This window comes from Staphylococcus sp. 231237_7MaSpsaltlick, from assembly GCF_043107035.1.
Genome location: NZ_JBICNX010000008.1, coordinates 1 through 115,343, shown reverse-complemented (window position 1 = coordinate 115,343; position 115,343 = coordinate 1). Strand labels below are relative to the sequence as shown.

113 protein-coding genes, 1 pseudogene and 1 riboswitch (1 of these 115 running past the window's edge) are annotated in these 115,343 nt (G+C 33.3%); of the genes and pseudogenes, 73 read left to right on the top strand and 41 right to left on the bottom strand.

Annotated elements, in window-relative coordinates:
- Nucleotides 1-380, bottom strand: partial view of a TetR/AcrR family transcriptional regulator gene (locus ACF91D_RS16590; RefSeq protein WP_107527393.1) — the 5' portion only. The gene continues 169 nt to the left of window position 1, outside the view; the window shows 380 of its 549 coding nt (coding positions 1-380); its start codon is at nt 378-380; the stop codon falls past the left edge of the window.
- A 130-nt stretch (nt 381-510) separates the two neighbouring features.
- On the opposite strand from ACF91D_RS16590, the gene ACF91D_RS16585 reads away from it, so the two are divergent.
- Both ACF91D_RS16585 and ACF91D_RS16580 read left to right on the top strand, forming a co-directional pair.
- Nucleotides 511-1,158: an HlyD family secretion protein gene (locus tag ACF91D_RS16585; RefSeq protein WP_042739325.1), complete on the top strand. Its 648-nt coding sequence runs from the start codon at nt 511-513 to the stop codon at nt 1,156-1,158.
- Nucleotides 1,159-1,171: 13 nt separating this feature from the next.
- Entirely contained in the window at nt 1,172-3,064 is a 1,893-nt protein-coding gene (locus ACF91D_RS16580) for a DHA2 family efflux MFS transporter permease subunit (RefSeq protein WP_107527394.1), read from the top strand.
- Nucleotides 3,065-3,182: 118 nt separating this feature from the next.
- On the opposite strand, the gene ACF91D_RS16575 is transcribed toward ACF91D_RS16580, so the two are convergent.
- On the bottom strand, nt 3,183-3,818 hold the full coding sequence (locus ACF91D_RS16575) for a hypothetical protein (RefSeq protein WP_107527395.1): 636 nt from the start codon (nt 3,816-3,818) through the stop codon (nt 3,183-3,185).
- Nucleotides 3,819-4,094: 276 nt separating this feature from the next.
- Here ACF91D_RS16575 and ACF91D_RS16570 point away from each other — a divergent pair, with 276 nt between their 5' ends.
- On the top strand, nt 4,095-4,994 hold the full coding sequence (locus tag ACF91D_RS16570) for an alpha/beta hydrolase fold domain-containing protein (RefSeq protein WP_107527396.1): 900 nt from the start codon (nt 4,095-4,097) through the stop codon (nt 4,992-4,994).
- 194 nt (nt 4,995-5,188) lie between these two features.
- Here the strand turns inward: ACF91D_RS16570 and ACF91D_RS16565 are convergent, their stop codons facing one another.
- Together ACF91D_RS16565 and ACF91D_RS16560 are read right to left on the bottom strand one after the other, a co-directional pair.
- Nucleotides 5,189-5,602 (bottom strand): hypothetical protein, encoded by a 414-nt coding sequence (locus ACF91D_RS16565; protein WP_107527397.1) that lies wholly within the window; start codon nt 5,600-5,602, stop codon nt 5,189-5,191.
- A 12-nt stretch (nt 5,603-5,614) separates the two neighbouring features.
- Entirely contained in the window at nt 5,615-6,082 is a 468-nt protein-coding gene (locus tag ACF91D_RS16560) for a thioesterase family protein (RefSeq protein WP_107527398.1), read from the bottom strand.
- 125 nt (nt 6,083-6,207) lie between these two features.
- Here ACF91D_RS16560 and corA point away from each other — a divergent pair, with 125 nt between their 5' ends.
- Both corA and fni read left to right on the top strand, forming a co-directional pair.
- Nucleotides 6,208-7,152 carry a magnesium/cobalt transporter CorA gene (gene corA / locus ACF91D_RS16555; RefSeq protein WP_107527399.1) on the top strand — a complete coding sequence of 315 codons (945 nt, stop codon included), beginning with the start codon at nt 6,208-6,210 and terminating at the stop codon, nt 7,150-7,152.
- Nucleotides 7,153-7,229: 77 nt separating this feature from the next.
- Nucleotides 7,230-8,273 (top strand): type 2 isopentenyl-diphosphate Delta-isomerase, encoded by a 1,044-nt coding sequence (fni, locus tag ACF91D_RS16550; RefSeq protein ID WP_042739332.1) that lies wholly within the window; start codon nt 7,230-7,232, stop codon nt 8,271-8,273.
- Between the two features lie 164 nt (nt 8,274-8,437).
- Here fni and ACF91D_RS16545 read toward each other — a convergent pair whose 3' ends face one another.
- A complete protein-coding gene (locus ACF91D_RS16545) occupies nt 8,438-9,049 on the bottom strand; it encodes a DNA-3-methyladenine glycosylase (protein ID WP_107527400.1) in 612 nt (203 codons plus the stop codon).
- A gap of 199 nt (nt 9,050-9,248) precedes the next feature.
- Between ACF91D_RS16545 and ACF91D_RS16540 the strand changes: the two genes are divergently transcribed.
- Entirely contained in the window at nt 9,249-9,908 is a 660-nt protein-coding gene (locus ACF91D_RS16540) for a DUF805 domain-containing protein (RefSeq protein WP_119624452.1), read from the top strand.
- Nucleotides 9,909-10,196: 288 nt separating this feature from the next.
- On the opposite strand, the gene ACF91D_RS16535 is transcribed toward ACF91D_RS16540, so the two are convergent.
- On the bottom strand, nt 10,197-11,810 hold the full coding sequence (locus tag ACF91D_RS16535) for a ribulokinase (protein ID WP_107527515.1): 1,614 nt from the start codon (nt 11,808-11,810) through the stop codon (nt 10,197-10,199).
- A 225-nt stretch (nt 11,811-12,035) separates the two neighbouring features.
- On the opposite strand from ACF91D_RS16535, the gene ACF91D_RS16530 reads away from it, so the two are divergent.
- The 3 genes from ACF91D_RS16530 to ACF91D_RS16520 all read left to right on the top strand — a co-directional run bounded on the left by ACF91D_RS16530 (nt 12,036) and on the right by ACF91D_RS16520 (nt 15,783).
- Nucleotides 12,036-12,932 (top strand): ABC transporter ATP-binding protein, encoded by an 897-nt coding sequence (locus ACF91D_RS16530; protein WP_107527514.1) that lies wholly within the window; start codon nt 12,036-12,038, stop codon nt 12,930-12,932.
- The gene (locus ACF91D_RS16525; protein ID WP_107527513.1) at nt 12,925-14,163 is read left to right on the top strand and encodes an ABC transporter permease; all 1,239 of its coding nucleotides are present in this window, start codon (nt 12,925-12,927) and stop codon (nt 14,161-14,163) included. Before ACF91D_RS16530 ends, ACF91D_RS16525 begins: the two co-directional genes overlap by 8 nt.
- A 597-nt stretch (nt 14,164-14,760) precedes the next feature.
- Nucleotides 14,761-15,783 (top strand): aldose epimerase family protein, encoded by a 1,023-nt coding sequence (locus ACF91D_RS16520; RefSeq protein WP_182475614.1) that lies wholly within the window; start codon nt 14,761-14,763, stop codon nt 15,781-15,783.
- 88 nt (nt 15,784-15,871) lie between these two features.
- On the opposite strand, the gene ACF91D_RS16515 is transcribed toward ACF91D_RS16520, so the two are convergent.
- A complete protein-coding gene (locus ACF91D_RS16515; protein ID WP_107589289.1) occupies nt 15,872-16,540 on the bottom strand; it encodes an MOSC domain-containing protein in 669 nt (222 codons plus the stop codon).
- A gap of 163 nt (nt 16,541-16,703) precedes the next feature.
- On the opposite strand from ACF91D_RS16515, the gene ACF91D_RS16510 reads away from it, so the two are divergent.
- The gene (locus ACF91D_RS16510; RefSeq protein ID WP_042739340.1) at nt 16,704-17,390 is read left to right on the top strand and encodes a ribose 5-phosphate isomerase A; all 687 of its coding nucleotides are present in this window, start codon (nt 16,704-16,706) and stop codon (nt 17,388-17,390) included.
- Between the two features lie 307 nt (nt 17,391-17,697).
- Here the strand turns inward: ACF91D_RS16510 and sdpC are convergent, their stop codons facing one another.
- Complete coding sequence (gene sdpC / locus ACF91D_RS16505; protein WP_107527510.1) at nt 17,698-19,119, bottom strand: peptidoglycan release complex CPBP-like subunit SdpC; 1,422 nt, start codon at nt 19,117-19,119, stop codon at nt 17,698-17,700.
- A gap of 255 nt (nt 19,120-19,374) precedes the next feature.
- On the opposite strand from sdpC, the gene hutG reads away from it, so the two are divergent.
- A complete protein-coding gene (gene hutG / locus ACF91D_RS16500; protein ID WP_107527509.1) occupies nt 19,375-20,304 on the top strand; it encodes a formimidoylglutamase in 930 nt (309 codons plus the stop codon).
- Here the strand turns inward: hutG and ACF91D_RS16495 are convergent.
- Nucleotides 20,294-21,169, bottom strand: a complete 876-nt coding sequence (locus ACF91D_RS16495) for a LysR family transcriptional regulator (RefSeq protein ID WP_107527508.1) — start codon at nt 21,167-21,169, stop codon at nt 20,294-20,296. The genes hutG and ACF91D_RS16495 overlap by 11 nt on opposite strands.
- Before the next feature lie 218 nt (nt 21,170-21,387).
- On the opposite strand from ACF91D_RS16495, the gene hutU reads away from it, so the two are divergent.
- The 8 genes and pseudogenes from hutU to ACF91D_RS16455 all read left to right on the top strand — a co-directional run bounded on the left by hutU (nt 21,388) and on the right by ACF91D_RS16455 (nt 30,913).
- A complete protein-coding gene (gene hutU, locus ACF91D_RS16490) occupies nt 21,388-23,049 on the top strand; it encodes a urocanate hydratase (protein ID WP_107527585.1) in 1,662 nt (553 codons plus the stop codon).
- Nucleotides 23,049-24,281: an imidazolonepropionase gene (gene hutI, locus ACF91D_RS16485; RefSeq protein ID WP_042739345.1), complete on the top strand. Its 1,233-nt coding sequence runs from the start codon at nt 23,049-23,051 to the stop codon at nt 24,279-24,281. Before hutU ends, hutI begins: the two co-directional genes overlap by 1 nt.
- Nucleotides 24,282-24,628: 347 nt before the next feature.
- Nucleotides 24,629-25,741, top strand: coding sequence for a SulP family inorganic anion transporter (locus ACF91D_RS16480; protein ID WP_107527587.1), 1,113 nt, complete (start codon nt 24,629-24,631; stop codon nt 25,739-25,741).
- A gap of 6 nt (nt 25,742-25,747) precedes the next feature.
- On the top strand, nt 25,748-26,872 hold the full coding sequence (locus ACF91D_RS16475) for an amidohydrolase (protein WP_042739347.1): 1,125 nt from the start codon (nt 25,748-25,750) through the stop codon (nt 26,870-26,872).
- Between the two features lie 83 nt (nt 26,873-26,955).
- Complete coding sequence (locus tag ACF91D_RS16470; protein ID WP_042739348.1) at nt 26,956-27,837, top strand: SDR family oxidoreductase; 882 nt, start codon at nt 26,956-26,958, stop codon at nt 27,835-27,837.
- A 65-nt stretch (nt 27,838-27,902) separates the two neighbouring features.
- On the top strand, nt 27,903-28,514 hold the full coding sequence (locus ACF91D_RS16465; RefSeq protein ID WP_107527588.1) for a flavin reductase family protein: 612 nt from the start codon (nt 27,903-27,905) through the stop codon (nt 28,512-28,514).
- A gap of 141 nt (nt 28,515-28,655) precedes the next feature.
- Nucleotides 28,656-28,754: riboswitch (SAM riboswitch) on the top strand.
- A gap of 103 nt (nt 28,755-28,857) precedes the next feature.
- Nucleotides 28,858-30,162 (top strand): annotated as a pseudogene (locus ACF91D_RS16460) (Na+/H+ antiporter NhaC family protein).
- A 244-nt stretch (nt 30,163-30,406) separates the two neighbouring features.
- Nucleotides 30,407-30,913: an SRPBCC family protein gene (locus ACF91D_RS16455; protein ID WP_042739351.1), complete on the top strand. Its 507-nt coding sequence runs from the start codon at nt 30,407-30,409 to the stop codon at nt 30,911-30,913.
- Nucleotides 30,914-31,447: 534 nt separating this feature from the next.
- Here the strand turns inward: ACF91D_RS16455 and ACF91D_RS16450 are convergent.
- Nucleotides 31,448-32,218, bottom strand: a complete 771-nt coding sequence (locus ACF91D_RS16450; RefSeq protein ID WP_042739352.1) for a MurR/RpiR family transcriptional regulator — start codon at nt 32,216-32,218, stop codon at nt 31,448-31,450.
- 198 nt (nt 32,219-32,416) lie between these two features.
- Between ACF91D_RS16450 and ACF91D_RS16445 the strand changes: the two genes are divergently transcribed.
- Entirely contained in the window at nt 32,417-33,997 is a 1,581-nt protein-coding gene (locus ACF91D_RS16445; RefSeq protein ID WP_107527942.1) for an alpha-glucoside-specific PTS transporter subunit IIBC, read from the top strand.
- 263 nt (nt 33,998-34,260) lie between these two features.
- Here ACF91D_RS16445 and ACF91D_RS16440 read toward each other — a convergent pair whose 3' ends face one another.
- Nucleotides 34,261-34,791, bottom strand: a complete 531-nt coding sequence (locus tag ACF91D_RS16440) for a hypothetical protein (protein ID WP_107589299.1) — start codon at nt 34,789-34,791, stop codon at nt 34,261-34,263.
- Between the two features lie 269 nt (nt 34,792-35,060).
- On the opposite strand from ACF91D_RS16440, the gene ACF91D_RS16435 reads away from it, so the two are divergent.
- The 3 genes from ACF91D_RS16435 to ACF91D_RS16425 all read left to right on the top strand — a co-directional run bounded on the left by ACF91D_RS16435 (nt 35,061) and on the right by ACF91D_RS16425 (nt 37,053).
- Entirely contained in the window at nt 35,061-35,975 is a 915-nt protein-coding gene (locus tag ACF91D_RS16435) for a bile acid:sodium symporter family protein (RefSeq protein ID WP_107512350.1), read from the top strand.
- Between the two features lie 236 nt (nt 35,976-36,211).
- Entirely contained in the window at nt 36,212-36,859 is a 648-nt protein-coding gene (locus ACF91D_RS16430) for an HAD family hydrolase (protein ID WP_107527833.1), read from the top strand.
- 2 nt (nt 36,860-36,861) lie between these two features.
- Nucleotides 36,862-37,053 (top strand): hypothetical protein, encoded by a 192-nt coding sequence (locus ACF91D_RS16425; protein WP_107527834.1) that lies wholly within the window; start codon nt 36,862-36,864, stop codon nt 37,051-37,053.
- Between the two features lie 64 nt (nt 37,054-37,117).
- Here the strand turns inward: ACF91D_RS16425 and ACF91D_RS16420 are convergent, their stop codons facing one another.
- The 3 genes from ACF91D_RS16420 to ACF91D_RS16410 all read right to left on the bottom strand — a co-directional run bounded on the left by ACF91D_RS16420 (nt 37,118) and on the right by ACF91D_RS16410 (nt 38,559).
- Entirely contained in the window at nt 37,118-37,303 is a 186-nt protein-coding gene (locus ACF91D_RS16420) for a hypothetical protein (RefSeq protein WP_042739358.1), read from the bottom strand.
- On the bottom strand, nt 37,300-37,659 hold the full coding sequence (locus tag ACF91D_RS16415) for a hypothetical protein (RefSeq protein ID WP_107527835.1): 360 nt from the start codon (nt 37,657-37,659) through the stop codon (nt 37,300-37,302). Before ACF91D_RS16415 ends, ACF91D_RS16420 begins: the two co-directional genes overlap by 4 nt.
- Before the next feature lie 81 nt (nt 37,660-37,740).
- A complete protein-coding gene (locus ACF91D_RS16410; protein ID WP_392437389.1) occupies nt 37,741-38,559 on the bottom strand; it encodes a formate/nitrite transporter family protein in 819 nt (272 codons plus the stop codon).
- Between the two features lie 314 nt (nt 38,560-38,873).
- Between ACF91D_RS16410 and ACF91D_RS16405 the strand changes: the two genes are divergently transcribed.
- Complete coding sequence (locus tag ACF91D_RS16405) at nt 38,874-40,262, top strand: amino acid permease (protein WP_107527837.1); 1,389 nt, start codon at nt 38,874-38,876, stop codon at nt 40,260-40,262.
- A gap of 339 nt (nt 40,263-40,601) precedes the next feature.
- Nucleotides 40,602-42,035 carry an alkaline phosphatase gene (locus tag ACF91D_RS16400; protein WP_107527664.1) on the top strand — a complete coding sequence of 478 codons (1,434 nt, stop codon included), beginning with the start codon at nt 40,602-40,604 and terminating at the stop codon, nt 42,033-42,035.
- Nucleotides 42,036-42,136: 101 nt separating this feature from the next.
- Here the strand turns inward: ACF91D_RS16400 and ACF91D_RS16395 are convergent, their stop codons facing one another.
- The 5 genes from ACF91D_RS16395 to ACF91D_RS16375 form a co-directional block, all read right to left on the bottom strand.
- Entirely contained in the window at nt 42,137-43,012 is an 876-nt protein-coding gene (locus ACF91D_RS16395) for a MurR/RpiR family transcriptional regulator (RefSeq protein ID WP_042739363.1), read from the bottom strand.
- The gene (locus tag ACF91D_RS16390; RefSeq protein ID WP_107512355.1) at nt 43,012-44,454 is read right to left on the bottom strand and encodes a PTS transporter subunit EIIC; all 1,443 of its coding nucleotides are present in this window, start codon (nt 44,452-44,454) and stop codon (nt 43,012-43,014) included. The genes ACF91D_RS16395 and ACF91D_RS16390 overlap by 1 nt, the downstream gene beginning before the upstream one ends.
- A 75-nt stretch (nt 44,455-44,529) precedes the next feature.
- Nucleotides 44,530-45,417, bottom strand: a complete 888-nt coding sequence (gene murQ, locus ACF91D_RS16385) for an N-acetylmuramic acid 6-phosphate etherase (protein WP_392437386.1) — start codon at nt 45,415-45,417, stop codon at nt 44,530-44,532.
- A gap of 2 nt (nt 45,418-45,419) precedes the next feature.
- On the bottom strand, nt 45,420-46,472 hold the full coding sequence (locus ACF91D_RS16380) for a MupG family TIM beta-alpha barrel fold protein (RefSeq protein ID WP_107527666.1): 1,053 nt from the start codon (nt 46,470-46,472) through the stop codon (nt 45,420-45,422).
- A 93-nt stretch (nt 46,473-46,565) separates the two neighbouring features.
- Complete coding sequence (locus ACF91D_RS16375; RefSeq protein WP_042739145.1) at nt 46,566-46,895, bottom strand: hypothetical protein; 330 nt, start codon at nt 46,893-46,895, stop codon at nt 46,566-46,568.
- Between the two features lie 166 nt (nt 46,896-47,061).
- Here ACF91D_RS16375 and ACF91D_RS16370 point away from each other — a divergent pair, with 166 nt between their 5' ends.
- Complete coding sequence (locus tag ACF91D_RS16370; protein ID WP_107512358.1) at nt 47,062-47,793, top strand: CPBP family intramembrane glutamic endopeptidase; 732 nt, start codon at nt 47,062-47,064, stop codon at nt 47,791-47,793.
- 24 nt (nt 47,794-47,817) lie between these two features.
- On the opposite strand, the gene ACF91D_RS16365 is transcribed toward ACF91D_RS16370, so the two are convergent.
- Nucleotides 47,818-48,510 carry a helix-turn-helix transcriptional regulator gene (locus tag ACF91D_RS16365; RefSeq protein ID WP_107589306.1) on the bottom strand — a complete coding sequence of 231 codons (693 nt, stop codon included), beginning with the start codon at nt 48,508-48,510 and terminating at the stop codon, nt 47,818-47,820.
- A 441-nt stretch (nt 48,511-48,951) separates the two neighbouring features.
- On the opposite strand from ACF91D_RS16365, the gene ACF91D_RS16360 reads away from it, so the two are divergent.
- The 7 genes from ACF91D_RS16360 to ACF91D_RS16330 all read left to right on the top strand — a co-directional run bounded on the left by ACF91D_RS16360 (nt 48,952) and on the right by ACF91D_RS16330 (nt 57,440).
- On the top strand, nt 48,952-49,743 hold the full coding sequence (locus tag ACF91D_RS16360; protein ID WP_107528015.1) for an inositol monophosphatase family protein: 792 nt from the start codon (nt 48,952-48,954) through the stop codon (nt 49,741-49,743).
- Between the two features lie 146 nt (nt 49,744-49,889).
- Nucleotides 49,890-50,837, top strand: a complete 948-nt coding sequence (locus tag ACF91D_RS16355; RefSeq protein WP_371664162.1) for an LCP family glycopolymer transferase — start codon at nt 49,890-49,892, stop codon at nt 50,835-50,837.
- Nucleotides 50,838-51,522: 685 nt separating this feature from the next.
- A complete protein-coding gene (fdhF, locus tag ACF91D_RS16350) occupies nt 51,523-54,477 on the top strand; it encodes a formate dehydrogenase subunit alpha (protein WP_107527243.1) in 2,955 nt (984 codons plus the stop codon).
- Nucleotides 54,477-54,941: a helical membrane plugin domain-containing protein gene (locus tag ACF91D_RS16345; protein WP_107527242.1), complete on the top strand. Its 465-nt coding sequence runs from the start codon at nt 54,477-54,479 to the stop codon at nt 54,939-54,941. Before fdhF ends, ACF91D_RS16345 begins: the two co-directional genes overlap by 1 nt.
- A 157-nt stretch (nt 54,942-55,098) precedes the next feature.
- Entirely contained in the window at nt 55,099-55,362 is a 264-nt protein-coding gene (locus ACF91D_RS16340; protein WP_162846353.1) for a hypothetical protein, read from the top strand.
- A gap of 28 nt (nt 55,363-55,390) precedes the next feature.
- On the top strand, nt 55,391-56,167 hold the full coding sequence (locus ACF91D_RS16335) for an N-acetylglucosaminidase (RefSeq protein ID WP_107527241.1): 777 nt from the start codon (nt 55,391-55,393) through the stop codon (nt 56,165-56,167).
- A gap of 142 nt (nt 56,168-56,309) precedes the next feature.
- Complete coding sequence (locus tag ACF91D_RS16330) at nt 56,310-57,440, top strand: FAD-dependent monooxygenase (protein ID WP_107527240.1); 1,131 nt, start codon at nt 56,310-56,312, stop codon at nt 57,438-57,440.
- Between the two features lie 118 nt (nt 57,441-57,558).
- On the opposite strand, the gene ACF91D_RS16325 is transcribed toward ACF91D_RS16330, so the two are convergent.
- From ACF91D_RS16325 to ACF91D_RS16305, 5 genes are all read right to left on the bottom strand, one after another.
- Nucleotides 57,559-58,515: a 2-hydroxyacid dehydrogenase family protein gene (locus tag ACF91D_RS16325; RefSeq protein ID WP_042739135.1), complete on the bottom strand. Its 957-nt coding sequence runs from the start codon at nt 58,513-58,515 to the stop codon at nt 57,559-57,561.
- Between the two features lie 176 nt (nt 58,516-58,691).
- Nucleotides 58,692-59,006 (bottom strand): DMT family transporter, encoded by a 315-nt coding sequence (locus ACF91D_RS16320; protein WP_042739134.1) that lies wholly within the window; start codon nt 59,004-59,006, stop codon nt 58,692-58,694.
- Nucleotides 59,006-59,326, bottom strand: coding sequence for a DMT family transporter (locus tag ACF91D_RS16315; RefSeq protein WP_042739133.1), 321 nt, complete (start codon nt 59,324-59,326; stop codon nt 59,006-59,008). The genes ACF91D_RS16320 and ACF91D_RS16315 overlap by 1 nt, the downstream gene beginning before the upstream one ends.
- A 272-nt stretch (nt 59,327-59,598) precedes the next feature.
- Complete coding sequence (locus tag ACF91D_RS16310; RefSeq protein ID WP_042739132.1) at nt 59,599-60,066, bottom strand: CHAP domain-containing protein; 468 nt, start codon at nt 60,064-60,066, stop codon at nt 59,599-59,601.
- A gap of 316 nt (nt 60,067-60,382) precedes the next feature.
- Nucleotides 60,383-60,748, bottom strand: coding sequence for a DUF4870 domain-containing protein (locus ACF91D_RS16305; RefSeq protein WP_107527239.1), 366 nt, complete (start codon nt 60,746-60,748; stop codon nt 60,383-60,385).
- A gap of 228 nt (nt 60,749-60,976) precedes the next feature.
- Here ACF91D_RS16305 and ACF91D_RS16300 point away from each other — a divergent pair, with 228 nt between their 5' ends.
- Complete coding sequence (locus ACF91D_RS16300) at nt 60,977-62,047, top strand: NAD/NADP-dependent octopine/nopaline dehydrogenase family protein (protein WP_107527238.1); 1,071 nt, start codon at nt 60,977-60,979, stop codon at nt 62,045-62,047.
- Between the two features lie 46 nt (nt 62,048-62,093).
- Nucleotides 62,094-63,488, top strand: coding sequence for a Na+/H+ antiporter NhaC (nhaC, locus tag ACF91D_RS16295; protein ID WP_119624454.1), 1,395 nt, complete (start codon nt 62,094-62,096; stop codon nt 63,486-63,488).
- A 408-nt stretch (nt 63,489-63,896) separates the two neighbouring features.
- Here nhaC and ACF91D_RS16290 read toward each other — a convergent pair whose 3' ends face one another.
- A complete protein-coding gene (locus ACF91D_RS16290; RefSeq protein ID WP_042739129.1) occupies nt 63,897-64,661 on the bottom strand; it encodes a CHAP domain-containing protein in 765 nt (254 codons plus the stop codon).
- Nucleotides 64,662-65,153: 492 nt separating this feature from the next.
- Here ACF91D_RS16290 and ACF91D_RS16285 point away from each other — a divergent pair, with 492 nt between their 5' ends.
- The 4 genes from ACF91D_RS16285 to ACF91D_RS16270 all read left to right on the top strand — a co-directional run bounded on the left by ACF91D_RS16285 (nt 65,154) and on the right by ACF91D_RS16270 (nt 68,960).
- Nucleotides 65,154-66,206, top strand: coding sequence for an LLM class flavin-dependent oxidoreductase (locus tag ACF91D_RS16285; protein WP_107527237.1), 1,053 nt, complete (start codon nt 65,154-65,156; stop codon nt 66,204-66,206).
- Nucleotides 66,207-66,221: 15 nt separating this feature from the next.
- Nucleotides 66,222-66,581, top strand: a complete 360-nt coding sequence (locus ACF91D_RS16280) for a hypothetical protein (RefSeq protein ID WP_107527236.1) — start codon at nt 66,222-66,224, stop codon at nt 66,579-66,581.
- 796 nt (nt 66,582-67,377) lie between these two features.
- Nucleotides 67,378-67,725, top strand: a complete 348-nt coding sequence (locus tag ACF91D_RS16275) for a transcriptional regulator, SarA/Rot family (RefSeq protein ID WP_042739126.1) — start codon at nt 67,378-67,380, stop codon at nt 67,723-67,725.
- A 155-nt stretch (nt 67,726-67,880) separates the two neighbouring features.
- On the top strand, nt 67,881-68,960 hold the full coding sequence (locus ACF91D_RS16270; RefSeq protein ID WP_107527606.1) for a PTS sugar transporter subunit IIC: 1,080 nt from the start codon (nt 67,881-67,883) through the stop codon (nt 68,958-68,960).
- Nucleotides 68,961-69,207: 247 nt separating this feature from the next.
- On the opposite strand, the gene ACF91D_RS16265 is transcribed toward ACF91D_RS16270, so the two are convergent.
- Genes ACF91D_RS16265 through ACF91D_RS16250 form a run of 4 tightly spaced genes read right to left on the bottom strand, consistent with a single transcriptional unit; the run spans nt 69,208 to nt 72,201 of the window.
- Entirely contained in the window at nt 69,208-69,906 is a 699-nt protein-coding gene (locus ACF91D_RS16265) for an amino acid ABC transporter permease (RefSeq protein WP_107527607.1), read from the bottom strand.
- A gap of 11 nt (nt 69,907-69,917) precedes the next feature.
- Nucleotides 69,918-70,604, bottom strand: coding sequence for an amino acid ABC transporter permease (locus ACF91D_RS16260; RefSeq protein WP_042739123.1), 687 nt, complete (start codon nt 70,602-70,604; stop codon nt 69,918-69,920).
- Entirely contained in the window at nt 70,604-71,455 is an 852-nt protein-coding gene (locus ACF91D_RS16255) for an amino acid ABC transporter substrate-binding protein (protein ID WP_107527608.1), read from the bottom strand. The genes ACF91D_RS16260 and ACF91D_RS16255 overlap by 1 nt, the downstream gene beginning before the upstream one ends.
- Nucleotides 71,452-72,201, bottom strand: a complete 750-nt coding sequence (locus tag ACF91D_RS16250; RefSeq protein WP_042739121.1) for an amino acid ABC transporter ATP-binding protein — start codon at nt 72,199-72,201, stop codon at nt 71,452-71,454. The genes ACF91D_RS16255 and ACF91D_RS16250 overlap by 4 nt, the downstream gene beginning before the upstream one ends.
- Before the next feature lie 153 nt (nt 72,202-72,354).
- Here ACF91D_RS16250 and ACF91D_RS16245 point away from each other — a divergent pair, with 153 nt between their 5' ends.
- From ACF91D_RS16245 to ACF91D_RS16230, 4 genes are all read left to right on the top strand, one after another.
- Entirely contained in the window at nt 72,355-73,506 is a 1,152-nt protein-coding gene (locus tag ACF91D_RS16245; RefSeq protein ID WP_107527609.1) for an acyl-CoA dehydrogenase family protein, read from the top strand.
- Between the two features lie 1,079 nt (nt 73,507-74,585).
- The gene (locus tag ACF91D_RS16240) at nt 74,586-75,488 is read left to right on the top strand and encodes an ABC transporter substrate-binding protein (protein ID WP_042739119.1); all 903 of its coding nucleotides are present in this window, start codon (nt 74,586-74,588) and stop codon (nt 75,486-75,488) included.
- A 406-nt stretch (nt 75,489-75,894) separates the two neighbouring features.
- The gene (locus ACF91D_RS16235) at nt 75,895-76,452 is read left to right on the top strand and encodes a biotin transporter BioY (protein WP_107526571.1); all 558 of its coding nucleotides are present in this window, start codon (nt 75,895-75,897) and stop codon (nt 76,450-76,452) included.
- A gap of 34 nt (nt 76,453-76,486) precedes the next feature.
- Complete coding sequence (locus tag ACF91D_RS16230; protein WP_107526572.1) at nt 76,487-77,245, top strand: GNAT family N-acetyltransferase; 759 nt, start codon at nt 76,487-76,489, stop codon at nt 77,243-77,245.
- A gap of 33 nt (nt 77,246-77,278) precedes the next feature.
- Here ACF91D_RS16230 and fdhD read toward each other — a convergent pair whose 3' ends face one another.
- The gene (fdhD, locus tag ACF91D_RS16225; RefSeq protein ID WP_392437372.1) at nt 77,279-78,085 is read right to left on the bottom strand and encodes a formate dehydrogenase accessory sulfurtransferase FdhD; all 807 of its coding nucleotides are present in this window, start codon (nt 78,083-78,085) and stop codon (nt 77,279-77,281) included.
- A gap of 165 nt (nt 78,086-78,250) precedes the next feature.
- Between fdhD and ACF91D_RS16220 the strand changes: the two genes are divergently transcribed.
- From ACF91D_RS16220 to ACF91D_RS16190, 7 genes are all read left to right on the top strand, one after another.
- The gene (locus ACF91D_RS16220; RefSeq protein WP_107526573.1) at nt 78,251-79,258 is read left to right on the top strand and encodes a LacI family DNA-binding transcriptional regulator; all 1,008 of its coding nucleotides are present in this window, start codon (nt 78,251-78,253) and stop codon (nt 79,256-79,258) included.
- 116 nt (nt 79,259-79,374) lie between these two features.
- A complete protein-coding gene (locus ACF91D_RS16215; RefSeq protein ID WP_107526583.1) occupies nt 79,375-80,541 on the top strand; it encodes a galactokinase in 1,167 nt (388 codons plus the stop codon).
- A 17-nt stretch (nt 80,542-80,558) separates the two neighbouring features.
- The gene (gene galE / locus ACF91D_RS16210) at nt 80,559-81,560 is read left to right on the top strand and encodes a UDP-glucose 4-epimerase GalE (RefSeq protein ID WP_107526584.1); all 1,002 of its coding nucleotides are present in this window, start codon (nt 80,559-80,561) and stop codon (nt 81,558-81,560) included.
- Between the two features lie 3 nt (nt 81,561-81,563).
- A complete protein-coding gene (galT, locus tag ACF91D_RS16205; protein ID WP_107526574.1) occupies nt 81,564-83,072 on the top strand; it encodes a UDP-glucose--hexose-1-phosphate uridylyltransferase in 1,509 nt (502 codons plus the stop codon).
- Between the two features lie 185 nt (nt 83,073-83,257).
- Complete coding sequence (modA, locus tag ACF91D_RS16200) at nt 83,258-84,046, top strand: molybdate ABC transporter substrate-binding protein (RefSeq protein WP_107526575.1); 789 nt, start codon at nt 83,258-83,260, stop codon at nt 84,044-84,046.
- Between the two features lie 17 nt (nt 84,047-84,063).
- On the top strand, nt 84,064-84,735 hold the full coding sequence (gene modB / locus ACF91D_RS16195; RefSeq protein ID WP_107526576.1) for a molybdate ABC transporter permease subunit: 672 nt from the start codon (nt 84,064-84,066) through the stop codon (nt 84,733-84,735).
- Nucleotides 84,736-85,350, top strand: coding sequence for an ATP-binding cassette domain-containing protein (locus ACF91D_RS16190; protein WP_107526577.1), 615 nt, complete (start codon nt 84,736-84,738; stop codon nt 85,348-85,350). It begins immediately after the preceding gene.
- 387 nt (nt 85,351-85,737) lie between these two features.
- Here ACF91D_RS16190 and cudC read toward each other — a convergent pair whose 3' ends face one another.
- A complete protein-coding gene (gene cudC / locus ACF91D_RS16185) occupies nt 85,738-86,295 on the bottom strand; it encodes a choline uptake/conversion transcriptional regulator CudC (RefSeq protein WP_042739110.1) in 558 nt (185 codons plus the stop codon).
- 294 nt (nt 86,296-86,589) lie between these two features.
- On the opposite strand from cudC, the gene ACF91D_RS16180 reads away from it, so the two are divergent.
- Nucleotides 86,590-87,594 carry a ThiF family adenylyltransferase gene (locus tag ACF91D_RS16180; protein ID WP_107526578.1) on the top strand — a complete coding sequence of 335 codons (1,005 nt, stop codon included), beginning with the start codon at nt 86,590-86,592 and terminating at the stop codon, nt 87,592-87,594.
- A gap of 18 nt (nt 87,595-87,612) precedes the next feature.
- Entirely contained in the window at nt 87,613-88,113 is a 501-nt protein-coding gene (locus tag ACF91D_RS16175) for a MogA/MoaB family molybdenum cofactor biosynthesis protein (protein ID WP_107526579.1), read from the top strand.
- Between the two features lie 44 nt (nt 88,114-88,157).
- Here the strand turns inward: ACF91D_RS16175 and moaC are convergent, their stop codons facing one another.
- Entirely contained in the window at nt 88,158-88,643 is a 486-nt protein-coding gene (gene moaC, locus ACF91D_RS16170; RefSeq protein ID WP_107512185.1) for a cyclic pyranopterin monophosphate synthase MoaC, read from the bottom strand.
- Nucleotides 88,644-88,705: 62 nt separating this feature from the next.
- Here moaC and ACF91D_RS16165 point away from each other — a divergent pair, with 62 nt between their 5' ends.
- From ACF91D_RS16165 to ACF91D_RS16135, 7 genes are all read left to right on the top strand, one after another.
- Entirely contained in the window at nt 88,706-89,965 is a 1,260-nt protein-coding gene (locus ACF91D_RS16165) for a molybdopterin molybdotransferase MoeA (RefSeq protein ID WP_107526580.1), read from the top strand.
- Nucleotides 89,962-90,447, top strand: coding sequence for a molybdopterin-guanine dinucleotide biosynthesis protein B (mobB, locus tag ACF91D_RS16160; RefSeq protein WP_042739105.1), 486 nt, complete (start codon nt 89,962-89,964; stop codon nt 90,445-90,447). Before ACF91D_RS16165 ends, mobB begins: the two co-directional genes overlap by 4 nt.
- A 1-nt stretch (nt 90,448) precedes the next feature.
- Entirely contained in the window at nt 90,449-90,895 is a 447-nt protein-coding gene (locus tag ACF91D_RS16155) for a molybdenum cofactor biosynthesis protein MoaE (RefSeq protein ID WP_042739104.1), read from the top strand.
- 3 nt (nt 90,896-90,898) lie between these two features.
- Complete coding sequence (gene moaD / locus ACF91D_RS16150) at nt 90,899-91,132, top strand: molybdopterin converting factor subunit 1 (RefSeq protein ID WP_042739103.1); 234 nt, start codon at nt 90,899-90,901, stop codon at nt 91,130-91,132.
- A gap of 7 nt (nt 91,133-91,139) precedes the next feature.
- Nucleotides 91,140-91,748 (top strand): molybdenum cofactor guanylyltransferase MobA, encoded by a 609-nt coding sequence (gene mobA / locus ACF91D_RS16145; protein WP_042739102.1) that lies wholly within the window; start codon nt 91,140-91,142, stop codon nt 91,746-91,748.
- 14 nt (nt 91,749-91,762) lie between these two features.
- Nucleotides 91,763-92,785, top strand: a complete 1,023-nt coding sequence (gene moaA, locus ACF91D_RS16140; RefSeq protein WP_107526581.1) for a GTP 3',8-cyclase MoaA — start codon at nt 91,763-91,765, stop codon at nt 92,783-92,785.
- A 437-nt stretch (nt 92,786-93,222) separates the two neighbouring features.
- Entirely contained in the window at nt 93,223-93,570 is a 348-nt protein-coding gene (locus ACF91D_RS16135) for a SarA family transcriptional regulator (protein ID WP_107527117.1), read from the top strand.
- A 119-nt stretch (nt 93,571-93,689) separates the two neighbouring features.
- On the opposite strand, the gene ACF91D_RS16130 is transcribed toward ACF91D_RS16135, so the two are convergent.
- Together ACF91D_RS16130 and ACF91D_RS16125 are read right to left on the bottom strand one after the other, a co-directional pair.
- Nucleotides 93,690-94,895, bottom strand: a complete 1,206-nt coding sequence (locus tag ACF91D_RS16130) for an MFS transporter (protein WP_107527118.1) — start codon at nt 94,893-94,895, stop codon at nt 93,690-93,692.
- A 1-nt stretch (nt 94,896) separates the two neighbouring features.
- Nucleotides 94,897-95,331, bottom strand: coding sequence for a MarR family winged helix-turn-helix transcriptional regulator (locus ACF91D_RS16125; RefSeq protein ID WP_042739098.1), 435 nt, complete (start codon nt 95,329-95,331; stop codon nt 94,897-94,899).
- Between the two features lie 223 nt (nt 95,332-95,554).
- On the opposite strand from ACF91D_RS16125, the gene ACF91D_RS16120 reads away from it, so the two are divergent.
- The 3 genes from ACF91D_RS16120 to ACF91D_RS16110 all read left to right on the top strand — a co-directional run bounded on the left by ACF91D_RS16120 (nt 95,555) and on the right by ACF91D_RS16110 (nt 101,327).
- Entirely contained in the window at nt 95,555-96,316 is a 762-nt protein-coding gene (locus ACF91D_RS16120; protein ID WP_107527119.1) for a VOC family protein, read from the top strand.
- 371 nt (nt 96,317-96,687) lie between these two features.
- Nucleotides 96,688-97,938, top strand: a complete 1,251-nt coding sequence (locus ACF91D_RS16115) for a lipid II:glycine glycyltransferase FemX (protein ID WP_107512193.1) — start codon at nt 96,688-96,690, stop codon at nt 97,936-97,938.
- Nucleotides 97,939-98,177: 239 nt separating this feature from the next.
- Nucleotides 98,178-101,327: an efflux RND transporter permease subunit gene (locus ACF91D_RS16110; RefSeq protein WP_119624457.1), complete on the top strand. Its 3,150-nt coding sequence runs from the start codon at nt 98,178-98,180 to the stop codon at nt 101,325-101,327.
- A gap of 353 nt (nt 101,328-101,680) precedes the next feature.
- On the opposite strand, the gene mspA is transcribed toward ACF91D_RS16110, so the two are convergent.
- Entirely contained in the window at nt 101,681-101,998 is a 318-nt protein-coding gene (gene mspA, locus ACF91D_RS16105) for a membrane stabilizing protein MspA (RefSeq protein ID WP_042739093.1), read from the bottom strand.
- A gap of 65 nt (nt 101,999-102,063) precedes the next feature.
- Nucleotides 102,064-102,240 (bottom strand): SE1832 family protein, encoded by a 177-nt coding sequence (locus ACF91D_RS16100; RefSeq protein WP_182475073.1) that lies wholly within the window; start codon nt 102,238-102,240, stop codon nt 102,064-102,066.
- A gap of 158 nt (nt 102,241-102,398) precedes the next feature.
- On the opposite strand from ACF91D_RS16100, the gene ACF91D_RS16095 reads away from it, so the two are divergent.
- Nucleotides 102,399-103,307, top strand: coding sequence for an AEC family transporter (locus ACF91D_RS16095; protein ID WP_042739092.1), 909 nt, complete (start codon nt 102,399-102,401; stop codon nt 103,305-103,307).
- Between the two features lie 309 nt (nt 103,308-103,616).
- Here ACF91D_RS16095 and ACF91D_RS16090 read toward each other — a convergent pair whose 3' ends face one another.
- The 3 genes from ACF91D_RS16090 to ACF91D_RS16080 all read right to left on the bottom strand — a co-directional run bounded on the left by ACF91D_RS16090 (nt 103,617) and on the right by ACF91D_RS16080 (nt 106,613).
- The gene (locus ACF91D_RS16090) at nt 103,617-104,408 is read right to left on the bottom strand and encodes a glucose 1-dehydrogenase (RefSeq protein WP_042739091.1); all 792 of its coding nucleotides are present in this window, start codon (nt 104,406-104,408) and stop codon (nt 103,617-103,619) included.
- Nucleotides 104,409-104,516: 108 nt separating this feature from the next.
- A complete protein-coding gene (locus tag ACF91D_RS16085) occupies nt 104,517-105,374 on the bottom strand; it encodes a RhaT/GlcU family sugar-proton symporter (protein WP_107527121.1) in 858 nt (285 codons plus the stop codon).
- Between the two features lie 366 nt (nt 105,375-105,740).
- The gene (locus ACF91D_RS16080; RefSeq protein ID WP_107527122.1) at nt 105,741-106,613 is read right to left on the bottom strand and encodes a GNAT family N-acetyltransferase; all 873 of its coding nucleotides are present in this window, start codon (nt 106,611-106,613) and stop codon (nt 105,741-105,743) included.
- A 125-nt stretch (nt 106,614-106,738) separates the two neighbouring features.
- On the opposite strand from ACF91D_RS16080, the gene ACF91D_RS16075 reads away from it, so the two are divergent.
- Both ACF91D_RS16075 and ACF91D_RS16070 read left to right on the top strand, forming a co-directional pair.
- Nucleotides 106,739-108,877 (top strand): DNA topoisomerase III, encoded by a 2,139-nt coding sequence (locus ACF91D_RS16075; protein WP_107589333.1) that lies wholly within the window; start codon nt 106,739-106,741, stop codon nt 108,875-108,877.
- 111 nt (nt 108,878-108,988) lie between these two features.
- Complete coding sequence (locus ACF91D_RS16070; protein WP_107513317.1) at nt 108,989-110,323, top strand: NCS2 family permease; 1,335 nt, start codon at nt 108,989-108,991, stop codon at nt 110,321-110,323.
- A gap of 403 nt (nt 110,324-110,726) precedes the next feature.
- Here the strand turns inward: ACF91D_RS16070 and ACF91D_RS16065 are convergent, their stop codons facing one another.
- The gene (locus ACF91D_RS16065; RefSeq protein WP_119624459.1) at nt 110,727-111,113 is read right to left on the bottom strand and encodes a hypothetical protein; all 387 of its coding nucleotides are present in this window, start codon (nt 111,111-111,113) and stop codon (nt 110,727-110,729) included.
- A 363-nt stretch (nt 111,114-111,476) separates the two neighbouring features.
- Here ACF91D_RS16065 and rpsJ point away from each other — a divergent pair, with 363 nt between their 5' ends.
- From rpsJ to rpsC, 8 genes are all read left to right on the top strand, one after another.
- The gene (gene rpsJ, locus ACF91D_RS16060) at nt 111,477-111,785 is read left to right on the top strand and encodes a 30S ribosomal protein S10 (RefSeq protein WP_001118667.1); all 309 of its coding nucleotides are present in this window, start codon (nt 111,477-111,479) and stop codon (nt 111,783-111,785) included.
- Nucleotides 111,786-111,811: 26 nt separating this feature from the next.
- On the top strand, nt 111,812-112,471 hold the full coding sequence (rplC, locus tag ACF91D_RS16055) for a 50S ribosomal protein L3 (protein ID WP_107512200.1): 660 nt from the start codon (nt 111,812-111,814) through the stop codon (nt 112,469-112,471).
- Nucleotides 112,472-112,498: 27 nt separating this feature from the next.
- Complete coding sequence (gene rplD / locus ACF91D_RS16050) at nt 112,499-113,122, top strand: 50S ribosomal protein L4 (RefSeq protein ID WP_042739084.1); 624 nt, start codon at nt 112,499-112,501, stop codon at nt 113,120-113,122.
- Nucleotides 113,122-113,397, top strand: coding sequence for a 50S ribosomal protein L23 (rplW, locus tag ACF91D_RS16045; protein WP_042739083.1), 276 nt, complete (start codon nt 113,122-113,124; stop codon nt 113,395-113,397). The genes rplD and rplW overlap by 1 nt, the downstream gene beginning before the upstream one ends.
- Before the next feature lie 30 nt (nt 113,398-113,427).
- A complete protein-coding gene (rplB, locus tag ACF91D_RS16040) occupies nt 113,428-114,261 on the top strand; it encodes a 50S ribosomal protein L2 (protein WP_107526893.1) in 834 nt (277 codons plus the stop codon).
- A 64-nt stretch (nt 114,262-114,325) separates the two neighbouring features.
- Complete coding sequence (gene rpsS, locus ACF91D_RS16035) at nt 114,326-114,604, top strand: 30S ribosomal protein S19 (protein ID WP_019468644.1); 279 nt, start codon at nt 114,326-114,328, stop codon at nt 114,602-114,604.
- A gap of 28 nt (nt 114,605-114,632) precedes the next feature.
- Nucleotides 114,633-114,986, top strand: a complete 354-nt coding sequence (gene rplV / locus ACF91D_RS16030) for a 50S ribosomal protein L22 (RefSeq protein ID WP_002482617.1) — start codon at nt 114,633-114,635, stop codon at nt 114,984-114,986.
- A gap of 23 nt (nt 114,987-115,009) precedes the next feature.
- On the top strand, nt 115,010-115,343 hold a 334-nt coding region (gene rpsC, locus ACF91D_RS16025; RefSeq protein WP_392437352.1), incomplete at its 3' end, for a 30S ribosomal protein S3.

Here is a 115,343-nt window from a genome sequence, read left to right as displayed (position 1 = left end):
GTATAGGTTTCCTTTGTTTCGTGGACATAATCTGAAAATAAATCTCGATTAGGATGAGTGACTAATATGGCATGGAAGAAACCATAGTGTCTCTGAATGTAAGTTAAAATAACTTTGAAGAATTTATATAATTTATAGTGGTCAATTTCAACATCTTTAAAGCTATCGTAGAATGCGTTTAATAATTTAGTATATTTGTCTAAATGATATGTTTGAATGGTTGTCATTAAATCATATTTATCTTGGAAATAATCATAAAAGGTAGTTCGATTAATGCCACTATATGCACAAATCATCTTGATGGTTATATTTTCAAATGGTTGCTCTTCTAAGAGGATAATCATATTTTTTATTATTTTATATTTTGCGTTTCGTTTCATGTTTCCTCCCTCTAAAAAGAACAAAAAATGACCTACCCAACACATTTAAAATAACTGTTGGTGTTTTTTTGATTTTCATGTCTCTATAATATATAAAGTGAATTTTAAAAGCAAATAGGAGGAAAGAGTAATGAAGAAAATGGTATTAATCAATGTCATTACCATTGTAGTTCTTGTGATTTTAGGAGTAGTAGGTTTCCATTTTTATAATCAAGCTACAAGTTATGTAAGTACAGATAATGCCAAAGTTGATGGCGAACAAATTAAAGTTTCTGCCCCAGCTTCTGGTGAAATTAAATCTTTCGACGTGAAAAACGACGAAAAAGTGGATAAAGGTGACAAAGTCGCTAAAATCGCAGTTAAAGGCGATGATGGACAAGCTCAAACAATGTCTATTAAAATGCCTCAAAACGGTACAATCGTAAAAACGGATGCTATGGAAGGTTCTATGGTTCAAGCAGGTTCTCCAATAGCATATGCTTATAATTTAGATGATTCTTACATTACTGCCAATGTTGATGAAAAAGATATTGCAGATGTTGAAGAAGGTAAAGATGTTGATGTAAAACTTGACGGTGAAGATGCGAAACTTAAAGGTAAAGTTGAAGAAGTCGGTAAAGCAACAGCTTCTAGCTTCTCATTAATGCCTTCATCAAATAGTGATGGTAACTATACAAAAGTTTCTCAAGTAGTACCTGTGAAAATTTCACTTGATTCAAAACCATCTAAAAATGTTGTTCCAGGAATGAACGCTGAAGTCAAAATTCATAAAAACTAAGGGGGGTCTATAAATGACAATGGCCTTCATTATTATTTACGTAGTCATAGCGCTCATTCTTGTTGCTTTGATTAATTTAGTTGTTGTAAAAAACAGCAAAAGAAAGTCAAAACGACAATTGGAACAAACTAAGCATAGTAAGCATGCTTCAAATGAAAGTTATCAATCTAAATTTAAAGTGAATGACGACCATGATTCTAAAGAATCAAATGTAGCATCATCTTATAAACAAGATGTAGAAGATGATCAAGATAAGGTTGAAGCAAATCCAGCTCAATCTATAGCATCGACTGAAGATAACAGACAAACAACAACAGATTCAGACCATGAGCAAATTAACCCTAATTCAGAAGAAGCCCAAGTAAATGAACAGTTAAAACAAAAACATAGTTCATTTATGTTCGGTAAAGGGACATCTCAAGGTAAAGTATTAATCGCAATGATATTTGGTATGTTTATTGCGATCTTAAACCAAACACTGTTAAACGTTGCATTACCAAAAATCAATACAGATTTTAATATTTCTGCGAATACTGGTCAGTGGTTAATGACAGGGTTTATGTTAGTGAATGGTATTTTAATACCAATCAGTGCGTTTTTATTTAATAAATATTCTTATAGAAAATTATTCTTAGTTTCTATGACATTATTTACAATAGGTTCTCTAGTTTGTGGACTATCAGGTTCGTTTACAATGATGATGGTCGGACGTGTCTTACAAGCAATTGGTGCTGGTGTCTTAATGCCACTTGGTACTAATGTATTTATGACAATCTTCCCACCAGAAAGACGTGGGGCAGCAATGGGTATGTTAGGTATAGCGATGATATTAGCACCAGCAATTGGTCCTACATTATCAGGTTATATCGTTGAAAACTATCACTGGAACGTAATGTTCTATGGTATGTTTATTATTGGTTTGGTATCACTTGCAATCGCATATATTTGGTTTAGAGTGTACCAAGTTACTACAAATCCAAAAGCCGATATACCAGGTATTATATTTAGTACGATTGGTTTTGGTGCATTGTTATACGGCTTCAGTGAAGCAGGTAATGATTCATGGAGTTCACCAGTAGTTGTTATTTCATTAATCGCAGGTGTTGTATTTATTGCAGCATTTGTAATTCGAGAAGTAACTATGCGTGTGCCAATGCTTGATATGGCAGTATTAAAATATTCAGGATTCACGCTTACTACAGTAATCAATATGATTGTTACGATGAGTTTATTTGGTGGTATGATCCTATTACCATTATATTTACAAAACTTAAGAGGATTTACGCCAGTACAATCAGGTTTATTATTACTACCAGGTGCATTAATTATGGGTGTTATGGGACCTATCGCCGGTAGATTACTTGATTCAATTGGTATTAAACCATTAGCATTAGTAGGTACAGCAATTATGACCTATGCTACATGGGAGTTAACAAAATTAAACATGAATACGACTTATGGTCATTTAATGTTAATTTATATTGTTCGTTCATTTGGTATGAGTTTTATCATGATGCCAATTATGACAGCAGGTATGAACTCATTACCACAGCGTTTAATCGCACATGGTAACGCGTTAACAAATACGTTAAGACAATTAGCAGGTTCAATTGGAACAGCATTGTTAGTTACGGTAATGTCTACTCAGACAACACAACATATCGCTTCATACAGTCAAGCATTAGATAAAACAAATCCATTTATTAAAGATAGACTACAAGAAATGTCACAAGCATTAGGTGGAGAACAAATGGCAACACAAAGTGTGTTAGAATTTGTTCAAAAATTAGCCTCTATTAATGGTGTTAACAGTGCCTTCTTAATCGCAACAGGATTAAGTGCGTTAGCATTTGTCTTGAGTTTATTCTTAAAAGGTAAATCTCATTATATGTCAAATGAAGAATAAGTATTAAAAAACAGGAAGACTCATTATTTGAATAGCATTTCTCAAATGTTTTCACGCGCTAAGTGTGGACATTGAGTTTTGCATTTTCATAATGAATACTTCCTGTTTTTTTATTATATTAAAATTTAGTTTGTCTATTTCTGAAGAATAGGCTAATAATTAATAATGCGATACTACATGTTAATAAGATGAATGCGTTATGAATAGCAACTGCCTCAGTTAATATTTGTTCTGGGCTAAGGTTAATGTAGTGTTGGCTCATTGAGTCGGAAATACTTTTAGCAATGTTCTCAATTAAAAATGAGAAACCAAATGTGATGACAAACATGATTGCTAAAATAAATAAATTCAACATTTTTAATGCAGTACGGTTAAATATCAATGTAAAGATCGTTAAGATTAAGCTCAATATACATGCACTAAAAAATACATAAAATACGAGTATTAAGCTATCAATGTGTGATTGGAGATTATCGATATTTTCAATATTGATATTTAAGTTACCCATGTGATTCATTGTGTTCTGTAAGTTCGTTATTTGATGGAATGTGATAGGTTCGTTAACGAAAGTTAAATTTAATATGGGCTCTTTAAACATACTGTAGCCTGTAATTGCTACTAATATTAGCACGATAACTTGAATCACGATGTTAATCCACGATTTTTTCTTTCGGCTATGTCGTGTGCCTCTGTACATAGGTTCGCTAGTTAATGTATGTTCAAAATCTTCGAATTGACGGTTGGTTTCTGCCATGAGTGTACTCCTTTCTAAATAGTTGCAATGGTACTATTTTGTGATTTTAATGATAGTTTTGTTATAATGTGAAGTAATTGATATATTTTAAAATTTGGGATAGTATACTTAAAATATAAAATCGTTTAGATATAATATTAATTGCTTATTCACACTATACGATGGCTGAAATTAAATGTCATTGAATTAATTTTACCATAACATTTATTTGATATTCCAAATAATATGAAATTTTTCATGGGTTTGCGTAATAAACTGAGATTGGATGGATTAAACATGAAATCTAGATTAACAACGAAATTCATAAATAAATACTTATTACCGTTTCGCTCAATCATTTTTGAAAATGATACGGATTTCGAGCGCTTTTTGAAAAATAGAGAACAGCAAAATCAAAAAAAGCATAAGCAACCAGAAACATTGAATGTAAAATCTGATTTAGATAAACAGCAATTAGGGGATATGCAACTATTTAGATTTAGATTTCGTCATAGTCACCAGAAAAAGATACTTTATATTCACGGTGGGTATAATGTGTTGCAACCTTCTGCATTTCACTGGCGTTTCATGGATAAGCTTGCTTTAAGTACGCTTAATGAAGTGGTATTACCTATCTACCCCAAAGCGCCGGAATATCACATTGATGACACATATAAGGCTATACAACAAGTTTATGACCAATTGTTAACAGAATGTAGCAATGAGGATATTGTCTTGATGGGTGATGGTACAGGTGGGGCATTGGCATTAGGTTTTGTACAACAGCTAGTAGCTGAAGGTCAACCGCTGCCTAACAAAATATATCTTTTTTCTCCATTATTAGATGCGACATTTAGTAATGAGGACATCACTGAGGAACTTGAGCGTAAAGATGTCATTGTAAACAAGCAAGGAGTGCAACGTATTTTAAGTGAATGGTCTGAGCATACGCCATTAGATAACCAACGTGTATCTCCATTGAATGGGTCACTTGAACACTTGCCACCGATATATATGTTTGGTGGCACGAGAGAAATATATTTACCTGATATGACTAAATTGGCGCATTTACTGGAAGATAACCAACGACCTATTCATTTTTATGAATATAAGCGAATGGTTAATGCCTTTCCATTGTTACCAATTAGAGAGTCACATAAAGTTGTAAAGCAAATTGTGAATACAATAAATCAATAGTATATGTGATAAGTAAACGTTACTGATTAACTATAGATGAAAACAAGATCACACAATTTATTATCCTAATTTATGAACACGAAGTAATTTCAAAATCTGATTAAAAAAGAATATCAATAATCAAACAAAAGGACAGGCAATGACATGATATATGTCTGCCTGCCTTTTTAATTATTATAAATTAATTGATGAAATTAGACTTCCTTATCATTATGAATCGTTGTTCTAATAGTATGGATGACATGTATTTGACCCTTAAGTTGATAATATTGAGCAATAAAGTGTTCAAAGTCATCTGTAGGTTCGCTAAGTCTGTCGAACTTTGATAGTAAATCTTGATACTCAGTTGAATAATTGGCTGCATAAGTTTCATAATGCGCTAAAAATGTATCAGTATCGCTATAAGTATTGAGCAGTGTATCAATGGCGTCGAGCGCTTTCTTTTGTCCTTGGTAGTATGCAATATCGAAACCGCGTTGAATTAATTTACTGTCTGGTCCATTTATAACCAGTGCTTTTTTTTGATTCAGTTCGCTCAATTCATATTTAGTTGTATCAAGTAAATCATAAAGTTGCATTTGTACTTTTTCATGCATAGATTGTGTCATATATTGAACTCCTTAGTTTGGAATGTTGATGCGGTGACCTAATTGCTTTGGCCATTCTATGTTGGGTTGTTGATTGTAAACATCTGTTATTTGAGTTGTGAATTGCATTGGGAAAGGTGCTGTACGATTGGTCTGTCTATCGATTCCTAGCATCATTGCTTCATTTGTTGCTACAGTTGTCCCATCAGCGTTTGTCATAATTGAAAAGAAATGTAGTCTTTTAGCATCGAAATTATAAAGATAGATAGTTATCGTAAACGTACTAGGATATTTTAATTCTGCCAAATATGACGTATGTTCTTCAACTGTAAACAACGTGTAGTTGAGTTGCTCACGTTCCTCTAGTGATAAGCCGTGTTGGTAGTTAAATTGATTAATTGCTTCACTAAATACAATATTATAATTTGCATCATGTACGTGCCCGTTATGATCAATCATATCCTCAGTTACTTTAGCATTATAAGTAAATGGTATGTTCATTCTAAAAACTCCTTGAAGATTCTTAATACTACAAAATAATTACTTTTAGTTTACTAAATTTATTATTAACTTACACGTATTGTATTTCATGATAAAATAAAGAAAATACTTTGAGGTGTGACGATATGAGTATGACGATTAAATATCAAACTGCTAAACAAAAGTTACAACAAGTCGATCAAATTGAAACGATACCCAAAGATGCTACATTAATTTGGTGTGATTTTAGTGAACCTACTGCGGCAGACAATGAAATCTTACAGTCTTATTTTAACTTTAATAAACTAGAAATAGATGATACAGTTAATGGGACACCGCGTGCGAAGTACAAAGCTTATGACACATACCAATATATCGTGTTTCATAGTGTGACACATGATAATACGATTAAAGCACTTAACTTATTCATTAAAGATAATATGCTCATTACGTATCATCATAAACCCTTTGCTATTTTGTCTGATGTTGAACAGTTAATAACTGAACATTTTCAACCAGATTTAGATACATCGGATTTAGTATTACATATTTTAGACAAGATGGTCGATAGTTACTTTAAACCAATAACTGAAATAGAAGATAAGGTTTATGCATTTGAAGACCATCAAGTTGATGAAAGTACAAATAAAACAGTCATGGATAAGGTTTATAAGATTAGATCTCAAATCATTCAAATAAAGCGTATTATTTATCCAATGAGAGAGCTTGTCGATGATTTAAAGGAGAGCCACATTTTACTTGTAGATAATAAAAATCATATGTATATTCAACATATAGATGATCATTTAATTAAACAAGTTAACATATTGAAGATAGCGCAAGAGATGACTAATGAAATTAGAGATAATTATTCATCCTACACGTCTTACAAGATGAACAGTGTGATGCAAGTGTTGACCTTGGTGTCGGTAATATTTTTACCCTTAACTTTAGTAACTGGTATATATGGGATGAACTTTACGAATATGCCTGAATTAAAATGGCATTATGGTTACTACATGGTTCTATGCTTGATGTTATTAATCAGTATTGCTTGTATTATATATTTTAAAAGAAAGAAATGGTTTTAACTGGGAAATCAATAACGGAACTGTGTTTCCGATGAATAGATAACTGACAATAAGGATTAAGAGTAGGAGTAAAATTAATGAGCGATTTAAAAAGAGAACAACGAAAAAATGAGCATGTTGAAATAGCGATGGCACAACAAGATGCTTCAATTTCAGATTTTGATGAAATGAGGTTTGTCCATCATTCGATTCCAAATATCGATGTCGCTGATGTGAACTTGCAGAGTGAATTACAGGATTTCACAATGAAACAACCGATTTACATCAATGCGATGACAGGTGGCAGTGAATGGACTAAAAATATAAATGAAAAATTGGCAATTATTGCTAGAGAAACTGGAATGGCAATGGCAGTAGGTTCGACTCATGCTGCTTTGAGAAATGCAAAGATGAGTTCTTCATTTAGTGTAGTTAGAGATGCCAATCCAGAAGGTATGATATTTAGTAATGTTGGTGCAGATGTTCCTGTAGACAAGGCTGAAGAAGCTGTGAAATTACTAGATGCTCAAGCATTACAAGTACATGTGAATTCACCGCAAGAATTAGTTATGCCAGAAGGGAACAGGGTATTCTCTACATGGATGGAGAATTTAGCACAAATCATACAACGTGTTAAAGTTCCTGTTATTGTAAAAGAAGTTGGATTTGGCATGAGTAAAGAGATGATAAAGGCGTTAAATGAAATCGGCGTACGTTATATTGACGTTAGTGGCAGAGGCGGCACAAACTTTGTTGATATTGAGAATGAACGTCGCGAATATAAAGATATGGATTACCTTGGGCAATGGGGTCAAACTACCGTAGAATCATTGTTAGAATCTACTGCGTTCCAACAAGACATGAACTTCTTTGCTAGTGGTGGTGTGAGAACACCATTAGATGCTGTGAAATGTTTAGCACTTGGTGCACGAGCAGTAGGTATGTCGCGCCCATTTTTAAATCAAGTTGAGAATAATGGGATAACAGCCACACTAGACTATGCAGAACAATTCACTGACCATATGAAGAAAATAATGACAATGTTAAATGCCCAATCTATAGACGAATTAAAGCAAGCACAAATTGTTTATGGTCCAAGACTACATGCTTGGATTGAACAAAGAAACTTAGATATTAAATAAATCAATTGCAATAATAATTTAAACAAGCGCTTAAATGTCTTTTGTCAAAGTCATCTCAGCGCTTGTTATTTACTTTCAGTTCATGATATGTCTCTCTAATGATAAGTTCTATGTTTAGAGATAATCATATGTACGAAGCATCATATTGTGTTTCATACGCCAGGTTACATACGCCATGTTAAATCTGGATTGTCCATCTCGGTTTTCTTCATTCTTGAAACATATGGATTACCTTTGACGGTAAATCTTAATGGTTTAGTTGTCCATTCTCCTTTGTTAGGAATACCAATGCGTGCACTTTCTTCAATGTGTTGAGGATATTTACGGTTTTTAGTATCGATGAGTAAACGCCCTTCATTCAAACGAGAACCATCCAAATATCGTGGAATGTTAAAAGCTTTTGTCCATTTACCAGGACCGTTCGTTATTTCAAAACCTGTTTTGCCTCGACGTTTTGCCATGATTTCGATACCTTCTTCAGGTTCGACAGCTCTAATTAATACGCCTTCAGGAATACCTTCTTGCTGTGTAACAAAATTTATTAATAAATGTGTATGCATGACATGTGCATAGATTGTACCACCATTTTTATATAAAGATTCAACTTTTGGAGTACGTTTACCTTTATATCCATGGGCAGCTTGATCTTTTGTGCCTACATAAGCTTCAGTTTCTACAATATATCCCGTTAATCTTTGTTGTTCATCATGAAAAATAATGCGCACGCCGAGTAAATCACGAGCAATTGTAATGGTGTCCCTATGTATAAAATCCATGAAAACTTTACCTCCATTGTTTGTTACTTATAAAATAATTTTAAAACTAGTATATATAAAAAATTATGTTATCAAAAACAAAATATTTTGATACACTATATATTGTAAGGGTACTTGTTTAGTAAGTATAAATGTATCAAAGATTTGCTCTTAAACAAAGCCCTAAGGGAGATTATATTTTAATAGGAGGGAGTAGCATATGGAGAGGAAAATTGGTTTTGGTCAAGCGCTTAAACTGTTTTGGAAACAGTATGTAAATTTTAAAGGTAGAGCGCGCCGCAGTGAATATTGGTTTATGGCGTTGTGGCATCTAATATTTATGGTTCCCGTATTTATATTATATATAATTGGATTAGTTATTATGATTTCTGGTTTTTCTGTGGAATCAGATGGTGTGGGTGCTTTCGGTTTAATCTTAATGATGATTATGGGAATTATATTATTTGTATATGCTTTAGCAACGTTAATTCCTAATTATGCATTATACATACGTCGTTTCCATGATACTGGTAGATCGATGTTAATACCACTTATATTTTTAGGTGTATATATAGTCACTTATTCAATTATAATAGCATTTAATTTTACTGATCCTTATTATGAAAAAGCGTCTACAAGTATTATCTCGATTTTAATTTATTTATTATATCTAGGTATGGGTATTTATAATCTCGTTATTTGTTGTTTAGATAGCGAAAGAAAAACGAATAAATATGGACAAAGCCATAAATATAGTAGTTTTTATCAAACTAAGCAAAATAAAAACAACAGCAACGCACCTGCGGATGATGACATTGTAGTTGAATCATCAAATTCTGAGCAGCGTTTTAAACATTTAAGTGAGCGAGAAGATAAATAATCGTAGCTTGAAATGAATAGAATAATGTGAATTTTAATAAAATATTAACTGTCGAACTGGGTTTAACCGTTTCGACAGTTTTTTTGTTAGAACTTTATCCTAGAAATAAATTTTTCTTAGCAGATTTTTGTTAGAAATTAAAAATAGGGTGCACACTTTGCGTGAGAAATTGCTACATCGATTTGATTTTGAGTTGTGCGAGTACACAGGAGTTAGCACCTTTTCAATTTTAAAATAGCTCATAATTTTTGAGTCACTTAGTCATTCATTTTCATTCATGTCTAAACCTTAAATATAACTATAGGATGGATAAGATTTACCTAATAAATCATGGAATGATTGATATCGTTTAAATAAACGTTCATATTGTTCTACCTTTTCTGGATCAGGCTGTTTGCTATAGTAAATTGGTTGTTTCATTGCGACAACAGTATCCTCTAAGGAATCATATGCACCTCCGACAAATGCGCCTAACATTGCTGCACCTAATGCAGTAGCATTGCTAGCGTCGATGACAACAATTGGTTTATTTAACACATTAGCGTATATATCAATTAATAACTCACTTTTCATTGGAATACCACCAGCTGCATAGACAGTATGAATGTCGATTTGATTGTTTTCAAATTGTTGCATGATCATTTTCGTACCAAAGGCTGTTGCTTCAATATAAGCTCTATGAATCATTTCATAAGGAGTAGTTAATGTGAGTCCGATTACACTACCAGTTAAGTGGCTATCACTTAAGATACTACGATTCCCATTATGCCAATCCAATACTGTAACATGTTGTTTTGCTATATCAATTTTTGAAGCGAGTATTTCAAGTTGTTCTAATACGCTTCTATCTTGTGCTTGTGCTTCATCTACAATTTCCTTTGGTGCTAAATTTGCTGAGTAGTTAAATAAGTCACCTACTGCAGGTTGACCTGCTTCATATGCGTACATTCCTGGAATAATAGCATCTTTTACTGAACCAGTAATTGCAGGTATGGGTACTTGTTTAGTATCTAATACTAAATGACATGTGCTTGTGCCTATAACTGAAGTGAATGCGCCTTCTTCAATAGCGCCCACGCCAAGTACACCTGAATGTGCGTCAATGATAAAGGGAGAAACTTGGACGTTACTTGCTAAGTCCCATAGTTGTTGGAATGCTGATGTGAGACAACCGGCACTTTCGCCAATGTTAATTACAGGTGCTTCACATTTTTCTTTAATTATTGTTGGCAACTCGCTATCAACTGCTTTAAAAAAGTTGTAGTTAAAGCCATCTTGTTCATTATAAAATCCTTTAAATCCAATGCCACAATTTGATCTTGTATTGTTACCAGTTAACAAACTAACAAGGTAATCTCCTGCTTCCATAATATAGCTCGCACGTTCTAGTATTTCTGGCGCATGTTTTTTTACTTCTAATATCTTTGGTATCATCCATTCGCTATTTACATTATGCCCATAATACTGTATCCAAGATGGATCATGTTGTTCACTTACTTCCTTCATTAGTGTAGCTTCGTCTTGCGCGCCATGATGTTTCCATAGTTTGACATATGCATGTGGATTATCTTTTAAATCGTTATGGTTATGTAAAGGCTCAAACTGATCATCCAAGAAAACGATTGTACAGCTTGTGAAATCAATGCCGATACCAATGACCTCATCTCGATTGACTTGACTTTCCTCTAGTACATGTTTTACGCCATGTTTAAGAATGTCGACATAATCATCTGCATGCTGTAAAAAATAATGATGAGGAAGTTCTTGTCCATTTAGTGTTTCAGAAATTGTACCGTGACTGTATGCTTTAATATAGCTTGAAACAATATTACCATTTGTAGTATCGACTAAAAATACGCGTCCAGATGAAGTACCATAATCGATGCCTATACTGTATGTCATAATTGAACTACCTCCTACGCTATAATTAGAAAACTATTTAAGCTAATGATAGCGATTACAATTACTGATGTAAAGTAGGGCAAACTAATGTATGATGACAGGTTATATGATTCAGCTTAATACAATAGTAGGTTCTATAGATAATACAACTATTAATTTAATATGTATTTTAAATAATGTCGTGGTATGATCGTGTTATACATAATGAGGAGAGGGGATGAATACATGTTAACGATAAACCATGTGACAAAGAAATATAAAGACTTTGTTGCAGTAAATGACATTTCGTTGTCGTTAGATGAAGGAAAGATGCTAGGCTTTCTAGGGCGTAATGGTGCAGGAAAGACGACAACATTTCGAATGATTTTGGGATTGACGCCAGTTACAGAGGGCCAGATATTGTATAATAATCAAATTATTGATAAAACTTTATATGACCGAATTGGATATTTACCTGAAGAAAGAGGACTTCATCCAAAAATGAAGGTCGAAGATGAATTACGTTATTTGGCGAGTTTAAAAGGCATGAAAAATAAAGCGATTAATAAAGAAATTGATTATTGGCTCGATAGATTCGATATTGAACAAAATAGGGAAAAGAAAATTGAATCATTATCAAAAGGTAATCAACAAAAAATTCAATTATTAGCAAGTATGTTACACAGACCAGAATTATTAATATTAGATGAACCGTTTAGTGGTTTGGATCCAGTGAATGTGGAATTGTTAAAATCTGCTGTTAATGACTTAAATAAAGAGGGTACGACAATTATTTATAGCTCGCATCGAATGGAACATGTTGAGGAATTATGTGATGATGTTTGCATTTTAAATAAAGGAGAATTAGTGGTTTCAGGACCAATAGACCAAGTAAAATCAAATCATGGTAATAAAAAGGTGATTATTGAAACTGATAAAGCATTAGATGATTTACAGAATATTAACGGTGTACTAGATTGTAATAGGACGAAGCGGAATATTGAGTTAACGATCAATGATGAAGCTACTGCTGAAGTGATTTATCAGCAAGTTATTCAACACGGATACGTACGACGTTTTCAAGTTGTAGAGCCATCATTAAATGAGATATTTATTGATAAAGTAGGTGATTTAAATGGATAAATTTTGGTCAACATTTAAATTAACTTATAAAAATAAAGTAACAACGAAATCATTTCAGATTTTCACAATAATAGTCATCGTACTGATTCTTGCAGCAGCAAATATAAATAAAATTATTGATTTGTTTGATCATGGTAGCGATAAAGTAGGAATTGTTACAGATAACAAGCAAATTTATAAACTTATTGATCAGCAAAGTAAACAACTAGATGATGATGCACAGTATGTAAAGGTTACTGAACAAACTGCAAAATCTGAAATAAAAAAAGATAAGTTAGACAAAGCTTATGTCATCACAATTTCAGATAATCAAAAAATTAAAGGTAAGATTATGAGTAAAGACAGTGTGTCTACAGATGATAAACAACAACTGTCAGCCGTGTTATCTACAATACAAACACAATTAACAGCAGCAAATCTTAATTTGTCAGCAAATGAATTAAAGCAACTACAAGCTCAAAGTAAGGTGACTTCCGAAGTTGTTGATAATACCAATGCACAATCTGATTTAACTGAGGCTCAAAAAGGATTCAACATGATTATCGTATATGCTGGTGTAATGTTGATGTTCTTTATCGTAATTAATTACGCAGGGCAAGTTGCTATGGAAATTGCTACAGAAAAGACATCACGTGTTATTGAAATGATCATTACCAGTGTGTCTCCTGTAACGCATATTTTAGCGAAAATTTTTGGGGTAATCGCAGTAGCGTTAACACAAATTGCGATATTCTTCATAGTTGGTTTAATTAGTTTCTTCGTATTTGATATAAGAAAAATGTTAAAAGGCTTTAAAATTGAACCAAATGATTTAACGGCACAACTAATTACAGTAGGTATCATTTCGTTATTATTAGGTATATTGTCATATATTATATTAGCAGCAATTCTGGGTTCGATTACGGCAAGAATCGAAGATATAAACCAAGCGTTAATGCCAATGACATTACTGAGTATGATAGGGTTTTATATTGCACTATTTAGTGTTATGAATCCAGATACTTTATTAGTTAAAATAGCTAGCTTTATTCCATTGATTTCTCCTTTTGTGATGTTTGTGAGGGCAGCGACACCTGAAGTTGCATTGTGGGAAATCATTGTGAGTGTTATTTTATCTATAGTGACGATTATCATTTTATTATGGATTGCAGTTCGTAGTTATAAAGATACTATTTTAAGCTTTGATAAAGGTTTTATACAGGCATTTAAACGCATTGCTAATAAGAGATAAACTAGAATAGTTAGGAAGTATAAGGCTATCTCACAAATTATAAATATTGAGATAGCCTTTTGTATGCGATTAAGGTTATAGAAAGACTAAAAGTAGATAATCAGTTATATGTAAAACTTATTAAATAACTATGAAATTGGAATTTATATAGAGATGATTTCATAAAAATTATAAAATTAGAAAAAACTATAACATTTTTTGTTATAGTTTGTTAGAATTTACGATTAGTATAGATAAATATATGAACAAATTGTTACAATGTATTTAAGTAATCAATATAAGGAGAGTACCAAACAATCACTCAATTGTAGTTGCAAGTATAAATAACTTAGTATTATCGATTCGAAAGGGAATGTGAATCTGAGTGATGTGCATTAAAGTATTCATGGGACTATTATGTAATATTATTTCAATTGAAGTACAACAATTAAGTGGAATTTGTCGAAACTTGTTTTAGTGAAGCAGTTAATTGCCTACGTACACACTATACCCCATAGTATGAGTGTCGTTGAAGGCTACATTTGTAATTGATGTTTTTATTCATGATAAAGCCAAAGTAGTTAATAGTATCTTTGGTTTGAAAGGGAGTAATTGATGATGTTTGCAAAAGTAGAAAGCCAAAGTAATGGAATTGATTTAATCAAAATAGATAATGAAGAAACTAAAATTGTATTTACAAATTATGGTGCACGCATTGTCTCATGGAAATTTGATGATAATAATATCGTGTTAGGCAATGTTGTCGAAGCTGATGAATTTTATCAGGAAAATCCATTCAACTTCGGTGCAACTATTGGCCGATATGGTGGAAGAATTGCCGATGCAACCTTTGAATTGGATGGTAAGACTTATCACTTAGACAAAAATAACAATAACCATAATATACATGGTGGTCCAAAAGGATTAGATACACAATTTTTCGATTATGAAGTAATAGAGCAAGTAGGGCAAATAAAGATTGTCTTTACGACAACAATAAAATCGGAAAACGATCATTTTCCTGGAGATATTGATTTAGAAATCATACATACTTATGACATTGACCATAAATGGACGATTGAGTACAAAGCAACAGCTACAGAAAAAACATTGTTTAATCCAATGAACCATGTATATTTTAATTTAAATAGAGATAATAATGTGATTGATAATCATTGTATTAGTAGTTCTAAGTTAGATATGTATCTATTAGATGAAGAAAATATTGTTGCAAGTTTAGAACCAGTAGATTTGATACATAAATTTGGCTCTGAAAGTATTCAATTTAAAGATATCTTTAATAGTGAAGATGGTGTGATTCAAGAACAAATGTCTCGTTACGGTGGCATCGATCATCCATTTGACATTGGTAATAATGAAATGACTGTCGAGAATAAACATTTTCTATTGAAAGTTCAGACAGATATGCCTAATGTAGTTATATTTACTTTCAATGATACAACAAGTTGGGAAAGTGACTTTAATATTTATAAAGCACATTCTGGATTCACACTTGAAACACAATGTATACCAAACGATATAAATTTATTAGGCGAAAAAGCGCCGTCAATTATAGAAGCGGGACAACCTTATTATTCTAAAACATCTTATAAGATTTTTGAAAAAGGAAAAGAACAATAGATTACAATAATTAAATATTTTTAAAGCATAAAACCACCAATCCATTAGCTTATTGCTCAGGTATTGGTGGTTTTTAATATTATTGTTATTATTTTGTTACTTTTGCTTCTGCTCTTGATAGGAACTTTTCAAGTTTTGCTTTCCGCTTTTCAGTTAAGTATGGATTGTTAATTGCGTATTTTAAACGTGTGATGTTAAATTTATCGTTGTAATAAATATCATTTAATTCATGAACTGATAGGGCAGTTTTTGGCTCTGCTGTTTTAATAAGTTTTAAATTGGATGTTTCATGTACAAAGCCTTCTTGAATCACACGAAAATAAAATCCAGTCTTACAAGATTGTGACATTCTTTTAGCTAAATCTTTAATTTGATACTTTTCTTGTATTTTCCAACAAGGTTCTCGTATTTCAGAAACTTCAAGTATGGCTTCACCTAGCTGATATTGATTTCCGAAATAAACATCTTGCTCATCTAAATCTATAGCGGTTAGATTTTCTCCGAACATTGCATAGTTCGGTAATTCTGAGAGGTCATCTGCCCAAAGTCTGTAATTTTTCTTGCTATAAAGACAAACAGCTTTATCTGGACCGCCGTGATCTTTATACTCTTGTTCATCTTCGACAAACCCAGTTTTAGTTAAATACATTTCCCCTTCGAATTTAACTTTATCTAGTGCTGAACGCATTGGTCTTTTCTTACTATATGGTAAGTCTTGAACTTTACCAGTAGCAATCGCATTTAAGGCATATATCATTTGTGCCACTCCCCCGAATATATGATTAATTACTATAATTTTAAAGCAATCGCATTATAATGAAAAGTAAAGGTTTATATATCTTGAATTTTATTTTTTAACTAGGTATTTTTAATAAACTCATGTACAATAAAAATAAAAGTACTGTGAGTAGAGGGGAAGCATTATGGATAAGAAACAGCTGAAAATAAGTACATTTAATGATGCGTTAGACCAGATTAAAGACGGTATGATACTAGGCATAGGTTCAGGCTCAACAATTGAGTTACTTGTCCCAAAAATAGCAGAAAAGCTTGAGCGAGAACAAATTAATATTACGGGAGTGTGTACATCTAATAAGACTGCATTTATTGCTAAGGAATTAGGGATGCATGTGGTAGATGTTAATGATGTTGAACATATTGATCTAGCAATTGACGGGGCTGACGAGGTCGATCCTAATTTGAATCTTATAAAGGGTGGCGGTGGTGCACTCTTTAGAGAAAAGGTTATTGATGCCATGGCAAAAAGATTTGTTGTCCTTGTAGATGATTCTAAGCTAGTTTCATACTTAGGAGAAACTTTCAAACTTCCTGTTGAGGTGGATAAATTCAATTGGTTGTTAATAGCTAAGGAAATAGAGCGTAGTAAGGGTGTAACGGCTATTAGACGTATGGTTGACGATGTTCCTTTTATTACAGATAATGGCAATTACATATTAGACTTAGTATTGAATAAGGATATTGAACCGTTTGCAATGCATGAATATTTGATTCATTTAATTGGTGTATTGGAAACTGGATATTTCTTGGATGTAACAGATCAAGTTATTGTGGGGACCCCTTCAGGTGTTCAAGTGAAAAATAAATAGTTTCTAATTTATGGTAATGATTTGCATTAAGTAAATAAGAGGTGTGCTTCAATTATTTGAGGCATGCCTTTTTTATTTGATAATTGTGTAATTTGTATTATGTATTATATTGCTCGCTTACCTAGTAGTATGTCGAAGAACTGACATAACACGTACTCTGATTTTTCACTCTACGATCATTAATCCTTCTGAGTATATGCTCCCAAGATAAAAATAAGACACATCGTTAATATAGTAACTACTATATTAACGATGTGTCTTATATATTGAATATAATATGGTTCAAACACAAGATACTTAATGTTTTTTAACGTCTATGTCCACGTTTGTTTTTTAAATTGAAGCTAGAGCGTTCGTTATGAGTGCTTTCATCATCAGTAGATGATGTTTCAGACGATTGTTCATCTTGGGCAATCGAAGCTTGTGCATCACTTACAGCAGATGATTTACGATCAGATTTATAACGCGCACTTTGTTTTAATTCACCATCATGTTGTTCATCATGATTCGCTCTCTCAGTTGTTGTTTCAACAGCACTCTGTGTTTTACTTTGTTGCGCCTCTGTTGTACTTTTAGGATAAACTGTTTCATCAGCATCTTTAGTTGACTGTATTTCAGGTTGTTCTGTTTGTTGTGATTCATCCTCTGGTAAAGTGTTGTGAGTAACCTGTTGGTGTGTAGCGTTTTGCTCTGAATGATTAGATTTAAAATGATCATTTTGAGGATCATTTGTTTGCTTGTCAGTTAGCTCTGTATTTTGTTGGGTACCATTTTGAGTATCATTTGTTAATGCACTATCTTTGTTGTGTGATTGTTGACTATGACTAGCAGTCGCTGCTGTATCAGTATTATCAAGTGATTGCGTATTGTCAGTAGTGTTGTTATTATCTGAATGTTCATTTACATGATCGAGATAATTATTATCGTCTACTTCATCTAAATTACGTTTTGTAAAGAAGTAGAAGAAGATGCGGATAATGTAACTTAAGAGAATATAAACTACTGCAACAGCTGCTGTAGATAAGGCGATTACCTTCATAGAAAATACATAGCCTAATTCTTCATTGAATAAAAATACTAAACCAAATGACATTGCTGCATGGAATAATGTTGCAATATAGATTGTGCGTCCTTTTGTAGAGCGGATTAATTCACCAATAATCATTGAAAATGCAAACGAATATAATAAATTATAAAGTGTATAGTCAAATGAAAATGCGATATTAATATTCCATATTGCATACATGATACCAACTAAAATAGATGCGAAAAATGTACTGATTTTAGTTTCAACGATATGTTGTAAATAAGAACGGAAACCAAATTCAACAAAGAACGCCATTAATAGTTGGCCGATAATCACAGAAAATATTGACACTGACAAATCTTCTGATTGTAATAAGACAAAACTATCGGCAAAGACATTGAAACTGACCATGGCAATGATAAAGATAGCTAATGGTAATATCAATGCTAATATCAAACGTTCAATTACTTTAAGGCTCAGTGAAAATTTCAAGCCGCCTAGTTGTGCACGTTTATGTTTAAATACTGCTATACAAATGATTGCTGCAATAAAAGGTGCAAGCACACTCATTTCAAAGACAAAAGTTTTGAATGGAATTTTACTTTGAAAATCCTTAAGTATAATCGGTAATGCAAAGGCAATAACGTAAAATATAAAAATGCTCATTGCCCATTGAAAACCAGGTATACGTTTTGTATTCATTATGTAACCTCCAGTAGGGTTTCAATTAATTCATTTGTAGTTAATTATACATATTTATCCTAAAGAAATAAATTAAATTCAGGTAAATATCATTGAAATGTAATACTCGAAATGATTAGAAAATGCATTTTGAAATAATGTTAGACTTTAAAATTTAAATAATTAATAAGTGGGTAAATTATAATTATAAATTGAATTGTGATTAATGTAAGCGTATACTTTAATTGTTCATAGCGATTCAAAAGGAGGAGAACTATGTATAAGTTAGCACAACGTGAATTATGGAAAGGTAGAATTGACAGTGAAGAAGATTCTGCTCAATTTAGACATTTTCAAACAATCCATTTTGGAGATATTAACGAAGCTCCTAGTGGTTCACGTCAGGGCATAGGTATACTAGGCTATGCAGTGGACAAAGGTGTCGAGCTGAATAAGGGGAGAATTGGTGCCAAAGAGGGGCCAAATGCTATAAAGCAAGCATTTGCCAATCTACCAGTTCAAAATACAACACCGATTTTTGACTATGGAAATGTCGAGCATAATCATGAAAAACTTGAAGAAACGCAACAAGAATTTGCACATTATGTAGCGAATTCTATTCACCGACACCAACAGACATTCTTATTAGGTGGTGGGCACGATATAGCTTATGCACAATATCTAGGCACGCGACAAGCATACCCTGATGAATCAATTGGCGTCATTAATATTGATGCACATTTTGATACACGTAAAGAATCGGGTTCAACTTCTGGTACAAGCTTTAGACAAATTCTTGAACAAGACGATAATGCTGATTATTTAGTGTTAGGTATTCAACAAGGTGGAAATACACAAGGGTTATTTGATTACGCAGAAGAAAAGGACATCAGTTATGTATATTCTGAAGAACTTTTACATCAAATTTCTCCTCCAATCAAAGATAAAATTGAGAGGTTTGTCCACGATCATGATGTTATAATGTTTACGATTTGTATGGATGTCATTGATAGTGCATTTGCACCAGGAGTGAGTGCTAATGGTGTACTCGGATTGTTTCCACATATTGTCTTAGAACTCTCAAAGCGCATTGTTTCTAATGATAAAGTGTCGACGATTAGTATTGCGGAAACGAATCCGAAATATGATATTGATAATAGAACTGCAAAATTATCAGCAAACTTTTTACACCACTTTATTGTGTAATGTCCCAGTAATTTATACATTGGTTTATAAGAGAAAGTACTCGTTCTGAGTGCTTTCTTTTTTGTAAATAATTGATGTATATCGTGCGTCCTAGGTTAGGTTTAATATGAATGACGTCTAAATTTCGTGTGTTAAAGGATTGGAAATATACTTGAGGTATAACTGCGTATCCGAGTCCTTTGTGTACAAAATTTGCTGCCGCTTCAAAGCGATCAACTTCCATGATGACATTAGGTCTAATATTCATACGATTAAAGTAATCATCTAAATGTTTGCGCACTTGAGATCCTTTAGTTGGTAATATCAACGGTAAATCTTCTATTTCAATGGCCTTTATATCTGGAAAGGCATTTTTAGGTGTAATGAGAACATAAGATTCTTTATATAAAGGAATTGATTTTATCGCTTCGTGATTGATAATTTCATTTGTTAGTCCAATATGATTTTCAAAATTTAATAATTGATCAATTGTTTTTGATTGATCATGTACCTCAGAAACCAAATAAGTTTGATCAGTAAATTGCTTTCTATGAATGGAAATGACTTGTGAAATCCATTGGTTTGAAGACTCTAGAATAGATAGCTTTATTTTAGGTGCATGACTCGTATTTAAATCATACATTTTTTCAATTGTTTGATGATAATGGTGAATTAAACCTTGTGCATAGTTGTAAAATTGAATGCCTTTTTCAGTGATTTTTATTTCCTTGGTTGTACGAATGAATAAGTCGTAGCCTAAATCTGCTTCCATCTTTTTTATGGTCGCAGTCAGTGAAGGTTGGCTAATATGTAAAAAATTAGCTGCTTTAGTAAAACTATTATATTTAACGACAGCAACAAAATATTCTAACTGTATTATTTTCATACTTATCCTCCAAAGTAATAACTACCATTTATAACTTGAAACTATAAATAGGTAGTTTATTTATATTTGTAGTCTATATATTATCATAATATACTGAATTATATAACAAGTATGATAATTAAAAATGCAACTATGAAATATGATTTGATTTTAGGGGTAATTGTGCAATATTGCATATATTAATGAAAAATTATAATAAAACAAAGGAGTAGTGAACTATGCGAAAAATCGAAGCTAAAAAAGGTTTAGATATAGAGTGTAAAGGATGGGAACAAGAAGCCGTATTACGAATGTTGTATAACAACTTAGATCCTGAAGTAGCAGAGCGACCAGAAGATTTAGTTGTTTATGGTGGTATTGGTAAAGCTACTAGAAACTGGGAAGCATTTGAAGCTATTGAAAATACTTTACGTGATTTAGAAGCTGATGAGACTATGTTAGTTCAATCAGGTAAACCTGTTGCTGTATTTAAAACACATGAAGAAGCACCTCGCGTATTATTATCAAATTCAGTATTAGTCCCAGAATGGGCTAATTGGGATCACTTTAATGAATTAGATAAAAAAGGCTTGATGATGTATGGGCAAATGACAGCAGGTAGCTGGATTTACATTGGTTCACAAGGTATTGTTCAAGGAACATATGAGACATTTGGTGAATTAGCTAATCAACATTTTGATGGTAAATTGACTGGTACAGTTACATTAACGGCTGGATTAGGAGGTATGGGTGGTGCGCAACCACTTGCTGTTACGATGAATGGTGGAGTCGTAATTGGCGTAGATGTAGATGAAACGCGAATTGATAAACGTATTGAAACACGTTATTGCGACGTAAAAACACATAGCTTAGATGAAGCTTTAGAATTAGCGGCTGAAGCACGCGATGCAGGTAAACCACTTTCAATTGGTCTAGTGGGTAATGCAGTTGATACGCATAAAGCAATTTTAGATAAAGGCTTTAAAATTGATATCATTACTGACCAAACAAGTGCACATGATCCTTTAAATGGATATGTACCACAAGGTTACTCTTTAGAAGAGGCAAAGGCTTTAAGAGAAAAAGATACTAAAGAATATGTTAAAAAATCTGAAGCTTCAATGAAAGAACACGTATCATTAATGTTAGCTTTCCAACAAAAAGGTGCAGTTGCGTTTGATTATGGTAATAATATTCGCCAAGTTGCATATAATAATGGATTGGAAAACGCATTTGATTTCCCTGGATTCGTACCAGCATATATTAGACCGTTATTCTGTGAAGGTAAAGGCCCATTCCGTTTTGCGGCATTAAGTGGTGATCCAAAAGACATTGAACGTGCAGATGAAGAAATGAGAAAATTATTCCCAGATAACGAAAAATTAATTAGATGGTTAGATTTGGCAGAGGAAAAAATTGCGTTCCAAGGTTTACCATCAAGAATTGCTTGGTTAGGATATGAAGAAAGAGCGAAGATGGGCTTAGCATTAAATAGACTTGTTCGTGAAGGTGAAATTTCAGCACCAATCGTTATTGGTCGTGACCATTTAGATTCTGGTTCTGTTGCGAGTCCAAACCGTGAAACAGAAGGGATGCAAGATGGTTCAGATGCTGTAGGTGACTGGGCAGTATTAAATGCCTTAATCAATACAGCAGCTGGTGGTTCTTGGATTTCATTCCACCATGGTGGTGGTGTAGGTATGGGTTACTCTTTACATGCTGGTATGGTAGTTGTAGCAGATGGTTCAGAACGAGCTGATAAACGATTAGGACGTGTATTAACTACAGATCCGGGTATGGGAGTAGTGAGACATGCTGATGCAGGTTATCAATCAGCGATTGATGTTGCAAATGAAAAAGGCATCAAAATTCCAATGATTAATGGTAAAGGAGCGAAATAATGAACGATTTAATTATCCAAAACATAAAACAGTTAATTTTACCGAAATCTACGGATAGACCTTTAAAAGGAGCAGAATTAAATGAATTAGAAATCATTGAAAATGGTACAGTCGTTATCAATGATGGAAAGGTTGTTTATTCTGGTTCACATACAGATGAATATGAAGCTAATGAAACAATAGATGCCACTGGTAAAGTAGTATCGCCAGCATTAGTAGAAGCACATACACACTTAGTTCATGGTGGATCAAGAGAACATGAGATGTCATTAAAACGACAAGGTGTTTCTTATTTAGAGATTTTAGAGCAAGGTGGCGGAATCTTATCAACAGTTGAAGCTACACGCAATGCCACGGAAGATGAATTATTTGAAAAGGCTGAGAAAAATCTATTAACAATGATTCAGCATGGTGTGTTAGCTGTCGAAAGTAAAAGTGGTTACGGTTTAGATAAGGAAAATGAATTAAAGCAATTAAAAGTTTCAAATCGACTTGCTGAGAAATATAACTTAGATATGAAACACACATTCCTTGGACCACATGCGGTACCTAAAGATGCTGAATCAAATCAAGCATTCTTACAAGAAATGATTGACTTATTACCGGAAGTTAAAAGTTATGCAGACTTCGCAGATATATTCTGTGAAACAGGCGTATTTACTGTAGAAGAATCTAAAAAATATATGCAAGCAGCTAAAGAGCAAGGCTTTGCTGTGAAGATTCATGCCGATGAAATAGATCCATTAGGTGGTTTAGAATTAGCAATTGATGAAGGTGCGATTTCTGCAGATCACCTTGTTGCATCTAGTGAAGAAGGCAAAGCTAAATTAAGAGATAGTGATACGGTAGCGGTGTTATTACCAGGAACTACTTTCTATTTAGATAAAGAACAATATGCAGATGCGCGCGGTATGATTGATAATAATGGCGCAATTGCAATTGCTACTGATTTTAATCCTGGCAGTTGTGTAACGAATAACTTACAGTTAGTTATGTCTATCGCGGCATTAAAATTAAAATTATCACCAAATGAAATTTGGAATGCTGTTACGGTAAACGCAGCAAAAGCAATTGATGTTGATGCTGGTACAATTAATAAAGGTGATAAAGCAAATATTGTTGTTTGGGATGCACCAAACCATGAATATATTCCGTATCATTATGGCGTAAACCATGCTCAAAAAGTTATTAAAGATGGTAAGGTCATTGTAGATAATTCATTTGAATTATAATACGTTAAGACAGTTTAGACATTCATTTCACAATGTTTCAGTTTGTTAGATTGTCTAACTTGAAAGTAATTTTTGAAGCATGAATTTTATAATGAAATAAATATGCGAATTAATGGGGCGACGAAATCTGTTTGTAAGATTAATAGATTCACGTCCCATTTTTTGTTTTTTGAGATTTTTAAAATATTTAATACATCATTAATGTAACGGTAAAAAATTACAAATCAGAGTTTATTAAATATTTTGACAATTATGATAATATGGATGCAAGGGGGATAGGAGGTGCGCAACGTATGGAAAAAAATACTTATCTCACACAATGAACGCATAATTTAAAGCATAATGTATTGGTTGGTATACTATTAGCATTGTCATTAATACCTGGTGCAATTGCTTTTTCATTTATTGCTGGTGTGAGTCCTTCTATTGGATTAATGAGTACAGGTATTATTATGATTGTCATAAGTATTGTCGGCGATCGTTCATTAATGATATCAGCTCCAAGCAGTGGTGTTTCACTGATAGTTGCCCCTTTGGTTTCGGATTCCGGATTAGTCGGTCTAATTATGGCAACGTTTATCATGGGACTAACTCAAATTATATTTGGTTTATGTCGAATGAATCGGCTTATTGATATCGTACCTCAAGGTGTTGTAATTGGCTTTATGAATGCGTTAGGTATAATATTATTATCATCTCAATTAGAGCATATTTTTCCATCTACAATAACGACATATGGTATCGTAGTTGTTTCGTTTGTGATGATTTGGGTGTTACCCAAAATTACAAATCAAATTCCATCCCCTTTGATAACGATAGTGGTAATGTCTATCGTTACTTGGCTATTCCAATTAAATAGTGAATTAGTGAAAGATATCTCTATGGTTCAACTCGATTTCAATTTATTTGTTATGTGTGATCATATAATGAATCGCCAATTATGGTTGACTGCATTGATTTATGGTATTGCGATGGCTATAGTTGCAACAATTCAAAACGCACTTACCGAGCAAGTGTTAGATCAACTTACGAAAGTTGAAAGTGATGTGAGCAAGGAATCTATAGGTCAAGGGATTGCCAATATTATCACGAGTTTCTTAGGTGGATATGGTGGAAGTGCACTTGTAGGTCAATCGCGATTCAATATTGCTATGGGTGGCAGTTCTAGAGTGTCTTCATTAATTACTGGAAGCTTTTTATTGCTCAGTATCTATCTGTTTGGGTCATTATTGATTCAAATCCCTATGGCAGTATTAGCAACTGTACTGATAACCATTGCATTTAGCACATTTGATAGAAGAACGATTGCATATATAAAGCAAGCGCCAGTGTTGCATGGAAGCACAGTTTGCTTAACAATATGTATTATTTTAGTTACGAACAATTTGGCAATGGGAGTAATTGTAGTAACGCTTTGTTACTATTTAATAAAAAATGTAATAAATAAAGAAAGGACGTGACATAACATGCCACAATATGAAGATTATATAAATTGGAGAAGAACGTTTCATCAGTATCCTGAATTATCAGAGTATGAATATGAAACGACGAAAAGGTTGCGTCGTATATTAGAATCATATGATATAACAATTTTAGATTTACCATTAGAAACGGGTTTAGTCGCGGAAATCGGTCAAGGAGATTCATTTGTAGCAGTAAGAACAGACATTGATGCTTTACCAATTAATGAACAAGTAGAGAATGAATTTGCTTCTACAAATGAAGGCGTAATGCATGCATGTGGTCATGATATACATATGGCAAGTATCTTGGCCGTAGCAACTCGTTTGAAGGAAGTAGAGTCAGATTTAAATGGAAGAGTAAGATTTATTTTCCAACCAGCAGAAGAATTAGGTTATGGAGCGTTTTATATTACAGATACCAAAGCGATTGATGGTGCTAAAGCAGTATTAGGTTATCATAACTATCCTACATTAGATATTGGCGAGTTTGCAGTGAAATCGGGTGTTATCACATCATCAGTGGATCGTTTTGAATATAAGATAAAGGGAACAGGTGCACATGCAGCAAAACCTGAACAAGGGAATGATCCTGTCATTGTATTAGGTCAATTGATAAATAGTGTACAATCTATTGTCAGTCGTAATATGTCAGCATTTGACAATGCTGTCGTAACAATTGGTGAGGTTTCAAGCGGTAATACTTGGAATGTTATTGCTGATCATGCCTATGTACAAGGTACGGTAAGAAGCTTTGACGAAGATAAAAGAAATGAAATTGAACAACGATTAAAAGCAATTGGCGATGGATTAGCCAAAGCCTTTAATGTTGAAATAGAAACAATCTACCACCGTCTCCCTGGTGCTGTCGTTAATGATGAAAAATTGACAAATGACGCCATTACCGTTGCAAAAGAAGTAGGTTACAACGTAAGTATTATGGACGAACCGTTAACAATTGGCGAGGATTTTTCTGGATTCTCTCAACAATACCCAAGCGTATTTGTCTTTATTGGCTCAAACAGTGAATATGATTTACATCATCCGAAGTATGATCCGGATGAGCGTATTTTAGAAAAGGTACCAGATTATTTTGTTACTTTTGTACAAAAGCTATTAAATGAAGTTTAATTATAATTAGTGCTATTTTGTATTAATCAGAAACATATTGGGTATTGAATATATAAGTAAAATGTATTAAGGAGTGTTTACTTATGTCTGCTCAAGATCCTAGAAAGAAATTTTCAAACAAAGATTTTCCAAAGCAAGAACAACCTGTTCCTGGACTACAACAACAATTAGATCCTCAACCAGATTGTGGAGAATCATCATATACAGGCCATCATAGATTAGAAGGTTATAAAATGTTAGTAACTGGTGGTGATTCTGCAATAGGTCGTGCTGCTGCAATTGCGTATGCAAAAGAAGGTGCCGATGTTGCAATTAATTACCTCCCTGATGAACAAGTCGATGCTGAAGAAGTGAAACAGGTAATTGAAGCTGCTGGCAGTAAAGCAGTGCTTATACCGGGTGATATTCGAAATGAACAATTTAACTATGACTTGGTTGCACAGGCACATCAAGAATTAGGTGGATTGGACAATGTGACGTTAGTCGCTGGTCATCAGCAATATCGAGAAAGTATCAAAGGCTTTGATACAGCTTCCTTTACAGAAACCTTTGAAACGAATGTTTATCCTATATTTTGGACAGTACAAAAGGCGATAGATTATTTAAAACCCGGAGCAACGATTACATTGACATCTTCTGTTCAAGGTTATAATCCAAGTCCAATATTGCATGATTATGCTGCAACCAAAGCGGCAATCATTTCATTGACCAAAAGTTTATCTGAAGAATTAGGTGAACAAGGTATACGTGTTAATTGTGTTGCACCTGGTCCATTCTGGTCACCGTTACAAATCTCAGGAGGACAACCTCAATCGAAGATACCGACCTTTGGTCAAAAGTCAGTACTTGGACGTGCAGGTCAACCTGTTGAGTTAGCAGGTGTATATGTCCATCTCGCAGCTGAAGAATCTAGCTATACAACTGGTCAAGTGTATGGTGTTACAGGCGGAACCCAAATAGATTAAACAACAAAAAGTTAGAAAATCTGGAAGTTGATTTTCTAACTTTTTATTTATGAGGAGTAGAACAAATGAAAAAATTCGAAGCAGCAAAGTTAACAAAGCAACAAAACTATAAGTTATTGAGTGGTAGTGTTATCCCAAGACCCATTGCATTTGTAACATCACAAGATGACAAGGGCATGCTCAATGCAGCCCCTTTTAGTTTCTTTAATGTGGTCAATAGTGCGCCACCGATGATTATGCTATCAACAACTCGAACGGCAGGCAAAAGGAAGGATACTTCCTTAAATATCGAAGCAACTGAAGCATTTGTTGTGCATATAACAGATGAAGCTACTGTAGAACAAATTAATCGTACAGCAGCTCCAATTGCAAGGTCATTGAATGAATTAGAACGAACAGACTTAACATGCGTTGATTCTGATATCGTATCTGTACCTGGGATTGAACAAGCTAAGATACGCTTAGAGTGTAAATTGGATAGAATTATTCCCTTAGGTGATAAACAAGAGGGATCTGATTTAATTATTGGAGAAGTTGTGATGTTTCATATTGATGATACAGTTTATATAGAACCGCATAAGATTGATTCTAAAGCATTAGGAGCTGTGAGTCGGTTAGCTGGAAATAATTATGCGAATCTTGGACAATCTTTTATCATTGAACGTCCAACAGAATAGTAATGCACATGTTACATCATCAATGTCTACTCTGTAGTTGTTTATTAAAGGAATAAGTTTGACAAAGTTCAGATTAAATATTAATATTTAGCAGTATTTGACGTTAACATTCAAGAGTTCTTGTAGTAAAAAAATAAAACATACTTATCAAGAGAAGTGGAGGGACTGGCCCTATGATACTTCGGCAACATGTAAAAGCGTGTGCCAAATCCAGTAGCAACTATTGCTAGAAGATAAGGAGCTTAAATTAACTCTTTTCTTCAAATGGATGAAAAGAGTTTTTAATTTTTATAAGATATTAAACCGTTAAATCATAATTGATATCAAAGGAAGTAGGTTGAATATGAAAGAGCAGTATAAAGGCAATGCTTGGGCATTGATTCCTTTAATCGTCTTTGTGGCGATGTTTCTAGGTGTTGGTATAGCGACGGGTGATTTCACGACAATGCCATTAAACGTTGCAATTATTGTGGCCTCTATCATTGGCTTGTTATAAAATAGAAAAGAATCGTTTCAACAGAAAGTTGAAATATTCACGAAAGGTGCAGGACACTCTAACATTGTGTTAATGATGTTGATTTTCCTATTGGCTGGTGCCTTTTCACAAACAACGGAAGATATGGGTGGTGTAAAATCCACTGTTAATCTAGGTTTATCAATTATTCCAGAAAATTTAATCATAGTAGGCTTATTTATTATTTGTATGTTTGTGTCTGTTTCTATGGGTACATCTGTAGGAACAGTTGCTGCAATCGCACCTGTAGGCTTCGGATTGAGTCAAGCAACAGATGTATCAACGGCGATTACAATGGCTACAGTTGTAGGTGGTGCGATGTTTGGTGATAATCTATCGATGATTTCTGATACGACAATTGCCGCAGTACGCACACAAAAGACAAAAATGAGTGACAAATTTAAAGTAAATATAAAAATAGTACTTCCTGGGGCAATACTGACTATTATTGCACTATGGTTTTTAACAAATGGTGCACATATCGATGCGACTAAAAATTATGATTATAATATAATTAAAGTTATACCATATTTATTGGTACTTATACTGGCATTAGTAGGAATTAATGTAATCATTGTCTTAATTGGTGGTACTTTACTATCTGCGATTATAGGATTGGTTGATCATTCATTTGGCTGGAAAGGGCTATTAAGTTCAATATCAAAAGGTATTGTCGGCATGGAAGATATTGCAATTATTGCATTGTTAATTGGTGGTTTAGTTGCGTTGATTCAACATAATGGAGGCATTACGTGGTTATTAAATTTTGTGCGTAATAGAGTTAAATCGAAACGTGGAGCAGAACTGGGTATTGCCGGATTGGTAAGTGCTGCAGATATTGCTACAGCGAATAATACGATTTCTATACTTATGGCCGGTCCTTTAGCTAAAGACATCGCTGATGAATACGATGTCGATCCTCGAAAGTCGGCAAGTATTTTAGATATGTTTGCTAGTTGTTTCCAAGGGCTTTTACCTTATAGTCCACAAGTTATAGCAGCTGCTGGCGTTGCATCCATATCACCATTTGATTTAGTTCCATACGCTATTTATCCGGCGTTATTAGGTGTCTGTGGTTTAGTAGCAATTTTCTTTAGATTACCGAGATTAGATAAGAAAAAGCGTAAAGCATAGCTAGATTGTTAGATTCACATGCTAATGTTTAATTGTATATTTTAAATTAATGTATAATAAACAATAACGTTATTTACTAACTTTAAATTCTGTAAATAGATGTAATGAAAATAGAAATACTAAGTAAGTGTAATAAATATTTAGATTTATATTTGTTTAACTTAATCGAAATAAAAGGATTATTGTTTAGAACTTACCTAGAATGAGTTAAAATATCCTTAAGAGTGAAAGTAGGTGAACAATCGTGGCAAGATATAATATTGAAAATGAAAATGTTGAGATACAACTTGAACGATTATTTAAAGTCGAGCCTGAATTATTATATCAAGCGTGGACAGATCAACGTTTTTTAAAGCAATGGTTTATGACATCTGAGCGAACGAATAAAACAATACAGGTTGATGCAAATCAGAATGGAACGTATAAAATTGTCGACGTTAGAAAAGGTAAGGAAAATATAGTCCAAGGAAGCTTTATCACATTAACACCTTACGAATATATTGTAATGACAATAGGCATGCCTGAACTGAGTGATTCTGAAGATACTATAGAAGTAGAAATATTTGAACGCGAACCAGGCATCACACAAATGGTATTTACGTATAATGCTGTAGTACCAAGAGAAAGAAGATTTACAACATTAGAATATAAACAAAAGAAAAAAGAGTATCATGATTCTACTGCCCATGGCTTTGAAATGTTATTTGATAAGTTACAAATCGCATTAGAAGATTTTGAAGCAGAAATGTAATTAATCTTAGTAGGTTAAAGTGCTTTATTAAAATATATTGGAGAGTCATTACTCATTTTCTAAATAAGATGTCTAGAGATTTAAAACTCTGACTAATAAATTAAGGTGATTTCTATTGCAATAATAATAGAAATCACCTTTTTTATAGAAAAGAAAAAAGAGTATCATGACATAAATACAAATAAGTAAATCGTTTTTTAGTGTATATGAGATTGTGTGCGAGACTCCTAAGGGAACAGGACAAGCTGAAGACTACAGGCTGAAGCCGTCCCCTAGGAAAGCGAGCAAAGTAATAAAAAAAGAATGACAAAATGAAAATAAGTAAAGAAAAAAGCGTATTATGACATAATACAAATAAGTAAATCGTTTTTTAGTGTATATGAGATTGTGTGCGAGACTCCTAAGGGAACAGGACAAGCTGAAGACTACAGGCTGAAGCTGTCCCCTAGGAAAGCGAGCAAAACAATCTTTTAAAAAAATACCAACCCGAAAGACGCATTCAATCTTGGGTTGGCATGCCATTTTTAGATTAGCTTAAATCTGAATCTGTAATTCACCATTTTCAATTCTCTCATTATATTTACGTAATAATGTCTCGAAAAAGATATGATAACTAATAAAACTTGAATAATCAGTGCCATCTTGAAGGAAAAAAGTATTACTAGACACGTAAATATTATAATTTGCCTTTTGAGCTAACGAGTTATCTTTTAAATTTGTAATAGAAATAAAGTAATGATGACGCAAACGTAGCAAATTCGTAATACCTTCTAACTGTTTAGATTCTCCAGATAATGAAATAATAAAGAACAAGTCTTTCGACGTTGTTTTATTTAAAATCATCTTGAATTCATGGGGATCATGCAAAACAATAATATTCTTATGCACAGTAAGTAAGATACGCTGCGCTTCTTGTGCGACATTCATTTGGGCTAATCCAGTACCGTAGAGATAGATAGTATCAGCTTGATTTATTTTATTAGTTACGAGTTTAAAATCAATGCGATCTAAATAATTAAAGGTATTTGTAATTTCTTGTTTGAAATTGTCAATAGAGTCTGTCGTTAATGCATGAGTTTGTTCACTTTCGAATTTTAAGTAAGACTTAAAGTCACTATACCCATCAAAGCCTAATTTTCTAGCAAAACGATGTATCGTCGCATTGGAAGCATGTGTTGCTTGCGCTAATTCTTGAATCTTCATCGATTTACATGCTTCGATATGAGTATTAATATATTGTGCGATATGTAAATCATTGTCATTCAACTTATTAAAGTTGCTATTTATACGTTCATCTAAAAAAATAGTATCACCCCATTTTTTGAAAATATTTTCGTGTTATGAAAATATAATCTGATTATATAAAATTATTCGATTTATCGTCAAACTATTGTTTATATGTAAGCGGTTACTATATGATGTAAGAAAGTTAAATATTGAAAGGTATGCAAGTCAAGATAAAAAGTAACAATAGATTTTATTTTGACGGTAGGAGGGATGTAAATGAATGCAATAAAACGATTTGGTAGTGCTATGATTGTGCCTGTATTGATGTTTGCATTTTTTGGTATAGTCTTAGGTTTTGCTACTTTATTTAAAAATCCGGCTATTATGGGAAGTATTGCTAAGGATGGAACAACATGGTTTAAAATTTGGTCCGTGATTGAAGCGGGTGGTTGGACTATTTTCAATCACATGGAAATTGTTTTCGTAGTAGGTTTGCCACTCTCTTTAGCTAAAAAAGCACCTGGGCATGCAGCACTTGCAGCATTAATGGGTTATTTGATGTTTAATACATTTATAAATGCAATTTTAACGCAATGGCCACATACATTTGGTGCCAACTTAGAAAAAGGTGTTGAAAACGTTACTGGTCTAAAAGCTATTGCAGGTATTGAAACATTAGATACAAATATTCTAGGTGGTATTATCATTTCAAGTATTATTACCTGGATACATAATAGATATTACAGTAAGAGGCTGCCAGAAATGCTAGGTGTATTCCAAGGATTGACTTTTGTTGTTACAATATCATTCTTTGTTATGTTACCTGTAGCATTAATCACTTGTATTGTATGGCCAACAGTTCAAAATGGTATTTCATCATTACAAGGATTTATTATTGGTTCAGGATATATAGGCGTATGGCTCTACCATTTCTTAGAAAGAGTATTAATTCCTACTGGGTTACACCATTTTATTTATGCACCTATTGAAGTAGGTCCAGTCGTAGTGAATCATGGATTGAAAGCAGAATGGTTTGAACATGTAAATGACTTTGCTAGAAGCACGAAACCATTAAAAGAACAATTCCCATATGGATTTATGCTTCAAGGGAATGGTAAGGTCTTTGGTGCAATTGGTATTGCGTTAGCAATGTATTCAACGACACCTAAAGAAAATAAGAAAAAGATTGCAGCATTGTTAATTCCAGCAACATTAACTGCTGTAGTTGTAGGTATTACTGAACCATTAGAATTTACATTCTTATTTATTGCACCATACTTATTTGTGCTACATGCTATTTTATCTGCAACTATGGATACTTTAATGTATGGATTTGGTTTAGTTGGTAACTTTGGTGGAGGTTTGATTGATTTCTTTGCAACAAACTGGATTCCACTTGCACAAAACCATTGGTTAACTTATGTTATTCAAATTATTATTGGGCTTGCGTTTACTGGTATTTACTTCGTCCTATTCAGATTTTTAATTCTGAAATTCGATATACCTTTACCAGGTCGTAAAAAAGAGTCTGATGACATTAAATTGTATAGCAAGAAAGATTATAAGAGTAAAAATGAAGATAAAGGCTCACAATCGGTTGCAGGAAACGAATATGAAGAAAAAGCGTTGTATTACTTAGAAGGTTTAGGCGGTAAAGAAAATATTAAAGACGTAACGAACTGTACAACACGTCTAAGATTAACAGTAGAAGATATAGATAAAGTCGAAGATAGTGATTACTTTACGCATAATCAAATGGCACATGGCTTAGTGAAAAGTGGGAAAAACGTACAAGTTGTTGTTGGAATGTCAGTACCTCAAGTACGTGAAGCATTCGAAAATATTGTGAATAATTAATTTGAGCAAATAGATAAATCATAGTATAGAGCTATATAACAGAAAGAGCGATGATAGTTAGCAAGAACTAATAACTATCATCGCTCATTGTATGTTGAAACAAAGCATAGAGAACACACGAGCGTAGCACTGACTAGGTCGCATATATCCAAAGTTATTTATAACGATATTCAACTTAGTTATAAATAATGTTCTAAAATTTAAAAATCCTCTCTATCAAATTTAGAGAGGTAAGCAATAATGATTTAATTTTAACAATCAATTTAAGATATACGTGCTTTATGGACAACACGCTGCTGTGCTACAGCACATAAAATATCTATATTATGAGTTGCGATCTTATTAATTAATCTTGAAAAGACTGCTGCAGAACAATTTACATTAACGTTATTTTTGTTAAAAGTGTATGAGATGTCTTCGGTATTATTTATCATATTAATAATGTCGATAATTTTATCTTTAATAAAAGCATCACGTAACCCATCAATTGTTAACACGAAGCGCTTAGAAGATAATAATAAACGATCAGAATCAATTAATTTATCTGAGTATGAAGATTCTAAAATTTGATATATCTCAAAATTATGGAAGCTTAAAAAGCTAATCACATAAGGCAATTGTTGTTTTGGTAAGTTAATCTTTAAAGCATATAGATGCTTTTCCTTAAAAATTGAAAACTTGAATGAATTACAAAACTTTATTTGTTTACAAACTTTGGCTAAATCTTTTCGTGTCTTACGTTTATTAAGTCCACCAATATTCAACACAAATGTTTCTGTTTTATCTAAAAACATAAAATACCTCCACATCTATATAAAAATGAACCTGAATATATTACATAATATTCAATTGTAGTTTAATTTTCACCAGTTTTAATTTCTATTAAATTGTACCACTCTTTTTTGTTATATTCACTAGGTCTTAAGAACGAAGTTCAATAAAAGTTGATTACAAGGGTGTTAAGCACTATTAACAAATATTAGAATATTTTGAAAATTATATTGTTCAGACTATGAAAGTATGATACATTTTTCTTTATTACTACATAGAGGAAGTGTTCAAAATGTTATCAAAGGTAAGTAGATTCGCGACAAACACATTCTTAGTATGGATGTTGATTGCAGCTATTATTGGGTTCATATTCCCAAATCAACTTGCTACAATAAGCGGCTTTGTCCCATATCTATTGGGTATTGTAATGTTAGGTATGGGTTTAACTATAGATCCGAAAGATTTTAAGATTGTCTTTCAACAACCAAGATCGGTTATTATTGGTGTGATTTTGCAGTTTACAATCATGCCAACGACTGCGTTTCTCATTGCTAAATTATTTAATTTACCTGCAGAAGTAGCAATTGGCGTTATATTAGTAGGTTGTTGTCCAGGTGGCACATCTAGTAACGTAATGAGTTATTTAGCGAATGCCAATGTCGCATTATCGGTAGCTATTACAAGTGTATCGACAATTCTTGCTCCGATTATGACACCAGCTTTAATTTATCTATTCGCACATCAATGGTTACAAGTATCATTTATGAGTATGTTTTGGTCGGTAATTCAAGTTATCTTAATTCCAATAATTATTGGTTTTGTGTTGCAAAAGCTATTCAAAAACTTTGCTGCCAAGACGTCAACTGCACTTCCAATTGTTTCGGTTGTAGCCATTTCATTGATTTTGGCATCGGTTGTTGGAGGTAGTAAGTCACAAATTTTACAAACAGGTCTGTTAATATTTGCAGTTGTTATTCTACATAACGTTGTAGGTTATACTTTGGGATATACTTTAGCTAAAGTATTTAAACTTGAACGTGCAGATAAAAAGGCCGTGTCGATTGAAGTAGGGATGCAAAATTCAGGTTTAGCAGTTTCCTTAGCTACGGTTCATTTTAGCCCATTAGCAGCTGTGCCTGGTGCAGTCTTTAGTTTAGTACACAATATTACTGGTCCAATATTGGCGAAATATTGGCATAAACGATAATAAAAATATGAGTGCTCGAGCCTATTACTCCAACTTAAATTGCTGGGTAATAGGCTTTTTTAGATAGGTATAACCATGTATGCATATATTATGATGTTGTTGTAATTTGTTGCGAAATGGTTTAAGCGCGTTTTTTAGATAAATATGCTAAGATAGCAGTAATTTCATTGAAAGAATCAGCAGCAGACTTGAGTGATTAAAATAACATAATGAAAGTTAAATAGGAGGTATGTGTGATGTATAGAGCAGTCGTATTTGATTTCGATGGTACAATCATTGACACTGAGCAACATCTATTTCAAATTATTAATAATCATTTAACAGGTAATGGTTTAGATCCTATTTCTGTGGACTATTATCGTCAATCGATTGGTGGTGCCGCTACAGATTTACATAACTATTTAGAAGCGCAACTTGGACTTGAAAAAAAGTCAGCCATATATCAAGAACATAACGAAACAAGTGTGAATTTGCCAATCAATAAAGAGGTAGAAGCGTTGATGAAATATTGTAAACAGCGTCATATACCAATGGCAATTGCTACAAGTAGTTATAGAAAGGATATTGAACCTACCTTTAAACGTTTAGGATTAGAGCAATATATGGATATTATTGTGGGACGTGAAGATGTCGACGAAGTAAAGCCTAATCCAGAATTGTATTTAACAGCGGTTCAACAATTAAATTATAATCCAGTTAATTGTTTAGCAATAGAGGATTCGGTTAATGGTGCGACAGCGGCAATTAATGCGGGTTTAGATGTTATAATTAATACTAACCGTATGACTGAACAACAGCCGTTTCACACTCTGAATTTTACTGCTAAAGATGTTACAGCGAATGAAATTATTGAACACTATTTTGAACAGCATGGGAGTAAATAATAATGAATGCATATTTACTATTATTTTTCTTAGGAGGGCCACTTGTATTAGCAATTGGCAACTTAATATTAGGTCCGATATTCAATCGTAAGATCCCATTTGCCATTCATTTACGTTCGTTTATCATAGTAACATTGCTTTATTTAATTGGGGCAACTGTCTTATATTTTTTATTATTACAAGATAAGCTTTAATAAAAAAGATGTTTATAGTTTAAGTCTAGCTAATGACTCATACTGTAAACATCTTTTTGTTATATTATTTAGTAAATTGGAATATTAAAGTAACTATCACTAACACGAGTAAGATAGCATCTATACCGACCATAATTGCAAAGCGTGGATTCTTTTCACCATTAGCTTTACTTTTTTTAACAGCTTTTAAATTTGGAATTAAACTGACGATTAATAATATTAATATGATGATTCCTAAGACAAGACTCACTTTTTATCACTGCTCGCTTTCTTTTTTTCAATATATTCCCAAAGATATCCTGCAAGAACACCAATGATGATACCTATAATAATACCAACTTTTATGGCTGAAAATAAGGCGCTCACTAAAATCGCAATTAATAAGGCAATCGGTATTGTAATGCCGAATTTATATTTTCGTTCTGGAGAATTAACAATTGAAAATAATACAAAATATAGTACACCAAATACGACTGCAGCCAAGAGCGATTTTAAAAATACTGACATAAATGCGTGATGTGAATCACTAAAATAATTTAACAGAAAAAATAAAATGCCGAAAATGACTGCGTAACTAAGCGTTCGTTTAATTGAGTTTGAAGCCATAATGTACTCCTTTTTATTTGAAAGATTACAAAAAGTATAGCATATAATATGGTTGAATAAGAACTCATGACAATTTAACGATTAATTGTCGAATTGATGATGATCATTTAGATAAGCATAGAACAATCCAATGATTAAACCACCTCCAATGTAGTTGCCTATCGCAGCGCATACTACATTAACTATAACTGGAATCGTTTCTATTATTGAACTCTGATAGATAAAACCTGCAGCAAATAGTACGGAATTATATACGACATGCTCGTATCCCATAAAGGCAAATATCGAAACACCAAACATCATTACAAACATTTTTGCTAAGACGTCATCTATTTGCATTGCAATAACTAAAGAGATATTGATAAAGAAATTGGCAAAGATCCCCTTGATCAATATTGCAAACCAACTTGCTGTTAGTGTCTTGTGTTCAATTATTGCATAGAGATGTATCATCATATCAGGTGTCATGACATCAGAAGCACGCATCAGTAAGAAGAGGATGAGGCCTCCAACCGTGTTACCAATAAAACATAAGGTGAATATTTTAAATACACGGGTGGGGGCAATGACTCTGTAATATAAACCAACTGTGAAATACATAAAGTTACTCGTTAATAACTCAGAATTTGTAAAAAGAATAAGTACGAGCGCAAAACTAAATGCAGTTGACGCGATTAGATTAGAAATACTAGGTGACATTTCAGTTCCAAAGTTGGCTTTCAGTGATAATACAAAAACAATAATTGTACCTAAGATAAAACCTGCCATAATCGCACGTAACAAATAGCGTTTGAAATAAAAACTTTGAAGTATATCTTTGGTTTTAATTGTTTCTACGACATGGTTCACCCAAACTTTCCCATAAAAAACTTTATCCCATTGCACATTTTTTTCGTTCAAGGTTGTGTCCTCACTTTCATTTGATTTAAAGCTAGTATACTATGTCTCTACATATTTGTGAAACTTTTCACAAATAATACAATTTTACTTTATAAGCCTTGAAAGAGGGGTTTGTAGAGAATAGAAGAAAAGATGGAGAGGGAGAAAAATTTTGCTTTACAATTTATAGTAAAATCGCGTACAATTAAAAAACGGAAATGTAAGGGCTTACATTGTTTTAGTTTGGTATTTTAATTTTGCCAATTTATAGTATAATAGCGACATGATAAGTGATTAATTATACTTATATTTGAGAGAGATGGGGTTTGAATGAGATGAATGATAATAATGAACTTCAGAGGGGATTAGGTGCGCGTCAAATGCGGATGATCGCATTGGGTGGTACCATAGGTGTAGGTCTATTTATGGGAGCTACAAGTACAATCAAATGGACTGGACCTTCTGTAATATTTGCTTATTTAATAGCAGGTATCTTTTTATTTTTAGTTATGCGAGCAATGGGTGAGATGGTTTATTTACATCCTACATCAGGTTCGTTTGCCAACTTTGCAAGTGATTACATAAACCCAGTGGCAGGTTATTTGACTGCTTGGAGTAATATATTTCAATGGGTAGTCGTCGGTATGAGTGAAGTTATCGCCGTCGGAGAATATATGAATTATTGGTTCCCAGATTTACCACAATGGATTCCAGGTGTTATCGTGGTTGCCTTGTTAATGGGAGCAAACTTAGTTTCTGTTAAAGCGTTTGGTGAGTTTGAATTTTGGTTCGCGATGATTAAGGTAGTTACAATTATCTTAATGATTGTTGCAGGATTTGGCTTAATCTTCTTCGGACTTGGTAACGGTGGAGAAGCAATTGGTTTATCTAATTTATGGTCACATGGTGGCTTTATGCCAAATGGTTGGGTTGGATTCTTCTTTGCTTTATCAATCGTAATTGGTTCATATCAAGGTGTTGAATTGATTGGTATTACAGCAGGTGAAACAAAGGATCCACAGAAGAATATTAAGAGCGCAGTAAACGGAGTAATCTGGCGTATATTAATTTTCTATATTGGAGCAATTTTCGTAATTGTTACAGTTTATCCATGGAATGAATTAGGCAACATTGGAAGCCCATTCGTTGCGACTTTTGCTAAAGTAGGTATTACTTTCGCTGCTGGATTAATTAACTTTGTAGTATTAACTGCAGCAATGTCTGGTTGTAACTCAGGTATCTTTAGTGCGAGCCGTATGACTTTAAACTTAGCTCAAAAGGGCATGTTACCTAAATTCTTTACTAAAGTAATGAAAAATGGTGTTCCTTTCTGGACAGTAACAGCGATTGCAATCGGTATCTTAATTGGAGCGCTATTAAATGTTATCTTGCCACTATTCATTAAAGGTGCAGATAGTATTTTTGTTTATGTTTATAGTGCGTCTATCTTACCAGGTATGGTACCGTGGTTTATGATTTTGATTAGCCACTTAAGATTCAGAAAGCATCACCCTGAAGAATTGAAAGGGCATCCTTTTAAAATGCCAGGTGGAGCAATCACTAACTATGTAACAATGGCATTCTTTATCATGGTATTAATCGGTATGTTATTTAATAAAGAAACAGTCGTATCTGTATTAATCGGTATTATTTTCTTATTATTAATGACTGCATTCTATTTCATTAAAGGCTATCATAAGTTAAGTAAGAACGAGCAATTATAAAATTATCTGACTTATTAAAAAAGTGTATCTTCTTATATGGAGATCGTTATAAGTTAGGTATATTAAACAAGTGAATATATTAATGTATCAAACCTTATCAAGGCGCGTATCGTCTTGGTAAGGTTTTTTTAATGCATCATTATTAATAGACAGCTTTATATTAGAATTATGAATATGGTACATAATCCTTTTTAGATAAAAAGCGAGAGTTATTAATGAAAAAGAATATATAATGCAACTTATTTACATAAATTTTACATCTTAAAAACAATAACTCAACACTCTTTGCTTACACTTACAGTATAAGCTTGATAATACATATTAAAGGAGTTATTAATTATGAAATTCTATAATAAGTTAGCAACAGTATCGGTGACTAGTGCAATTGTTATGGGTTCTGTCTTGGGAAATGCACAATCAACTTTCGCATCAAGTGGTGGAAATAGTTCAGATCAACCTGCCGATGTATCATATATGGGTAATACAAAGAACCCTAAGAATGTTATTTTCTTAGTAGGTGATGGAATGGGACCATCGTATAATAGTGCTTATAGATACTTTGCAGATAATCCTGAAACTAAAGAAATGGACAAGACAGCATTTGATAACTACTTAATAGGTACACAACGTACAAATCCAGATGATCCAAAGGAAAATGTTACAGACTCAGCAGCAGGTGCAACGGCATTTAGTTCTGGCCATAAAACATTTAATGGAGCAATTGGTGTTGATGCAAATAAACAAAAAGTTAAAACTGTATTAGAACAAGCAAAAGAAAACGGTAAGTCAACAGGTCTAGTTTCAACTGCAGAAATCACTGATGCAACACCTGCAGCATATGCAGCTCACGTTGATGACAGAGATAAAAAAGATGAAATTGCACAGCAATTTTACAATGACAAAATTAATGGTAAACATAAAGTTGATGTATTACTAGGCGGTGGTGCAGAATACTTTGGCGATAAAAATGGTAATTTAACAGATAAATTCAAAAAGGATGGTTATGATGTTGTAGATAATAAAACAGATCTACAAAATTCAACGAGTAAACAAGTATTAGGTTTGTTTGCTGACAATGACATGCCATTACAAATTGATGCGCCAGAAAAAAATCCTAAACTAGTTGAAATGGAAGACAGTGCAATTAAGCGATTAGAATCAAATGACAAAGGTTTCTTCTTGATGGTAGAAGGGGCGTCAATCGATAAATCAGGACATCCAAATGATGTTACTGGTGTAATGTCAGAGATGAGTGGTTTTGAGAAATCATTTGATTATGCGATGAATTATGCAAAATCACATCCTGATACATTAGTTGTTGCAACAGCAGATCACTCAACTGGTGGTATGACAATCGCTAAAGGTAAAGACTATGTTTGGAATCCAAAAGCGATCCATCAAATGAAGCATTCTGGCTCATATATGACTAAAGAAATAGCAGAAGGTAAAGATCCAGAGAAGGTAATTAATGACGGCTATGGCTTTGAAGTTTCTAACTCTCAAATCAGTAAGATTAAAGATGAAGCTGAAGCATTGAAGAAATATGATGAGGAAGATAAAGAATATGAAGCGCAATTCCAAAAATTACAAGATGCAATTCAAAAACCAATAAATGATAAATCACATACAGGTTGGACAACAAATGGACATACTGGTGAAGATGTGAATACGTATGGCTTTGGTCCAGGTAGTGATCGATTTAAAGGTAATATTGATAATACAGACAATGCTAACAACATATTTGATTTCTTTAAACATGACGTAAAGCAATAAATATAAAATAACATTGTTATAACTTAATTAACTAAAAAGCACCTAATTTCAGGATTTCCTGTCATTAGGTGCTTTTTAAAGTAGCTGAAGATTTGAAAACGTTAATGTTTAAATTTTATTAAAGATAAATGCTTTCGATAATTATTGAGCGCCATTTTAGATTGTGTGATGGAATCAAGAGATGACTCATAATTCAATGCAATGTAACGATAATATAACACATCAACTGAAAATAATTGTGCAAACAGTGAAGTGGTTGCTGCCATACGTAATTCATTCTCATCGGTTTGTCCGTAAATTAACTTGTAGTTTGAAACTTGTGCTATGGGATTATCCGCTGTGCTAGAAATTGTGATTATAGGAATATTATAATCACTTGCGACACTAGCCATTGAACGTAATTCACTATGACTACCTTGATTCGTAATGAAAATAATACAATCTTGATTATCGTGTGTCGCAAGTGTTGTTATAAACAAATGTGTCTCTTGCACTAATCGGACATTAAGCCCGATACGTGATAATTTTTGATACAAATCAGTAGCTATAACAAATGATGCACCATAACCGAAGATAAATATATTGCGTGCTTGCTTTATCACATGGCAAATTTCATCTATACTTTTAGCATCAATATGCGTTGCAACGAAATTCATAGTATCTGTCGCACGTGATAACATCTTTGACTTAAGTGTATCAACCGATTCATTTGCAACAAGTTCAAGGTGCGTATTATTTGTCGTATCTTCTGGTAAATAACGTGATAGTGCAATTTTTAATTCTTGGAACCCTTTGCCTGTAACTTTCCTACTAAATCGTACAATTGATGCTGTACTCGTATCGATTGCTAATGCTAAGTCTTGTACAGACATATCAATAATTTTGTGTGGAGCATTTAAGATAAAATCAGCTATTTTCTTTTCACTTTTTGTAAAATCAGGATACTGCTTATCAATTTTGTAAAGTAAATTCGTCATTATAAATCACCTAAACTATCAGTTTCTCTCATAGCTTTAGTCGTGCCGAATAAGTAAGTAAAAATAAACCCACCGGCATAAGCTGAGAGCAGTCCTCCTATATATCCTAGATACATATGATCTGAAATTAATGGTAATAGTGATATACCACTTGGTCCAATTGCAGTCGCACCAATGTGTCCAATGCCTCCGATTACTGCGCCACCAATACCACCACCAATACAAGCCGTGAAGAATGGTTTGCCGAGAGGCAAGGTTACACCATAAATTAATGGTTCACCAATACCTAAGAAGCCAACAGGTAAGGCACCTTTCAAAGTATTGCGGAGTGTCGTGTTCTTGCGACATCTAACCCATAAAGCTAATGCTGCGCCAACTTGACCAGCACCCGCCATTGCAGCAATTGGTAACAGGTAAGTTGCACCCGTTTGATTTATCATCTCAATATGAATAGGGGTAAATATATGGTGTAATCCTAACATTACCAAAGGTAAGAAGAAAGCACCAATAATAAAGCCACTAAATACACCACCAATATCGATAATGCCATTGATGATATGAACGAGACCATCTGATATAAATCCTGCTAAAGGCATAAAGATAAAAATTGTAAGTAAACCTATTATAAATAAAGTGATTGTTGGAGTGACAATGATATCAATTGCATTAGGGACAATTTTATGAAGTCTTTTTTCAACGATACTTAAAAGCCAAACAGCAAATATAACGCCAATGATACCACCTTGACCAGCTTGAAGCGGTTCGCCAGTAAAGATGTTAGTAATCATATTTTTATCGGTAAGACCAGTTAGTAGTGTGGTACCACCAATAACACCGCCAAGCCCTGGTGTTGCACCAAATTCTTTAGCTGCATTAATACCAGTAAAGATTGCTAAGTAAGCCAACATACCGTCCTTTATGACGTTAAATACAGTCACCAGTTGTGTTACCCAGGCTCCCGATATTTGTCCACCTGCAAGCAAGTTACTTAGTACAGCGGCAATACCGCCAATTAAACCAGCACCTATAAATGCTGGAATCAGAGGTATAAATATATTAGCAATAGTCTTTAGTAACTTATTAAATTTACCGTGCTTTTGTTTAGATTTATAATTTGATTTATTCTGTGCGGCTTTTGCTTCTGCATCTTGCTTAAAATTCGTTGTTCCATGTGGAATTGTTTCACCTAATTTGACGCCACTACTTTGCGCCATGTAACCTGCGACTTTATTAACGGTACCGGGTCCCACAACAACTTGAACACGGTCGTCTTTAACGACACCCATAACACCATCAATTGATTTAAGTTTTGCATAGTCTACCTTTTGTTCGTCAATGACTTGAATACGAACGCGAGTCATACAATTAATAATGTTATCAATATTGTCCATAGTTCCAACTGCATCAGTAATTTGTTGTGCTAATTTTTGTTCTTTGTTCATATATAGGCCTCCTGACATAAGGATAATAGCAGTTTAGTTGTACTTTGAAATTGGAATGCTTGAATGTTAGAAATACTATTGTTGTATTGTACGTTTAAGTAGAGCATGATTGTCGTCTAGTTTTTGCTCGGCGTCTTGTTTAGTTACATTACAGAGTTGCATGACGACTGCAGTTTTTACATTCTGACCGGATTCTTCGAAACGAATTTTAGCCTGGTCATATGAAATATCACAAATTTCTTGAATGATGCGAATTGAACGATCGATTAATTTCTTATTCGTAGCTTTGACATCAATCATTAAATTATCATAGACTTTTCCAACACCTACCATTGTGATGGTAGATATCATATTCAGGATTAATTTTTGTGCAGTCCCAGCCTTTAATCTTGTAGAGCCAGTAAGTATTTCTGGCCCTACATCTACTTCTATTGCTTGTTTAGCTAAGCTACTAATCGGTGTGTCAGTATTACAAGAAATTGCTACCGTATGTGCACCAACTTCATTTGCACATTTGATACCGCCTTGGACATATGGGGTCGAACCACTTGCAGCAATCCCAATGACGACATCTTTGTTTGAAAGATGGATATGAGTCAAATCTTCTCTCGCAAGTGCAGGATCATCTTCAGCACCTTCAACAGCTACGGTTAATGCGCGTTGACCACCGGCGATAAGTCCGATCACATCATTTTTTGTCGTATTAAACGTGGGTACACACTCTGCTGCATCTAACCCACCTAATCTACCACTAGTTCCAGCCCCTAAATAAATAATTCTGCCATCGTTGTTAAATCTATTTATAGTGATTTCAATGACTTCAGCAAGTTGGGGTATTACTTTGCTTATTTCTTGTGGGACCTTTTTATCTTCTTCATTCATGGTTTGTAGTGCTTCGACGATAGACATTTCATCTAAATGCATTGATGCCGTATTTCGAGATTCGGTCGATTTTTGTTTCATTATTACATCTCCTTTGCTTGATTTTTAAATGAAAATGAATCTCCTGCTCGCATACAGTAGATTAATGGTAAATCTGCTGTGATAACTCTAGCGATCACATTGATATGTGGATGCTCTGGAAGCGGCTCTTTGATGATTTGTAATTCGCCTTCATAACGCCCGTTTAATGTATTATCTAGTGTGATATGCCCTGGAAGTCGTTCAACTGTATGCATTGGTTGAATTGTGTCATTAAGATAATGTCGTGCCTCATGTGAGCGTATGACATGTTCGGGATTGTCAATACGAACTGTGTGTGATGCTTGAAGTATTGTAGGGGTATGATTGTCATAATATTTTAAATGTAATATGAAATTTCTGTGCTGAATTGCTTGATAGAGTTGTTGTGCCATAGTTTCCTCGAGATAAGGGTCACCAATTAAATAATCTGTGGTCTTTGCTTGAATTAGTGTTGTTACACTTTCTATAGGATGATGATTACGTGAAGTTTCTATAGTTGATAAACCTTTAAATATCGGACCGCGCTTTTGACTACCGGATATGAAACCAAAGATCTGTGCTTCAGGATTAAAACGTAAAATTAGCATATTTTGTTGTGTGACAAATGATTCGGAAAGTCCCGTATCCGGTCTAGGATAATAATTGTGGCAATATATGATATTTGAAAAATCACTCACTGTCTGTTTAAGATGAGTTAATAATGATGTAGTAATAGTGCTCGCGTTCAAACAACATTTAAAGCCTGCATTAATAATAGAATTTACTGTAGCAACAGAGGTACTATGATCAATCCTTACAATAAAATGTGCATTTGTATAGCGTTGTAAAATTTGGAACAATGTTTGAGTTAGTAATGCTGGATTAATATCGATAATGAAGCGTATTTCATAATGGTCTAGATAATCTAACAGCTCTTTTAGTTTTTGATACTTTAACTGTTCATCTTCTTCAGGTATTTGCACCGAAGTAAAGATACTATCATATCCAAAGTCGACCATCGATTTAATATAAGATTTATTGAATGGCTCACCTAAATAAACTGAAAAACCTGGCATATCTATACCTCCAATCTGTAATCGTTTTCATTGTACAATATGTGTAATCAAATTACAATTTAAGATTAAAAATTAATGTATTATGAAATTTTGTTACAAGTATAATTTGATAAAGTGTAGTATCTTGAGTAATCTTTGCTGAATGTTTGAAATATGTTTGATGGTATTACCTACAGTGAATTCTTCAATAGGCTGAAATTTGAAATCTTCTAGAAAATGATAGTAATTATAGTGGATAAGCGAAGTATGACGGAAGGGGGAGTTTTTCAATTTGATATATTCTTGCTCAATAAATTGTTGTAATTCCTGTTGAAATTGGTCCTTTTTCTTATGTTCGGTGACAATGCCAAATTTATAAACCTCTATTAAATTAAGTAATTGTTGTACGCTTTCTGAGATAGTTAAGAGTTCTTCTAATTGCATGATTATCGCCTCCATAATGATTAATAATAGGGTTAATATTTTTGCTCCGTTGATTTAGATGATATACTGTGCTTAATTTAAATATAGTTGGGTAACGTTCATGCTAGGCATCGTTAATATATATAAATAAAGTCGGTAGATATTTAGCAAGAAAGGTATGAACAAAATGAAAAAAGTTATGTTACGGTTTCGCGAAGTAACCTGGAAAGATTTTATAGTAGTTGTAAGTTTGTTTTTAATATTAGAATGCTTATCTATAGTTGTCATGCGTTTTGGACATCAATTTGTAGAGGGGTTAAATTCGAGTAGTGAGGTATTACTCGGTTCATTAATACAATTATTAGCATATATGACAACTATTTTTATTTTTTACTTTTTACATATGAATGATTTTTATACAAAATTTAATACAGGTGTAGAAGTCATTAAACAAAACAAAGCTTGGTTAGTCGGAATATTTATAATCATGTTTGTCGCATCATATTTATATAACTTTGTAGTGCAATACCTTCCAGGCGGATGGGGGTTTAGCGAAACACAAAATGAAATGCAACTTCAAATATTATTTAAAAATCCACAATTTTTACCATTTTCTTTTTTATTAATTGTTATTGCAGCACCATTAGTAGAGGAAATTATATTTAGACATTTAATGATAGGTGAATTGGGGAAAGTGTTTAATTTTAAGGTAATGGGAGTCATTTCTGCTATATTATTTTCGTTTATGCATGTAAGTAGTGCAGCCTCACCATTTGAGTTTGGTAGTTATTTTATCTTAGCTGTTGCTTTAGTATATGCATATGTTAAGACGAAGAATAAATTAATCGTTAGTTTCAGCTTACATATGTTGAATAACCTGGTGTCCTTTATTATTACTGTTTTGATGATGTACCAATAAAGGTCAATAAAAAGTCCAACTGAATTAATTTTCAGTTGGATTAGAAAACTGTTGGAAATTATTAATTGTTATATCTTGTGTCTTTATTGTTTTTTCGAATGAGTAAGAAATATCTTGTATATCCTCAATCGGGATTGTATTAGTTTTACCTAATCCAATTTCAAAGACGACTGCTTTCCATAAACCTTCTTCACATAGTAATCCAATGAAAATTACATTCTCAGTGCGATTCATATCATCAAGCCCATGCTCCATAGCCATTACATTACGTTCTGTACAGTAAATTAATACATCCGAAAATAAAGCTGGCAATGTTGTGTGTGGTGGCGTGTCAAATTTAATATAACGGTCTAATTTTTTTAACGTCCGTCTCATTTTTGTATAGGGTAAATTTAAACATTTTTTGATTATTGCTTGAATTTCTTCTTTGTAAGGAAGTGTTGAATAAGATTGACTTTCATTTAATACAAGAAATAATGCAGAAAGTTGATTTTCAGTTAATTCAATGTCATAGCTATTCGGTGTTTCTTGTAATTGATAACCACCTAATTTACCGTGTTTCGCTAAAATTTTAACGCCTTGATCCTCTAAATCTTGAATATCCCTTAAAATGGTACGTTTTGAAACATTTAACTCAGACGCTAATTCTGAAGCAGTAACTTGCCTATTTTCTTGAATTGCTTGAACCAATTTGTTTTGTCGTTCGCGTTTATTCATGAAGAAAGTCACCTCCCAATATGATTACATATTACAATTATTATATCATAAAAGTGACAATGACGACATTTAGAAAAAATAAATAAAAAAATTCGAGAAAACGCTTACATTTTTTCGAGTCTTATGTTAGTATTGTATATAGTAACAAGGGGGTAACGAATAGTTGACAAAGGGGTAGGCTATTACATAATAGTTTTGTTAACAATTATTCGTACGAGTTACTAAACAAACATCTTCAATATTTATTACTTACTTTCCTTTCTATTTAGCCGACTAGCAAAGCTAGTCGGTTTTATTTATGTTTATTGCAATATATGAAAAAAATGTTAGATGATTAACTTTGGGCATATATTTTCAGTTACGAATTATGATAAAATGAGACGAAATTATACATAGCTAAATCTATACATAAAGATTATAAATATAAAAAGAGGTGTAGACATGGAAAAAGAACAATTAATTTTTATAGACGATTCTGTCAGAGCGTGGCTCGCTTCGTTAGATGATATTATACCAGCATTAATCGATGAGATGGTCACTACAACCAAGAAGAATAGGTTTGATTTAGTAACTAATGTTGATAAAACGATTCAACAAAGATTCCAGCAGTTTTTAACTGAAACATTCCCTGAACATCAACTATTTGCAGAGGAAAAAACCAATGAAGAAGTTCACCCTCATGAGGGGCATGTATGGATTATGGATCCAATTGATGGAACCGCAAATTTAGTGAAACAACAAGAAGACTATTGCATTATATTAGGTTATTTTGTAGATGGTGTACCAATGTTGTCTTATATTTATGATTATCCACACGGGAAATTATATAAAGCAGTAAAAGGGTATGGTGCATATGTTAATGGTGCACCACTTGAAAAACCGGAATCCATTGAATTAAAGGATGCCGTTGTTTCATTTAATGCACTAGTTATAAATGCAAATAAAATGCAAGAATTATTTGAGGCTTCCTTTAGTCATCGTTTTATTGGCTCATGTGGTTTAGATTCTGTTCGTGTGATTAACGGTCAATTTGGCTTGCATATCAATACGAATCCAAAGCCTTGGGATATCGCGGCACAATTTTTATTTGCAAGTGAGCTAGGGTTGAAAATGACGACATTAGACAATAAACCTTTGGATTATGCGACGGCTGGTCCATTCATTATCAGTAATCCAGGCTGTCATGAAGAGATGTTAGAGGTTTTAAATTCAGGAGCGGGTTATAAAAAGTAAATTGTAACTCTAAAATATCATACTTTATCAAATTTTTAGGTCTTAAGCACTATGCTAAATTGTATAAATTCATTTATAATGTAGTTATTAATTTAAGTTGAAAACTGAATATAGAATGGGGAATGATAAGAGTGAATCGCTCTAGAATGAACGGAAAAAAGAAAATGGGACTAGGTAAAAAGCTTTTTTTATGGTTTTTCGGTATATTAGCCATACTTGCTTTAATAGCAGTTATTTATTTAGGATATAAAATCTTTTCAGTCGGTGGATCAATACATAATCCATTAGATAGAGATAAATCGTCACTAAGAGATAAAAATGTCAGTTTAGATGATGGTGATGCTTTTACAATTGCATTGTTCGGTGTAGACTCTGATGCGAAAAGAGCTTCTGAAGGCGATGGTCAACGTAGTGATACAATTATGGTGCTATCGATTAATCCTAAAAAGAAAACAACTGAAATTGTAAGTATTCCAAGGGATACACAAGCTAAGATTGTAGGTAAAGGTACAACTGAGAAAATTAATCATGCCTATGCTTATGGTGGTCCTGATATGGCAGTGAAATCTGTTGAAAAATTATTAAACGTACCAATTGATCATTACGCTACGATAGATATGGATGGTATGAAAGATATGATTGATACGGTTGGTGGTATCGACGTAACAAGTAATGCGACATTCTCATATAAAAATCACCAATTTAATAATGGCGAAAAAACACACTTAGATGGTGATGCTGCAATGGCATTTATCAGAAGTAGAAAAGAAAGCGGTGCTGGTGGAGACTTTGGTCGTCAAGAACGACAACAAATTGTAATTCAAGGTTTAGCTAGTAAGTTATCAAGTGTAAATTCAATCACTCACTTTAATTCAATTATGAACCATATTAAAGAGAATGTGAAAACAGATTTATCAATTGGTGAATTAAATAAAATTAGAAGCAACTATAAAGATGCAGATAAGACAGTTAATAAGCACCAGTTAGATGGTGAAGGCGGCATACAAGATGATGGCTTATATTATTTTGTACCTAGTCAAAGCTCATTAAGTGAAATTGAATCTAGTATTAAAGATAATTTAGGTATTTACTAGAATAGCAACTGTGATAGCTGAACAACAAGGTGAGGTTAATTATTTATGATAATAAATTGTTGTTGTTATAGTCAAAGGTCGTTTTAAATTAAATGATTATCTTAAGGTAGATTTAATGGCTTTAGAGGTTGCTCGAGTTAAGATTTTAGAATCTTTTGCTCGAGCAACCTTTTTCTATAGATGAAATTAAATAGAAATATATATATGTTTAAGCTCAATCCCTAATAAATAATTTGTATATAAGCGTAGAACATCACATTCGTCAAACAAAAATGACAGTGTTGTTCTACTTTTTATTATCATAAACTTAATACGATCAAGAAATAAATGAACTCATATTGTTGTGGCATAAACATCTTGAAAACTTATTGTTATATGACCAGAGTTATATAGTGGAAGTAGCATAGAAAAAATACAAATCTATACTATAGTTTGGTGAACAAGCTGTAATAATAAATGACTGACAAAGTAATTATACAAAAATCTTTTATTATATTTTGGAATAGTATGATATTGAATTGTATTAAAAAAGGGAATGGAATACAGAATGCCTTAACATTCATAATAAATACGTTTACAATATAAGTAACATTACCTAAAAAGTGTGGGGCTTTTATGATGGAATGTTGTTGAACAACAATGAGAATAATACGGGCAGTATATTATAAAAACAGGGGTGAATCGAATGCAGGAACATTTAATCGTTTCTTTAGATGGTAAAGACTATCTTGTTGAACCAGGCACGAACTTGTTGCAATTTATTAAGTCACAAGATACATTTGTGCCTTCGATTTGTTATAACGAATCGCTAGGACCTATTCAAACTTGTGACACTTGTACAGTTGAGATTGATGGTCAAATTGGACGTGCGTGTAGTACGACGATTGATCGACCAATGGTGGTCAATACACAAACAGATAATGTACAAACAAGCCAAAAGGAAGCACTTGATCGCATATTAGAGAAACACATGTTGTATTGTACTGTGTGTGATTATAATAATGGAGATTGTGAAATTCATAATACAATGGATCAGTGGGGACTTGAGCATCAAACGTACGAATATAAAGAAAAGCCATATGAAAAAGATTATGGTCCCTTTTACAGATATGATCCAAATCAATGTATTTTATGTGGACGATGTGTTGAAGTCTGCCAAGATGTTCAAGTCAATGAGACTTTGACAATAGATTGGGAGCGACAACAACCACGTGTTATTTGGGATAATGATACAACAATTAATGATTCCTCATGTGTTGGCTGTGGTCAATGTGCAACGGTATGTCCTTGTAATGCCATGCTTGAAGTTAATATGGAAGGCAATGCAGGCTATATGACAGATTTAGAACCTGGTTCTTTAGCGGCGATGATAGATTTAACTAAAAAAGCAGAACCAGGCTATGGTCCTTTATTTGCAGTATCTGATTCTGAAGCTGCCATGAGAGAAGAAAGAATTGAGAAAACGAAGACAGTATGTACTTATTGTGGTGTTGGCTGTTCATTTGACGTATGGACAAAGGATAGAGAAGTACTAAAGGTGCAACCACAGCATGAATCACCTGCCAATAAAATATCATCATGTGTAAAAGGAAAATTTGGTTGGGATTATGTTGATTCAGATGAACGCTTGACTAAGCCATTAGTAAGAAAAAATGGTCAATTCGAAGAAGTTGAGTGGGAAGAAGCTTTACAAGTTGTATCAGACAATTTTACTAAGGTGAAAGATAAATTAGGTCCAGACGGTTTAGCATTTATCTCTTCTTCCAAAGCTACAAACGAAGAATCATATTTAATGCAAAAGCTAGCGCGCCAAGTTATAGGTACAAATAATGTAGATAATTGTTCAAGATATTGCCAAGCTCCTGCAACTAAAGGTCTATTTAGAACAGTGGGGCATGGTGGAGATTCTGGTTCTATAGATGATTTAGAAATTGCAGATATGGTCGTACTTATTGGTACTAACACTGCTGAGGCACATCCTGTCATTGCATCAAGAATTAAACGAGGTCATAAACTTTATCAAAATACATTAAATGTATTTGATATTAGAAAGCATGAAATGGCAGAACGTGCTGACAATTTCTATCAACCTAAGCCAGGAACAGATTTAGTTTGGTTATCTGCCGTAACGAAATATATCATCGACAATGATTTACATGATAAAGCATTTATTGATGAATGGGTGAATGATTTCGAGGCATATAGAACGTCTCTAGAACCATTCACAATGGACTTTGCAGAAGAAACAACGGGTATAACTGCAGAAGCGCTGATTGATTTTGCACACCAAGTTGTCGATGCAAAATCAGTATCGATTTGTTGGGCAATGGGTGTAACACAACAAGATATTGGTAGTGATACGTCTACTGCAATTTCTAATTTATTATTAGCAACAAGCAATTATAGAAAGCCAGGTTCAGGTGCTTATCCGCTTAGAGGACATAACAATGTACAAGGTTGTAGTGATATGGGTAGTATGCCGGATCAATTCCCAGGTTATCAATTGGTTACTGATGATGAAGTACGAGCTAGATTTGAAAGAGAATATGGTGAAAGTTTACCAAGTCATGCAGGACGTGATAATCATCAAATGATGGAAGGTATTCATGAAGGTGAAATTGATTCTTTATATTTATACGGCGAAGATACAGGTATTGTTGATTCGAATATCAACTTTGTACAAGCAGCTTTAGAAAAGGTTGGTTTCCTTGTAGTACAAGATGAGTTTTTCACTTTTACAGCATCATATGCAGACGTTGTCTTGCCTGCCAGTCCATCACTTGAAAAAACTGGAACTTTTACAAATACAGAGCGAAGAATTCAACGTATCTATCAAGCATTGGAACCAAAGGGAGACTCTAAACCTGATTGGCAAATCATTCAAGCAGTGGCGAAATCATTAGGATATGATTGGGGATATACACACCCAAGTCAAATCATGGATGAAGTTGCACGATTGACACCACTTTATTCAGGTGTAAATTATGATCGTTTAGAAGGTTATAACAGTTTACAATGGCCAGTTGCAGCAGATGGTACAGATGAACCAACCTTGTATCTAGAAGGATTTAACTTTGATGATGGTAAAGCGAGATTCTATCCACTGTCATTTGATAATTTCTTCAAAGTGAATGAAGTTTATGATCTACATGTAAATAACGGTCGATTATTAGAACACTTCCATGAAGGTAATATGACATATAAGGTACCAGGATTAGAATACAAAATGCCTAATGCATTTGTAGAGATTTCACCTGAACTAGCTGAAGACAGAGGCATCCATGAAGGTGCAGAAATCAAGCTTATTTCTGAAACTGGAGAAGCTGAATTGGTAGCGCATGTTACTGATAGAGTTAAAGGTAAAGAAATATATATCCCTCTAAATAACAATGCAATGTTGCATGGTGACAATGGTGCAATTAATTTATTGACCAATAGTGACGTTGATAAAGATACAGATACACCATCATATAAACGTACAAGTTGTCGAATGGAAGTAAAAACACGAAGAGGAAAGTCACCACTTAATCCTACGAATTTCCGGGTAAATAAACAACGCCAACCACAATATAGTGTTAGAGTTGAAGATAAATGGAGACGTGATGACTATACTTTCCCAGGAAGTCAGGTGGATAACTAATGGCTGAAAGAATAACTAAAATAAAACGCATGGAAAAGACAGATGCAGAAATCAAGCAAGAAAGTATGGCTGAAGTAACAGACGCAATTGTTGCCAATAAAGACAGTATCTTAAAGGCAATTAATCTAATTAGTACATTAGATGACGCTAAAATATTAGATGCTCTGTCTGGCGCAGTTAAAAGTCGAGGCGTAATCGCCAATAAATTTGCTGTAGAACTAAATAAAGAACAATATACAGGGTTAATTTCAAATATGGCTTCACTTGTATTCTTATTAGGTGATTTAAATGTAAATGATTTATCTACAATGCTAAACAAAGTCAATAAAGGTTTGCATGTAGCAAACCAAGCAAACCCAAACCAAAAAACATCTATCACCGGATTAATGAGTATTTTAAAAGACGATGAAATGAACCGCAGTTTAACTTATATGTTGAATATGCTGAGAGGTATGTCACGCTAATATCATAGTATGTGTTCACAGAATGACATGTAACAGACCAAGATAGGAGAAAGTTATTTTCTATCTTGGTCTGTTTTATTGTTTAGAAAATGACATATTGCAAAATGCTTAAATATGATACAATTTCTAGTATTAGAGTTTAATATTAGTTTTTTAGATGAGGAGAGGAAGACATATTAATCCGAAAATGATAAAAGTCATGGCCATCATTTCCAATGTTATTCTAGTATTGGGAATTGTGTTCTTGATTACAATGAATATAATGATGGCAATTACAATGTTTGTTGTCTCATTAGCGATAAGTCTCACAATCTTCAATACGTTATTTAGAGATAGAAGAGGAATGAAGATTGCTATCAATGTGTCGTTTGCAATTGTGCTAATTGCGATTATATTTGCATATATTACATTAACTAAATAATTGTGTAAGTTAGGGAGTTTTTCTGAAAATGAAGCAATTAATTACGCAAAGACTGTCGGTCGTGTTATTGATCGTTATTTTAGCTGTTTTTGTTCTGTTACTGATTATCAATGAAACGACTTTATTTGATAACCAGAAGACAAACACATTTAATGAGGCCGTGAGTAAACAAGTAGATGGTAATGCATTAAACATGAAAGAAGAACAAGGTCAATTTGTTGATGCTTCAAGAGCAGATGTGAAACAAGCTATGGACATAGATAATGAATATGAAAATCTAAATTATATGGATATTTCAGAAAAGGTACCTATGTCTGAGCATGAATTGAATCAAATATTAAAAGATAAAGGTATTTTAAAAGGGCAAGCCAAGTCTTTTCTTAAAGCTCAGGAAAAGTATGATGTAAATGTCCTATATCTGATAAGTCATGCTTTAGTTGAAACAGGTCATGGTCGTTCAGAATTGGCAAAAGGCATTAAAGATGATGGTAAAAAGTATTACAATTTCTTTGGCATAGGTGCGTTTGATGAGAATGCAGTGCACACAGGAAGTAGTTATGCTAAGAAACAATCTTGGACATCGCCTAAACGTGCAATTATGGGTGGCGCAAAATTTGTTCGTAAAAATTACTTTGATAAAAAGCAAATTACATTATATCAAATGCGTTGGAACCCTAAAGCACCAGGGGAACATCAATATGCTTCTGATATCGCGTGGGACGGTAATATTGCACGCTTTATGCAACATTATTATGACAAGTATGGTATTAAAAAGGATCATGTTTATAAAGATTACTATTTATAATGGACCAATATTTTATGAATAAAGGATAACGATGTAATCAATACAGGTGTTATCTTTTTTCTTTGTAAAGTAATTAAGGAATTTATTAAAAAACACAGGCTAGTAAGAACAAATAAGTTTAATGATAGATGGAGTGAAAATGATGAAGATAGGTATAGTAGGTGCAGGTATCGGTGGTTTAACGACTGCAGCGTTACTGATTGAGCAAGGTCACGATGTAAAGGTATTTGAACAGAAACAAGATATAACTGAAATTGGTGCAGGGATAGGTATCGGGGGCAATGTCCTTGAAAAGTTAGGTAATCATGATTTAGCTAAAGGCATAAGAAATATCGGACATGAAATAGAGCAAATGACAGTGCTAGATGGTAAAGGTAATACGCTATCTAATGTGAAATTAAAGAAAAAGACTGTTAATTTGACGGTGAAACGTCAAGATTTAGTAGATGTTATTCAATCTTATGTACCATCACAATATCTTTATTTTGGACACCGTGTGGAAACAATTGAAAGTGAACCACTTAAAGTGACATTGAAATTTGAATCTCAATCTCAAGCAGATGAAGCATTTGATTTATGTATAGCTGCAGACGGCATTCATTCTAATGTTAGACAATCTATATTACCAGATAGTAAGCCGGTATATAGAGGGTATACTGTGTTTAGAGGATTAGTAGACGATGTAAATATAAAAGAAGAACATGTTGCTAAAGAATACTGGGCTACAAAAGGTAGAGTAGGCATTGTTCCTTTATTAAATCATCAGGCTTATTGGTTTATTTCTATTAATGCTAAAGCGCAGGATCCAAAGTATAAAGCATTTGGTAAACCTCATTTACAAGCAAGATTTAATCATTTTCCAAATGAAGTAAGAGTGATATTAGATAAACAAAGCGAAACAGATATTTTACTTCATGATATTTATGATATACAACCACTGAAGTCATTTGTGTATCAACGTGTCGTCTTGTTAGGTGATGCAGCACATGCTATGACACCAAACATGGGACAGGGCGCAGGACAAGCGATGGAAGATGCGATTGTATTAGCTCATTGCCTTGCGCAGTATGATTTCGATGAAGCTTTGCAACGTTATGATAAATTACGTGTTAAACATACTAAAAAAGTAATTAAACGTTCTAGAAATATTGGCAAAATAGCACAAAAATCAAATAAGTTATTAGTCGCTTTGCGTAATTTTGTTGTTAAAATTATGCCAAACCAACTAGCCAGTGCGCAAACAAAATTTTTATACAAAACAAAGTTAAAGTAGCTATGAAAGTTATGTTGAACTTATAAATACAATTAAAAGAGAAGCCCTTAAATGAAGTCTACTGATTTCATTTAAGGGCTTCTCTTTTTAGTAGGTGCATGTAAATTGTCGAAAACCACTAGTTTACTATAAATTTTGGTGTTTTATTCTCTAGTTTACTTAATGTATCATTCGCAACAATTTTAGCCATCATATCTCGTGACTCATATGTTGCATTTCCGATATGGGGTGTAATGACTACATTATCAAGTGATTTCAATTTTTCATTAATCTGTGGTTCAAATTCAAAGACATCTAGTGCAGCACCTTCTATTAGTTTATCTTGTAACGCTTCGACAAGTGCTGCTTCATGAACAATTGGCCCACGTGATGCATTGATTAAATAGCTTGTCGGCTTCATTAATTTAAATTGAGGTGTATCGATTAAATGATGTAAATCTGTAGAATAGGCAGCATTAATCGTTACAAAGTCTGAATGCTTTAAAAGAGTTTCTAAATCTACATATTTTGCGCCGATTTCGCGCTCTTTATCCTTTTTCTGATTTGGTCCAGTATAAAGAATATTCATATCGAAAGCTTTTGCTCTTTTCGCAACTGCACCACCAATTTCACCTAAGCCTATGATACCGATTGTTTTGCCTGACACTTCTCGACCTCTAAAGAATAGTGGGGCCCAACCATCGAATCCTGTTGAACGACATAATTTATCGCCTTCAACAATACGTCTTGCCGCAGCTAACACGAGTCCAAATGTTAATTCAGCTGTAGAATTAGTCGAAGCCTTGGGCGTATTAGTAACGTCGATATCCTTTTGTCGAGCATAGGCAGTATCGACATTATTAAATCCAGCGCCATAATTTGCGATTATTTTTAATTTGTTTCCTGCATCAATGACATCTTTATCAACATTCGTTGATAATAGACTGATTAATGCGTCAGCATCTTTGACACCTGACTTTAATGTCTCTTGATCAATAATTCCTTTACCATCATACATTTCAACTTCAGCACCAGCTTGTTCAAGTGCTTTAAGTCCTGCTTCAGGAATAGGTCCTGCGATATAAACTTTTACCATTAATAATCACTTCCTTTAATACAAAGTATAGTAAATAAATATGGGCTTAACAAATTTTTATATTTAAAATGAAATAAAATAACTAAACACAATCGTTTAAGGGATATGTAAAAAAATAAATTACTTTAATAACGTATATTAAATCTCATTTTCTTTGTACTTGAGCAATTGACCAATTAACTAATTAACTTTAGGCCTACAATTGATAGAACTATCAAACCGATAAAAAATACACGTTTGGCATTTTTGGCTTCATTATATAGCAACATGCCTACTAATGTGCCACCACCAGTACCAATACCACTCCATATAGCATATGCTGTGCCCATAGGTATGGTATTCATTGCTAATTTCAATGTACTAAAGCTACAGATAAAGGCAACTGCTAATAGAACGACAAGTGATTTCTTTTTTGTTCTTGTAATTTCATTTAAAATGATGACACCAACAACTTCTAATAAACCTGCAAAAAATAAAATGAACCAACTCATTACTGCTGCACCTCCGAAGTTGATAACTTAAGTCCAATAATGCCAATAATTAATAGACAAATAAGCATCATTTTTACAATATTGAAGTTATCTCCAAAGAAAATAATATCTACAATTACTGTGCCAACAGAACCTATGCCAACAAATACAGCATAAACAGTACCCACTGGTAGTGCTTTACAAGCTGAAATAACTAAGAAGAAACTTATTCCGATAATTATAATTACTGCTAACCAACTCCATACAGAATTAGCAACATTTAAACCAGTAACCCATAATACCTCGATCAAACCAGCCAATATTACTTTAAACCACTGCATTGTCTTACCTCCTAATTTATACGAAACGTGTCCATTTTCTCAAATTTATTAATATACTGCAATGTCATATAACAAAAAAAGACTGAAACATGAAGCATAATCATGTTCCAGCCTATATTAATGGTAGCGCAATTCAACAGACAGAATGGAAGAACTTTCCCTTAAAGAACTTGTCATTTAGTCATATTTGCTTAGATAGTGTACTTATACTTATTTATAAGCATAGATGATATCCAATACCATTGTAGCGAATTATATTAAATGTTTAGTTATTAGTTTAAGTGGATATAGTTGTAAGAACTAGCTTCAGAAGAAGAAATTGTTCTTTCACTTACTGAATATGGTCCACCGCCATAGTTCATTTCTGAAACTGTAACAGAACCATCGCTAGATACGTTTTCAACGTATGCAACATGTCCGTAAGGTCCAGAGTTAGATTGTAAAATTGAGCCTTGTTCAGGTGTGTTGTTAACTGTATAACCAGCTGAAGATGCTGCTGAAGCCCAGTTATTTGCATTTCCCCAAGTAGAGCCGATTTCACCATTTACTTTATCATAAACATACCAAGTACATTGGCCTGCTGTATATAAATTCCCACTTGAAGCAGATTGAGTTGTACTTTCGTTAGTTGATTGAGTTTGAGTTTGTTCTGCTGCGTCTGCCTCTTGACCATGATCTAATCCCAACATTGCTGCTCCGATTCCTGCTGTTAAAGTTGTAGCTGTTAATAATTTTTTCATTTTAAAAAGTCCTCCCAAAAGTCATCATTCATAAAATAACTTTATCTATTAATTAATTTAAGTTGATTGTTTTTCGTATGTGCTTTTTAACGACAAATAATACTCTAACAGATGAATTTGGTTTTGTGTGCAATGTTACGTCTTTGTAAACCAATTAAAAAAACCTCACATGTCATTGTAATAAATGCATGTAGAGGTTACAGTCTGACATAATTCAATTTTATGTTGGCACTACTAGTTTGAGCTCCATTGGTTAGTTAATATAAAACACCAATTATTACAAGACTTGTAAAAAGTCACAAAATTTAGATTTATATTATTTAAAAAATCTAATAGATAAAGGTGCTAAATAATCTTCTCCATTATAAGATTTAACTGCAGCAATAATAGTAAATATTATCATTAAAATACCCAATATTATTAATAGTAATAAGCCAATTAATACTAAAGATAATATTGAAGCGACAATAACCCAAATAAAATAAGACAGATAAAAATTAAAGTAGTTCTTCCCTGCACGGTCTACAAATGGTGATTCATCACGTTTAATGAGCCAAATGATTAGAGGCCCTATAATAGAAGTGAAAAAGCTTAATACATAAATAAGCATTGCCATTAATCGTGCATCATCATTTACTTCAATATTAGATGTGTTGTTTGTTTCATATTGATGTTCAGGCATTATACCCCTCCTTTTTCTTTTACTATAACAAAAATAATTTATCTTTATATCAATTTCTGAAAATAAAATTAGGTTTTTTTATCTAGCAACTATGTGCAGCGATTGTTACAATGTGTCGTGATACAACGGTATGTGATTGCTTTTCTATTGCGAGCCATTGTTTATCGTTAATTATTACTGGTTATACAATAAAGTAATGTAAATAAAGTTGAAGAAAGAAGGGTGATTATGAAAATTGCAATTATAGGCTCTGGTAATGGGGCAGTAACAGCAGCATTAGATATGAAGACTAAAGGTCATGAAGTGAAATTATATTGTAGAAACCAATCAATACATAAATTTGATAAAGCTATAGAACGTGGAGGCTTTTCCTTTACGAATGAGGGAGAGACAAACTTTGTACCATTTACTGATATCAGTGATGATATGTCATACGTATTAGAGGATGCAGAGGTGATACAAGTCGTCATACCATCTTCATTTATCGAACATTATGCACATACGATGGCACCATTCTTGAAATCAGAACAACTGATCTTTTTTAATATGGCAGCAGCAATGGGATCTATTAGATTCTTGAATGTCCTAGAGGAAATGCATATTGAGACAAAACCTAAACTTGCTGAAGTAAATACACTTACTTATGGAACACGAGTGGATTTTGATGAAGCGTCCGTTAACTTATCATTAAATGTGAGAAAGGTTCATTTTTCTACCTATGATAAGGAAGATTTGAGCGATAGCTTTGAGAAAATTGAATTACTGTATCCATATATTGTTAAAGAAGAAAGCCTATGGAAAACAAACCTAGAAAATGGAAATCCAGAAGTTCATCCAGGACCAACATTATTAAACGTTGGTCGTATAGATTATGCGGAAGATTTTGCTTTATATGCAGAAGGGATTACGCAACACACAGTGCGTTTATTACATGCTGTAGAATTAGAACGATTAACACTCGGACGTAAATTGGGTTTCGAATTATCTACAGCAAAAGATGCACGTATAGAGCGTGGCTATTTGGAACAAGTTGATGAAGATGAACCATTGAACCGTTTATTTAATAACAGTCCAGTATTTTCCCAAATAAAAGGACCGAATCAAGTTAAAAATCGCTACTTAACAGAAGATATTGCCTATGGTCTTGTCTTGTGGTCAAGTCTTGGTAAGCATATCGGTGTCCCAACACCTAATACAGATGCCATTATCACAATTGCGTCGACAATATTGGAACGAGACTTTTTTGAAGAAGGGCTAACAATTGAGGAACTTGGCATAGATAAACTTGGATTAGATTAATTTAACAATGCGTATGTTTAATAGAATATAAAGGGGGTTGCAAATGATGACGAGACAGCCAACTTTTGTTGAGTCTATTTCTACTATTGTAGTGATGATTATTATAGTTATTACAGGTTTTGTTGGGTTTGGTATTCCAATACAAGCATTGCTTATCTTAGCATCTGCTTATGCTGCTTGGATTGCTAAAAGAGTAGGCTTGAAGTGGAGCGATCTTGAAGAAGGTATAACGAACAGATTAGCAACTGCAATGCCAGCAATTTTTATTATTTTAGCAGTGGGTATTATTGTTGGCACATGGATGTACTCTGGCACAGTACCTGCTTTGATTTATTATGGTTTAGAGTTTTTAAATCCTAATTTATTTTTAGTATCTGCATTTATCATTTGTGCAATCACATCAGTGGCGACTGGAACAGCATGGGGTTCTGCTTCAACAGCGGGTATCGCGTTAATGGCGATTGCTAATCAATTACATATTCCACATGGTATGGCTGCTGGTGCAATCATTGCTGGTGCAGTTTTTGGTGATAAAATGTCACCACTATCTGATACGACAAATTTAGCTGCACTTGTTACAAAGGTGAATATTTTTAGCCATATTAGAGCGATGATATGGACGACAGTACCTGCTTCCATTGTCGGAATTATTGTATGGTTTATAGTGGGACGCCAATTTAAAGGTGATGCTAATTCAGCACAAATCAAACAATTATTAGGTGAACTATCACAAATTTATAATATTAATGTGTTAGTCTGGTTACCAATTATTGTCATTGTCTTGTGTTTGGCATTTAAAATGTCTACTGTTCCAGCCATGTTATTATCTAGTCTTAGCGCAATCATCGTAGGTGTTGTAAACAATAAATTTAGTATTGTAGACGGTTTTAAATCTACGTTTGATGGCTTTAATAAAGGTATGATATCTACAGAGCATCTATCTGCTAAGACAGTCACTTTGATAGAACAAGGTGGCATGATGAGTATGACGGAAATTGTAGTTACGATATTTTGTGGGTATGCATTTGCTGGTATTGTAGAAAAGGCCGGTTGTTTAGATGTAATCTTGCAAAAAATTTCAAAAAATATCAATTCTGTAGGTCAGCTTATCTTAACAACGATTATTGGTGGATTAATAATGGTATTAGCAGCAGGGGTCGCTTCAGTAGTAATTATTATGGTCGGTGTGTTAATGACAGATATGTATAATAAAATGAATCTTGATAGAACGAATTTATCTCGAACATTGGAAGATTCAGGTACAATGATAATCCCACTCATACCGTGGGGAACATCAGGTATATATTATACTCAGCAATTAGGTGTTACAGTGGATCAGTTCTTTATTTGGACTGTACCTTGTTACCTATGTATTTGTTTCGCATTATTCTATGGGTTTACAGGTATTGGAATAAAAAAAGTAAAATCAACGCACTCATAACAATATACCCAGCTATCATTCAAACATGATAGCTGGGCATATTTACTGTTGTTATAAGGATAATCATGTTTTTTATTTTATACCGTTGATGGTTTAATAGAAGGAAAAAAATAATAAATTTTCAAATAGAAGTTTAAACAGTTATATTTGGGATATAAATTAATATGAATGAGATGATATGAGTTTGAGTTGAGTAATAATTGTAGCGATATTACTTTAATTATCTGTATATTCATCGATAATTCAATGTAGGTAAAGATTTAAAATATCCTTCTATAATCTATTTAATCGGTTTTACATTGTATATTGTAGCGATGGTGCAATGTAAGACCGGTTCTCGTTTGTTTTCGTATGATGAATATAAATAAAAAAGGCAATCCATATGGATTGCCTTTTGAAACATACTTATTAGTGAATGTAGTTGTAGCTTGAAGCTTCACTTGCTGAAATTGTACGTGAAGTAACAACACCAGCGCCTTGACCGTAGTTCATTTCTGAAACAGTGATTGAACCATCGCTGTTAACACTTTCAACATATGCTACGTGTCCGTAAGCACCAGCTGAAGTTTGTAAGATTGAACCTTGTGAAGGTGAGTTATTTACTGTGTAACCTGAAGCAGCTGCAGCGCTTGCCCAGTTATTAGCATTGCCCCAAGTTGATCCAATTTTACCGCCAACTTTGTCGTATACATAGTATGTACATTGACCAGCAGTGTATAGGTTGTTTGAAGAACCTGAAGTGCTAGAAATTGAAATTGATGAACTTGATGATGAGCTAGTTGATTTTGATGAACTTGATGGTGCACTTGTAGTTGTTACTTTGATATTATGGCTTGAAGTAGAGTTTGAAACTGAAGCGCCTCTTCCACCAGTTGCTTGATTATTAGCTGTATATGATTGCTTACCATAGCTATTCCCAGTAGCGTATGAAGCAGTTTGATTATAGTTACTGTAGTTACTGTGACCTTGGTCAGCTTGACTTGGGTTCCAGTTACCTTTCCAATCGTAGTGGTAGTTACCTTGTTGATCGATTGTGTAAGAATACTCGTATGATGTTGGATCGTTTGGATTGTATCCACCATTATTATTTTCTGCTGCATCTGCATCGTGATGTGCAAAACCAAAAGTAGCGATTCCTGCAGTTGCGATTGTAGCTGTAGCGATTTTCTTCATTATAAAATATCCTCCTAGAATTTCTCTCTATTTATTATTATATTTTTCGTAATGCTATTCCCAGTCTCTAACGACAATAATTTGTTTTTTATGTTTTCGCTGTTTCAACGACAAGAAATACTTTATCAGAAAAACAACCATTTGTGTGCATTGTTATCGTTTTGTAATTTAGTTCTAATAATTTAGCCTAATGTGTAACAAATAAAATGAATTAAAAAAGTAGTGGAATACTTGTTTTATAAGGGTTTTGCGCTACAAAGTGTATTGTTACAATCTCTATTATTACAAAGCTGTAAAATAACAGAAAATTTCAAAATATAATTGATTAGGTAAATTTATTATTTGAAAATACAAAAATACTATAGATTAATTGTGCAGCAGAAGGTCATATTATACATATAAAAAATTGAATTAAGCAGAGATATTGACACCTTTATTAGAAAGTCTTAATATTTAGGTATAAAAATTATACTAGATTTGGAGGTGTTAATAGTGAAGATAGAAATTGGCTTGACCTCTTTTGCAGATAATGGTGATATCTATACAGAACAAGGTAAACAAGATGCAATCAGTAATGCACAAAGAATTCGTAATATAATAGAAGAAATAGAAACAGCAGATCGAAATGGTTTGGATGTCTATGGTCTTGGTGAACACCATAGACCTGATTATGCAGTATCAGATCCAGTAACGGTATTAGCGGCAGCCGCTAGAAATACCAAGCATATTAAATTAACTAGTGCAGTTACTGTATTATCTTCAGATGATCCTGTTAGAGTATATGAACGCTTTTCTACATTAGATGCAGTTTCAAATGGACGTGCAGAAATAATGGTAGGAAGAGGTTCATTTATAGAATCATTTCCATTATTTGGATATAATCTAGATGACTACGAACAGCTATTTAATGAAAAGATTGATTTACTTATGAAGATTAATCAACATGAAATCGTCAATTGGAAGGGGCATTTACGACCTTCTATTGATAATTTAGGTGTTTATCCTAGAGCTGAACACAATGCATTGCCTATATCAATAGCTACTGGAGGTACTCCGGAATCCTCGTTAAAAGCAGGAGCATTAGGATTACCGATAACTTATGCTATAATTGGTGGAGATCCGAAAAGATTTAGACGTAATATAGACATGTACCAGTCAATTGCTGAATCTTATGGATATAAGGTAGATGATTTAAAAATTGCAACACATTCATGGGGCTATATTGCTGATACAGATGAACAAGCGAAGCGTGAATTTTTCCCATCTGTTAAAGCAAGTCATGATATATTGGCTCAAGAACGTGGTTGGCCACCGTATGACCAAAATAGCTTTGAGAGAGAAACTGGGCCCCACGGTGCCTTGTATGTAGGTAGTCCTGAAACCGTCGCACAAAAGATTATAGAAACAGTGGAAACACTAGGCATAACACGATTCATGTTGCATACCCCCGTTGGTTCGATGCCACATGAAAGAACGATTCGTACTATTGAATTATTAGCAAATCGTGTGAAGCCTATTGTAAATAAATATTTTGAAAATAAATAGAAGGAGCGTTTTTTAATGATTTTACGTTATTTAACAAATTTAAAATTAGCAAAAGAATTATATGGAGCAGCAAAACCAAAATTACAAGGTGATCAATCAATGAAAGATACATTTGAAGAAGTGTTTAACTTACCTTCAAATGCAGTACCATTGGCTGGCGCGGTTGAAGCATTAAGTGCTTTATTCTTCGTATTAAGTTTTGGTAGCAAAAAGCTATCACGCCTTGGTTCATTATTAGCAATTTCAGTATTAGGTGTTGCGGCATTTAAACATTTTGAAGCTGGACATGGTAAAGCTGGTGCTAAACATGCGTTAGATTTATCTGGTTTAGCAGCATTAAGCTTACTAGATACTGTAGATTGTAAAAAGAAATAAATCAAAACTACTATAGTTAGATACTTATATGAATATAAGTAAAGTACTTTTGGACATAAATCCTATAAAAAAAACACTCAGATGATTGAATTCAATTTATCTGAGTGTTTTTTGTTCAATATTATATATTATTATTGGCTCGCTTTCCTAGGGGCCAGCTTCAGCCTGTAGTCTTCCGCTTGTCCTGTTCCCACAGGAGTCTCGCCAAAATATTACTTAAAGAAAATTGTTTTATATTAAGATACAAATGTTAAATTTCTATAGGAATGTAAATCATCCAATGCACAAAGCGTATCTATTTTTTGTTCAATATTATATATTATTGGCTCGGTTTCCTAGGGGACAGATTCAGCCTGTAGTCTTCCGCTTGTCCTGTTCCCACAGGAGTCTTGCCAAAATAAGGACACTAAGTGTTATTTAATACACATTACAAAATTAAAAACAAATAGTATATGTAATATTTTAATTGTGTTGAATCACTTTAAAAGTATTAAGTTAAGTGAATAGTGGACATTGTGTTAATTTTATCTACATTTATAAATGAAAGATCAATCGAAATGATAAAATATTTTAACTAAAATCATAGATCGCTCATTTTTTATTAATAAAATGTTGCGTTAACTACTATTGTTTTATTTTTAAAAGTAAATATTAAAAAAATAGTGGGCATTTTTAACATTTTTCATAGCTACTTATATTGAATAGAATGCACGAAATAGTATAAAATTATTATATTAATATATAAGAATCACTTTAGTATATATTAACATCTAGAATAAACATTAGGAGTGGTTATATGGAACAACAAAAGTTTAAAACACTAAATGAACTTATTGCTACTTATCAACAAGGGAAGAAATTCTTTAAGAGTTCTAAAAAGCAATTTAAGTTAAACTATGAGGAAATCTATATTTTGAATTATCTTTATAATTGTAATTCAAATGAAATAACAGCAAAGGAAATTGCACTTTCATCCGATCTCAAGCCATATTATTTAACGAAAGCTTTACAGAAATTGATTAAAATGGAATTTTTAAGTAAAAAAAGAAGCCAAATTGACGAAAGAACCGTAGTAGTCTATATAGATGATCAACAACGAGCGAAAATAACTCAAATTATTGAACAATTGCAATCACAATTATAATAACTTTTGTGATTAAAATCATTATATATATTACCTCTATTATGTAAAATTATATTGTAATTTATATTTTGCACTCTAATATATTATTTCTAATGTATGTGATGTGATACAATTAATGACGGTTATGAAAACGCATACATAAAAGGGGTAATATAATGAAATTATTAATCGGGGTATTATTTTTAGGATTAGTATTATACTTATTTACACTATTTACCAGTAAGGCTCCAAAAGGTGGAAAGGCTATGGGAGCTTTAGCCAATGCAGCTATAGCTTCATTTTTGGTTGAAGCCTTTCATAAATATGTGGGTGGAGACTTAATGGGTATGGATTACTTAGGGCAATTAGGTAATATAGCAGGCGGTTTAGGTGGTGTAGCAGCCGCTGGACTCGTCGCTTTAGCATTAGGTGTTTCACCTGTATACGCATTTGTGATAGCAGTAGCGTGTGGCAATATGGATTTATTACCAGGATTTATTGCAGGTTATTTAATGAGTTTTGTTATGCTATGGATAGAAGAAAAATTTCCAGATGGACTGGATTTGATTGCATCAATCGTTATAGTTGCACCATTAGCAAGATTATTAGCAACTGCTTCTACGCCTGTGGTTGATGCGACATTATTACAAATAGGCAATATAATTAAAGATTCTACACATTCTAGTCCTATATTAATGGGGATTGTCTTAGGTGGTATTATCACTGTAGTGGCAACTGCACCACTAAGTTCAATGGCGTTGACTGCGTTATTAGGTCTCACAGGTACACCAATGGCAATCGGTGCATTAGCAGTGTTTGCATCTTCGTTCTTGAACTTTGTGTTATTTAAAAAGCTAAAATTTGGAGATAGAAAGACGACAATTGCTGTCGCTATAGAGCCACTATCACAAGCAGATATTGTTACTGCAAACCCAGTGCCAGTTTATGTGACAAACTTTGTTGGCGGGGCAATTTCTGGTATCATTATCGCATTGTTCGGTTTAGTTAATAATGCAACAGGTACAGCAACGCCCATTGCTGGTTTAATGGTTATGTTTGGGTTTAATAATGCCTTAACAGTAATATTAGTAGCATTGCTATGTGCAATTTGTAGTGGGGTTTGTGGATATCTAGGCGCATTAGTATTTAAACGGTATCCTATTGTGACAAAGGCCGAATTAGCTGATGATGCCATGCCTAAAAAGGTAAAACACTATTATGAATTAAAAAGAAAGTATGCCGAATCTATCGCATAAAATTAAAAGTTTATTCATAAGTCATATACCATCACTAGCAGATAAAGGTAAACTATGTAATGATTGTACTTTATAATAAAGTAAGCCAGTAAATGAATTTATATTCGTTTACTGGCTATTTTTGTCTCATATTTGTTAAGTATATACGAATGTGGTAATAATAACTTTGAATTTAATGTGATCTATATACTACAAATTTGAATAGGCACTGGCTATTCATCATTATTATTACATCGCATAATTAGAATTAATTGGATGAGAATTGTAGATGACGTGTTGTTTTATTTTCTAATTTCGAGAAGATTACTTCAAAAATAATGGCAAGCAACCAGTAAAATGCTGCAGCTACTGAATAAACTGGGATGAATCGATAACCTTCATTTGCAATGACATGGCTAACGGCCATAATTTCAGTTACTTGCACAGCAAATGCTAGAGAAGTCCCTTTTAAAAGCATAATAAATTGATTTTCAATATTGGGTAAAGCATAACCAAATGCTTGAGGTAAAACGATACGTCTATAAATATTAAATTTAGATAGACCAACTGTTTGAGCCGCCTCTATTTGACTATTTTCTACTGATTGTAAACCACCTTTAATTGATTCGCTCAGATAAGCTACCGCATGAAGTGAAAATACAATAAGTGAAATAATTAATGGTGAAAACATATCAGGATTAATAGATAAATTAAATTGATCATTAAGCAATAAAATTAGTGAAGGTAACCCATAGTAAACAATAAATAATTGTACGATTAAAGGTGTACTTCTGAAAAAAGAGTTATAAACAATAATTAATTGTGATAATACTGGAACGTTTTTTAGTCGTATGATTGCAAAAAGTGTTCCTATGATTAAACCAAATATTATGGCAACTATAGTGATAATTAAAGTGTTGGGAACACCCTTTAATACCTCAAAGATTGTATATAAAATAAATGACATATTTATTCTCCTTATACTTGATATGGTTTTTCTGTTTTATTATGAATTGCAGTGAATACGCCTTGAATTATTAATGCAATCATCCAATAAATAAGGGAGATAACGATATATACTTCTAACATACCGAGTCCATAATTATTACCGATAATGAGTTTAACTTGTCCCATCATATCAATAATACCGATTGTAAATGCAAGAGAGGTATCTTTAACTAATTCGATAATTTGTGTCGTCAAATTAGGGATGCTATTGCGTAAAGCTTGTGGAATGATAATATCTTTCATTATTCTTGGGTAGGATAATCCGACTGTTAGACCAGCTTCTATTTGATCATAATCGACGGATTGATAACCTGCACGTATAATCTCAGAAAGATACGCTCCTGTATGAAATGAAAAGGCTAATACAACAAAAAACATTCTACTAAAATGATTGATATCAATATGAATAAATAATAATAACTGAGGTAATGCAAAATAAACTAAAAATAATTGTACTAAGAGTGGTGTACTGCGAATAAATGATAAATATACTCTGACAATAGGTGCAAGGAAAGGTATTTTATTAATACGTATAACAGCTAATAAAAAACCAATAATAATAGAAAATAGTAATGACAATAATATGATACCTAATGTAAGTGGCAATCGTTGCACGACTTGTAAAAATAAGTCAATCCAATTTATTGATGCGCTCATTATTGCACCTCCAATTTATCTTTATCTTCGTTGATTTCGTTTAAACTATCAAAAACGTTTAAATCAAAGTATTTTTTTGACAATGCTTGAAGTTTACCTTCGCGCTTTAATTCTTTAGTTGCTTGATCTATATCATCGTGTAATTTCTGTTGTTTCTTATTATAGACAATATGGAGTGGTTCTTTTTTGACGATGCCACCGATTTTGACATTGGCGTTGATTTGTTCTTGAATTGCTTTATATGTATTCCAATTTAAAAACATTGCATCTCTTCGTTGTTGACTTACCATTTTTAAATTATCTCCATTGGATGGTTCTTGAATTGTATCTATATCGATTTGTTTCTGATGTGATTTGTTATATTGTGTAAGTATTGAGAATAATCCGCCACTTGGAGCCATTGGTGTAAGACGTTTGCCTGGCAAATCATCTAAGCTATGTATATTATTGTTATCCTTATTAACTACTAATAAAGGTAAAGCATAGCTGTATGGTTCATCTTGATAGAGAAATTGCTTTTCTCGTTCTGGTGTTTTAAAGAACCAATTGATTCCCATATCAAACTTTCCGGCACCAATACCAACTAAATTAGATTCCTCTTCGCCAACTTCATATTTGAAATCATATTGAGGTAATTTTTTCTCTAGCAATTTCATATAATCCATATCTAAACCAACGAATTCATTCTTTTTATTTGTGTATAGGTAAGGTGGATTCACTTCTGCTGACAGTGCAACTTTAACTTCTTGTTTCGATGAGCTCTTTTGCGAATTACTATCTTTACCACAAGCTGCCGTTGTTAAAATTAACAACAATAGTATCGCTAAATAGCAAGAACGTTTAAAGGTCATACATAATCACCTTCTGTTCGTACTTTATTTAAAAAGCGATGTATACGTTCTGAATTAGCCTCTTCTAATACTTCTGTTGGTGTGCCACGATGTGCGATTTTTCCTTCATCTATAAATAGAATTTGGTCAGCAATAGCTTTTGCAAACTCAATCTCATGCGTCACAAGTACCATCGTCATTCCTTTTTCGGCAATTGATTTTATAAGTGTTAATATACTGCGTATTGATTCGGGATCAAGTGCAGATGTAGGTTCATCCAACAATAAAATTTCTGGATTTAATGCTAATGCACGTATGATGCCGATACGTTGACTTTGGCCACCTGAAAGCTGTATTGGATATTTATCTTTATGCTCTAATAAATTCACTTGGGATAAGTATGACTCAGCGATTTCCGTGGCTTTATTTAGGCTCATTTTTTGTCCATATATTAAGCCTTCTGTTATATTTTCTAATATTGTCTTATTTTTAAAGAGGTTATAGTTCTGAAACACCATTGCAGATTTACTACGTAATTGCTTTATATCCTTTTTAGTAAAGTGACTAGCATCAAATGTTGTATCATTAATTTGAATTGTTCCGGATTTGGGTATAGCAAGCGCATTTAATGTTCTTAAGAGCGTAGTTTTACCGGAACCACTAGGACCAATAATGGCTGTTACTGTTCCAGTTTTTTGTGAAAAGCTCACGTCATTTAAAACTTTATGATCCTTGTATTGAAGTTTAAGATTATTTACAGAAATCATTTTGTTGTCCTCCATATATGTATTAATTAAAAACTATCATAATATATCTTATCGGTAAAGTAAGGATTAAATTTTTTTAATGACTTTATTTAGATAATGTTGAGTGTTAAACTAAGATTATCATAATAAGAGATTAACTAAGAGGTGATAGAAGTGAATGATTCCGCATTAATACATTCAGATATACAACAAAAGTGGATTCATAAATTTGAAACAATAAAGGAAACATTTCAATCTAGAGCGGCATACAATGACATACATTCTCGCTTTCCTTATGAAAATATAGAATGGCTTGTCAAAGAAGGCTATTCTAAATTAACACTACCAAAAAGCTATGGCGGCGAAGGTGCTACCATTGAAGATATGGTGATTCTGCAAAGTCATCTCGGCGCTATAGATGGTGCTACTGCCTTATCAATAGGCTGGCACTTGAGTGTTGTCGGTCAACTTTATGAACAAGAGTTATGGGAATCACCAATGTTAGAATCATTTGCAGAAGCTGTGAAACAAGGTGCGCTAGTTAATAGAGCGATTAGTGAAGCGGAAACGGGTAGTCCAACTAGAGGCGGTAGACCAGCTTCCCATGCTGTAGAAACAGAAGAGGGTTATGTGTTAAATGGAGTTAAAACATTTACATCGATGAGTAAAGGGTTAACCCACTTTGTTGTCAGTGCATATAGTGAATCACTCGAACAAGTAGGGTACTATTTAGTTACAAAGGATATGCAAGGTGTTGAAATTGCTGATAATTGGAATATGCTAGGCATGCGCTCAACTGAAAGTCATGATTTAGTGTTAAATGATGTACACATACCTAAGGAGAATTTTGTAGAAACGAGAAGTGCTGGCGTTAAGAAACCTAATGGCTGGATTCTACATATTCCGAGTGTATATCTTGGTATTGCACAAGCTGCTAGAGACTATGCAGTAGATTTTGCTAAAAAACATAGTCCAAACAGCATTGAGGGTTGTATTGGAGAACTGCCAACCGTCCAACAAAATATAGGTAAGATGGAATCATTATTATTATCTGCTAGACATTTCTTATGGAGCACTGCCAAGCTTTATACATCAGAAGCAACACCGAATGTTTGGAATGAAACATCAGCCTCAAAAGTATTAGTGATGAATCAAGGTCTTGAAGTGATAGATATTGCCATGAGAATTGTTGGTGCTAAGAGCCTTGAGATGGATCGACCTTTACAGCGCTATTATCGTGATATGCGAGCAGGGTTACATAACCCTCCAATGGAAGATATGGCTTATACAAATATTGCTAAGTCAGTACTTGGTTTATTCGAATAAGCTAAGTATTATATATGGCTTTATTTTATAGAAGGATTTGGAATATCAAGGCTAGAGTAAGAGTCTGGGACATTAGCTTTCAAACTAAAATAGAATCGATGATTTTTACTGTGAAAATGTAAAAATCATCGATTTTTCTATTATTATCAAATTGATTAGTACTTAGTGCTGTTGTTTTTCTTATATTGATAGCCATTTATGCTAATCTTAGTTCACGTTTTAACCTTGTATTCCTAGAACTGTTTATACAAAATGATTTACAATTTGTAGATATCATTTTCATTTATAAGTATTTCAGTTTCCATTGGTAGAGTTAATTGAGACGTGTTGTAATATTTATACATAAGATACCTCGTTAATTTAGTTTAATGATGTTTATTAAGTTATACGAAAGTGTCTAACTTTTTTGTAATAATAACATATATGAACTACGTATTAATTGCGAGACACCTGAGGGAGTAGGGTGAGTGTCGAGACCGAGGCTCGACCCATCCCCCTAGGTAAGCGAGCAATAACAATACGGAGTATTGATATAAATAACAAGCTCATTAAAGGTCAAAAATTTTTGATGGGCTTAATGCTAGGTCTTTGTGTCCCTGACTATTTTTTATTGATTGATGAATCGGTTCTACAGGTTCTTATTTCAGCTTTGGTCTTAAACTGATGATGTTTCCTTAGAAGCTTAGCAAAGCACTTCGGACTTATATGTGATTTCTCATTGGAAGTAGTATAAAATTAGACACTTGCTGATAATTTAACAAATATGATTTATATACAGATTTTTAAGATGCACGTAATAGTAGTGTTGGCATATGATATGAATATATTTGAAGTTTAAGTAGTCGCTTCGGTTAGTTTAGGTGTGAAAAAGAACACAAAATATTAAGGGTTGAAGTCAGTCCTTATTATTTATTTTAAAAAATAAGAGGCAATTATTTTTATACTTATATAGAAATTTTATACGTAGTTTTTTGAATTATTAATTATCACAATACTTGTAAATATTACTATTGTAAAATTACTTTAGAAGCTATATAATTACTTTGTAACTGATAATCGTTTTCAATGGAGGGAAATAAATGAAGAAATTATTGTTTCCGTTAATTGCCTTAGTTTTAATTTTGGCAGCTTGCGGTAATAAATCGGATAGCGATTCAAAGAAAGAAGAAACAAAGTCTTATAAATTAGATAGTGGCAAGAGTATCGATGTACCTAAATCACCGAAACGTATTGCGGTTGTTGCACCTACATATGCTGGGGGAGTTAAATACCTTGGTGGGAAAATTGTTGCTGTAAACAAGCAAGTAGATAGCAGTAAATTGTTAAAAGATAAATTTAAAGGTGTTACAAAAGTTGGAGATAACGATGTTGAAAAGGTTGCTAAATCAAAACCAGATTTAATTATTGTATATTCTACTGATAAAAACATCAAAAAATACAAAAAAATTGCTCCAACAGTTGTATTTGACTATGGTAAACATAAATATCTAGATCAACAAGAAGAATTAGGGAAATTGTTAGGTAAAGAAGATAAAGTTAAAGCTTGGGAAGAAAAGTGGAAAGCTAAAACTAAAAAAGATGGTAAAGAAATCAAAGAAAAAATTGGTTCAGATGCAACAGTATCAATCTTCGATGAATTTGACAAAAAATTATATAGTTACGGACCAAACTGGGGTCGTGGCGGCGAAGTATTATACCAAGCATTCGGTCTAAAAATGCCGGAGAAATTAGACAAGTTAGTTAAAAAAGAAGGCTGGGCTGAAATTAAACAAGAAAAACTTGCAGATTATGCTGGTGATTATATTGTTTCAACAAGTGAAGGTAAAGCTACGCCATCATACGCTAAAACAGATTTATGGAATAATATTCCAGCAGTTAAGGATGGTCATGTAATCAAAGTTCAAGCTGAAACTTATTGGTATAACGATCCATACACATTGGAATATATGAGAAAAGATTTAAAAGAAAAATTATTAAAATAATATAAAGCTATGAAATTGTATTATCAGTAACTTATTAGGGAATTTAGTAAGTGCTTTAAAGCAATATACTTATTAAATGACAATAGACTATTATTGTTTTAAATGTTTGGGACATAAATCCCATTCTCAAAATAAGAGAGTTAATCCTCAACGGATTAGCTCTCTTTTTACATTTGAAAAAACTTGTGATTAAACGTTGATGCCTAAGTTTAATTTTGATTATACCAATCAATACATGTAGGCGTTATTTTTCTAGAAATTACGCCTACATGTATTTTTATCCTAACCATCATTGTAAAAATATATTGCATTTTATTGAATCTAAATATATCATTCAATATTGTAAACTGTTTTTATATTAATGTTTACATTAATGGTGAGCTAACGAAATTAAGGAGGTTGTATTGTGACTACAAAATATTTAGTATATACAGCATTAATGACGGCAATCATAGCTGTGTTAGGTTTTGTTCCAGCAATTCCGTTGCCAATTATGCCTGTACCTATCGTGTTACAAAATATAGGTATATTCTTGGCGGCAATTATCTTAGGGAGAAAGTATGGCACGATAAGTGTGATGGTCTTATTATTACTTGTTGCAGCGGGATTACCATTATTATCTGGTGGCAGAGGTGGTATAGGCGTATTTGCTGGTCCATCTGCTGGTTTCTTATTTATGTATCCAGTTGTTGCATTTCTCATTGGTTTAGTAAGAGACTTATACTTCAAAAAGATTAATTTTATCTTATTATTAGTTACAACTATTATATTTGGGGTAATATTATTAGATGTGGTTGGTACGCTTATTATGGGCATAATTACTAATATTCCAATGAGTAAATCGATACTTTTATCATTTGCATTTATGCCTGGAGATATAATAAAAGCAATTATTGCAAGCTTGATTGGCAATATATTATTAAATCATAGTCGGTTCCAACAATTATTAAAAACAAACAATTAATAGACAAGGTGTGGTGATGGAGTTGAAAATTTCGATGGATAATATCTTTCAACAAGGTACGATATTTAAAAATGAAAAAGATAAAACGATCTACTTAACTCCGGATGAACCCTTAGTCTATGATGCGAATAAATGGGAATACAAGTATTTACCTTCAATCACAGAATTTAAACAACATGTCTTGAAACAAGCTAAATTACATCAGCAACAAGGTTCCGAACATTTAGCATTTGTTTTTCCAGAAAATGTACTACTTTCTGATACGTGGATTAATTTATTAGAGCGAACTGGTTTTGAATTAGGTTTAATGGAATTGTATGCCATTGAAGCTAAGTATTTTCCGCAATCGAACAACACTGACATTGATATCCAATTTGTTTCATCAGAATCAATTGAGGATTACATACAAATTTATAGAACGTTTGCCTTACCATATGGCAATGCATATGCAAATGAGAGTATTCAACTTCTGAGAGCTAGTTATGGTATCGATAATAAAGAACGTCTGATAGCTTATAAAGCAGGCCAGCCTGTAGGTATATTGGATATAATCGTTTCGGACAATACAATCGAAATAGATGGCTTTGGTGTGTTACCAAACTTTCAAAGACAAGGAATTGGAACTGTTATGCAGAGTTTTGTAGCTCGTTATGCTGGTGAAAAGCCAATGATTTTGATAGCTGATGGAGAAGATACTGCAAAGGATATGTATATAAAGCAAGGGTATCAGTTTATAAGCTTTAGGTATCAAATAGTAAAAGAGGCCATTGAAGATAGTGATATACAATTATAAGTATTTAAATAAAGCTGTAGATGCATTCGAAATTTAAGTTTCGTTAGCGTCTACAGCTTTTATGCGTTCTGGATGGCTGTATATATTAAAGTTACCATCTCTTATAAAACCGACTGCTGTTATATTCAAATCTTGAGCTAATGTGATGGCTAATGTAGTAGGAGCAGATTTTGATAGTATCATGCCTACTCCAATCTTTGCAGCCTTGATTAATATTTCGGATGAGATTCTACCACTAAAGATCAATACTTTATTGCGCACAGGTATATGTCTTTGTATGCAATATCCATATAGTTTATCTAATGCATTATGTCTACCGATATCTTGGCGGTGTTCAAAGAATGTTTCACCATCGCTGATTGCAGCATTATGCAATCCACCTGTTTGCTTAAATACCTTACTTGCACTTTGTAATCTTGTCATCATATTTAAAACCTGAGTCGGTGTTAAGGTGATGTCGGAGAGTGAAGTCTTGGCAACAGCCATATCGTTTTGAAAGTAAAAAGCACGACTTTTTCCACAACATGAAGCAATGGTTCGCTTCGTAGAATATTCAAAACGCTCACCTAGTTCTTTATTTAGATGGACATGAGCAAAGCCCTTACTATCATCAATTTGAATAGATTTCAAATCTGTACTTTTCAATATGGCACCTTCAGATGCTAAAAAACCTAGCACTAGCTCTTCTAAGTGATTAGGACTACAAATAACAGTGGCAAATTCTGAGCCATTTACCATGATAGTTAATGGGAATTCTGTAACATAATGATCTGTTGTTTGGATTAATGCGCCTTGTTCATAACGTACAATGGGTTGATTAGTTAAGACATCTTCATGCATAAGTACACCTCATTTCTTTTCACTTACTAAGTGTAACTTATTTTTAAATGTAAAAAAATAAAACAGATTAATTGTACCAATAGTAAAAAAACAATCGGTAATGTAAAGGGTTGATACCTAAAGAGTAAACAAGTAAACTTAAAGTAAACAATATGAGGTGATACAATGGCGAGTATTAGAGATATAGCAAAAGAGGCAAATGTGAGTCCGGGTACTGTGTCCCGTGTGTTAAACAATGATCCAACACTGTCTGTTGCAGCAACAACACGAGAGAGAATTCATGATGTGGCTAAACGCATGCAATATCAAAAGGTATCACGTAAAAACAAGACAATTCAAATTATCACATATGCTTCACGAGCTAAGGAAATGTCAGATCCATATTACAGAGAAATTAGATTAGCTATTGAAGCAGAAGTAACACGACTCAACTTATCATTGAAACGTACTATTAGAATTGATGGGAGTAGTGGTGTTGTAGATTTCGATAAAGTTGAAAAGGCTGGAGCAATTATTGTGGTAGGTAACTTTTCAGAAGCAGCGATTATTGAATTACAAGCACACAATAATAATATTGTTGTTATTAATAATCCAAATACACCTAAATCTATAGATGCTGTCTATTCAGATTTACATTATGCCATGACAACATTATTAAATGAAATTGAGAAAATGAATTTAAAGCGAGTAGCATATGTAGGTGGTACCCATACAGTTAGGAATCTTGCAGGGGAAGCTAAATTATATAACACAGATCCTAGATATGAAGCTTATACAGCATGGTGTGAAGACCATCATATTGATGCCTTGCCGATAATGAGTGGCTGGGAACAAGAGGATGGCAAATTAGCAGTACAACGTTTTATAGCTGAAGATACTTTGCCAGATGTGTTAATAGCTGGTAATGATATGGTTGCTATTGGTATTTTACAACAGTTACAAAGTGAAAATATTAAATTACCTGATGAAGTTAAATTAGTAAGCTTTAATGATTTAGAAGTTATTCAATATGCCGTTCCATCAGTTAGTGGTGTACATATACCGGTTGATGAATTTGGTAGAACGGCTGTGCGTATGGCTGAAGAACGAATAAATAAAACACGTAAAATTGCAATTCACGTTGTAGTGGAGGCACAATTAAATGAACGTACAACCTTCAAAACGATGCGTTGAATGAAGTTCATTGACAAAACATTTAGTAAACAAGTAAACTCATTTTAAGTTTACTATATTGAAATAAAATAATGTTACGGACGAAAGTGCGTCACACAATAAGGAGCGGATGGATGATGTTACAAGCAATGCATAAACAATTCGAACGGTTATTTGATAGCAGAGCAGATGTTGCAGCTTTTGCGCCCGGGAGAATTAATCTAATTGGTGAACATACTGATTATAATGGGGGTTATGTTTTTCCTGCTGCAATTGAATTAGGTACGTATGGTTTAGTGTCAAAGCGTTCAGATGATATGGTGCAATTATTTTCAAATAACTTTGAAGAAAAGGGGATGATTAGCTTTTCACTAAATGAGCTAGAATTTGATGATGCGCATGATTGGGCTAATTACCCAAAAGGAATTATTAAATACTTGAAAGCACAATTCCCACATATTACCCAGGGCTTTAATATGCTTGTAGAAGGTAATATTCCAAATGGTGCAAGCTTGTCTTCATCAGCATCTATTGAATTATTAACAGGTTGGCTACTAAGACAATTATTTAATTTAGAATTATCAAGGTTAGAATTAATAAAAATGGGTCAGCAGGTTGAAAATAAATTTATGGGCGTGAATTCAGGTATTATGGACCAATTTATCATTGGTATGGGTAAAGCTGAACATGCAATTATGTTAGATACAGCAACGTTAAAGTATGACTATGTACCAGCGAAGTTTGGTGATTATGTCATATCGATAATGAACACAAATAAACGTCGGAATTTAACGGAGAGTAAGTACAATGAACGTCGTGCAGAATGTGAATCGGCACTAGAAGCATTAAAACAAAAATTAGATATAGCAGCATTGGGTGAATTGTCAACGGAGCAATTTAAAGCACATCAATATTTAATTGAAAATGATGTTGAATTGCGCCGTGCAAGACATGCAGTCACTGAAAATGAACGTACAAAACAAGCGTTCAAAGCATTAGAACAAAGTGATTTTACAACCTTTGGTAAATTGTTAAATGCATCTCATAACTCATTGAAAAATGACTATGAAGTAACAGGTAAAGAGTTAGATACTTTAGCTGAAACGGCACAAAAGGTAGAAGGAGTATTAGGAGCAAGAATGACTGGTGCCGGATTTGCTGGCTGTGCAATTGCGCTAGTACATAAAGATAGTGTTAAGCAACTAGAATCTGAAGTATCCCAGAAATACCAGGATGATATAGGTTATCTACCATCATTTTATCATGTAGGTATTAGCGAAGGCGTTAAAGAACTAACGATATAAAGAGGAGGAGATTTATGATGTCTGTATTAGTATTGGGTGGAGCCGGTTATATTGGTAGTCATGCTGTTGATCAGCTCATTTCACAAGGCTTTGAAGTGATTGTAGTTGATAACTTAGGAACGGGGCATAGAGATGCGGTTCATAAAGATGCACAATTTTATGAAGGAGATATTAGAGATAAAGCTTTCTTAACAAATGTATTTTCACAACATCAAATTGAAGGTGTGTTTCATTTTTGTGCATATTCGTTAGTAGGAGAATCTGTTCAAAAGCCATTAGCATACTTTAATAATAATGTACATGGTCTACAGGTATTATTAGAGGTTATGTATGATTATCAAGTGGAACATATTATCTTCTCTTCTACGGCAGCGGTATATGGCGAGCCAGACAACGTACCTATTACAGAAGATGATTCAAAAACGCCTACTAGTCCATATGGTGAAAGTAAGTTAATGATGGAAAAAATGATGCGTTGGAGTCATGAAGCATATGGTGTAAATTATGCGGCGTTACGTTATTTCAATGTGGCTGGTGCTAAAGAGGGTGGTTCGATTGGTGAAGATCATCGACCAGAGACACATCTTATCCCTATTGTTCTTGAAGTTGCTCTAGGTCAAAGAGATCATTTGACGATATTTGGTGATGATTATGATACACCAGACGGGTCATGTATCAGGGACTATCTTCATGTAGTTGATTTAATCGATGCGCACATCTTAGCCTTTAAATATTTACAAAGTGGTGGAGAATCTGGTGCCTTTAATTTAGGCAGTAGCCAAGGGTACTCAGTTTTTGAAATTTTAAAGGCAGCAAGAGAAGTGACGCAACAACCAATTAAAGCCGAAGTAGGAGAGCGAAGAGCAGGTGATCCAAGTAAGTTGATTGCTTCTAGTGATAAAGCTAAGAGCTTACTTGGTTGGCAACCGCAACATGATGATATTAATGACATTATAGCTTCAGCTTGGGCTTGGCATAATCAAAATCCTAATGGTTATCTTGAAGATACGGAGGGATAAAAGATGTTATTAGAGCAACAACTCGTAAATCGCTTTGTGACATTTGCAATTAAGTATGGTGATTTCGAAAATGAAGATGCTATTTATATACAAAATCGTTTGTTAGCAATATTAAATGCAGAAGGTATTGATCAAAAATCGTCAATCCCTGATTCAATCAATAGCGCACCTTCTCCAAATGATATTACTCAGTATTGGATTCAACAGGCAATTGAGCAACAAATGATTGAAGATGCTTTATACAATAAAGAAATAATTGAAGCACAAATTCTTGATTTAATAACACCTAAACCATCAATGATTAATCAGCGATTCTTTGAAGCCTATAAGGAAGCACCTCAAAATGCGACAGATTATTTTTATGAAATTTCAAAGCTAAATCATTATGTTAAAGAAGATGCTATAGCGAACAATATTAATTATGAAGTGTCGACGGAGTATGGGGATATAGAAATTACGATTAATCTATCTAAACCAGAAAAGGATGCTAAACAGATTGCTTTAGCGAAAGAAGCAAAAAGTTCAGCATATCCACAATGTGCATTGTGTATTGAGAATGAAGGGTATAAAGGTTCTGTGCTTCAAGCTGCGCGTACCAATCATCGTATTATAAGAATAGAGTTAGATAATGAACACTTTGGTTTTCAATATTCTCCTTATGCATACTTTCAAGAACATAGTATCGTGTTGTCGGAACAACATGAACCAATGAAAATTAATAAGCAAACATTTAAAAATTTACTGGCGTTTATTGATCAATTTCCACATTACTTTATAGGTTCTAATGCTGATATTCCATTAGTTGGTGGTTCGATATTGTCACATAACCATTATCAAACTGGAAGACACACATTCCCTATGGATAAAGCACGTGAATTAGACCGTTTTTCGCTAGTCCAATTTCCTAGTGTTGAGGCTAGTATTTTAAAATGGCCGATGAGTGTCATTAGATTGAAAAGCGCAGATAAAAATGAACTTATCGAAGCGGCTACTTTTATTATGGATGGTTGGAATCGTTATTCTGATGAAACTGTCCAAATTAAAGCGTTTAGTAATAATGGTGAGAGACATCATACCATAACACCAATTGCAAGATATCGTAATGGTTTATATGAATTAGATGTTGTATTAAGAGACAATCAGACGTCTAATGAATACCCAGATGGAATTTTTCATCCTCATCAAGATGTTCAACATATCAAGAAAGAAAACATAGGGTTAATCGAAGTAATGGGCACAGCAATCCTTCCTGGCAGATTGAAGGAAGAGCTACAACATGTCAAAGCCTATTTATTAGGTGATGATGATATTGATTTAGGTGTCCATCAATCATGGGCGGATACAATGAAAGCTAATTATAGTATAAATAAGTCTAATGTTGATGAAATTGTAGACAAAGAAGTAGGCTATAAATTTAAACGCGTGTTAGAGGATGCTGGTGTATTTAAACAAACTGAAGTAGGACAGAATGCATTTATGCGCTTTATCCACACATTAGAAAGCATTCAATAATATATCATTGAGCTTGTCAAAAACATTTTTTGGCAAGCTTTTTTGTGAATTTTTTAGCAATTAGTATTGAAAGTATGATTAAAAATTCATTTAGTGAAAATTATTTTATAAATTGTCAATTTAGTTACCCTTTTGTTTTTTAAAAAAGAGGAATATAATAATTCACAAAGGAAGGGGTATTAAATATGAACAAATATTACAAACCATTTTTGATAATGGTCCTAGCATTAAGTGTCATTGTAGCTGGCTGTTCGAATTCATCTGCACAAAAGAGTGACAACAAAAAAAGTAGCGAAAATAAAAAGCAAACGTTACAAATTTCTGCTGCAGCTAGTTTAACAGATGTTACAAAAGATTTAGAGCAAGCATTTGAGAAACAGCATAAAGATGTTGATATAAGCTTTAACTATGGTGGTTCTGGTGCGCTGAGACAACAAATAGAAAAAGGTGCGCCAACTGATGTGTTAATGTCTGCTAATACAAAGGATGTCGACGCTTTAACTGAGCAAAATAAAGCGCATCATACATATAATTACGCAAAAAACAAATTAATTTTAATCGGTGATGATAAACATAAGTATCATCAAGTTAGTGATTTACAACAAGGAGATAAATTAGCAATAGGAGAAGTGAAATCAGTACCAGCTGGGAAATATGCAGAGCAATATTTGAAATCACAAGGGTTATATAAGCAAGTACAAGATCATATTGTTTATGCTAAAGATGTCAGACAGGTATTGAATTATGTTGATAAAGGTAATGCGCAACTTGGTTATGTATATAAAACAGATTTATATCAAAATCAACAAAATGGTAATGATAAAGTTAAAGAAATTGCTGATGCTAAATTGAAAAAGCCAATTATTTATAAAGCGGCTACAACATCTAATAAGAAGATGGCAAAAGAATGGGTAGATTTCTTGAAAACAAATAAAGCGAAATCAATTTTGAAGAAATATAAATTTGAAGCATAAAGTAGGAGGTTAACGAGATGCCAGATATTACTCCATTTTGGATATCTTTAAAAGTAGCTATATCGAGTACACTGATTGTATTAATACTTGGTATTCTCATTGCAAGATGGCTATATCAAAGGCATGGTGTAATAGCGCGAGTTATAGAGAGCTTTATTGTGTTGCCTATCGTATTGCCTCCTACCGTTATGGGTTTTATATTGCTTATTATCTTTTCGCCAAAGTATCCGCTAGGTCATTTTTTTACACAAGTGCTCCATATACCTGTCGTCTTTACCTTAACTGGTGCAATCATAGCTTCTACGATTGTTAGTTTGCCATTGATGTATCAACATACGGTGCAAGGGTTTCGTAATATTGATACGAAGATGCTGAATACTGCTAGAACTATGGGAGCTAGTGAGTTAAAAATATTTTTTAAGTTAACATTACCGTTATCTAAGCGCGCTGTGTTATCAGGTGTAATGATGAGTTTCGCACGAGCGATTGGTGAATTTGGCGCGACGCTGATGGTTGCTGGCTATATTCCAAATAAGACGAACACATTACCACTTGAGATATATTTTTTAGTAGAACAGGGCAAGGAAAATCAAGCATGGTTATGGGTTATTGTATTAGTGGCATTTGCTATAACTGTAATTGGCACGATAAACCTTATGCATAGAGAGCGTTTTAAGGAGGGGACTTAATTGATAGATATTCATATAGTCCAGCAGGTTAGAGATTATCGTTTGAAAGTGAATATTAACGATGAGCAACCACGAATATATGCGCTAACAGGTCCTTCTGGTATTGGTAAAACAACAGTGTTAAATATTATTGCGGGGTTAACTCCGGCTGCCAAAGGTTATATTAAAGTTAATGGTCGTGTGTTAACAGATACTGAACAAGGCGTTCAAGTGAAAATTCAACAACGACGTATTGCGTATTTATTTCAAGATTATCAATTATTTCCAAATATGACAGTGATGCAAAATTTAACCTTTATGTCACGACATTCTTCACATATCACAGAGTTAGCTAAGCAATTAAATATTGCGCATTTAACAAGTCAATACCCAAGCAGCTTGTCAGGGGGAGAAGCTCAAAGAGTTGCACTTGCACGTGCATTGACTACGAAACCTGATTTAATATTGTTAGATGAGCCTTTTTCAAGTTTGGATGATAATACGAAAAATGAAAGCATTGACTTAGTTAAACAAATATTCAATTTATGGAAAATACCTATTATCTTTGTTACACATTCACATTATGAAGCAGAAACGTTGGCGGATGAAATTATTACTTTAAACCATGAATCATAGCTGTAAAATACACCACAATATCAGAAGTTAATCTGAGCATAATAAAGATGTGTTGAAGCTATATAACATTAATATTTGTGTCATTTAAGCATGTAATTGTTCCATATACACAGCAGATTGAATAATGAGTGTGTATATATCGAGAAAATCGAAAAGCAGGATTAGATCATTTAAGAATCGTAGCTAATTAAGTGGCGTATGTTAAATAAAAAGTCGGTAACTGAAATTGTAAAAACTCAGTTGCCGACTTTTCTCTTGGGAAAATATTCCTGACAATATACTATTTAATTTCCATTTAAGTTATTCTAATTTATATAAAACCACTATATAGCGTTTAGTATAGCTTTAAGGTTATGTGTCGAAAATCGAATTGTTAGCTGTCAGTGTTTAATCTTGGTTGTTATCTGGAATTGGGAAGTAATCGAATATTTTACCAGATGCTAAGGCTTTGCTAAGTGTTGAGAGCCAATCATAATAAACCTTTGAATGCTCAATCTGTTCTAAAACTTCATAGGCTTCTTCTTTTACTTCAGTAGTTGCTGTTTCCGAATGAATGATTGGATTAAGAATGGCTTCGGCTTTATGTATGGCTTCTAAATTAAGTTTGATTTCTCGTTTCCATTTTTGTGAAAAGAAATTTCCAAAAAAGGTGAAGAAATCTTTTTCGGCAGTAAAATGTTGTTTTCTACTCCCTCTAATAAATTCTTGTTTCACGCCGTCAAATTCTTGCAATCGTTTTACACCTGCACTCATGCTGGGTTTGCTCATTTGCAATTCATAACGCATTTCATCCAATGTCATACTTTTTTGCTCAAAAACCATCGTTCCATATAAATTACCTACACTTCTATTTACACCATATAAATCCATTGTTTCACCAATAGAATTAATAACAATATCTTTTGCTTTTTCTAATTGCTCTTCATAGCCCTTTGAACGTGCCATTTATCCACCTCCATATCAAATCTTATATATTGTACCATGAACAGTAATTCGAAAGATATTCTTTAAAGTAAACAATTTAATACATTTTTAATTTTGTTATCTATAACACAAGATAAAAGATGTTGTAAGTGTATCAAAGTATGGCAAATGGCTGTTCACTGCATAAGTGCGTTATGCGACTATAATTGAATTAGGGAATTCACTTATTTTTATTTTATATAATTACTAAACGTTGTTACATTGAAGTGCAAGATTTATAATAGAAACAATTGATGTGTAGAGGAGTTTGTAATGGTGGATTTTGAACGTTATTCTAGGCAAATTTTATATAAGCATATTGGACAACAAGGTCAAGCACAGTTATTAAAGCAACATGTGCTGATTATAGGAATGGGTGCATTAGGAACACATTTAGCAGAAAGTTTAGTACGGACTGGTGTCGGTGAAATTACAATTGTAGATAGAGATTATATCGAATTTAGTAATTTGCAACGCCAGACTTTGTTTACAGAACAGGATGCTTCGTCATATATGCCTAAAGTGGTAGCCGCAAACAACCATCTTAAAGCAATTCGTTCTGATGTTGTGATTCATCAACACATTGCACATGTCGATGCACACTTTTTAGAACAGCATGCAACACAAATTGATTTGATCTTAGATGCGACAGATAACTTTGAGACACGACAGCTCATAAATGACTTTGCATATTTAAATAAAGTGCCTTGGATTTATGGTGGTGTTGTACAAAGTACATATGTGGAAGCGCCTTTTATACCAGGTGAGACACCGTGCTTTAATTGCCTTGTTCCTAATATACCAACGATAAACATGACTTGTGATACGGTAGGCGTTATTCAACCAGCAGTGACAATGACGACGAGCTTACAGATGAGAGATGCGTTAAAGATTATCTTAGATGCGGAATTATCTCCTAAATTAACTTATGGTGATTTATGGGAAGGTTCACATCATTCATTTGGCTTTGCCAAAATGAGTCGCTCAACTTGTCCTACTTGTGGTGTAAATCCAACATATCCATATTTGCATACTACTAGTCGAGATTATGCGACTTTGTGTGGTAGAGACACAGTACAATATCAAAATAATAATATTACCCAGGAAATATTAGAATCATTTTTAATTAGAAATCATATTAACTATCAAAGTAACCCGTATATGATAAGGTTTAAATACAAAGAGCATCAAATCGTAAGTTTCAAAGGTGGACGAATGCTCATTCACGGAATGACTAACCCGAATGAGGCGAAAACCTTAATTAATCAATTATTTGGCTAACATAGGAGGAATTGCATTATGCATACGAATGTTAAGTTAAATCGACCAATTAAATGTGGTGTATTAACGATATCGGATACTAGAAATTATGATACGGATAAAGGTGGTAAATTAGTGCAAGCGTTGCTCTCTGAAATAGGTATCACAATTTCTACAGAATATTACAAAATTGTCAAAGATGACAAAATTGCTATAGAGTCTCAAATAGAGCATTGGTTAGCGACAGATTTAGACGTCATCATAACAACAGGTGGGACAGGCATTGCTCAAAGAGATGTAACAATAGAAGCGGTAAGTCCGTATTTAACTAAGCAGATCGAAGGATTTGGAGAATTGTTTAGATATTTAAGTTATGTCAAGGATGTAGGGACAAGGGCAATGTTGTCGAGGGCGATAGCAGGTACACACAATGATAAGTTGATTTTTTGCTTACCAGGTTCAACTGGAGCCGTGAAATTGGCAATAGAGGAACTAATTAAACCTGAAATAACACATTTGATTAAAGAACTAACAAAATAAAATACCTCGAACAATCAATTCGAGGTATGAACCGTTATATTAAATTATTGTTCGCGTTGAAAGTCACCGGATTTACCGCCTGTCTTGGTTAGCAAATAAGTCTCACCAATAATCATACCTTTGTCTAATGCTTTAGTCATATCATAAATCGTGAGTGCTGTAACAGAGGCAGCAGTGAGTGCTTCCATTTCTACGCCAGTCTTACCTGTGGTAGAAACAGTAGCTTGAATATTTAATGTATAATCGGCTTGGTTTTGTTGCCAATTAAATTGAATGTCAATGCCAGTCAATGGTAGAGGATGGCACATTGGAATGATAGTTGATGTTTGCTTTGCTGCCATAACACCTGCAATTTGTGCAGTGTTTAAGACATTCCCTTTATCATTCGTATGTTCGACAATTTGTGTGTGGATTTCTTCGTTTACTGTAATGCTAGAGTGTGCAGTAGCTGTACGTTTTGTAATTTTTTTGTCTGAAACGTCTACCATTTTAGCATTACCTTGCTCATTTATATGTGTAAATTGAGACACAGTTATCCCTCCTAAACATTTTTAGTATACCATGAAATTATAAGTTATAAGGAGTAGATCGTATGCCAGTAGAAAAGAGAACGCCTATCCCTGTAAGTGAGGCAATTAAACGTATTGTTAATGAAAATATTATAATGGATATCACAAATGTAAAATTATCTGAAAGCTTGAACTATATACTTGCCGAAGATATTGTTGCTACATACGATATACCGAGATTCGACAAGTCTCCTTATGATGGCTTTGCACTTAGAAGTATAGATACAACAGAGGCATCAGGAGATAACAGAATCTTCTTTAAAGTAATTGATCACATTGGAGCGGGAGCAGTATCTAACGAATCAGTAGGTGAACATGAGGCTGTACGTATAATGACAGGTGCTGCTATTCCTAAAGGCGCAGATGCTGTTGTTATGTTAGAGCAAACTACCGAATACGAGTCAGGATTTACGATTCGCAAGCAATTTGATGCTTTAGAAAATATTGCTATTAAGGGAGAAGAGACTAAGTCGGGTGACATTGTCTTACAAAAAGGACAACGTATTAATGCTGGTGCCATCGCAGTATTAGCAACTTACGGCTATACAGAAGTGCCTGTTTATAATAAACCAAGCGTAGCTATTATTGCTACAGGTAGTGAATTGTTAGATGTCGGAGATGAATTAGAGCCTGGAAAAATCAGAAATTCTAATGGGCCTATGATTAGTGCATTAGCACAAAATCTTGGATTAACAATAGAAACTTATAAAATTCAACAGGACGATTTAGATACCAGTATAGAAACTGTTACAAATGCACTACAACAGCACGATATTATTATCACTACAGGTGGTGTATCTGTTGGTGACTTCGATTATTTACCACAAATTTATCAACATTTAGAGGCAAAGGTCTTGTTTAACAAGGTTGCTATGAGACCTGGTAGTGTTACGACAGTTGCCGTAGCACAAGGGAAATATTTATTTGGGCTTTCAGGTAATCCTTCTGCTTGCTATACAGGCTTTGAGTTATTTGTAAGAACTGCTGTCTTAAAGATGACAGGGGCACAGGCAGTGTACCCACAAGTAGTTCGCGCAACGTTAATGGAAGACTTCACAAAACCGAACCCATTTACAAGATTTATACGTGCAACAACAACATTTGATGGTCACCAAATGACTGTTACGCCTTCAGGATTTAATAAATCTGGAGCTGTTGTAGCAATTGCTCATAGTAATGCCATGATAATGTTACCAGGCGGGACTAGAGGTTATAAAAAAGGCTATACTGTTGATGTTATACTGACAGAATCTGACAGTAGAGAGTATGATTTAACATTATGATAATACAAATTGTTGGATATAAGAAATCAGGTAAAACGACATTAATGAGTCATACGATTCAACAGCTAAAGTTAAATAACTATACAGTTGTAACTATTAAACATCATGGTGGCGAACACGATAATCAATTACAGGATATTAAATTGCAAAGTGCAGAAGTTGATCATATGAAACATTTTGAAGCAGGTGCAGATCAAAGCATTGTCCAAGGTGTCAATTATCAACAAACAGTAAGTCGGAGTCCTAAGCAAACTTTGACTGAAATTATCAGAAAATCTGTTACAATAGACACTAACATTATATTGGTAGAAGGATACAAAGATGCTACTTTTCCTAAAGTAGTTGTCTATAGAGATACTGATGAATTAAAGCAGTTGAACCAACTTACCAATATTAAATATAGAATCAATTTAGATGATCAACAAGCATTAGCACAATATGATAAGTGGTTATTAGCGTATATACAAGAAGGAATGAAATAGAATGAAACAATTCGAAATTGTAACTCAACCTATCAAGACAGAACAATATCGGGAATTTGTGTTAAATGAAAAGCAAGGTGCTGTTGTAGTATTTACGGGACATGTTCGTGAGTGGACAAAAGGTATTAGAACTGAATATCTTGAATATGAAGCGTATATACCAATGGCGGAGAAAAAATTAAAGCAAATTGGTGATGAAATTGAAGCGCAATGGCCAGGTACAATTACTGCGATTGTGCATAGAATTGGTCCATTAAATATTTCGGACATAGCAGTATTAATTAGTGTGTCATCACCACATAGAAAAGATGCATATGCAGCAAATGAATATGCTATTGAACGCATCAAAGCTATCGTCCCAATATGGAAGAAAGAAATCTGGGAAGATGGTGCACAATGGCAAGGTGACCAACGTGGTAAGCATGAAGATTCTGTAGGAAGGTGTTAAACGATGAGGGTACTTTATTTTGCAGAACTTAGGGAATTATTGGATAAGCACGATGAAGAAATTGATTTAAGTTATGATATTACTGTGAAATCATTTGTACAACATATCATAGAACGTTATCCAGAAATTGCAAAGGTGAAGTTTCAGATTGCAGTAAATGAAGAGTTTGTAAAGGATGACGACATTGTACAATCAAATGATACAGTCGCATTAATTCCACCAGTTAGCGGAGGTTAAGAGAGAAATGAAAGCAATTATACTTGCCGGAGGACAATCAGAGAGATTCGGTGAACCTAAAGCTTTTGCGGAGATTGATTCACAACCATTTTATCGTAGAATCATCGATGTATTAGAGGCTACGAATATGTTTAATCAAATTATTATTAGTACAAATGATCAGTTACAGGATAAATTTGACTATCCACATATTCTAGTAGATGAAGCACAACATAAAAATAAAGGGCCTTTGGCAGGTATTCATGCAGCTATGAAAACTTATCAAGAAGAAGAATTATTCTTCGTGATTTCGGTCGATACGCCTATGATTACTCAAAAGGCAGTAAGTAAGCTCTATCAATTTATGGTGGAACATTTAATAGATGACCAACTTGATGTCGCTGGTTTTAAAGAAGGTGAACAACCTATACCAACGATTGCATTTTATCATCCAAGGACTATGGAACAGATAGAAGCGGCCTTAACTTCTGACGATTACAGTCTGAAGCATGTTTATCATCAAGTCGTAACGGATTGGTTAGATGTTAATCAAATTGATTCGACTGAATATTGGTACAAAAATATAAACTATCAGCAAGATTTGGACTCTTTAAAGTTTCGTATATTGAATAGATAAGGAGGCCTGTGAATATGGTTGAACAAATAACTGATAAACTCGGTCGTCCTATTAGAGATTTAAGGTTGTCAGTTACTGACCGTTGCAATTTTAGATGTGATTATTGCATGCCTAAGGAAATTTTCGGTGATGATTTTGTCTTTTTACCTAAAGATGAATTATTAACGTTTGATGAAATGGTACGTATTGCTGCACTTTATACGCAGTTAGGTGTCAAAAAAATACGCATCACAGGTGGAGAACCGTTACTGAGACGTGATTTATATAAACTGATAGCTAAACTTAACGAACTTGAGGGCATTGAAGATATTGGTTTGACAACAAATGGATTGTTGCTCAAGAAACATGGTTTGAACTTGTATAATGCAGGGTTAAGACGTCTGAATATTAGTCTTGATGCAATAGATGATCAGGTGTTCCAAAGTATAAATAATAGAAACATTAAAGCGACTACTATTTTAGAACAAATTGACTATGCGCTGTCTATTGGTTTTCACATCAAAGTAAATGTAGTGATACAAAAAGGTGTGAATGATGATCAAATATTGCCAATGCTTGAATATTTTAAACATCGTAATATTGAAATAAGATTTATTGAATTTATGGATGTTGGTAATGATAATGGTTGGGATTTTAGTAAAGTAGTCACTAAAGATGAAATGTTATCTATGATTGAAAATGAGTTTGATATAGAGGCGGTAAAGCCTAAATACTATGGTGAAGTAGCAAAGTACTATAGACATAAAGATAACGGTGTACAATTTGGTTTGATTACAAGCGTGTCACAATCATTTTGTAGTACGTGTACACGTGCACGTTTATCATCCGATGGGAAATTTTATGGGTGTTTATTTAGTGAAGTCGATGGATTTGATGTCAAATCGCTTATGCGCTCAGGTGCCTCAGATGAAACACTATTAGAACAATTTAAAACATTATGGAAAATAAGAGATAATCGGTATTCTGACGAACGTACTGAACAAACTGTAGCGAATCGTAAAAAAAATAAAATAAATATGAACTATATAGGTGGTTAAGTATACACTTAATATTATTTAATTAAAACAATCACATAAGTGTCTAATTTAACTCAAATAGTTATAAATTAAAAAGGAACATCTCCAATTAATACGAGGTGTTCCTGTTTTATTTTTTATTTAGTACTTTTAAAGGAGTGAAAGATGTCGCTGTACATACTTGAAAGTAAATACTTTATGGTAGATTCAGTGTATTTACATGTTAACTTTACATATTTTGTAATAATTTAAAATAACATTTATAGATTTTAGGTAATACAAAAATATTGTGATATGAATAATAGGGTATATAAATAGAATCCAATAGTAGAATTTAATTATTTATTTGAATTAAAATAATAGATTTATTGAAGAAAGTGTTATATAATATTTAAAAAGCTTATTCATTAAAAATAGCCATTAATACAACTAGAGAAGACAATGAGGAGGCACGCATTATGGAAAGTAAAGTATCTTATTTTATAACTTCCGAAAGGGCGTTAAGTCAATTAAAGCATTGGTTAAAGTCAGTGCACAGTTTATCTATTGAAGAATTTGTGGTTTTATATAAAGTATACGAAGCCACAAAAATCAGTGGTAAGGAATTACGTGACACATTACATTTTGAAATGTTATGGGACACAAGTAAAATTGATGTGATAATTAGAAAAATTTATAAAAAGGAATTATTGTCAAAAGTACGATCTGAGACTGATGAGCGTCAGGTGTTCTATTACTATAATGAGACACAACATGAAGCGTTACATGACATTATTAAAGAAATTGAGCATATCAACGTTCCTTAATATAATAAGTTGAAAATTAATACATTAGACTTTAGTTTATATGCGGGATATTCACTAAAGTAAAAAACGAGGGTTATCGGTTTGAAAATTATCGATAACCCTCGTTTTTTGTTATTGAATTAATATGATTCCATGTCTTTTACTTTGCGACCATGTACTAAATAATAAATGATTAAGGTAATGATAACGACAACAGCCATGACACCGTATAGTTGAGCGTACGTCATAGTTGATGTAGCAAATCCAAGTACATATGGACCAAAGCCTAATCCTAAATCTAATCCAATAAAGTAAGTAGAAGTGGCAATACCATATTTAGTCGGTGGTGATACTTTAATGGCAATAGCTTGCATACATGATGAAATATTACCATATCCTGCACCTAATAACAGACCAGCTAATACTAACATCCAGCCACTATGCGTTAAACTTAGTACTAAAAATGTTAAAAATAACAAAATGAACGAAGGATACGCTACTACATTTTCTGTTTTTTGATCCATTAATCGACCGGCAATGGGTCTAGTTATTAATGATGCTATGGCATAGAAAATAAAGAAGTAGCTTGCAAGTGAGACTAAATCAATTTCTTTAGCGAAAAATTGTAAAAATGTCAGAATAGATGAATATGTTAGGCCAGCTATTAACATAATAACGGCAACGGGTACTGCTTCTTTTGCAATATAGTTGCTAAGATTAAATCCTTTGCGCTTAGTCGTAGGTGTTGAAGTTTCATTAGTGATTTCAAACTTCACATTAACGAAGAAAGAAATAATAAAGCTGACAATACCACAAATTAAACAAATAAAGAATAATAGTTTGATTGGAAAACTATTGATTAATAATAAGCCAAAGAATGGTCCGATTGCAGCACCTATAACTAGGCTTAATGAGAACAAGCTAATACCTTCACTTTTTCTTTCGGAAGGTGTTACATACGCTGCAATTGTACCAGTTGCAGTAGTTGTAATACCTGTGGCAATACCATTAATTAATCTTGTGAACATTAAGAAGGACAATGAACCTTCAATAAAATAACAAAGCTGTGTGATTAAGAGAAAAGCTAGTCCTATTAATAATATACGCTTAGGACCAATTTTATTTACATATTTACCAGTAGCAAATCGACCGATAAGTGACCCGATGATAAATAATCCGGACACTAAACCAGCAACACTGTCAGAGGCATGATAAACTTCTTTCGTATAACTGGCAACGATAACGATTAACAAGTACATACATAAGTAGACTAAAAAGTTAGTGATAAAGTTAATGTTAAAGCTTTTTGTCCAAATTGGTGTCTTTAAATTTGAACGATCAGACATGTTATGATTCCTCCATTTTATTAATTTGTTCGTGAATTAAGCGGATGGTGTGATATGTTTCAGCGAGTTGGTCTGCTGAAATACCTGCTTCTTTAATAATTTCATCCTGAATCCCTTCTATGCGTTCGCTCATTTGCGAGAATAATAATCTTCCATCGTCAGATAAGGATAGCTTTTTTTCTCTTTTATCTTTTCCTTGTTCGATGATGAGTAGAGATTTTTCTGAAAGCGCCTTTAGGATTTTTCGCGTAGTTGGCTTTTCTATAGCGCGTCGTTTCGAAATTTGAACTAACGTTGTAGGTGCATTTTGAGATATATCTTTTAACACGAGCCATTGAGCGGGAAAGAGTTCGAAGTCATCAAATACTGGTTGAAATAGTTTGATATAAGGTCGATAAACACCAGTTAATTGATTGAAAAGCAAAGTTGTATCCATATAATCCTCCCTAATAGTTAGCTAAGCTAACTTGTTTATAACAATTAATATTGTAAACCTATTCTTTAAATAAAGCAATACTAGATTATCTATAATTCAAGTAGGGTAATGAATAAACAATTGAAATTTATAACAATAAAAGACGACTGAATATTGTTTTGACGGGTAATAAACCTTATTATTTGTTAAAATTAATAAGATATTAAAGGTTAGGGGATTGTCTATGAAAGAATTAAAGTTGGATCATATTATTCACTATATTCAACAGCTCAATGATTTTAAATATCCTGGTCACATTTTAAAATTAAATCAAGGTGGACAGCACGAACGACTAGGCACATTTAACAGATTAGCTTATTTGAATAATGCTTATATTGAATTATTAGATGTAAATAAACCTGAAGTCTTACAAAAAATAATTAAAACTGAAGAAGGACGTGTTTCATTTCCTTCAAAGATAGTACAAGACGACTATAAGCAAGGTTTAAAGACAATTGCATTTCAAACATCAGATATCGATCAAGTTAAAAGTGACTTGGAGGAAAAGGGTGTCGAGGTCATTGGCCCGGTAAATATGCAACGTGAAAATAAAAAGGGTCATAAAACAACATGGAGATTATTATATATTGCGGATCCTGATTATAGAGTTAAACCGCCATTTTTTATTCAATGGGATGAGATTGAAGAAGTTAGAAATAAAAAAATTGAACCATTTAAACAAAAAGAATTTACTGTTAAAGGAATCGTTATTAATAGTACAGAACGTGCTCACACAGTTGAAAAGTGGTGCAAATGGTTTAACATGAAAATCGTAGATGAAACAGCCACTTATTCAGATCTCAAGTTGGAAAATGACCCAATCATCTATCGTATTAATGATGGACATTATTCAGGTTATAAAACGATTCAATTAACAGATAATAAAACAACTTCATCATATACGTTGATTATTAGAGGTGCCAATTATCAATTTGAAGCTGATTAATAGATATAAAGGTATACACTATGTGCAATCAATGCTATATGAATGATTGAAACGAGAAGTGTAACGATTGTCAATATCGTGATATATCGATTGACGCGCAATAATAATAGAAAAATGGATAATACAAAACTAAGAAATGCTAAAATAATTCTAATACTTAAAAATGAAACTGTTAATGCTTGAGTTATATCATGAAATATAAAAATAATATTGATAATTAATAGTAAACTTAAAATAATAATACGCATTACCTTTACCTCTTTTTTAATTTTTAATATAGTATAGCAAATGAATGGTAAATATGTGAAAGAATGTTTGAAGCAATGTATAATACTTAATGTACTGTAATGATAAAGGAGACATCAGTTTTTATGGAAAAGATGAATATCACAAATCAAGAACATGATGCATTTGTAAAGGCTCACCCGCAAGGTGATTTATTACAATTGACAAAATGGGCAGAAACAAAAAAACTAACGGGTTGGTATTCAAGACGAGTCGCAGTTGGGGAAGCTGGAGAAATCGTTGGAGTTGCTCAACTATTATTTAAAAAAGTGCCCAAACTACCATTTACGTTATGTTATATCTCAAGAGGCTTTGTAACTGATTATAGTAATAAATTAGCATTAGAAACATTATTAGAAGCCACTATGCAAATTGCTAAAGAAGAAAAAGCCTATGCAATTAAAATTGATCCAGATGTTGAAGTTGAACATGGAACTGAAGCTTTAACAAATCTAAGAGCATTAGGCTTTAAGCATAAAGGCTTTAAAGAAGGTTTATCTAAAGATTATATTCAACCTCGCATGACGATGATTACGCCAATTGATAAGACTGATGAAGAATTAATTCAAAGCTTTGAAAGACGAAACCGTTCTAAAGTAAGATTGGCTTTAAAACGAGGTACCACTGTTGAACGTTCAAATCGCGAAGGTTTGAAGACATTTAGTAATTTAATGAAGATTACAGGTGAAAGAGATGGCTTCTTAACGCGAGATATAAGTTATTTTGAAAATATTTATGATGCGTTACATCCAGATGGCGATGCTGAATTATTCTTAGTGAAATTGGAACCTAAACCTGTATTAAAGGAATTACGTGAAGAATTAGCAGGTATTGAAGCAGAAAAAGTGAAATTAAGTGAGAAAAAACAAGATAAAAAAACATTAAATAAAATCAATGATGCTGATAATAAGATAGCAAAAACAACGGAACTTATTACAGAAATGGAAGGCTTGGAAGCTAGTCATCCAGACGGTATTTATTTATCTGGTGCCTTACTCATGTTTGCAGGTAAAAAATCTTATTATTTATATGGTGCATCTTCGAATGATTATAGAGACTTTTTACCTAATCACCATATGCAATTTGCTATGATGCAATATGCAAGAGAAAATGGTGCAACTTCTTATGACTTTGGGGGAACTGATAATAATCCAGATAAAGATTCATCACATTATGGTTTGTGGACCTTTAAAAAAGTATGGGGAACATACTTAAGTGAAAAAGTCGGAGAATTTGACTATGTGTTAAACAAGCCACTTTACCAAGTCATTGAAAATGTTAAACCTAAATTAACCAAAGCAAAAATTAATATTTCAAGAAAATTAAAGCGAAAATAATATAGCAAATGATTAAAATAATCCCTAGCGATTTGAAACAACACATTAGTTTAAGCAATTGTCCTTACAATGTAGCGTTATCAAATAGGTTAGGGATTTTGTTATGTTGAAAAATAAACAAATAGTAGCAGATAAGAAAGATAGATAATCTTTTTAAAATAATTTAGTAAAGCTATATTGTATCCTGTGATATTGTGGTAAATTGATGTTGTTAGTGAAAAATGAGAGGAGCTATGGGAATGATAAAGAAGATGCTACAGTTCTCGCTAGGGAATAAATTTGCAATCTTTTTAATGGTGTTACTCGTTATTCTAGGCGGGCTTTATTCAAGCTTTAAAATGAAACTTGAATTATTGCCAGATGTTGAAACACCAATGATTACAGTTCAAACAACTATGCCGGGTGCAACACCAGAGACAGCTAAAACTGAAATTAGTGATAAGATTGACGAACAAATTCGATCGATGGCCGATGTAAAAAATGTTAGTGCGCAATCCATTCAGAACGCATCGATTGTTTCTGTTGAATACAGAGAAGGTACTGACTTAGACAGTGCTGAAAATAAATTGAAAAAAGAACTAGATAAGATCAAATTTGGGGAAAATGTTGAAGAGCCAGAATTAAAAAGACAAACGATGAATGCTTTTCCAATCGTTGCGTATTCTTTTACTTCTAAAGACAATGATTTAAAAAGTACGACGAAAAAATTAGAACAGCAATTATTACCTAAATTGCAAACCATTGATGGTGTACAGAACGCACAATTAAATGGACAAACAACACGTGAAGTAACAATTAAATTTAAACAAAGCGCATTAGAAAAAAGTGGTTTGACAGCGGATAGTGCACAACAATACATAAAGAGTGCTACAAGTGAAACACCACTGGGATTATTTCAATTTGATGATAAAGAGAAATCGATTGTCATTGATGGACAATTTAATTCTATCGATGGTCTGAAAAATTTAGAAATACCATTATCTGCAGCTAGTGCAACATCTGGGAATAGCGATGACCAAAGCAATGCGTCAGCCAGTGGGCAAGATGCTATGGCAGGTACTTCTGTTACTAACACGAGTCAATTAACTAAAGTACCATCAGTTAAATTAGCCGATATTGCTAATGTTTCTATTGGTGATGAAAGAAAATCAATTTCTAAAACGAATGGTAAAAATGCAGTTAATGTCCAAGTGATTAAAGCACAGGATGCAAACACAGTTCAAGTAGCTAAAGATACTAAGAAAGAGATCGACAAATTCGTTAAAGCCAATCCTGAATTAAAAGATACAAAAGTTATGGATACGGCTAAACCGATTGAAGACGCGATTAATACTATGATTGAAAAGGCAATCTTAGGTACAATTTTTGCTATCATCATTATCTTACTCTTCTTGAGAAATATTAGAACAACGGCTATATCAGTAGTATCTATACCGATGTCTATTTTAATAGCTATGGTAGCATTGAAATTATGCAATGTATCATTAAATATACTTACACTAGGTGCCTTAACTGTGGCAATCGGACGTGTTATTGATGATTCAATCGTCGTGGTTGAAAATATCTATCGTAGATTATCAGATAAAGGTGAGGTATTAGTAGGGGATAGTTTAATTATAGATGCAACGAGAGAAGTATTTAAACCAATTATGTCATCCACTATTGTGACAATCGTTGTCTTCTTACCATTAGCATTTGTATCAGGGTCAGTAGGTCAGATGTTTAGACCGTTTGCCTTAGCGATTGCCTTTAGTTTACTTGCATCGCTGCTGGTCTCAATTACGATAGTACCTGCATTAAGTGCTAGTTTATTTAAAAAGGGTATTAAACGTCCACGTACTGAAAATTTAGGTATCGTAAGTAAGCAATATCAACGTATACTCAAATGGTCGCTCAATCATAAATGGATTGTCATTATTGTAAGTACAGTGTTATTAATTTTTAGTATAGGATTAGGTGCTGCCAAATTGGGTACGAGCTTTATTTCTACTGGTGACGATAAATATATGGCATTGACATATACTCCAAAACCAGGGGAAACAAAGCAAAGTGTTTTAAAACATGCTGAGAAAGTGCAAAATTATTTGAATGATAAGGATAAAGTTAAAACTGTACAATATTCAGTAGGTGGAGAAACACCAACTGATCCAACGGGCAGTTCGAATAGCCTAGCACTAATGGTTGAGTATGATTCTGACACACCTCATTTTGATGAAGAACCTGATAAAGTGTTAAACCATATCAAACATTACCACCATCCTGGTGAATGGTCTAATCAAGACATGGGTACAGGTGGTACGAATAACAAATTGGAAATTACTGTGACAGGTCCGTCATTAGATGCAATTAAAGGTACTGTGAAATCAATAGAACGTGAAATGGAACATACAAAAGGTCTAGCAAATGTAAAATCTGATTTGACAGAGACTTATGAGCAATACAATGTCAAAGTAGATCAGAATAAAGCTAGTGAGAACGGATTATCTGCATCACAATTAGCTATGACTTTAAGTCAGAATGCACCAGAGCAAGCAATAACAAAAGTAAAAGAAAATGGTAAATCAGTTGACGTAAAAGTGAAGAAAGATAAAGAAACACATTGGACAAAAGAAAAATTAGAAAAGACAGAGCTTCAAACTCCAACTGGAAAGACAATTCAATTAAGCGATATCGCAAGTTTAGAGAAATCATCTACACCTAATAAAATTGAGACCAAAGCTGGAGATTATGCGACAAAAGTTTCAGCTAAAGTTACACAAAATGATGTTGGAACAGTGTCTCAAAAAGTATTGTCTAAGGTTGATAAATTAGATAAACCAAATAATGTAAAAGCGAGTGTTGGTGGTGCGAACGAAGATATTTCAAATGCAATTATCCAACTTTCTGTTGCTATGTTAGCGGCAATTATCATTGTGTATTTGGTCCTAGTGTTAACATTTAAAGGTGGTTTAGCACCATTTGCAATTTTGTTCTCACTACCATATACAATTATAGGTGTTGTTATAGCACTTGTTATAACAGGAGAAACAATTTCTGTTCCAAGTATGATTGGTATGTTGATGTTAATAGGTATTGTTGTAACCAATGCCATTGTACTAATTGACAGAGTGATTAATAAGCAACATGAAGGCTTAGATATGAAAGCAGCTTTAATTGAAGCGGGGGCAACACGTATTAGACCAATATTAATGACAGCATTAGCTACAATTGCAGCCTTAATACCAATGCTGTTTGGTGAAAATAGTTCAATACTTATTTCGAAAGCAATGGCGGCAACTGTAGTTGGCGGATTAGTTTCTTCGACTGTATTAACTTTAATCGTCGTACCTGTTATTTATGAATTATTATTTACAATGAAAAATAAATTATTTAAACATCGAAAATCATAAAGAAAATGATTCTAGCTTGTGCACTCATTTATAAAACGAAGTGCCTTCTAGCTAATATGAATAAAAGGCAATTTCTATCTTACTGTGATAGAAATTGTCTTTTTTTGCTGCATAGATGTACAGAAATTTTGAATAACAATGATATGGACGTTAAATTATTGAAGGTTAGTGATTAATGGTTAAAAGGGAGTACTAAAAGGTAATGGCATGTTAGTAATTGAATATGCATGTGTAAACTAATATCGCTAGCTAGAAAAGGCTAAACAAATGCCCCAAAATGAAATTTATAGTTCCACTTTGGGGCATTGTTATAAGTATGATGTTCTAAACACTGCTGCACTACTCAACTCAATTTAGTAAAGGACAAGTGTTAAGATGACATAAATTATGATTAAACCAAGGCTAATCATATTTAATATTTGAATTGCTTTTTTATCTTGCTTTAAATGTTTAAATGCAGTAATTTCAACATTACCAACGATTAGTAATAATAATATAAATACCCACCAGTTGACTGCAGGGAAGGATAATGTTGTGATTGCAACTACAAATAATAATAATAGTGCCATAATTATACGTAAAATGCGTGTAATAATTGTATCCATCTTAAATATACTTATGTAACTAACTATTAAATAGAGTATTGGTAAAAATATTAGATAAAGTTGCATTAAATAACATCCTTTCTATAATTCGCTATTAATCTTAGCATGTTAAAAATAGATTTACTAGGATATTATTTATCTTCTTTTTGACTAATTTCTGAACGGACAGCAGCTATTTCTTGTTCCAGTTCATCTAATTGCTTTAATAACGGATCAGTTTGTTGATTTACTGATTCGCGTTTTTCTAAATCACCTTGTAAACGAACATAGTCATGTTTAAGTTCAATAAGTTTTTGATTTAAATCCATATATTATAAACTCCTTTAAGCTACTAATTTAAAAAAATTGAAAATCACATAAAGTATAACATGAAACTGAAAGCTTCTAAAATTACCAAAATGTATGTTAAAGTATGAAAATAGATTGTAAATTATATTTGAAAAAATAAAATGAAAGAAGGATTATTGTGACGCAACAATTTATCATAATCATTTTACTGATTGCTTTAGGTTACACCCTTAAGAGAATTAATTACTTTAAGGCGAATGATAGTCAAGTATTCTCTACACTCGTCCTTAATGTCACGCTTCCTTCTTTGGTTATTGTAAACTTAAATAAAGCGGATTTAGATGTGTCATTATCAATTTTACCTATTATGATGATTGCTTATGGCATTATTGCAAAGATTATTGTAGTATGGTTCTTTTTAAAATACGATAACCATGTAAGAGGCGCAACTGGTATGATGATGGCCTCTTTAAATATTGGGCTATTTGCTTATCCACTAGTCGAAGCGATTTGGCCAGAATCTGGAATGATTTATTTTGGTATGGCCGACATCGGTGGGGCAATTATTATGTTTGGTGTAACGTACTTTGTTGGTAGTTACTTTAGTAGTGGTGGAGATAGCTTTGATTTTAAATATTTAGGTAAGAATTTACTACGCTCTGTACCATTGATGACCTATATTATTATGTTTATCTTGAACATGGCGAATATTCATTTTCCTAAACCTGTAATTGACTTTTTCACAGTATTATCAGGCGCGAATATGCCATTGTCCATGATATTACTTGGTTTGATGTTGAACTTTAGTATAGATAGACGATTTTTACCAATTGCTTTGAAATATATTGGTATCCATTACGGTCTAGGTATTATTGCAGGATTGTTAGTACATTTCTTCCTACCAGTGAGTGATAATATGGTGAAGACAACACTACAAGTGGCTTGGTTATTACCTGTAGGTGTTGCGATTATTCCATATTCTATACAGTTTAAGTATAAGACTTTGCCATTAGTTGGAATGGTTACTAATTTAACAATAGTTATAAGTATTGTTATACTGTATATCTATCAAGCTATCTTCGTGTAACGGAAATTCTAGATGAAAATGATGGTGTAATGCGAATAGGAATACATGAGACAAATGAGCTGTAATGATATTTGTAGTTAGAAACTATAAGGTCATTTAGCTCATTTTTATTGTATTGGAGATATTATAGATTTAACTAGTCTATTTATGTGAATGTTAAAAAAGTATATTCCTTTTTGAGCATATAAAAAAAGCGAGTGAAACTAATGATGTTTCACTCGCTTAATTTAGTGGTTTACAGTTGCCAATGTTTGAATAATAACAAAGGATTTGTTAAACCACATCATAGTATATAGAAGTTTATGATGATTAACCTTTACCACCCATAAATGCAGGGTAGTTAGTCATACCACCATCAACATAAATTGTTGTTCCGTGAATATAACTTGCTAAATCTGAAGCTAAGAATAAAGCAACGTTTGCTACTTGATCAGCTTCACCAATTTCTTTTGCAGGAATCATTTCAAGTGTTTCTGCACGTGTAGTTGGGTCAGAGAATTTTTCTCTAGTGTGCTCTGTTACAATTGCCCCTGGTGAGATGTTGTTAATTCTAATGCCGTATTGCGCGTATTCCATAGACATTGTTTCCATCATTAATTTTAATCCGCCTTTACTAGCTGCATAGTTAGCATAGTTTGGCCATGGAATTGTATCATGAACACTTGAAGTGTTTAAAATAACACCTTTCTTATCTTCTTTGAAGAATTGATTAACAGCAGCTTTTGATCCAATGAAAGCACCAGTTAAGTTAATGTCGATAACTTTTTGCCATTCTTCTAAAGGCATTTCATGTGTTGGAATTGGTTTTTCGAAACCAGCGTTATTGATCATAATATCAAGCGTACCAAATGTGTCTACTGCAGTTTGTACTAAACGATTAACGTCAGCTTCAACAGAAACGTCTGCTTGAACTTTAATAGCTTGGCCACCAGCTTCTTCAATTAACTTAATTGATTGATCAACATCTTCTACGTGGTGTTCTGAGCGGTAGTTCATAACTACTTTTGCTTCTGCTTTACCAAATGCTTCTGCGAATGATTTACCAATTCCGCTACCAGCACCAGTGATTACAACAACTTTATCTTTTAAATCTGTGAACATAATTTTGACTCCTCCTAGTAAAATATCATGCGCTCATCAAATGACAAGTGCATTCGCCCCAATGAGATATAATACGCCTACATTAAAACATTAGTCTAGTAATTGAACTTAACCTTTTAAATTTCCTAATACAAAGGCTGCAATAATAATAAGTACAATACCAGCCCAGATACCAATCATTTGACGCTTATCTTTACGTTCGCCTAACAAGAAGATACCTCCAAGTGTTGAGACGATGACAAGTAATTGTGAAAATGAGAAACTAGTTGCTACACCAACTTTAGGTTGTGAATAGAACATAAATAGGTTACCTATACCCCAAACGACACCCGGTATTAAGTTCCATACAGTACTTTTAATTGATGTTTCATGTTTCATTGATAAGATAAGTCCACCAATCGCCATACCGATTGATTGGAAGAATAATGCGCTTGTTCCATCGACACCAAAGATTTGTGCGATAACGACGTAAACAACATAACCAATCGTTGAAATTAATAAGATTGGCATTGCTTTGCCGAAATTGCTATTACTTTCAGAAGCTTCGTTTTTACCTTTGATAGATGTTAATGTAATACCTACCACAAGTAGAACCATTGCTACAAGACCTAAAATGACTTGAGTACTTGTGCTCCATTCTCCTAGGAAAATAGCACTAAATAACGTTGTACCAACCAATTGTAAACCTGTTGAAATTGGCATTGTTTTTGAAACACCAATTAAACTTACTGATTTCAATTGGTAACCTTGACCTAGTGCCCAGAAAGCACCAGAAATCAATCCGACAATAATTACGGTAATGTCATCAAATTTTGCATTACCAGTTAGTAATAAGATAATACCAATAATTAATGCACCGAATGTGGTACCTCTAATTTGGTTATAAGGTCCTCCACCGACAAATACATTAATTAATACTACACTACCCCAAAATAGCGCAGGTAATAAGGCAATTAATAAATCCATACTACACTCACTCTTTCTATATTTATTTTTACTTTCCTTCCCCAATAAAAACAACCATTAAAATTGTCTCCAAGAATACATTCTAAATGAAAACTTTAATATAGTAAAAACATGTGTTCAAAAATAAAAGTAAAATTACATTTAAATTGCTAAAAGTTTCATTTTGAAAGGATAATAATACACAAAAAAAGAGTGAGATAGAAATCTTGTTTTGCTAAATAGATTTCATTATCCCACTATAATGAATGTATATATGTTGATACGTTGACGAATACAAGTATTTATTTCAATTCGATATTGCTAGTTATAGCACTTTACACAATGGAAGACGTAACTAGATTTAAATTTAGACGATAACTTCAAGCACTATTCAATATGACTTGCTACATATTTAAATTTTCTATATTCATAATTTATATTAAAACCAAGTTCATTAAATCGTTCAACTAAGGTATTATTTTTGCTGCGAATCTTAAAGTAAATCTTGTTTATATCGTAATGCGTAAATGCATAGTGGAGTGCATGTGATAATAAATCAAAGGCAATCCCCATCAGTCGATAGTCACTGTGTGATGAAAAATATTTAATTTCAGCATTATGATTACCTTCGAATACTTGTAAATAGAGATAACCTTTTAACAAGCCTTCAGACATAAAGATAAATAAACGATTATTGTCATCCAGTGAGTCTATAATTTCATCTGCAGTCATTACATCATGTTTAAATGTCCGCTGGTGTAACTTTGCGAATGCACGGTAATATGCTGGTTTATACTCAGTGATGTTTTGTGCATGTTCAATTTCTCCAACATCCTGTGATGTGATTAAATGATAATCTGTAAAGCTATAAGATGCTTGAATGTGTTTCATAAACTTACTATAGTTTTGCTCATTTTCTTCAAATGAAAAGTTAAAGTTTGCAGTGTCTGGTTTGCTATTGGCTAATGTAATAAATAAGTCGTGGTACATTTGTAAATCTGGCGTTGTATTATGCTTTATAAATGGACCTAATACTTTATATTTATTTTCCTCGTATTTAAAAGCAAGTATGAGCATTATGATCTCGTTGTTATCGTCTAAATGAGCATAGACACCTGGATCTTCAATTGCTTTTTCAATCTGTGCTTTGATTGCCTCTCTTGCTTGAGGAAGTTTATACAAATAAGAAGCCGAGTGATAGTCTGCATCATTTATAAAACTTGTAATTTGGTCATAATCATTTAGTTTGATCGTTTTCATATAGCTACCTCCGTCAGATGAACTATTTCCTTAATTATAAGAATTTTTTATGTTAAATGGAAGTTATGATGTATTATATACGTGTTACAATAGATAAGATATTGATTTTTTGAAAGGACGTTATTATGAAATCACTAATAATTGCTGAAAAACCTTCAGTAGGTAGAGATATAGCTAACAGCTTAAATATAAATGAAAAGCGCAATGGTTACTTTGAAAATAATAAATATATCGTAACATGGGCACTCGGTCATTTAGTAACAAATGCAACACCTGAACAATACGACGCTAAATATAAAGAATGGAAATTAAATGTTTTACCTATTATACCAAATAAAATGAAAACTGTAGTCATATCTAAGACAAGAAAACAATTTTCTACGGTACAAGCATTAATAAATAATAACAAAGTAAATGAGATTATCATTGCGACGGACGCTGGTAGAGAAGGTGAACTCGTTGCACGTCTAATATTAGATAAAGCACATAATAAAAAGCCTATCAAACGTTTATGGATTAGTTCCGTTACAACGAAAGCAATTAGAGACGGATTTAACAAGTTACAAGATGGACGTAAGTTTAATAATTTATATCGCGCAGCATTGGCCAGAAGTGAGGCGGATTGGATTGTAGGTATCAACGCAACACGAGCGTTGACTACAAAGTATGATGCACAATTATCATTAGGACGTGTACAGACACCGACAATTCAGCTTGTTCAAATGAGACAAAATGAAATTAATCAGTTTAAACCTGAAACGTATTATACAATGTCTGTCAAAGCAAATGGATTAACGTTACAATTAGCAAAACCCCAGTCACATAAAGATAAAAAGGTATATGACACGATAAAACAGAAAGTTGTTGGTCAAGAGGGTACTATACAATCGATTAAACGTAATCATAAAAAGGCATACCCACATCAATTATTCAGTTTGACTGATTTACAACAAGAAGCATATAAACGATATCATTTTGGACCAAAGGAAACATTAAATACGTTACAAACATTATATGAACGACATAAGCTCGTAACTTATCCAAGAACAGATTCAAATTATTTAACCGATGATATGGTAGACACACTTAAAGACCGTGTTAACGCAATCATGGGCACGTCATTAAAGGATGTAGCTAAACAACAACTTAAACAAAAGTTTTCTCCGAAACAAAGGTTTATTAATAATAACAAAGTATCAGATCACCATGCGATAATTCCAACAGAAGTTCGTCCAGATATGAATGCTTTGAGTCCACGAGAAAGCAAAGTCTATATGTTAATTGCTGAAAGATTTTTGGAAAATCTTTTGCCAGCTTATGAATACGAAGCAATAATTATGGAATTTACTGTAAATGGTTATACGTTTAACTTTAAAGACAAAGTAACTACGAAATTAGGGTTCAAAGCTATCTCTGAATACAACGAAAAATCAACAGAACAACTTGATGGATTACAACAAGGTGCTACATTAAAAGTGAATCAAGCCAATATCGAACAACACGAAACGACGCCACCGCCATATTTTAATGAAGGCTCGTTACTTAAAGCTATGGAGAGTCCTCAGAAATTCTTTGATTTAAATAATCGTAAACATCAACATACATTGAAGGAAACTGGTGGTATAGGAACTGTAGCAACACGCGCAGATATAATTGAAAAACTATTTAATATGAATGCTATAGAAGTGAGAGATAGTAAAATTAAAGTAACTTCAAAAGGAAAGCAAATTCTAGAATTAGCACCACAAAAATTAACTTCACCATTGTTAACTGCGGAATGGGAAGAAAAGCTTGCGTTAATTGAACGTGGAAAATATAATGCGGATAAATTTATAGAGGAAATGAAACAATTTACCAATGACGTCGTTAATGAAATAAAAGAGAATGATAAAAAATATAAACACGATAATTTAACAACTACAGAATGTCCAACTTGTGGAAAATTCATGATTAAAGTACAAACTAAAAATGGACAAATGTTAGTTTGCCAGGATCCAAGTTGTAAAACTAAGAAAAATGTACAGAGAAAAACAAATGCTCGCTGTCCTAACTGTCATAAAAAGATGACTCTATTTGGTAGGGGGAAAGATGCTGTTTATCGTTGCGTATGTGGCCATACAGAAACACAGGTACAAATGGATAAACGTCTTAAAAATAAAAAGTCAGATAAAGTAAATAAAAAAGACATGAAAAAATATATGAATCAGAACGAAACAATCGAAAATAACCCATTCCAAGATGCGTTAAAAGGGTTAAAGTTCTAGTTTTATAGTGTATAAATGATTGTTTAATTAATAAAGTTCGTGTTTGCTATTGTAAAATACTACAATTGGTATTAAAATATTAAGGTATTTTCAAAAAAAGGAGAACTAACCGTGAAAAAGTATTTCAAGTTTGATCAGCATGGCACAAACTATAAAAAAGAGATACTTGGTGGGCTGACAACTTTCTTGTCAATGGCATATATTTTGGCTGTTAACCCTCAAGTACTAAGTTTAGCAGGTGTAAATGGCGTTTCAGATGACATGAAAATGGATCAAGGTGCTATTTTTGTTGCCACAGCACTTGCAGCATTTGTGGGTTCATTATTTATGGGACTTATTGCTCGCTATCCGATTGCTCTAGCACCGGGTATGGGATTAAATGCATTCTTTGCATTTACTGTAGTATTAACAATGGGAATACCTTGGCAAATTGGTTTGACAGGCGTGCTATTTTCAGGAATTGTCTTTGCGATATTAACAATGACAGGGCTACGGGAAACAATTATTAATGCCATACCCTATCAGATGAAAATGGCAGTATCAGCAGGTATTGGTTTATTTATTACCTTTGTAGGTTTACAAAGTGCAGGTATTATAGTAAAGGATAAATCAACACTTGTTACCTTGGGTCACATTACAGATGGACCTGTTATATTGGCTGTTATAGGAATTATTGTAACAGTAATCTTATATGCGCTAAGAGTACCAGGTGCAATCTTTGTAGGTATGGTGATTACATCTATACTAGGAATGATTACTGGATTGATACATACACCAAGTAGTGTAGTTGGTCATGTACCAAGTATTGAACCAACATTTGGTGCTGCATTTGAGGCATTTAAAGATCCGAGTCAACTCTTAACGGTTCAATTCTTAATTGTTATCTTAACGTTCCTATTCATTGATTTCTTTGATACTGCTGGTACATTAGTAGCGGTTGCTTCTCAAGCGGGAATAATGAAAGATAATAAATTACCTCGAGCTGGTAGAGCATTGTTCTCAGATTCATTAGCAACAATCGTCGGTGCGATATTTGGAACAACGACAACGACATCATATATTGAATCAACATCAGGTGTCGCAGTCGGTGCTAGAACTGGATTTGCTAGTATTGTAACAGGATTTTGTTTCTTATTAGCGATATTCTTTAGTCCGTTAATGGAAGTGGTAACAAGTGCTGTAACAACACCAGCCCTCGTTGTAGTAGGTGTATTAATGGCAGCGAACTTTGCGGAAATAGATTGGAAGAAATTTGAAGTGGCAGTTCCAGCATTTGTAACGATTATTATGATGCCATTATCTTATTCAATTGCTACTGGTATTGCATGTGGCTTTATCTTTTATCCAATTACTATGTTAATTTCTAAGAGACATAAAGAAGTACATCCAATTATGTACGGTCTAATGGTATTATTCATCCTATACTTTATCTTTGTACATGGTTAATTATAACTACACATTTTAGATAACGTGACGAGCACTACATAAGAAGTGCAAAATCAAACATTATAAAATAATAAGCTGTCTCATTCTTCAATTAAACAAGAGTGAGGCAGCTTTTTTATAACTAATGTTATTTGAAAATACTCATACACAAAGCTTGCTTATAAAAATACATATATAATATGAAAAAGGCAATTTCTATAACCTATAAATAGAAATTACCTTATACTGTGATCAGTCAATCTAACCAACTATTCAATTATTATTCGAAAATAGCTTTTAATAGAAAAAGAAACCTACTTTGAATCGTGTTTCTTCATTATATAGATGTAAACAATGATTTGATAAATTACTTTAAAATAACAAAGAAATCAGTTAAACTATCATTGTAAATTTACAACCGCTATTATTTATTATCATCCTTGTATTGTGTGTACACAACTTTTGCATTTTTGTTTGGCACATATATCGGAGCAGATAAGAGAATAAATATAAAAAATAATAATAAGAAAAATAAAATCCAGTGAATGATCATTCCGATGACAGGTATAAATGCTATAAATGAACCTATAATACCAAGCAATGGAATAATTGCCATTGGTTTAATACTATTCTGTTTATCTACTATTAAAATAATCATCATAATCAAATATAAAAGAACGTTAATAAGTAATGGCTGCCAACCGAAACTTAATATAATGCTACCACCTAAAAATGGAATGCCATATACGAACTCCCCAATGATTAAAATTAAACTCAATATCAATAATAAAGTTCTAATACCACTTTTCATTATAAATCGTCACCACCTAACAATCATATTATAAAACATAATAAACAATATATATAATAAAAAGGATAAGCGAAATAGTGAAATAACAATTGTAATATGAAAAAAATTACAAAATAGGTTGAACTGTCAGCGTAATTCAAGTACAATAACAAAGTATGTGTTAGACGAAAAGTTGAAAAAACTTTTATGAAAAAGCTTGATAAATCACGTTTTTTCATGTAACATATCTAATGTTGGACTTTAAGAACACGCGATGAAGCGAAAGGTTACTGACACACCCGGCCGCTTTGCCATGGCGCTGTGTGAGATAGTTTTCGTGGAGAAGTCTATCACTTAAATGTAGACGAATAAGGAGGGAAAATTATGGCAAAACAAAAAATCAGAATCAGATTAAAAGCTTATGATCACAGAGTAATCGATCAATCAGCAGAGAAAATTGTTGAAACTGCAAAACGTTCTGGTGCAGATGTTTCTGGACCAATTCCGTTACCAACTGAAAAATCAGTTTACACGATCATTCGTGCCGTGCATAAGTACAAAGATTCACGTGAGCAATTCGAACAACGTACACATAAACGTTTAATCGATATTGTTAACCCAACACCAAAAACAGTTGATGCACTTATGGGCTTAAACTTACCATCTGGTGTAGACATCGAAATCAAATTATAATAGAAAATTTAGGAGGTGGACTTTCGATGACCAAAGGAATCTTAGGAAGAAAAATCGGGATGACACAAGTTTTCGGAGAGAACGGTGATTTAATCCCTGTAACAGTAGTAGAAGCAAGTCAAAACGTTGTATTACAAAAGAAAACTGAAGAAGTTGATGGTTACAACGCAATTCAAGTAGGCTACGAAGATAAAAAAGCTTACAAAAAAGATAGCAGAACAAGCAAATATGCTAACAAACCAGCTGAAGGTCATGCTAAAAAAGCTGGCACAGCACCTAAGCGCTTCATTCGTGAATTCAAAAACGTTAATGTTGATGAATACGAAGTAGGTCAAGAAGTCTCAGTTAATACATTTGAAGCTGGCGACGTAATTGATGTAACAGGCGTTTCAAAAGGTAAAGGTTTCCAAGGTGCCATTAAACGTCACAATCAAGCACGTGGACCAATGTCTCACGGTTCTCATTTCCACAGAGCACCTGGTTCAGTAGGTATGGCGTCAGATGCTTCAAGAGTCTTTAAAGGACAAAAAATGCCTGGACGTATGGGCGGTAACACTGTAACAGTTCAAAACTTAGAAGTAGTTCAAGTTGACGCTGAAAACAATGTTATTTTAGTAAAAGGTAATGTACCTGGACCTAAAAAAGGTCTTTTAGAAATCACTTCATCAATTAAAGGTAATAAATAATATAAAGCGAAAGGAGGAAAATGCATAATGGCTAATTATGATGTATTAAAAGTAGACGGATCTAAAGCAGGTTCAGTTGAATTAAATGATTCAGTATTTGCAATCGAACCAAATAATGACGTTCTTTTTGAAGCAATTAACTTACAACGTGCTTCATTACGCCAAGGTACACACGCTGTTAAGAATCGTTCAGCAGTACGTGGTGGTGGACGTAAACCATGGAGACAAAAAGGTACAGGACGTGCGCGTCAAGGTACAATCCGTGCTCCACAATGGCGTGGTGGTGGTATCGTATTCGGACCAACACCAAGAAGTTATGCTTACAAAATGCCTAAGAAAATGCGCCGTTTAGCATTACGCTCAGCATTATCTTTCAAAGTTCAAGAAAGCAACTTAACTGTTGTTGATTCATTTAACTTAGATGCTCCAAAAACTAAAGAATTCAAAACAATTCTTTCTAATTTAGAACAACCTAAAAAAGTATTAGTAGTAACAGAATCAGAAGATGTAAACGTTGAATTATCAGCACGTAACATCCCAGGTTTACAAGTAACTACAGCTCAAGGTTTAAATGTTCTAGATATCACAAGCGCTGACAGTGTATTAATTACAGAAACAGCTGCTAAAAAAGTTGAGGAGGTGCTCGGATAATGGAAGCAAGAGACGTTCTTAAGCGCCCCGTAATCACTGAGAAATCTTCAGTCGCTATGGCAGAAGATAAATACACATTTGATGTAGATACTCGTGCAAACAAAACACAAGTTAAAATCGCAGTTGAAGAAATCTTTGACGTAAAAGTTGATAAAGTAAACATCATCAACTACAAACCAAAGAAAAAACGTATGGGCCGTTACCAAGGCTATACAAACAAACGCCGCGTAGCAATTGTTAAATTAAAAGAAGGATCAATCGATCTATTCAACTAAAAAATATTACCAATAAGGAGGTAAACGACAATGGCTCTAAAAAAATATAAGCCAATTACTAATGGTCGTCGTAATATGACTTCTTTAGATTTCGCAGAAATCACTAAAACGACTCCTGAAAAGTCATTATTACAACCGCTACCGAAAAAAGCGGGACGAAATAACCAAGGTAAATTGACAGTTCGCCATCATGGTGGAGGACACAAACGTCAATACCGTGTTATTGACTTCAAACGTAACAAAGATGGTATCAACGCTAAAGTTGATTCAATCCAATATGATCCAAACCGTTCAGCAAACATCGCTTTACTTGTTTACGCTGACGGAGAAAAACGCTACATCATCGCTCCTAAGAACTTACAAGTAGGTCAAGTTCTTGAAAGTGGTGAAAATGCTGACATCAAAGTAGGTAATGCATTACCATTACAATTCATCCCAGTAGGTACAGTTATACACAACATCGAATTGAAACCTGGTAAAGGTGGACAAATCGCTCGTTCAGCTGGTGCAAGTGCACAAGTACTTGGTAAAGAAGGTAAATACGTATTAATCAGATTACGTTCTGGTGAGGTTCGTATGATTCTTTCAACTTGCCGTGCTACTATTGGTCAAGTTGGTAACATCCAACATGAATTAGTTAATGTTGGTAAAGCAGGTCGTTCTAGATGGAAAGGCATTCGCCCAACAGTTCGTGGTTCTGTAATGAACCCTAACGATCACCCACACGGTGGTGGTGAAGGTCGCGCACCTATCGGTAGACCATCTCCAATGTCACCATGGGGTAAACCTACGCTTGGTAAGAAAACTCGTCGTGGTAAAAAATCATCTGACAAGCTTATCGTTCGTGGACGTAAGAAAAAATAAAAATAACTTATTTGGGTGTGCGGCGTAATCGCTGCACGCACACAATAAGAAGGGAGGCGCCACTATGGCTCGTAGTATTAAAAAAGGACCTTTCGTTGATGATCATCTTATGAAAAAAGTTGAAGCTCAAAGCGGAAGCGAGAAAAAACAAGTAATCAAGACTTGGTCACGTCGTTCAACGATTTTCCCAGATTTCATTGGTCATACATTCGCAGTATACGATGGACGTAAACACGTACCTGTATTCGTAACTGAAGATATGGTTGGTCACAAATTAGGAGAATTCGCACCAACTCGTACATTTAAAGGTCACGTAGCTGACGACAAAAAAACTAGAAGATAATTTCTAACAAGTAGAGGAGGAAATCCGAATGGAAGCAAAAGCGGTTGCTAAAACAATAAGAATCGCACCTCGTAAAGTTAGATTGGTATTAGATCTAATCAGAGGCAAAAGCGCTGGTGAAGCTATTGCGATTTTAAAATTAAAAAACAAAGCTTCATCACCTGTAGTAGAAAAATTATTAATGTCCGCTCTAGCAAATGCTGAACATAACTATGACATGAACACTGATGAGTTAATAGTTAAAGAAGCTTATGCAAATGAAGGACCAACATTAAAACGTTTCCGTCCACGTGCACAAGGCCGTGCAAGTGCGATTAACAAACGTACAAGCCACATTACAATCGTCGTAAGTGACGGTAAAGAAGAAGCTAAAGAAGCTTAATCAATTTTTAAGGAGGGAACACTGTGGGTCAAAAAATTAATCCAATCGGACTTCGTGTTGGTGTAATCCGTGATTGGGAAGCTAAATGGTATGCAGAAAAAGACTTCGCATCATTATTACACGAAGATTTAAAAATCCGTAAGTTTATTGATAACGCATTAAAAGAAGCATCAGTTTCTCACGTAGATATCGAACGTGCTGCTAATCGTATCAACATCGCTATTCATACTGGTAAACCAGGTATGGTAATCGGTAAAGGCGGTTCAGAAATTGAGAAATTACGTAACAAATTAAACTCATTAACAAACAAAAAAGTACACATCAACGTAATCGAAATCAAAAAAGTTGATTTAGATG

Bases quoted from the DNA above. Each gene is read 5' to 3' on its own strand.
- ACF91D_RS16495 (WP_107527508.1), bottom strand. From the start codon at position 21,169: ATGAAAATAATACAGTTAGAATATTTTGTTGCTGTCGTTAAATATAAT.
- ACF91D_RS16415 (WP_107527835.1), bottom strand. From the start codon at position 37,659: ATGGCTTCAAACTCAATTAAACGAACGCTTAGTTACGCAGTCATTTTC.
- ACF91D_RS16525 (WP_107527513.1), top strand. From the start codon at position 12,925: ATGGATAAATTTTGGTCAACATTTAAATTAACTTATAAAAATAAAGTA.
- ACF91D_RS16085 (WP_107527121.1), bottom strand. From the start codon at position 105,374: ATGGATTTATTAATTGCCTTATTACCTGCGCTATTTTGGGGTAGTGTA.
- hutG (WP_107527509.1), top strand. From the start codon at position 19,375: ATGTATAAGTTAGCACAACGTGAATTATGGAAAGGTAGAATTGACAGT.
- ACF91D_RS16580 (WP_107527394.1), top strand. From the start codon at position 1,172: ATGACAATGGCCTTCATTATTATTTACGTAGTCATAGCGCTCATTCTT.
- ACF91D_RS16470 (WP_042739348.1), top strand. From the start codon at position 26,956: ATGTCTGCTCAAGATCCTAGAAAGAAATTTTCAAACAAAGATTTTCCA.
- galE (WP_107526584.1), top strand. From the start codon at position 80,559: ATGTCTGTATTAGTATTGGGTGGAGCCGGTTATATTGGTAGTCATGCT.
- ACF91D_RS16405 (WP_107527837.1), top strand. From the start codon at position 38,874: ATGAATGATAATAATGAACTTCAGAGGGGATTAGGTGCGCGTCAAATG.
- ACF91D_RS16280 (WP_107527236.1), top strand. From the start codon at position 66,222: ATGATTTTACGTTATTTAACAAATTTAAAATTAGCAAAAGAATTATAT.
- ACF91D_RS16560 (WP_107527398.1), bottom strand. From the start codon at position 6,082: ATGAACATACCATTTACTTATAATGCTAAAGTAACTGAGGATATGATT.
- ACF91D_RS16220 (WP_107526573.1), top strand. From the start codon at position 78,251: ATGGCGAGTATTAGAGATATAGCAAAAGAGGCAAATGTGAGTCCGGGT.
- ACF91D_RS16345 (WP_107527242.1), top strand. From the start codon at position 54,477: ATGGCTGAAAGAATAACTAAAATAAAACGCATGGAAAAGACAGATGCA.
- moaA (WP_107526581.1), top strand. From the start codon at position 91,763: ATGGTTGAACAAATAACTGATAAACTCGGTCGTCCTATTAGAGATTTA.
- ACF91D_RS16515 (WP_107589289.1), bottom strand. From the start codon at position 16,540: ATGATATATGCCTTAAATGCGATTGCTACTGGTAAAGTTCAAGACTTA.
- ACF91D_RS16130 (WP_107527118.1), bottom strand. From the start codon at position 94,895: ATGTCTGATCGTTCAAATTTAAAGACACCAATTTGGACAAAAAGCTTT.
- nhaC (WP_119624454.1), top strand. From the start codon at position 62,094: ATGACGAGACAGCCAACTTTTGTTGAGTCTATTTCTACTATTGTAGTG.
- ACF91D_RS16400 (WP_107527664.1), top strand. From the start codon at position 40,602: ATGAAATTCTATAATAAGTTAGCAACAGTATCGGTGACTAGTGCAATT.
- ACF91D_RS16155 (WP_042739104.1), top strand. From the start codon at position 90,449: ATGAAACAATTCGAAATTGTAACTCAACCTATCAAGACAGAACAATAT.
- hutI (WP_042739345.1), top strand. From the start codon at position 23,049: ATGAACGATTTAATTATCCAAAACATAAAACAGTTAATTTTACCGAAA.
- moaD (WP_042739103.1), top strand. From the start codon at position 90,899: ATGAGGGTACTTTATTTTGCAGAACTTAGGGAATTATTGGATAAGCAC.
- ACF91D_RS16435 (WP_107512350.1), top strand. From the start codon at position 35,061: ATGTTATCAAAGGTAAGTAGATTCGCGACAAACACATTCTTAGTATGG.
- ACF91D_RS16100 (WP_182475073.1), bottom strand. From the start codon at position 102,240: ATGGATTTAAATCAAAAACTTATTGAACTTAAACATGACTATGTTCGT.
- rplB (WP_107526893.1), top strand. From the start codon at position 113,428: ATGGCTCTAAAAAAATATAAGCCAATTACTAATGGTCGTCGTAATATG.
- mobA (WP_042739102.1), top strand. From the start codon at position 91,140: ATGAAAGCAATTATACTTGCCGGAGGACAATCAGAGAGATTCGGTGAA.
- ACF91D_RS16545 (WP_107527400.1), bottom strand. From the start codon at position 9,049: ATGGATTTTATACATAGGGACACCATTACAATTGCTCGTGATTTACTC.
- ACF91D_RS16065 (WP_119624459.1), bottom strand. From the start codon at position 111,113: ATGAAAAGTGGTATTAGAACTTTATTATTGATATTGAGTTTAATTTTA.
- ACF91D_RS16260 (WP_042739123.1), bottom strand. From the start codon at position 70,604: ATGAGCGCATCAATAAATTGGATTGACTTATTTTTACAAGTCGTGCAA.
- sdpC (WP_107527510.1), bottom strand. From the start codon at position 19,119: ATGAATACAAAACGTATACCTGGTTTTCAATGGGCAATGAGCATTTTT.
- rplV (WP_002482617.1), top strand. From the start codon at position 114,633: ATGGAAGCAAAAGCGGTTGCTAAAACAATAAGAATCGCACCTCGTAAA.
- ACF91D_RS16075 (WP_107589333.1), top strand. From the start codon at position 106,739: ATGAAATCACTAATAATTGCTGAAAAACCTTCAGTAGGTAGAGATATA.
- ACF91D_RS16110 (WP_119624457.1), top strand. From the start codon at position 98,178: ATGATAAAGAAGATGCTACAGTTCTCGCTAGGGAATAAATTTGCAATC.
- ACF91D_RS16445 (WP_107527942.1), top strand. From the start codon at position 32,417: ATGAATGCAATAAAACGATTTGGTAGTGCTATGATTGTGCCTGTATTG.
- mobB (WP_042739105.1), top strand. From the start codon at position 89,962: ATGATAATACAAATTGTTGGATATAAGAAATCAGGTAAAACGACATTA.
- ACF91D_RS16380 (WP_107527666.1), bottom strand. From the start codon at position 46,472: ATGCCAGGTTTTTCAGTTTATTTAGGTGAGCCATTCAATAAATCTTAT.
- ACF91D_RS16320 (WP_042739134.1), bottom strand. From the start codon at position 59,006: ATGAGTTGGTTCATTTTATTTTTTGCAGGTTTATTAGAAGTTGTTGGT.
- ACF91D_RS16340 (WP_162846353.1), top strand. From the start codon at position 55,099: ATGAGGAGAGGAAGACATATTAATCCGAAAATGATAAAAGTCATGGCC.
- ACF91D_RS16115 (WP_107512193.1), top strand. From the start codon at position 96,688: ATGGAAAAGATGAATATCACAAATCAAGAACATGATGCATTTGTAAAG.
- ACF91D_RS16080 (WP_107527122.1), bottom strand. From the start codon at position 106,613: ATGAAAACGATCAAACTAAATGATTATGACCAAATTACAAGTTTTATA.
- mspA (WP_042739093.1), bottom strand. From the start codon at position 101,998: ATGCAACTTTATCTAATATTTTTACCAATACTCTATTTAATAGTTAGT.
- ACF91D_RS16475 (WP_042739347.1), top strand. From the start codon at position 25,748: ATGCCACAATATGAAGATTATATAAATTGGAGAAGAACGTTTCATCAG.
- ACF91D_RS16375 (WP_042739145.1), bottom strand. From the start codon at position 46,895: ATGCAATTAGAAGAACTCTTAACTATCTCAGAAAGCGTACAACAATTA.
- cudC (WP_042739110.1), bottom strand. From the start codon at position 86,295: ATGGCACGTTCAAAGGGCTATGAAGAGCAATTAGAAAAAGCAAAAGAT.
- ACF91D_RS16530 (WP_107527514.1), top strand. From the start codon at position 12,036: ATGTTAACGATAAACCATGTGACAAAGAAATATAAAGACTTTGTTGCA.
- ACF91D_RS16425 (WP_107527834.1), top strand. From the start codon at position 36,862: ATGAATGCATATTTACTATTATTTTTCTTAGGAGGGCCACTTGTATTA.
- ACF91D_RS16520 (WP_182475614.1), top strand. From the start codon at position 14,761: ATGTTTGCAAAAGTAGAAAGCCAAAGTAATGGAATTGATTTAATCAAA.
- ACF91D_RS16585 (WP_042739325.1), top strand. From the start codon at position 511: ATGAAGAAAATGGTATTAATCAATGTCATTACCATTGTAGTTCTTGTG.
- ACF91D_RS16390 (WP_107512355.1), bottom strand. From the start codon at position 44,454: ATGAACAAAGAACAAAAATTAGCACAACAAATTACTGATGCAGTTGGA.
- ACF91D_RS16230 (WP_107526572.1), top strand. From the start codon at position 76,487: ATGGATAATATCTTTCAACAAGGTACGATATTTAAAAATGAAAAAGAT.
- galT (WP_107526574.1), top strand. From the start codon at position 81,564: ATGTTATTAGAGCAACAACTCGTAAATCGCTTTGTGACATTTGCAATT.
- rplC (WP_107512200.1), top strand. From the start codon at position 111,812: ATGACCAAAGGAATCTTAGGAAGAAAAATCGGGATGACACAAGTTTTC.
- ACF91D_RS16300 (WP_107527238.1), top strand. From the start codon at position 60,977: ATGAAAATTGCAATTATAGGCTCTGGTAATGGGGCAGTAACAGCAGCA.
- ACF91D_RS16355 (WP_371664162.1), top strand. From the start codon at position 49,890: ATGAACGGAAAAAAGAAAATGGGACTAGGTAAAAAGCTTTTTTTATGG.
- ACF91D_RS16325 (WP_042739135.1), bottom strand. From the start codon at position 58,515: ATGGTAAAAGTTTATATCGCAGGACCTATTCCTGAAGCAGGACTTAAA.
- ACF91D_RS16240 (WP_042739119.1), top strand. From the start codon at position 74,586: ATGAAGAAATTATTGTTTCCGTTAATTGCCTTAGTTTTAATTTTGGCA.
- ACF91D_RS16395 (WP_042739363.1), bottom strand. From the start codon at position 43,012: ATGACGAATTTACTTTACAAAATTGATAAGCAGTATCCTGATTTTACA.
- ACF91D_RS16120 (WP_107527119.1), top strand. From the start codon at position 95,555: ATGAAAGAATTAAAGTTGGATCATATTATTCACTATATTCAACAGCTC.
- ACF91D_RS16255 (WP_107527608.1), bottom strand. From the start codon at position 71,455: ATGACCTTTAAACGTTCTTGCTATTTAGCGATACTATTGTTGTTAATT.
- ACF91D_RS16335 (WP_107527241.1), top strand. From the start codon at position 55,391: ATGAAGCAATTAATTACGCAAAGACTGTCGGTCGTGTTATTGATCGTT.
- ACF91D_RS16315 (WP_042739133.1), bottom strand. From the start codon at position 59,326: ATGCAGTGGTTTAAAGTAATATTGGCTGGTTTGATCGAGGTATTATGG.
- corA (WP_107527399.1), top strand. From the start codon at position 6,208: ATGAGTATGACGATTAAATATCAAACTGCTAAACAAAAGTTACAACAA.
- murQ (WP_392437386.1), bottom strand. From the start codon at position 45,417: ATGAAACAAAAATCGACCGAATCTCGAAATACGGCATCAATGCATTTA.
- ACF91D_RS16330 (WP_107527240.1), top strand. From the start codon at position 56,310: ATGAAGATAGGTATAGTAGGTGCAGGTATCGGTGGTTTAACGACTGCA.
- fni (WP_042739332.1), top strand. From the start codon at position 7,230: ATGAGCGATTTAAAAAGAGAACAACGAAAAAATGAGCATGTTGAAATA.
- ACF91D_RS16090 (WP_042739091.1), bottom strand. From the start codon at position 104,408: ATGTTCACAGATTTAAAAGATAAAGTTGTTGTAATCACTGGTGCTGGT.
- ACF91D_RS16250 (WP_042739121.1), bottom strand. From the start codon at position 72,201: ATGATTTCTGTAAATAATCTTAAACTTCAATACAAGGATCATAAAGTT.
- rpsJ (WP_001118667.1), top strand. From the start codon at position 111,477: ATGGCAAAACAAAAAATCAGAATCAGATTAAAAGCTTATGATCACAGA.
- ACF91D_RS16440 (WP_107589299.1), bottom strand. From the start codon at position 34,791: ATGTTTTTAGATAAAACAGAAACATTTGTGTTGAATATTGGTGGACTT.
- modB (WP_107526576.1), top strand. From the start codon at position 84,064: ATGCCAGATATTACTCCATTTTGGATATCTTTAAAAGTAGCTATATCG.
- ACF91D_RS16270 (WP_107527606.1), top strand. From the start codon at position 67,881: ATGAAATTATTAATCGGGGTATTATTTTTAGGATTAGTATTATACTTA.
- ACF91D_RS16125 (WP_042739098.1), bottom strand. From the start codon at position 95,331: ATGGATACAACTTTGCTTTTCAATCAATTAACTGGTGTTTATCGACCT.
- ACF91D_RS16305 (WP_107527239.1), bottom strand. From the start codon at position 60,748: ATGCCTGAACATCAATATGAAACAAACAACACATCTAATATTGAAGTA.
- ACF91D_RS16430 (WP_107527833.1), top strand. From the start codon at position 36,212: ATGTATAGAGCAGTCGTATTTGATTTCGATGGTACAATCATTGACACT.
- ACF91D_RS16565 (WP_107527397.1), bottom strand. From the start codon at position 5,602: ATGACACAATCTATGCATGAAAAAGTACAAATGCAACTTTATGATTTA.
- ACF91D_RS16175 (WP_107526579.1), top strand. From the start codon at position 87,613: ATGCATACGAATGTTAAGTTAAATCGACCAATTAAATGTGGTGTATTA.
- ACF91D_RS16575 (WP_107527395.1), bottom strand. From the start codon at position 3,818: ATGGCAGAAACCAACCGTCAATTCGAAGATTTTGAACATACATTAACT.
- ACF91D_RS16165 (WP_107526580.1), top strand. From the start codon at position 88,706: ATGCCAGTAGAAAAGAGAACGCCTATCCCTGTAAGTGAGGCAATTAAA.
- ACF91D_RS16215 (WP_107526583.1), top strand. From the start codon at position 79,375: ATGTTACAAGCAATGCATAAACAATTCGAACGGTTATTTGATAGCAGA.
- rplW (WP_042739083.1), top strand. From the start codon at position 113,122: ATGGAAGCAAGAGACGTTCTTAAGCGCCCCGTAATCACTGAGAAATCT.
- modA (WP_107526575.1), top strand. From the start codon at position 83,258: ATGAACAAATATTACAAACCATTTTTGATAATGGTCCTAGCATTAAGT.
- ACF91D_RS16570 (WP_107527396.1), top strand. From the start codon at position 4,095: ATGAAATCTAGATTAACAACGAAATTCATAAATAAATACTTATTACCG.
- ACF91D_RS16365 (WP_107589306.1), bottom strand. From the start codon at position 48,510: ATGAATAAACGCGAACGACAAAACAAATTGGTTCAAGCAATTCAAGAA.
- fdhD (WP_392437372.1), bottom strand. From the start codon at position 78,085: ATGCATGAAGATGTCTTAACTAATCAACCCATTGTACGTTATGAACAA.
- hutU (WP_107527585.1), top strand. From the start codon at position 21,388: ATGCGAAAAATCGAAGCTAAAAAAGGTTTAGATATAGAGTGTAAAGGA.
- rplD (WP_042739084.1), top strand. From the start codon at position 112,499: ATGGCTAATTATGATGTATTAAAAGTAGACGGATCTAAAGCAGGTTCA.
- rpsS (WP_019468644.1), top strand. From the start codon at position 114,326: ATGGCTCGTAGTATTAAAAAAGGACCTTTCGTTGATGATCATCTTATG.
- ACF91D_RS16310 (WP_042739132.1), bottom strand. From the start codon at position 60,066: ATGAAAAAATTATTAACAGCTACAACTTTAACAGCAGGAATCGGAGCA.
- ACF91D_RS16290 (WP_042739129.1), bottom strand. From the start codon at position 64,661: ATGAAGAAAATCGCTACAGCTACAATCGCAACTGCAGGAATCGCTACT.
- fdhF (WP_107527243.1), top strand. From the start codon at position 51,523: ATGCAGGAACATTTAATCGTTTCTTTAGATGGTAAAGACTATCTTGTT.
- ACF91D_RS16275 (WP_042739126.1), top strand. From the start codon at position 67,378: ATGGAACAACAAAAGTTTAAAACACTAAATGAACTTATTGCTACTTAT.
- ACF91D_RS16540 (WP_119624452.1), top strand. From the start codon at position 9,249: ATGGAGAGGAAAATTGGTTTTGGTCAAGCGCTTAAACTGTTTTGGAAA.
- ACF91D_RS16370 (WP_107512358.1), top strand. From the start codon at position 47,062: ATGAAAAAAGTTATGTTACGGTTTCGCGAAGTAACCTGGAAAGATTTT.
- ACF91D_RS16465 (WP_107527588.1), top strand. From the start codon at position 27,903: ATGAAAAAATTCGAAGCAGCAAAGTTAACAAAGCAACAAAACTATAAG.
- ACF91D_RS16265 (WP_107527607.1), bottom strand. From the start codon at position 69,906: ATGTCATTTATTTTATATACAATCTTTGAGGTATTAAAGGGTGTTCCC.
- ACF91D_RS16360 (WP_107528015.1), top strand. From the start codon at position 48,952: ATGGAAAAAGAACAATTAATTTTTATAGACGATTCTGTCAGAGCGTGG.
- ACF91D_RS16535 (WP_107527515.1), bottom strand. From the start codon at position 11,810: ATGACATACAGTATAGGCATCGATTATGGTACTTCATCTGGACGCGTA.
- ACF91D_RS16135 (WP_107527117.1), top strand. From the start codon at position 93,223: ATGGAAAGTAAAGTATCTTATTTTATAACTTCCGAAAGGGCGTTAAGT.